This is a genomic window from Pseudomonas sp. TH07, assembly GCF_016651285.1.
Lineage (GTDB): Bacteria > Pseudomonadota > Gammaproteobacteria > Pseudomonadales > Pseudomonadaceae > Aquipseudomonas.
Window position 1 is genome coordinate 6,191,923 of sequence record NZ_JAEKED010000001.1, and the last position, 112,757, is coordinate 6,304,679.

The following is a 112,757-nucleotide window of genomic DNA, read 5'->3' on the forward strand; positions in this document are numbered from 1 at the left end:
GGCTCGGCGCCCTCGGCCCGGGCCAGACGGATTTTCTCTTGCAGGCCCTGCAACTGACGGGGGTTGATCACCGGGCCGATTACCGTGTCCTGCAGATTCGGATCACCGACCTTGAGCCCCTTGACCCGCTCCACGAAGCGCTCGGCAAACGCCGGATACAGGCTGTCGTCGATGATGATGCGGTTGACCGCCATGCAGATCTGCCCCTGGTGCAGGAACTTGCCAAACACCGCTGCATTCACCGCGTGCTCCAGGTCAGCGTCGGCCAGGACCACGAACGGGCTGTTGCCGCCCAGTTCCAGGGCCACGTGCTTGAGGTGCTCGCCGCCGCTGGCGATGCGGCCGATACCGCGCCCCACCGGAGTCGACCCGGTAAAGGTGATCAACGACGGCACCGGGTGCTCGACAAAGGCATCGCCAATCTCGCTGCCGGCCCCCACCACCACGCTCAGCACCCCGGCCGGCAATCCGGCCTCTTCGAATATCCGCGCCAGCAACAGGCCGCCGCACACCGGAGTGTCGCTGGCCGGCTTGACCACCACCGCGTTGCCCAGGGCCAGGGCCGGGGCGATGGAGCGCTGGGTCAGGTGCAGCGGGAAGTTCCACGGGCTGATGACCCCCACCACCCCCAGGGCGCTGCGGTAGACCCGGCTTTCCTTGCCCGGCACATCGGACTCGACGATGCGCCCGTGGACCCGCGCCGGAAACGACGCCGACTCCAGGGCAATCGCCCGCGCCGCGCCCCATTCCAACTGGGCCTTGAGCCGGGTGCTGCCGGACTCGCGAATGATCCAGTCTATGATTTCCTCTCGGCGCCGGTCGAACACCGCCACCACCTGATGCAGCACCGCCGCCCGTGCCGACGGCCCGAGCGCTGCCCACTGCGGCTGGACTTCGGCAGCCTTGCGGTAGGCGGCGTCGAGGTCGGCGCGGTTGGCCTGGGGAATCTCCAGCAACAGCGAAGCGTCGTACGGGTTGCTCACCGCCAGGGTTTTACCCCCGGCGCCGGCGCGCCATTGGGCGGCGATGGGTTGCAGGTGCAGATCAGCGTAAACGGCTGGGGAATTGCTCATGTCACGTCTCCTGGAAACAGAATGGGTAAATTCGCTGCGGCGGTCATTCGTGCACGGCGCCCGAGGCTCGCGCCTCGATCAGCCGCACCAGCCCCAGCAGGGTGGCGGTATGGGGCACGGCGACGCCGGCCTGACGCGCCCGGGCCAGCACCTCGCCGTTGATCGCGCCGATCTCGGTCGAGCGCCCGGCCAGCACGTCTTGCAACATCGACGGCTGGTGCGTGCGGTGATGGGCGATGGCGTAGGCCACGCTGTCCAGGCAACGCTGGGTATCAGTCGCCACCCCCGCCGACTGCGCAACCGCCAGCACCTCCAGCACGATCGCGCGCGCCAGTTCGACACCTTCAGAGGCACCATCCAACTGGCCCACGGTGCAGCCGGTCACTGCGCAGAGGCTGTTCAAGGCCGCATTGAAGGCAACCTTCTCCCAGATCGAGGTCCACACCTCGGGGTCCGGCGCGCAGTTCAAGCCCGCACCCTCGAGCACCGCCGCCACCTCGGCATTGGCCGGGCGCTCGACGCCGTCCGCCGACCACACCCGGACCATGCCCTGGCCATGGGAGCGCACGTGGCCCGGGCCGACCATGTCCGCCGGCCAATTGGTCATGCCGATCAGCACCTGCTCCGGGGCGACGTGGCGGCACAGAGCTTCGGCGTTGCCCAGGCCGTTCTGCACGGTCAGCACCCGGGTCTGGGCGCCGATATGCCCGGCAATGCCGCGCAGCGCGCTGTCGGTGTGCTGGCTCTTGGTGAACACCAGCAACAGATCGGGCTGGCCCGACGCCTGCTCCGGGCGGCAGGCGACCAGGCCGCTGACGCGCCGGTCGCCGTTGTCGGTCTCCAGGCGCAAACCCTCGCGGCGGATGGCGTGCAGGTGCGCGTCGTTGATGTCCAGCAGGGTGACCTGCTGCCCGCTCTGCGCCAGCAGGCCGCCGAACAGGGAGCCCATGGCCCCTGCCCCGAGAATGGAAATATTCATCGAACCTCCGTTTCAGAATGAGTGCTCATGGCCGGCCCGGCACCCGCCGGGGAATATGCCGGCGCACCAGCAACAGGGCGATCAGCGCCATCACCATCACCGAGCCCAGCAGCGTCAGGTAACCCCCGGCGCCGCCCTGGGTGATGATGGTCGCGCCGGCAAACGCACTGAGGATCGCCCCCATGCGCCCAAAGGCCAGGGCCGATGCGGTGCCGGTGGCACGCACGTTGGTGGGATAGATAAAGGCGCAGAGCGCATACAGGGTCGACTGCACGGCGTTCACGAACAGGCCATGCACACCGAAGCCGAAGATCAGCAGGCTGGTGTTCTGATTGATGTCCACCCATTGCATGGCGAAGGCACTGACCGCGCCGCCCGCGCAGCAAATCACCAGCGGCCAGAACGAGCCCCAGCGGGTCATCGCCACGGCACACACCAGGGCCCCGATCACCCCACCCAGGTTGTAGGCGGTCAGGCCCGAACCGGCGACCGAGGTCGGCAAGCCTTCGGCCATCAGCATGGTCGGCAACCAACTGAAGGCGCTGTAGACCGCGGTCAGGCACATGAAGAACGCCACCCAGACCAACACCGTGTCTCGCCCGTAACCGAGGGCAAACAAGGCGCGGAAGCCGTCGCGTTTTTCGCTGGCCTGCTCCAGGGCATCGGTGTAGCGCACGCCCTCGGCCATCGGCCGCCCCATGCGTCCCAGCAGGGTGTTCAACTCGCCCCAGCGCTGTGGCCGCCGCGCCAGGAAGCGTGGCGACTCCGGCAGCGCCGCCAGCAGCACAAACCCAAGCACGATGGGCAAGCTGCCACCGACGAAAAACAGCGTGCGCCAGCCATAGACCGGCAACACATGGGAGGCGAAAAACCCTGCCAGCATCCCGCCCAGGGGCACGCAGACAATGGTCGCGGTCACCGCCAGCGTGCGCCGGCGTGCCGGGGTGAATTCAGCGGTCACGGTGGTGGCGCTGGGCAGCGCGCCACCGATCCCCAGGCCGGCGACAAAGCGCAGGATCGCCACCGTCAGCGCATCCGGCGCCAGGCCGATGGCGCAGGTCGCGGCGCCGAACACGAACACACTCATGATCACCGCCATGCGCCGCCCGAAACGGTCGGCGAACAGACCGGCGCAGGCGCTGCCGATGCCCATGCCGATCAGCCCGGCCGCCACCACCGGGGCAAAGGCCTCGCGGGTAACGCCCCACTCCTTGATCATCATCGGGATCGCGAACCCGATCAGTTGTCCGTCGAAACCGTCCAGCACGATGGACAGCGCCGCCAGCAGCACCACCAGCTTTTGCATCCGGGTAAAGGGGCCCTCATCGAGCAGGGACCCGATATCGGCATTGCCCGAACCGGCACGCGGCGACCGCGGCACGCTCGTCGTCACGTCAATGACCTCAGTCTTGTTCATAACCACCTCTTTTTTATTGTTGTTGTAGTGCCGCGCCGAGCGCGGCTGGCAACGCCGGGAACGAGCCCGGCGCGGGGTCTTGCCTCAGGGTTCGATGGTCAGCGTCGGCACCTCGATCAACACCGGGCGCTGGCCCGCCAGGGCTTCGCTGAAGGCTGCGGCAAACTCCACGGCGGTGTTGGCCTGCAGCGAATGCACGCCGTAGCCCTGGCCGATGGCGCAGAAATCCAGGCCCGGTACATCCAGCCCCGGGGCGTCGCTGACCCCCAGCACGTCGGCGAACCAGCGCAAGGCGCCGTAGGTGCCGTTCTTGAGGATGATGAACACCACCGGAATCCCGTACTGCGCGGCGGTCCACAACGCGGTGATGCCGTAGTTGGCCGAGCCGTCGCCGATGATCGCCACTACCCGCCGCTCGGGCGTCGCCAGTTGCACGCCGACCGCGGCCGGCAGGCCGAAGCCCAGGCCACCGGCGGCCGGGAAGAAGTAACTGCCGGGCTCGCGCATCTCGACCCGCTGCCAGAAGGCACCGACGGTGGAGGTGGACTCCTTGACGTAGATCGTGTCCTTGGGCGCCAGTTGATCGATCAGGTCGAACACGGTTTCCGGGCGCAGCAGGCCGCCCTCCTCGATGATCGTCGCCGGCCGCGGCAAGGCCTCGGGCAGCGGCCGCTCGCTCTGGCGAACCACGCCCACCAGGGCTTCGAGGGTCAGGGCGATGTCCGCCACCAGGGCGTCGCCCATGGGCGCCCGCGCTGCTTCGCCGGGGTCGCAGGTGATGTGCACCAGCTCGGCGCCGGCCGGCAGGTAGGCGCCGGGAGCGAACTGGTGATAACGGAACACCGGGGCCCCCACCACCAGGATCAGGTCATGCTCGGCCAGGCTGCGGCTGATGCCGGCGATCGCTGCCGGCAACACCCCACGGAAACAGGGGTGGCGGGTCGGGAACGGGCAACGGGAAGCCGAGGGCGCAACCCAGGCCGGCATCCGCAGCTTTTCCGCGAGCTGCACCGCCAGACCGTTGCTGCGGCTGCCATCGACATCCGGCCCCAGCACCAGCACCGGGTTGCGCGCCGCCGACAGGCGCTCGCCCAGTTGCTGCAACTGCGCCGGCGACGGCAAGCCGGCGCTGAGCACCTGGCGCCGCGCCAGGTGCTCGACCCCGGCCGGGGCTTCACAGGCCCAATCGTCATAGGGAATCGACACATACACCGGCCCCCGTGGCGCCAGGCTGGCCATGTGGATCGCCTGGCTCAGGGTGCGCGGCACGTCCTGGGCCGAGGCCGGTTCGTGGCTCCACTTGACCAGGGGTTTGGGCAACTGCGCGGCATCGACATTGGCCAGCATCGCCTCGACACCAATCATCGAGCGCACCTGCTGGCCGGCAGTGATCACCAGCGGGCTGTGGGAGTACCAGGCGTTGGTCAGCGCGCCCATGCCGTTGCCGGTGCCGGCGGCGGCATGCAGGTTGACGAAGGTGGGCTGGCCGGTGGCCAGGGCAAAGCCGTCGGCCATGCCCACCACCGCGCCTTCGTGCAGACCGAGGATGTAGCGAAAGTCCTCGGGGAAGCCCTTGAGGAACGGCAGTTCATTGGAACCGGGATTGCCGAAAATGGTGGTCAGGCCTTGCTCGCGAAGAATGTCGTAGGACGCAGAGTGAACGGTTTTCATAGGGACCCTTGCCGCTGGTTTTTAGATTTTGAGTTACTCTTGCAGCCGCCACGCAATTGATCAAATCGATACTATCTCTATCTAAAATAAGAACGGTCTATATCAAGATCGACAGTCCGAGGCACCATGAGCCACATCGACCTGAACCTGATCCGCACCTTCGTCACCCTCTACGAAGCCCGCAGCGTGACCCTGGCCGCCGAGCGCCTGTTCGTCACCCAACCCTCGGTCAGCTACGGCCTGGCCCGCCTGCGCGAACTGCTCGACGACAAACTGTTCAGCCGCACCCGCGACGGCATCCAGCCGACCTTTGTCGCCGAACAGCTGTACCCCAATCTGCGGGACTGCCTGACCCGCATCGAAAGCGCGGTGCAAAGCACCCGCCAGTTCGACCCGGCCAGCACCGAACGGCGCTTTCGCATTGCCCTCTCCGACCTCGGCGAAATGGGCTTTCTGCCCTTGATCCTGGCGCGCCTGAACCGGGACGCGCCCCTGGCCGAAGTCGAGGTGCTGCCATTGCAGGTGGACCAGGTCGGCGAGTGGCTGGCCAGCGGCAAGATCGACGCCGCCATCTGCCGCCACCCGGTGCCCGGCACCCGCAGCCAGGTGCTGATGCACGAACGCTACGCCTGCCTGCTCAGCGCCAGCCACCCGCGCATCGGCCGGCACTTGAGCCTGGAACAGTTCCTTGGCGAACGGCACGTCACCGTGACTCGCACCACCGGTCACGGCAGTGTTGAAGACGTGCTGAAAAACATGAACGTGGAGCGCCGGATCAGCCTGCATGTGCCGCACTTTTCAGTGCTGCCCAAGATCATCCCCGGCACCGACCTGCTGGCCGTGCTTCCGGCGCAGATCGCCCGCCTGTTCATTCACGAGGGCGGCCTGCAGATGCTTGAATTGCCGTTCCAGGTGGCCGAGTTCGATGTCTCGCTGCACTGGCACACCAACAGCGACAGCTCGGCCGCCCTGCGCTGGTTCTGCGCGACCATCGCCGAGGCGATCATCAGCGGCCAGGCCTAGGCAGCGACTGGCGCGGGGCTCGGTTGCGCCCCGGGCTTGAGCAGCAACAGGCACCCGGCAGCCAGAACAAACACGCTGGCGAACACCCCGTACAGGTGCAGCGGCTGCCAGCCGCCATCGAGCAGGAAGCCGGCCACGGTCGGCGACAGGATCGCGCCGATGCGCCCAATGCCGATGCCCCAACCCACCCCCGTGGCGCGCACCGAGGCGTCATACACCACCGGCGACAGCGCGTAGAGCCCGGCTACGCAGCCATTGGAAAACAGCCCGATCAACAACCCCAGGCCCAGGGCCGCGGCGATCGACGAGCCGCTGCCGACAAACAGCACCAGCAACCCGGCGGTGATCAGCATAAACAGCGACAGCACCCGGGTCAGTGGCCAGCGCGAGGCCAGGCCGCCGATCAGCGCCGCACCGAAGATTCCGCCGACGCTGAGCAGCACCCCGCCAGTGATCCCCTGTTGCGCCGAGAGCCCGGCAGCCACCAGCAGTTTCGGGGTCCAACTCATGACGAAGTAGAAACCGAACATCACCAGGAAAAACAGCAGCCAGATCAGCAAGGTGGTGCGGCGCATGGCCGGGGCCAGCAACTGGCCGAAACCGCTGCGGGCCCCGGCCTCCTTGAGCACCGGCGCCGGCAGTTGGGTCAGCGGCGCCTGGTCCAGGCGCTGGGCCAGACGGTTGATGCGTGCCAGGGCATTGGCCGGGCGCCGCGCCAGCAGAAAGTCCAGGGATTCGGGCAGCCACAGCAGCACCAGCGGGATCACCAGCCAGGTCACCGCGCCGCCAAACAGGAACACCGAACGCCAGCCGAAATGGGTCAGCAACCACACCGCCAGCAGCCCGCCCAGGGTCGCGCCCAGGGCGTAACCGGTGGACTGCAGGCTCACCGACAACCCGCGCCAGCGCTTGCTCGAGTACTCACTGGCAATCACGTTGCTGCTGGCCAGGATGCCACCGATGCCGAGCCCCGTGAGGCCGCGCAGCAGTGCCAGTTGCAACGGGGTCTGGCTCAAGGCCGAAAGCAGCATGCCCAGCCCCGACAGCGCCAGGCAGAACAGAATCAGCGGGCGCCGCCCAAAGCGGTCGGCCCAGGGCGCGATAAACAACGAACCGGCGGCCATGCCAAACAGCCCGGCACTCAGCAGAAAGCCGATTTGCGCGCCATTGAGCCCCCACTCGGCCGAGACCGAGGCCGCGGTAAAGGCCATCACCAGCACATCGAAGCCGTCGATCATGTTCAGCACAATGCAGATGCCGATGGCCAGGCACTGGAAGCGGCTCATGGGGCCGTTATCGACCCGCTGTTTCAGATCGAGGCTCATGGACGCACCTCCAGACCGGCCGCGACCCGAGGCGAAATAACAGGCAGACGTTTGCACACAGACAACAGGCGCACGCAACCCAGGCCGTTGCGCGCCATTGATAAGCCATTCATGACGAAACCCTTTTTGTAGTTTTTATCGCGGACGGTCAGGAGGGCTCCTGCCATCGCCAGGCCGCTAATAAAACCGTTAATGGATCCATTAACAAGAGTTGGGTTGAATGGAAAGGCCGGTCACAGGCACTTGAATCAGCCACAAAAAAACTTAATTTATATATAAATCAATCAGTTATGAATTTACGAGCGCACCTGCATTAACGGGCGATTATCGGCCATGGCTGCTGAGCACCCCAGTGGCGAGGGAGCTTGCTCCCGCTGGTTGGTGAAGCCGACCCAATGGCCAAAACCTCATTCCTACAGATAGATCGCGGACACAGGTTTTGCGGCCGCTGCGCGGCCGAGCGGGAGCAAGCTCCCTCACCACAGGGGGTCTATGCCTGGCGATGAATCCCGATATGCCGCGGGCGTTTGTGGCTAGGGAGCTTGCTCCCGCTGGGTGGCGTAGCCGCCCCAATGGCTGCAACTTCATTTCTACCGATCGATCGCGGGCTCTGGGTTTGCGGCCGCTGCGCGGCCGAGCGGGAGCAAGCTCCCTCACCACAGGGTTACGCACCACGGCAGCGGCTCCAGGAAACCAGGCCGGCCGGAGGGCCGCCTCGCTCTTGCTTTTGATCTGGGCGCCCCGTTAAACCACGCTGGCCGAACGCAGGCAGTGAGCCGTGGGTAACCCGGCAGGACGCCGGGTTAGCCGCGCTGGGCCAGGGATGGCCCATCGCGGCGGCCCACGGATCAATGCCTTCGTTCGGGCATGCCGAGCCGAAGCGAGGCACCGAGTGGTGGGGCAAGAGCGCTTTGGTTACTTTCGCGCTTTTCGAAAGTGACCCGCCGTAAGGGCGGAACCTATATCCACTACTCCCGCAACAACGGATATGTCCCCCCAAGAATCCGAGGCGGCAGGTTTTAGGGCCGCTACGCGACCCAGCGGGAGCAAGCTCCCTCACCACAGTAAAAGTGGCGCCCAATGGATCCAATAGCCTCAGATAAACGCCAACGCCGCCCGCGCCCCACGCACAGCCGTTATCCGCTGCTCCGCCTGGGGCAAGAGGTAGCTGAAAAAGAACCCAGCCGTCTCCAGCTTAGCCACGCGCAACGGATCGCTTTCAGGCAAACCCCGCGAGACCCGCGCTGCCCGAGCCCAGGCCAATGCCAACAAACTCAAGCCGCACAGCTGAAGAAAATCCCCGGCCGCGCGGTACGGGTACTCGGCATCTTCCAGGGCCCATTGCTGCACCTCGCCCACCAGTACCTGCAGCGCCTCGGACAGCTCCGCCAACTGCCGGGCAAACCCCGCGCACTCGGGCACTTTGGCACCGCGCCCGGCTTCGTCACGCAGCTGCTGGACCAACAGCGCAAAGCCCTGCCCCCGATCCCCCAGCACCTTGCGCAGCAGCAGGTCGTTGGCCTGAATCTCGTTGCTGCCTTCGTAGATCATGGCGATGCGGCTGTCGCGCAGGGTCTGCTCGATGGCGAACTCGGTGACATAGCCGTAGCCGCCGAAGACCTGCAAGGCGTTGCTGGCCTGGCGAAAGCCCTGCTCGGTGAAGTAGGCCTTGATGATCGGCGTCAGCAGTTGCGCCAGCTGTTCGGCCTGCTGCCGGGCCAGGGGATCGGGGTGCTGCTCGGCCTGGTCCAGCAGGTGCGCGGCCCAGTAGCCGATGGCGCGCAGGCCTTCGCTGGTGGCGCGCAATTCCAGCAGGACGCGGCGCATGGCCGGGTGATAGCGGATCGGGTCGGCGGCCTGGGCGGCAAAGCCGGCGGGCCGCAGCGGCGCCCGCATCTGCTGGCGTTCGCCGGCGTAGTCGCGAGCGTTCTGCCAGGCCGCTTCGACATGCCCCAGGCCTTGCAGGCCCACGTGCAGCCGCGCCGAATTCATCATCACGAACATCGCCGCCAGGCCGCGATTGGCCTCCCCCACCAGCCACCCTTGAGCCGCCTCGAACACCAGGGAACAGGTGACGCTGCCCTTGATCCCCATCTTGTGTTCGATACCGTCGCAGCGCACGCCGTTGCACACGCCGTTGCCCTCGCCTCTGCCCTCGCTGCTGCGCTCGCCCTGTTCCAGGTATTTGGGCACCAGGAACAGCGATATGCCCCGGCTGCCCTCGGGTGCGCCCGGCAGTCGGGCCAGCACCAGGTGCAGGATGTTGTCGGTGAGGTCGTGCTCGCCGCCGGAGATAAACAACTTGCTGCCGTTCAGGCGATAACTGCCGTCGGCCTGGGGTTCGGCACGACAGCGCAACAGGCCGACATCACTTCCGGCCTGGGGCTCGGTCAGACACATGGTGGGCAGGCTCTCGCCGCTGATGATCCCCGGCAGGTAACGCTCCTGCAGCCAGGGCTCGCCGTGGGTCTTGAGACACAGGTAGGCGCCGTGAGCGATGCCGGTGTACATGGCCCAGGCATGGTTGCTGGCGTAGAGCATCTCTTGCAGCGCGGCGTCCAGCAGCTGCGGCAGACCCTGGCCACCCAGGGCTTCGGCGCAGGCCAGGGCCGGCCAGCCCCCCTCGACATAGGCCCGATAGGCCTCGGCAAAACCGTCCGGGGTGCTGACCTGCCCGTCCGCCCACTGGCAGCCCTGGCGATCGCCGCTGGCGTTCAGCGGGGCCAGCACGCCCTGACTGAAACGCGCGGCCTGTTCCAGCACCTGCACTGCCAGGGGCAGGTCCAGCGCTTCGAACGCCGGGCTGTGGCGCCACGCCTCGGGCGCCTCCAGCCAGTGTTCAAGGACAAATTGCATATCGCGCAGGGGCGCCTGGTAGCTCCACATGGGGACACCTCATCGGGTAGAAAAAGAGTGGCCCGCCAGGGTCGGCGGGCCGGTCGGCCTCAGGCGCGCCAGGCCGGGTTTTCGATCAGCAGCGCCATGCCCTGGCCGCCCCCGACGCAGGCGGCGGCGATCCCGTAGCGCAGGTTGTGCTCGCGCAGTTGCCGGGCCAGGGTCAGCACCAGGCGCAGGCCGCTGGCGGCCAGGGGATGGCCCAGGGCCAGGGAGCCGCCCTGGACATTGAGGCGCTCGCCGTCCAGCTCCAGCTCCCGGGCCACGGCCAGCACCTGGGCCGCCTGGGCCTCGTTGATTTCAATGCGGCCGATCTGCTCGAGGCTCAGGCCACTGCGCTGTAGTAGCAGGTGAATCGCCGGGGCCGGGCCGATGCCCATGAACTCCGGCGCCACCCCGACCACCGCACTGGCCAGCAACAGCGCCAGGGGCGTAGTGCTGCACGCCGACGCCCGCCCGACCAGGGCCGCTGCCGCGCCATCGACCACTGCGCAACTGTTGCCGGCGGTCTGCACCCCACCCTCGTGGATGGCCCGCAGCCGGGCCAGGGCCGCCTGTTCGCTAGGGCGCGGATGGCTGTCCTGACTGACCAAGTCGACACCCCGCGGCAGCCGAATGCTGCGCGGCTGATAGCCGTCGAGCTCGAAGGTCTGGTTGCGCACGGCGACGATTTCCGGCTCGAACCAGCCCGCCTGCTGGGCCGCCAGGGCCCGCTGGTGGCTGGTGCAGGCGTAGGCATCCACGGTTTCACGGGTCAGGCCATAGCGCCGCGCCAGGTTGTCGGCGGTGGCAATCATGTCCAGTCCCGGCGCCGGGTCGTACAGCGCTTCCCATAAAAAGTCCTTGAACTGCACCGCCGCCCCCAGGCGGAAACCGCCGCGATGGGTGTAGGCGGCAATCGGGTTGCGCGACATCGATTCACTGGCCACGCACAACGCCAGTTGCACCTCGTCCCGCAGCTGCTCGGCCGTCTGGCGCAGCAGCTCGAAACCGGTGGCACAGATGCGCTGCACGCCGAGGGCCGGCACCGCCTGCCCGACGCCGCTGTAAAGGCCGATATGCCGGGGCAGCAGGTAGGCGTCGAAACTGGCCTGGGCCATGGACCCGGCCAGCACGCTGTCCACCGCCCGCGGATCGATGCCGGCGCGAGCCAGAACCTCGCGCCCGACCTTGATCCCCAGGTCGATCGGCGAGATCTCTGCCAGGTCGCCACCGAGGTCGACCCACGGCGTGCGCAGCGCGTCGTAGATCGCCACATCGGCAAACCCGGCGTACTGCCCGTTGCCACTCATGGCTTGGGCCCGGCGCGCAGAATCGACGGCTCCAGGCCGCGATACAGGGCCTCGACCTGCTCGGCGCGCCACTGCAACACCGCGCGCTGATTGATCGAACCCTTGTCGGTGATTTCCCCACGGTCGATGGACGCCGGCTCCACCTGCAGGGCGATCCACTCCAGGCGGCTGGCATTGCCGCTGGCCTCACGGTTCAGGCGCTGCAACCAGTCGCTGAACCACTGGCGCACCGGCGCGCTGGCCAGCACCTGGGCGTCGCTGGCATCGGCGGCCAGCCCGGCCAGCCGGCGGCATTCATACAGGCGTGGGAACACCAAAGCCCCCAGGCATTCGCGGTCCGGCGCTGCCACCACCAGATCCTGGACATAGGGCGAGCCTTCGAGCACCGCGCGGTTGCGCAGCGGGCCAACGCTGACAAACACCCCGGACGACAACTTGAAATCCTCGGCGATGCGCCCGTCGAACATCAGCCCCAGTTGCGGGTCATGGGCGTCGGCGAGCTTGAGCGCATCCCCCGAGCAGTAGAAGCCCTGGGCGTCGAACACCTCGGCGGTCTGCTGCGCTGCGCGCCAGTAGCCGGGCATGATGTGCGGCCCGCGAAAACGCCCTTCGAGCTTGCCGTCCACCGGCACCAGGCGCACTTCGCACCCCGGCGCCGGCAGGCCGATGTAGCCGGCCATGGACAAGGGCCCGGTGGTAAAGGTGCAGGACGGCGAAGCCTCGGTCATGCCCAGCCCGGCCATCATCCGGATGCGTTCGCCGCAGTGCTGCTCGGCGACCCGGTCGAGGCGGTCCCAGACACTTTGCGAGAGCCCGGCGGCGGCGAAGAAGAACAGGCTCATGCGCTTGAAAAAACACTCACGCAACTCCCCATCCTGTTCCAGGGCGTTGACCAGTTCTTCCCAGCCCTTGGGCACGGTCAGGTAGGCGGTGGGCGAGACTTCCTTGAGGTTGCGCAAGGTTTCGGCGAAGCCCTGGGCCGTGGGCTTGCCGTCGTCCAGGTAAAAACTGCCGCCATTGTAGAGCACGATGCCGACGTTATGGCTGCCACCGAAGGTGTGGTTCCACGGCAGCCAGTCCACCAGCACCGGCGGCTCTTCACCGAACACCGGGAAGGTCTGCAACAGCATCTGCTGGTTGGCGCAGAGCATGCGTTGCGTGGTGATCACCGCCTTGGGCAATTTGGTCGAGCCCGAGGTGAAGAGAAACTTGGCGATGCTGTCCGGGCCGGTAGCGGCAAAGGCCGCATCGGCCTCGGCGCCACCGGGCTCTGCAAGCAGGCTGGCGAAGCTTGCCTGACGCCGCCCCGGCACCTGGCCATGCACGCTGATCAGCGGCGTCTCGGGCGGCAGCACGGCGTCGATGGCGCGCTGGTAAGCGCCGGCATCGCTGACAAACACCAGCCCCGGCTGCAACAGGTCGCAGACGTGACGCAGCTTGGCAAAGTCCTGGGACAGCAGCGAATAGGCCGGCGACACCGGGCAATAGGGAATCCCGGCGTACATCGCGCCCAGGGCCAGTTGCAGGTGTTCGATGTCATTGCCCGAGAGCAGCGCCAGCGGCTTGTCGGCCGACAGCCCGTAACTCAGCAGGCCCTGGGCGATGGCCCGCACACTGTCGAGCATCTGCGCATAGCTGACCCGGCGCCAGTCGCCGCCCGCCTCGCGCGCGGCAATAAAGGTCTGCTCGGGGCGTACCCGGGCCCAGTGCACCAGGCGATCGAGCAACCGATCCGGCAACGGGGCCAGGGGTTCCAGGGAGCGCATATGCAGCACGCCCTGCTCTTCACTGACCGCAACCGCCGGCCGGCCAATGGACACCTGGCGGTAACGCGGCGGGTTGGCCGCGGGTGGGGATGGCGCTCTGAATTCGGAACTCACGTACATGTCCTCCATCAAGGCACGCCTGCGCCGCGCACGCAGGGCGACAGCTGGCAAGCATGGCAGCCGGTGGCTGCGGCCTTGTTATTGTTATGCCTGGCCTGCACACGGGCGGCGGGCGCAATCGCGCCGCGGCCCGTGGCGACGGATCAGATCGGGTAGTGCCGTGGGCCGTTCTGCAAGGTGACCCAGCGCAATTGGGTGAAGTGCTCGATCGAGGCCTTGCCGCCAAAGCTGCCGTAGCCGCTGGACTTGACGCCGCCAAACGGCATTTGCGCTTCGTCGTGCACGGTGGGGCCGTTGATATGGCAGATGCCCGACTCGACCCGCTGCGCCAGGGCCAGGGCGCGCCCGGGGTCGCGGCTGAAAATCGCCGCCGACAGGCCGAACTCGGAATCGTTGGCCAGGCGCAACAACTCTTCATCACCGCTGCCGCGCAGCAACACTGCCACTGGGCCGAAGGACTCCTCGCGGTACAGGCGCATCTGCTCGGTGACGCCGTCGAGCAGGGTCGGCTGCAGGATGCTGCCGTCCAGTTGCCCGCCGACCACCAGCCGCGCGCCCTTGCCCAGGGCATCGTCGATCAGGGCCTTGATCCGTGTGCCGGCACTGGCATCCACCAGGGAGCCGAGCACCGAATCTTCGGCCGCCGGGTCGCCGGCACGCAGGGTCTCGACCTTGGCCGCCAGCTTGGCGACAAAGGCATCGGCGACCTTGGCATCGACGATCAGGCGCTCGGTGGACATGCAGATCTGCCCCTGATTGAAGTAGGCGCCAAAGGCGGCGGCCTCAACGGCCGCGTCCAGGTCGGCGTCATCCAGCACCAGCAGCGGCGCCTTGCCTCCCAGTTCCAGCAGAGCCGGCTTGAGGTGGCGCGCCGATAGCTCGCCGACAATCCGCCCGACATGGGTCGAGCCAGTGAAGTTGACCCGCCGCACCGCCGGGTTGGCGATCAGGCGCTCGACAATGGCTGCGGCATCCGCCGGGGCATTGCTGATGACGTTGACCACGCCATCGCCCAGGCCGGCATCCTGCAGCACCTGGCCGATCAGGCGGTGCACCGCCGGGCTCAGTTCGGAAGCCTTGAGCACCACGGTGTTGCCGCAGGCCAGAGGCATGGCGATGGCCCGGGTGGCGAGAATCACCGGGGCGTTCCATGGCGCGATGCCCAGCACCACGCCGCAGGGTTGGCGCAGGGCCATGGCGAAACTGCCGGGGACATCCGAGGGGATGACTTCGCCATTGATCTGGGTGGTCATCGACGCCGCTTCACGCAGCATGTTGGCCGCCAGGCGCACGTTGAAGCCGTACCAGTTGGCCATGGCCCCGGTCTCGCCGGCGGCGGCAATGAATTCGCCACTGCGCGCCTGCAATTGCTCGGCGGCCTTGAGCAGGCGGCTGCGTCGCTCATTGGGGGCCAGGGCCGCCCAGGTGGGGAATGCAGCCTGGGCCGCCGCCACGGCGGCATCGGCATCTTCCAGGGTCGCGGCGGCCACGCGCGAAACCACAGCGCCGGTCACCGGGTTGCGGCGTTCGAAGGTTCGACCGTCGCCGGCGGGGCGCGACTGGCCACCAATCAGCAGGGGCACGTCCAGCATGGTGATTCCTCTTTTTGTCTTTGTCGGGAATGCAGCGCAGCGGTGTAACAGTAGCGCCAGGGCGGCGCAGCGAACAGCGGGATGCGCCCGCTATTCGCCTGCCGGGCTCAGCGTTTGTACGCCTGCAGGCCGGGCTTGATGCTCTTGTCGTCGAGGAACTGCTTCATGCCCTGCTCGCGCCCACCTTCGGTGTCCAGCAGCCGCGACTGGTCGAGCTTGGCGTACAGGTAATCTTCGTTCTGCTCCCAGGTCAGCTCGCGGCAACGCTTGAAGCCATGCTTGGCTGCGCGCAGCACCACCGGGTTTTTCTCCAGCAGGTTGCGCGCCAGTTCGATCGTGACTTCGCGCAATTGGGCCAGGGGCACGCTTTCGTTGACCAGGCCCATCTCGGCGGCTTTCTGCCCGCCAAAGGTCTTGCCGGTCATGATGTAGTACAGCGACTGGCGATGGCCCACGGTGTCGGCCATGGCCTTGCTCACCAGGTTGCCCGGCGGGATGCCCCAGTTGATTTCCGAGAGGCCGAAGGTCGCTTCGTCGGCGCAGATCGCCAGATCGCAGGCCACCAGCGGGCTGAAGCCGCCACCGAAGCACCAGCCGTTGACCATGGCGATGGTCGGCTTGGCGTACATGCGCAGCAGTTTCCACTGCCATTGGGAGGCTTCACGGCGGATTTTTTCCTGGAGGATTTCCGGGCCGGCATCCACTTCGCGAAAGTATTCCTTGAGGTCCATGCCCGCGGTCCAGGCTTCGCCGGCACCGGTCAGTACCAGCACGCCGGCGGCCGGATCCTGCTCCAGGGTTTCCAGCACGTCGATCATTTCCCGGTTCAGGGTCGGGCTCATGGCGTTGCGTTTTTCCGGGCGATTGAGAATGACCCAGGCGATGCCTTCTTCGATTTCGACCTTGACCGTTGTCCAGCGACCTTCGTAATTGCTCATGGCGATGCTCTCTTGTTCTGGGCTTGAAGATGATTCGAAATTAAACCGCAAATATAGTTATGTCAATTAACTATTAATTGAATTAACCAATTTTCTCTCCCCTGGATAAAAACCTTCTGCAGAGACTGCTCATCCAGGCAACCGTAGCTATCAGCCGCCAACCCCGGCAAACTAGATAGCCTTGTTAACCGCCCAGGATGTTTTTGCCATGGCCAAGCCCTCTCCCCTCGCCGACCTGCGCGAGGCCCCACCCGCCAACGCCGAGGTTCAGGCGCCGCTGGATTCGGCACTGGACGAACTGATTGGCTACGCCATGCGCCGCGCCCAGCTCAAGTTGTTCCAGAACCTGATCGGCCGGCTTTCGGCCCATGATCTGCGCCCGGCGCAATTCTCGGCCCTGGCGATCATCGACCAGAACCCGGGGCTGATGCAGGCCGACCTGGCGCGAGCCCTGGCCATCGAACCGCCGCAAGTGGTGCCGTTGCTCAATAAGCTGGAAAGCCGCGCGCTGGCGGTGCGGGTGCGCTGCAAACCGGACAAGCGCTCCTACGGGATCTTCCTGAGCAAGACCGGCGAAACCCTGCTCAAGGAGCTCAAGCAGATCGCCGCACAAAGCGACCTCGACTCCACCTCGGCCCTGAGCGGCGAGGAACGCGAAGAGCTGCTGCGCCTGCTGAAGAAGGTGTATCAGGACTGAACGCAAGGTGCCGGCACACGGCCGGCACATTGCTGCAGCTCGCTTGAGGGCTTACCAGATCGGCAAGGTGTAGAGCACCAGGAAGCGGGTCTGGTTTTCATCGCGGAACGCCGCGCCCGCCGGGAAATCATTGCGGTAGATCGACTTGCGCGCCATCAGCCCGACGTTTTTCAGCGGGCCGCTCTGTACCACGTACCCCAGCTCCATCTGGAACTCGCGCTCCTTGCGCTCCTCGGCATTGAAGGCCGCGAGCTCGATGTTGTCGCCGCGCACGTAACGCAGCCGACTCCTGAGCCCGGGCAAGCCGGACGCCGCAAAGTCGTAGTCGTAGATGGCTTGCCAGGTACGCTCCTTGGCGTTGAGAAAGTCCGAACTCATGGTCAGCTCGCTCATGCCCATCAACTCGGTGCCGGAGATGTAGGGCGTGGCCGTGTCGCCGGTGGAATGCATGTAGCCCAGGCTCACGCGGTGCCCACCGAACTTGTAGCCGAACAACGCCGAGAGGTTGCGGTTGTCGACCTTGCCGGCCTTGGCACTGCCGTCTTCACGGCTGAAAAAACTGCGCAGGTCGCTGGTCAGCACGCCATTGCCCAGGGGCAGATTGTGCAGCAGGGCCAGGGTGTCCTGCTGGTAGAGGTCGGCCACTTCAGCGTGATAGGCACGCAGGCTCAAGTCCGGGTTGACCTGGTAATCGCCCCCCAGGTACGCCAGGTGCGAGGTGCTGGCAGTGGCATTGAAACGCCGGTTGGGCGAGGCAATGGTCATGGCCTGGTAGTCGGTGGAGTCGCGCTTGTTGATGCGGTCGATGTAGCCGGTGTTGAGGGTCAGGCCGTCGATGTCCTTGGAGCTCAGGGTGGTGCCGCGAAAGGTCTGCGGCAGCAGGCGCGACGGGCTGGCAAAGGCGAACGGCAGGAAGATCGAGACATCGCCGGTCTTCACCGTGGTCTGGGCAAACCGCAGTTTGGCGGTGGGCGCCAGCCGCGAGTAGTCATCCGCGGCGCGCTTGTCGCTGGCCGACACCGGCAGCAGTTCGGTGCCGCTGCGGTCCGGCGAGGAATCGAGCTTGACCCCCAGCAGCCCGCGCACATCCAGACCAAAGCCGACGGTCCCTTCGGTGAATCCCGACTCCATGTTCATGATGAAACCCTGGGCCCATTCCCGCGCGGCGGTCTTCGCGCCGTCGTCCTTGTAGTCGCGATCCAGGTAGTAATTGCGCAGGGTCAAGGTGCCGTGGCTGTCTTCGACAAAACCCGCGGCCCAGAGGTGGCCGGGCAACAGGCTCGCACCCAGCAAGGCCAGGGCCAGGCCCGGATGGAGACTGGACACACGGGAAGCTGACGCAGCCGCAACGGCGTCGGTGGGGAGTTTTGGCATGTTCAATGTCCATTTTTTGTTGTTGTTTTAGGTGTTGAGCGAGGGCCTTGCAGCCAACGTCGCGGACAGAGAATGGAAACAGCCAGGGGTTCTCGTCAATCGTCAATGACCGATAATCGAACATTAATAATATTATCTATTTTTTAGTTGCATCTGGATTGATAGGTTAATCATTTGATTTATATGAATTTATTTGTATTTTTCGCCTGACATCATGACGCTATTCATTTTTTAGTTATCTTTGTTATCTTAATCGCCAGCCAGCAACGCCGATGCATTCAGTGCCGACGCCTGGCTTGCCACCACAACAAAAACAACAATGAGGTTTGCCCATGGACAGTCCATCGCGTCGTTCGACGCTGACCATCGCTTTGTGCTTTATCGTTGCGCTGATCGAGGGGTTCGATCTGCAAGCGGCCGGCACCGCCGCCGCCGGATTGCGCCAGAGCTTTGCCCTGGACCCGAAGATGATGGGCTGGGTGTTCAGTGCCGGGATCATCGGCCTGCTGCCCGGGGCATTCTTCGGCGGCTGGGTCGCCGACCGTATCGGACGCAAGAAAATCCTGGTCGGCGCCGTGCTGCTGTTCGGCCTGTTCTCGCTGTGCACGGCGTACGTCGAGAGCTATTCAAGCCTGCTGCTGGTGCGCTTCATGACCGGCCTCGGCCTGGGCGCGGCGCTGCCCAACCTGATCGCCCTGTGCGCCGAAGCGGTGAGCGAACGCCGCCGGGGCACGGCCATCAGCGTCATGTACTGCGGCGTGCCCCTGGGCGGTGCGCTGGCAGCGGTGGTGGCGATGTTCTCCAGTGAACATTGGCAGACCACCTTCATCATCGGCGGCCTGGTGCCGCTGCTGGTGGTGCCGCTGATGGCCTGGTTGCTGCCGGAATCCAATGCCTTCCGCCAACAGACCGCCAGCGCCGGCAACAGCCGAGCCTCCACGGCCCAGGCGCTGTTCGGCGAAGGTCGCGCGCGCACCACCCTGGCCTTGTGGCTGAGTTATTTCTTCACCCTGACCGTGATGTACATGCTGCTCAACTGGTTGCCGTCGCTGCTGCTCGAACAAGGCTTCAGCAAACCCCAGGCCGGCCTGGTGCAGATGCTGTTCAACGTCGGCGGCGCCCTCGGCTCGCTGCTTGGCGGCCTGCTGCTGGACCGCTGCAACGGGCTCAAGGTGGTGCTGTTTGTATACGCCGGGTTGCTGGCGGCGCTGGCCGGAGTGGGGCTGTCGGTGGGCATTGTGCCGATGGCGATTGCCGGGTTTGCCGCCGGGCTGTTTGTGATGGCCGCGCAACTGGTGCTCTACGCCCTGGCCCCGCCCTCCTACCCCACCTCCGTGCGCGCCACCGGCGTCGGCGCGGCCGTGGCCATCGGCCGCCTGGGATCAGTCGCCGGCCCCCTGGCCGCCGGCCAGATCCTCGCCGCCGGCGCCGGCACCACCGGCGTCCTCCTGGCCACCTCCCCCGGCCTGGTCATCGCCGCCCTGTCGATCCTCACCGTCATCACCCGCGCCAACGCCACTGCCCAGCTCAAACCGGCACATTGAACCCTCCCCCGATGGCGGCTACAGGATGCCCATTCTGTAGCCGCTGCCGCAGGCTCGGCAGCGGACGCTGACCATCAGCATCGATATAAATACACCTGACACTCCACGGCGCCAGTGCTGCCTCCCAGACTCGGCAGCGGCTACAGAGCCCGGCACCAGGCCGGCCGGAAGGCCGCCATCTTGCTCTTGATGTTGATCTGCAGCGCCCCGTTAACCACGATGGCCGAGCGCAGGCAGTGAGCCGTGGGCAACCCGGCAGGACGCCGGGTTAGCCGCGCTGGGCCAGGGATGGCCCATCGCGGCGGCCCACGGCTCACTGCCGGAGCGAGGGCATGCCGAGCCTAGGCGAGGCACCGAGTGGTGGGGCAAGAGCCCTTTGGTTACTTTGGGGCTGTTCCAAAGTGACCCGCCGTAAGGGCGGAACCCATACCCGCCACACCCGCAGCAATGGATATGCACACCCATAAACCCGAGGCGTCAGGTCTTGGGGCCGCTACACGGTCCAGCGGGAGCAAGCTCCCTCGCCACAGGTGGTGTTTCCTCAGGTATAACTGCCACCCCCCGCGGACCAATGAAGGATAACAATGCTCACCGAATTCACCGTCCATGGCACCCCAATCGGAACCACCACCAGCCTCCAGCTGGACGAAATCTCCCTACTCGCCACCCCACAAACCCTGAGAGAACTGGGCCAGTTCCTGATCCACGCATCGGAACAAATGACCACCCACGGCCTGGAGCACCTGCACCTACAGGACGTCCTGAAGGATTTCTCCCCCCTGCAGCACGTCGATTTCATCGCCCTCCACAAAGACCGAATAACCCCCACAAAAACCTGACCAGCCAACGAACCAGGCACACAGCCCCGAGGCTGCACGCCCTGCTCAACCTGCCCGCCCTAGAACCCCACCGTGGCCGACACCAACCAGGTGCGCGGCGTCGACAACGTCAGCCCCGCCGCACTGTCGGACGAAGTGGCAGCCGAGGCCCAGTAGGTTTTATCCAGCACGTTCTCAACAGTGGCGCGCAGGGTAATCGGGCTTTCACCCAGTTCGAAGGCATAGCGCGCACCCAGGTCATAGCGCTCCCAGCCATCGATTTTCTGCTGGTTGGCCGGGTCCAGATACTGCGAGCTGGTGTGGATCGCGCGGGCAGTCAGGGTCAGGCCGCGCAGGCTGTCGATATCCCATTCGGCGCCGAGGTTGGCGTTGACCACCGGCGAGCCGGTGCCGCGATTGCCGTCATACAGGCCCTTGCCGGTTTCGGTCTGCACGCTGTCGAGCAGCATCAGCCCGCCCAACAGGCGCACACCTTCATGGGGTTCGCCGAATACATTCAGCTCCAGGCCCTGGTTGCGCAACTGGCCATCGGGCTTGAAGTTGTTGTTCTCGTCGTAGACATAAGACGGCTGCTGGATGCGAAACAGGCTGGCACTCATGCCGAAGCTGCCCAGGTCGTACTTGGCGCCGACTTCCACCTGTTTGCTGCGATACGGCGCGAACACTTCGTTGGCATTGGTGGCGGTGGTCGGAGCGGTTTCGCCCTGGCTCAGGCCTTCCATGTAGTTGCTGTACAGCGACAGGTGATCGGTGACCTTGACCACCAGACCCAGGGCCGGGGACAGGGCTTTTTCGTCATTCACCGGCTCGTCGCGCACGCCGTTGCTCCAGGAGGTGACCTGAACCCGCTGCAAACGCGCGCCCAGGGTCAGCAGCACCTGGTCCTCGGCGAAACTCAGGGTGTCGGCCAGGGCCAGGCTGGTGAAACGGTTTTCGGTGTGGGTGCTGGTGTCGATGCGGTTCGGGCGCCCCGGCAGCGGCAGTTCCACTGGGCGGTAGAGGTTGCTGACACCGCGCAGGTAACGCTCGCCGGCGTTGTCGAAATCCATATTGAAGCGGTTCAGGCTCAGGTTCACCGTGTGCCCGACCGCTCCGGTGTTGAACCCGCTGCGCAGGCCGATGGTGGCGGTCTTGACGTCTTCATCACGGCGAAAGGTGCGCGGGGTGACGGTGAAATCACCATTGCTGTTGGTCACCTGCACCGCGTGCCGCAGGAAGTCGTAGTTGCCTTTGCGTGCGCCAAAGGCGGCGTACACCATCAACGAGTCGCTGAGGTCATACTCGCCGCGCACTGCGCCGAAGCTGTCCTTGGAATGGGCGTAGGTCCAGGACTGGGCGATGTTGCGCTTGATGTCTTCGGCCTTGGGCATTTTCGCCGTGGCTGCCACTTCAACCCGCTCGATCGGCGCATCGGCGTGGCGTTCCTGGTGCCCCAGGTCCAGGGACAGGCGCAGCCGCTCATCACGCAGGTCGAGGCCGATGACCCCGGTCTCGCGCTTGATCTGCTGGTGGTCCCACTCGGTGTCGCCGGACTGGCGCACGCCATTGAAGCGCAGGCCAAAGCGGTCGCCCTCGCCAAAGCGGCGACCGATGTCCACGGCGCCGCCGGTCTGCCCGGCAGAGGCGTAGTTGGCGGTGAATTCGGTCAGGGGGTGTCCTGGGCGCGTTTGGGCTCGATGTTGATGCCGCCGCCCACGCTGCCCCGGGGCGGAATACCGCTGAGCAGCATGCCCGGCCCCTTGAGCACATCCAGGCGGCCGACCATTTCCATGTCGATGGCGTAGGTGGGCAGGATCCCGTACAGGCCGCCGTAGGACACATCACTGTTGAACAGGCTGAAGCCGCGCACCGAAAACTGCTCGAAACGCCCACTGGCCGGGTTAGTGGTGCGCACCGACGGGTCGCTGGCCACGGCGTCGCCCAGGGTCCGCGCCTGCTGGTTTTTCAGGGCCTCGGCGGTGTAGGACGTGAGGTTGAACGGGGTGTCCATAAAGTCGCGGTCGCCGAGCAGGCCCTGGCCGCCCTTGCGATCCACCTGGCCACCGGCATAGGGCTCACCGCTGCTAGGGATGCTGGCGCCGAGAATCGAGGTACTGGGCAGCTCCAGGCTACCCGCCTCGGGAGCCGGCGCCAGGGTGTAGGCCTGCTCGCCCACGGCTTGCAGTTGCAAACCCGACCCCTGCAGCAACCGGGCAAAGCCCTCCTCCACCGCGAACTCACCGGAAAGCCCGGCGCTGTTGCGCCCACTGACCAGGCCCGGATCCACCGACAGGTCGACCCCGGCCAGCCCGGCAAAGCGGGTCAGGGCCGCGCCCAGGCTGCCGGCCGGCACCTGGTAGCTGCGGCGGCCGGCATCCTCGGCCCAGCTCACGGGGACCAGCAACGGGCTGGCACTCAGGCTCAGCAACAGACTCAGGCGCAGCAAAGGACGCACAGAACTAGGCATTACGAGGGGCATTGAAGAGGCTCTCTTTTTCGTTCACTTACCTGCAATGACAGGCACCTCGAAAAAAGGGGACAGCCCTCAAGCAACTTTTTTACGCGGCAGCAGCGTGACCCAGAATCGGGTCCGCGACTGCACCTCCAGCGGCAGGCTGGCGGCCAGCAGAGCCAATACCCGGTCGGTGTCCTCGACCCGGAAACTGCCGGTGACCCGCAGCGCTTCCAACTCCGGCTCCCAGCGCAACACGCCGCTGCGGTAGCGACTCAACTCCCGCAGGAAATCGCCCAGGGGCTGGTCCTGGGCCATCAACACCCCTTCGCGCCAGCCCGGCATCGCGCTGTCGAAGGCCTGCGGCAGCCCGGCCCCGGACGCCTGCAGACGGACCTGCTGCCCGGCGCGCAAGGTCAGGGCCGGACCCTGCAGGGGCTGCACCTGCACCGTGCCACTGACCACCGAAACCCGACAGCCGAGGCTGTCCTGGCGCACGCAGACTTCGCTCTGGCTGACCCGCACCCGGCCGAAGTGGGTGTGCAGGGTCAGGGCCGCGCTGCCCGGCACCTTTAGCGCCATCTCGCCCTGGACCAGGGTCAGGCGGCGCGCGGCCAGGTCCACATCCACCGCCGTGGCGGTATTGAGTTGCAGGGAACTGCCGTCGGCCAAGGGCACCTGTCTGCGCTCGCCGGTGGCGGTGTGCAGATCGGCGCGCCAGACCTCCAGGGGCAATTGCCGGCTCAGCAACCAGGCCGTTGGCACCAGCACCGCCACACCCAGGCCGCGCTTGAGCAGCGCACGGCGTCCCGCTTGCGGGCGGTCGAGGCTGGCCAGGGCCAGGGCCGAGGGCAATTCGGCGAAGCGTTGGCGCAGCATCTGGGCTTTCTGCCAGGCCTGCTCGTGACTGGCGCAGCGCTCGCGCCATTGTTGCAGGCCCTGCTGGTCGCCCTCGCTGGCAGTGCCCGACTCCAGCAACGCCAGCCACTGGGCGGCGGCACGGGCGACCTGGCGCGGGTCGCTGGCGGGTGCCGGGTTCACAGGTCCACCAACAGGCAGTGTTCGTAGGCGTGGGCCATGTAGCGCTTGACCGTGCGTTCGCTCACCCGCAGGCGCTCGGCGATCTCGCGGTAACCCAGGCCTTCCAGCTGGCTCCAGAGAAACGCGCGGCGCACCCCGCTCGGCAGACCGTCGAGCAGTTCATCCAGGGCTTGCAGGGTTTCCAGGAGAATCCAGCGCTGTTCAGGCGAAGGCACGCAGGCATCGGGCAGGGTTGCCAGGGCGTTGAGGTAGGCCTGCTCGAGGCTGCGCCGCTGGTGGAAGTTGATCAGCAGGCGTTTGCCCACGGTCAGCAGATAGGCCCGTGGCTCCTGCAACTGGGTCAGGGGCTGGGCGCTGCCAAGCACGCGCAAGAACGTGTCCTGGCTCAGGTCGGCGGCATCCCAGGCGTTGCCCAGGCGCCGCCGCAGCCAGCTTTCGAGCCAGCTGCGGTGGTCACGGTACAGGTTGTCGAGGGTGTGCTCCGTTGGCAGTACGGCATCATTCATGGCAAGGGCACCCGGCGTGGCACGTTAAATCAAATGAGACTCATTCTATTTAATATCGCTCGCGGGCACACCTTCTTTCGTCGCCTTTACCGGACCGCCCTCCTCCCTGTTCGCTATCGCTGTCGATTGCCCAGGCTCCCTCAGCGCCGCCAAGACCCCAGCGGCAACTCGACCTCACGCTCGGCCGCCGCCAGGGCAGCGCTCAGCCCTGGCTGGTCCAGCGGCACGCAGTACGCCGGCTTGGCCCGCTCGAAGCGCCAACTCTGATCCAGGCCACCGCCATCGACGGCGTCGAAACCGACCTGGTCCAGAAACTCGATCACCTGGGCCCTGGCCTGGGCGTCGTCCGTCGCGATCGGCAGCGCGCGGCGGTCGGGCGCGGCCTGGGGTCGACCGTCCTGCAAAAGGTCCTGGGCGAGAATGGCGTTGAACACCTTGACCACCCTCGATTGTGCAAAGTGCTCGGCGAGCAGGCGGCTGGTGGTGGTTTCAAAGCGATCCAGGACGGCGATATGGCCGTCGCGATCCGGGTAGTAGTTGTTGGCGTCCCACAGGGTTTTCCCCGCCAGCCACTCGGGGTCAATGCTGGCGTAATGCTCGAAGGGAATCGCCACCAGCACCACCTCGCCAAACCGCGCCGCCTCCTCGGCCGTGCCCACCTCGCAGCCGCTGATCCCACTGAGCACGCTGCTCATGGTGTGCGGCCCCCGGGAATTGCTGAGCATCACTGAATGCCCGGCCTTGAGCGCCAGTTGCGCCACGGCGCGCCCGATAAAACCTGCTCCGATAATGCCAATACGCATGTCGTTCTCCGCTGTTGGGGTAAGAAGGCCCTATGATGATTGGCTACCATAAGCAGATAAATCGTCACCCCTTACTTAGACTCATTACCAGGAGTATTGAATGGATCGCCTGACCAGCATGGGCGCCTTTGTGATGGCGGCCGACACCGGGTCCTATGCCCGCGCAGCCGAGCGCCTGGGCATGTCGGCGCAAATGGTGGCCAAGCATGTGGCCGCGCTCGAGCAGCGGCTGGGCGCGCGGCTACTCAACCGCACCACTCGACGCCAGAGCCTGACTGAGCTGGGCAGTGCCTATTACGAGCGCTGCAAACACATTGTCAGCGAAGCCCAGGCCGCCGATTCCCTGGCGCAGATCATGAACGACACCCCTCGCGGCAAGCTGAAAATCAGCGCACCGGTGACCTTTGGCTCCTACAGCCTGATGCCCCTGGTCACCGACTTCTTGCGCCTGCACCCGGAGGTGGAGATCGATCTGCACCTGACCGATCGCTTCGTCGATCTGGTGGAAGAAGGCTTCGAGGTGGCGTTTCGCATCGGCCCACTGGCCAACTCCAGCCTCACGGCGCGGCCGTTGGCGCCTTATCGACTGGTGGCCTGCGCCGCGCCGCGCTACCTGGCCGAGCGCGGCACGCCCCAGGTGCCGAGCGACCTTGAGCAGCATGAATGCCTGGGCTACGCCTACTGGTCGCGCCCGGCCGACAGCGAATGGACCTTCAACCAAGGCACCAACGTGCACCGGGTCCAAGTCAGCAGCCGCTTGCACGTCAACGAGAGCAGGGCACTGATGAGCGCCGCGCTGGACGGCTTTGGCGTGGTGCTGGGGCCGGAGGATTTTTTGGCGCCGGCGCTGCAACGGGGCGATCTGGTGCGCCTGCTGGGCGACTTCAGCGCGCCGAGCCGGCAGATGCATCTGCTGTACACGGCCCATCGGCAGAAGACCGCCAAGGTGCGGCACTTTATCGAGGCGGCGCTGGCGCGCTTTGGCGGGCGCTGATTCTGACCGGCATGCGCCTGGCCGGTTTTTTGTTGCGCTTGGCATGGCGCCTGCCCTTGCGCAGGTTTAGGCTGGCAAGCGGCGAGTTTCAACGCGCCTCTTGCCACCAGGATGCCGAACCGACATGGATTTTCGCCAACGCCTCACCCTCGCCGCCACCCTGATCCTCGCTGCCCTGCCGGCCTGGGCCATGGAAGGCCGAGGTTCCCCCTCCGACAGCTCCACCCTGTACAGCATCGGCGGCACCTTGCTCGCCAGCGCCTTCACCACCGAGCCGCGAACATTCCTCAGCTTCGCCAAAGATGACGCCACCAGCTTCGTCGCCTCGAACGGCGCGATTCGCGGCGCACAATTTGAACGCGCCGTGCGCGACTACCACAACCACTACCCCGCGCCGCACATGAGCGACGACCAACTGGCCCAGGCGATTGCCGCGCGGTAGATGCCACCGAGTCATGACGAATTCTGTAGCCGCTGCCGCAGGTTTGGGCCGCGTTCGGACGCGGTCCCTTTCACTCGCCGGAGGTCCACCTGGAAAAACGAATCCCAGGGCCCATTACCACACCGCAATATGGGAATCCGCACGCGGTTCGGTGCCGCCACAGAGCACGCCGCTGTCCGGGTCGCGCAGGATGATCTGGCCGCGGCCGTAGTCGGTCAGGTCGCTGGCGATTTCCACCTGGTGCCCGCGGCGGGCCAGGGCGTTGGCCAGGTCGCGGGAGGCGCCCTGCTCGATGCCGACTTTCATCTCCCCCAGCCATTGCCAGCGCGGGGCATCCAGCGCGGCTTGCGGGTTGAGGCCGAAATCCACCAGGTTCATGACCATTTGCACATGGCCCTGGGGCTGCATGTAGCCGCCCATGACCCCAAACGGCCCGAGGGCCTCGCCGCCCTGGCTGAGAAAGCCGGGAATGATGGTGTGGAAGGTCTTTTTGCCCGGGGCCAGGCAATTGGCGTGGCTCGGGTCGAGGCTGAATTCCTGGCCGCGATTCTGCAAGGCGATGCCACTGTCGGGCAGCACCACGCCGGAGCCGAAGCCGTGATAGTTGCTCTGGATAAACGACACCATATTGCCCTCGGCGTCAGCCGTGGCCAGGTACACCGTGCCGCTGGCATGGGGGTCGCCAGGCTTGGGAGGCTGCGCCTGTTCGCCGATCTGCTCGCGGCGCCGGGCGCTGTAGGCATCGCTCAGCAGGTCGGCCACGGCCACGCGCATATGCTGCGGATCGGTGATGTAGTGCAGGCCGTCACTGTAGGCGAGCTTCATCGCCTCCAGTTGGCGATGCCAGGTCTGTTGGCTGTCGCGGTGATCGAAGTCGAAGCCTTCAAGGATCTTCAGCGCCATCAGCGCCACCAGGCCCTGGCCGCTGGGGGGGATTTCCCAGACGTCGACCCCACGGTAATTGATGTGGATCGGCTCGACCCACTGCGCCCGGTAGTCCGCCAGGTCAGTGGCCCGCAGGTAGCCGCCGGTGGCGCGGGAATGGGCATCCAGGCGCTGGGCCAGCGGCCCGCGATACAGGCTTTCGCAAGCGCTGGCCGCCAGTTCCTCCAGGGTCCGGGCCTGGGCCGGGTTGCGGAACAGTTCGCCGGCCCTGGGCGCGCGGCCGTCGATCAGGAAGGTGTCGAACCAGGGTTCCAGCAGGGCGTTGCGGTGGGGGCTGAATTCATCCAGAGCGATCTGCCATTGATGGGCGACCACCGGCGACAGCGGGAAGCCGTCCCGCGCCAGGCTGATGGCCGGTTGCAGCAGGTCGGCAAACGGCAATTTGCCAAAGCGCCGCGACAGCTCGGCCCAGGCCGAGGGGCAACCGGGGACGGTGACCGGTTCCCAACCGTAGAGCGGCATCTGCTGATGGCCGGCGGCTTGCACCGCCTCGATGCTCAGGGCCGCCGGGGCGTGGCCGTTGGCGTTCAAGCCATGCAACTGGCCCTGAGTCCAGACCAGGGCAAAGGCATCGCCCCCCAGGCCGCAACCGGTGGGTTCGACCACGGTCAGGGCCGCGGCCGTGGCAATCGCGGCGTCGATGGCATTGCCGCCCTGGCGCATGATCTCGATCCCGGCCTCGGCCGCCAGGGGTTGCGAGGCGGCAACCATGCCCCGGCGAGCGAACACGCTCTGGCGCTGGGACGGATAGGGGTACTCGTGGGCAGAAATTTTCAACATGGCAAACACTCGTCAATTCATTGGCCGGACTTGATCCGGTTCCACTCGCGGGTGATCAGGCGCTGGATCGGGTCCGGCAGATCGGCGGAAACAAAGGTGTGGCTGATCACCTCATCGCCGGGGTACACCCCGGGGTTGCCACTGACCTTGGGGTCCATCAGCGCGGTGGCGTCTTTATTCGGGTTGGCGTAGCCCACGTAATCGCTGATCGGGGCGATCACCTCGGGGCGCAGCAGGTAGTCGATCAGCTTGTGCGCATTGGCGACGTTGCCGGCGTCCTTGGGAATGGCCAGCATGTCGAACCACAGGTTCACCCCCTCCTTGGGAATCAGGTAGCGAATGTCGGTGTGCTTACCGGCCTCCCTGGCCCGGGTCTGGGCCTGCATCACGTCGCCGGAATAACCGATGGCCACGCAGATATCTCCGTTGGCCAGGTCGGCGGTGTATTTCGACGAGTTGAAGTAGGTCACCGACGGCTTGAGTTTGATCAGCAGCGCCGAGGCTTTTTTATAGTCTTCGGGGCGGCTGCTGTTGGGGTCCAGGCCGAGGTAGAGCAAGGCCTGGGGAATGATCTTCACCGGCGCGTCGAGAAACGCCACTCCGCAGTTCTTGAGTTTGGCCAGGTTGGCCGGGTCGAACACCATCGACCACGAGTCGAGCACCACGTCCTTGCCCAGGGCGGCGCGGACTTTCTCCTCGTTGTAGCCGATGCCCACGGTGCCCCACATATAGGGCACGGCGTATTGATTACGCGGGTCGGCGGCCTCCAGGCGCTGCATCAGGCGCGGGTCCAGGTGCGGCCAGTTGCCCAGCAGATTGCGCTGCAACGGCTGGTAGGCTCCGGCGCGGATCTGCTTCGACAGGAACTGGCTGGAAGGCACCACCAGGTCGTACCCCGAGTGCCCGGACAGCAACTTGGCCTCAAGCATTTCATTGGTGTCGAAAATGTCGTACTGGACCTTGATCGCGCTGGCCTGCTCGAAGTTTTTCAAGGTGTCCGGCGCGATGTAGTCGGACCAGTTGTACACCTTCACCACCTGCTCGGCGGCCTGCACCTGGGGCAACACGGCGGCCATGCACAAGGCCGCGGCAAGACTGGATAAACGCATGGTCAACTCCCTGGAAAAGATCACAGCACACGGCTGAGAAAGGCTTGGGTACGGGGATGGCTGGGACGGCTGAAGATCTGCTCCGGCGGCCCCTGTTCAATCAACTCGCCCTGGTCGAGCACCACCACGCGGTCCGCCACTTCCCGGGCAAAACCCATTTCATGGGTGACCACGACCATGGTCATGCCCTCCTCGGCCAGCTCCTTCATCACTTGCAGCACCTCGCCCACGGTTTCCGGGTCCAGGGCGCTGGTGGGTTCGTCGAACAGCATGGCCTGGGGTTTCATCGCCAGCGCCCGGGCAATCGCCACCCGCTGCTGCTGGCCACCGGAAAGCATCGACGGGTAGTGCCCGGCCTTGTCCGCCAGGCCGACCCGCGCCAGCAGGCCGCGTGCCTGCTCCAGGGCCTGGGCACGCGACACGCCGAGCACCTGGATCGGCGCCTCGATGATGTTTTCCAGGGCGGTCATGTGGGGGAACAGGTTGAAGCGCTGGAACACCATGCCGATGTCCCGGCGCTGGCGGGCAATGTTGCGTTCCGAGTCACGCACCAGGCTGCCGTCGGCGCGCTCGCGGTAGCCCATGGCCCGGCCGTTGACTCGGATACGCCCGCCCTGGATGTCTTCCAGCAGGTTGATGCAGCGGATAAAAGTGGTCTTGCCCGAGCCCGAGGCACCGATCAGCACCACCACTTCGCCGCGCCGCACCTGCAGGGAAATCCCCTTGAGAATCTGCAGCTCGCCAAAGGACTTGTGAATGTCCTGGGCATCGATGATCAGCTCTTCGCTCTTGTGCGCCATGCTTAGCGTCCCCGCAGCAGTTTCAGGGTGTGGCGGCCGAACATGCGGCTGCTGGCAGGCGGCGGCGTGGGCCGGTCCGACTGGCCGAAGCGTTGTTCCAGCCAGCGCTGGAAGAAGCCCCACAAGGTGGTGAGCATCAGGAAGTAGATCGCCACCACCAGGTACAACTCGAAGACGCGGAAGGTGGCCGAGGTCACCATCTGCGTACTCAGCAGCAGCTCCTGCACGCCGATCACGCTGACCAGGGTGGTGTTCTTGAGCATCACGTTGAATTCGTTGCCCAGGGGCGGAACGATCACGCGGAAGGCCTGGGGCAGGACGATGCGCCGCATCAGCTTGCCGAAGGTCATGCCCAGGGAACGCCCGGCCTCGTACTGGCCCTTGTCCACCGCGCCGATCCCGGCCCGGATGATCTCGGACATGTAGGCGCCTTCATTCAGGCCCAGGGCGATGATCGCCGCCTGGATATTGCCCGGCACCACCAGCCCGAACAGCTCCAGGTCTTCGAAGCGGAAAATCCCCCCCGCCGCCAGGGCGGTGTAGAGAAAGACGATCTGCACCAGCAGCGGCGTACCGCGCATCAACCACACGTAAAAACGCACCGGCAGATGCAGCAGGGGGTTGCGCGACAGGCGCATCAGCGCCGCCACCAGCCCCAGCGCACAGCCCATCAACATCGCCAACACACTGATCAGGCAGGTCAGCCAGAGCCCGGTGAGGTACACCCCGCTGGGCTGCAACAGGTACTGCCAGAACACATCCCAATTGAAGTTCATCAGGGGCACGCCTCAGTCGAGTTGGTCGCTGGCCACATGCCATTTGGCCAGCAGTTGGCTGTAGCTGCCGTCGCTGCGCATGTCACTGATGACGTGCTGCACCGCCGCCGTCAGTTGCGGGTCATCCTTGCGAATACCCAGCCCGGTGAGAATCCGGCTGAAGGCCGGCACCCCCTCCTCGAACAGATCCGGGGCCATGGCCGCGTAGTAGCCGGCGGTTTCCACGGTGGTGCCGTAGGCGTCGACCTGGCTGATGCGCAACGCCTGGAAGGCGTCGGTGTCGGTGTTGTAGACCACCAGCTTCATGGGCGGCTTGCCGGCCTTGGTCAGGGTCTCGTTGTGTGCGTCGAGCAGGGTCTTGATGGTCGAGCCGTTGAGCACCGCCACCTTGTGCGTGGACAGCGCGTCCAGGGTCCTGATGCCTTTGGGATTGCCCTTGGGCACCACCACCGACTGGCTGGAATACATGTAGTTGACGATGTCGATCACCTCGCGGCGCTCGGGCTTGTCGAACAACTGGTCGACGATCATGTCGCACTGCTGGGCCAGCAACGCCGGCAGCAGCCCGGAGAACGGAATCACCCGCCACTGCACCTGCTTGTTGCCCAGGCGCTTGGCGATCTCCAGGCCCAGGTCCACGGTCAGGCCCTTGGGCTTCTGCGCCTCGTCGAACGACACCAGGGGTGGCGAATCCATGCCCGAGCAATAGGTCAACTTGTCGACCTTTTGCAATCGCTCCGGCACCACGGGCGCGGCGAGCGCCCACTGTGCACAAAGTCCAAGGGATACCGCGGCAAGCAAGGCGCTTGTTTTGTGCATGACCAGACACTCCAGTTCGGTTAGTAACGGGGGCAGTACTCAAAGTCACAACAGGGTCGGGCTCGGGGCCCGCTTCTTGGCTTATTTTTCGGCTTGCAGAAACTTGATCAGCTCGGGGACCGTGCCTTCGATGTGCTCGCGCACCACGGCCTCGGCCTGATCGGCATCGCCGGCACGAATCGCGTCGAGGATCACCGCGTGCTCCTGGCGCGCGCTCAGGGGTTTATCGACATGTTGCAGCCACAGGCGCATGGGCGCCTCGATCAGCGAATACAGGGCCGAGATCTGCTTGAGCAGCCGAGGCCGACCGCTGAGGCTGCACAGGTATTCATGGAATTTGCGGTGGCGGCTGACCCATTGCGCGCTCTCGTCGCGGTAGTCATCCATCTCGTCGAGCAGCCGCTCCAGGGCCGCCAGCTGGCGCTCGCCGATATGGGCCACCGCCACCCGCACGGCCAGCCCCTCCAGGGCGCTGCGCATCTCGAACACTTCGTGCAGCTCGGCGATATCCAGGCCACTGACGATCGCTCCCCGGTTGGGCCGCAACGTCACCAGGCCCTGGGCATCGAGGCGGCGAAAGGCTTCACGCACCGGCATCCGGCTCATGCCGATTTCACCGGCAATATCCTCGGCAATCAGCCGATCGCCCTTGCAGTAACGGCCGCAGCAGATCGCTTCGAGCAGAAAGTTGTAAGCCTCCTCCTCGGCGGTCAGGGGCTGACGTTCAACGTAAGCGGGAGCGAATTGCATGGCGGGCACCTTTTGTATTTTTGTATCCAATTATCCATAAATTCAAAAATGCAGAAGCCGTGCCAGGTTGCCCTGAAAACATTCAAGTGACTGATTTTCAATGGTTTAGACCCGTGGGCCGGGCGCGACGGCCCTGACGGGATACCCAGAAGACGGGAGATTTGCTACCAAATGGCCCACCGAGCGGCCCATAAGTGGGCAGGAAAGTGCCTGAGTAACAGCCAGCGACAGGAGCGCGCAAAAACACAAATCCCGTAGCCGCTGCCGAGCTTGGCGAGGCAGCAGCTACAGACACTGACGTTCAATACACCCGATCTTCGGCCTTCATCGAGGCAATCCGATTGATCGTCCATGCCGAGATCCCCAGAAACAGCAGCACCAACAGCAATGCAGTGGCCATGATGTAAAAGCTCATGCGGTAGGTATGCAGTGCAGAGGACAGGCTGCTTACCGACGGAAACCAGGCCGAATACTGGATATCAATGGGGCCACCGACGTCGTATGCAGGGTGCTCATCGTAATAAGCATCGAAGTAGCTGTTTTCGTGAACCTGGCCGTCATGGTCGGTGTAGGTGTAATGAATGGTGGCGAAGCGGCTGTTTTTCTCGAATCGCTCAATCTGGGCGACTGTGCCCACCACCTCGGTAGGGCTTAGATGAATGGCACCGTAGATAACACCTGACCCTCGGGCCATGAAGGCGAATGCCAGCAGCACGCAGCAGGCAATCGTGAGGAGGATGACCCGGTTGTAGAGATGATCTTTTTCGGCTTCGCGGGGGTAGTACATGAACCGTCCTTATTCGTGAAAGCTGACTGTTTATCAAGCGACCGGCAATGACGATCAACGTCCCTTCTTGGCCCTTGTATCAGGCCCGACCGTTCAGGTTGCAGACCCTAAAGTAGCGGCACTTTGATTTCAACGATTCCCCCATCAAAAACCTGCCCTACTGCGCCCTTTCCCCACCCGCTATCAAGCTGACAGCGGTGGCAGCTCCTGGCCCCACATGGCGCCGGGCAGGCCCTCGCCCGGCACCACCCAACCGCCCTCCCCGCTAGAACTTGTGCAACAGGTTAAACACCAGTTTGTTGCCCTCGGTGCGGTTCTCGGCCTGTTGCTCGAAGTAGGCGTTGACCGACAGCACGTTCTCTTTATTGAAGGCATAGAGCACGCCCGGGCCGATGGCCCAGACCTTTTCCCGGCGGCCGCTGACGGCGTGGCCGTCGACTTGGGTGTCGGTGAATTGCTTGAGCCAGTAGCCGTTGAGCCCGGCGCTGAACTGTTCGCTGAAGGCGTATTGCAGGGTCAGGTTGGCGTGCAGGGCCTGACCGGCCTGGGTGTCGGAAACGTCGCCGAAACCGGCTTGCGGGTCGTGATTCTTGCCGTTCCACAGGTACATGAAGCGACCGCTGGCCGACCAGCGCGGGGTGAACCAGTAGGTGGCGGCGTAATACGGGTTGAACGACCAGAAGTTGCTGCCGGGGTTGATCGAACGGTTGCGGTCGTAGGCGCCCACCGGCACCGAGACATCGGCCTCGATCCGCTGGGTCAGCCACGGGCTGCCGTCGGCGCGGGTCAGGGTGGGCAGTTGCACAAAGGCGCCGAGGATCAGGTCGCCAAAACCGGCGCGGGCACTCAAGGCGGCGTTGTTCAAGCCATCGTCGACGTCGACATGAGCCAGGGAGGTATTGATCAGGGTAAAGCCCGGCATCGCGCCATTGGCCAGGGGCTGGCCGACGTAGATGATCTGGGTGGTCGGGGCCACCACCTCCAGTTGCTGCCTGGGCAGGGGCAGCTTGTTGCCGTTGGCGTCGTTGAAGCGAGTGGCCCGGGAATAGCTCAGGTACTCCTCCAGGTACCAGCCGGGCCCCGCCGGCACCGGCGAGCCGTCGTAGAAGCTGGTACTGCCCAGGTTCAACCCGGGCAGGTCGTAGGCGTAGGCGCTGCTGCACAGCGCGACACATATCGCGGCCGCAAGGGTCCGCAAGAAGGGCTTGGGCATCTTGTTAGTCCTGTATTTTTGTTGTTGTTCAAGACCCCCGGCAGGGCCGGGGTTTATGGCATCGGCTGGGGTTACACGTAGGTCGCCGCGAGCCCGCCATCCACCGGCAGGTTGACCCCGTTGACCCAGCGCGCCGCGTCCGAGCAGAGGAAGGCAATCACCGCCGCCACCTCATCGGCCAAGGCCGGGCGCTTCATGCGCACGCTGTCGCGGGCCACCCGTTCCTCGCCGAGCATGCTCACGAAGTCACCAAGGATCGGCGTGAGCACCGGCCCCGGCGCCACGCAGTTGACCCGTACCGAACGCTCGCGAAACCAGCTCTGGGATTGCAGGAAGCTCCAGACAATCAGCGCCTCCTTGAAGTACTGGTAGCAACTGCCCTGGGGCACCGGGTTGGCCGCCAGCCATTGCTGTCCGGCGCTGTAGGACTCGGTGGCGGCCAGGGCCTTGTGCAGCGCCAGGCGCTCGGGCCATTGCGCCCCGAGGATCGAGGCCACGTTGACGATGCTGCCCCCCGGGCTCATGCGTGGCAGCAGCCCCTGGCTGAGGTGGCGCAGGCCCAGGTAGTTGACCTGGGCCACCGCCTGCACCGGCGACGTGCCGGGCACCCCGGCGACATTGCACAGGGCATCGATGCGTTGCGGCAACTGCGCCACCAGGGCGTCGATGCTCGCCGGGTCGCCGAGGTCGGCCTGGAAGAAACCGTCCAGGGTCAGTTGCGGTTCATGGCGATCGATGCCGATCACCGTCGCCCCCTGGAACTGCGCCAGGCGCGCCAGCTCGGCACCGATGCCGGAAGCGGCGCCGGTGACCACCAGGATTTTGTTGTGCAGGTTCATGTTCAAGCCCTCTTATTGTTGTGTAGGCACAGGTTTTTCGGAAATCAGAAGGGATAGGCCGGCGCAGTGTTTTTCACCGTGACCCATTGCCATTGGCTGTATTCGTCCCAGTCCGCCGGGCCGCCGACGCTGCCGCCATTGCCCGAGGCGCCGCGCCCGCCGAAGGGGTTGATGCATTCGTCGGCCACGGTCTGGTCGTTGATGTGCAGCAGGCCGCACTGCAGGCGATCGCCAATGGCCATGGCACGCCCCACCGACGGCGAAATCACGGCCGCAGACAAGCCGTACTCGGTGCGGTTGGCCAGTTCGATGGCCTCCTCGTCGCTGGCAAAACTCACCACCGTGGCCACCGGGCCGAAGACTTCATCTTCAAAGGCCCGCATGCCCGGACGCACGCCGCTGAGCACCGTCGGCAGGTAGAACAGGCCGCGGGCTTCGCCACCAGCTTCCAGGCGCGCGCCGGCGGCCAGGGTGTCGCTGACAATCTGCTGCACCCGCTGCAATTGCCGCGCGTTGATCAACGGGCCAAGGGCGGCCTCTCCACGAGCGGCATTGCCCACGGTCAGGGCCCGGGCCTTGTCCGCCAGCTTGCGGGTGAATGCAGCGGCAATGGACTCATGAACCAGGATCAGGCCGCTGGCCATGCAGATCTGCCCCTGATGCAACCAGGCGCCCCAGGCGGCGTTGCTCGCGGCCAGGTCGAGGTCGGCGTCTTCGAGAATGATCAGCGGGTTCTTGCCCCCCAGCTCCAGGGCCACTTTTTTCAGGTGACGCCCGGCCACTTCAGCGACCTTGCGCCCGGCGCCGGTGGAACCGGTAAAGGCGATCATCTGCACATTGGGGTCACGGCACAGCGCTTCGCCGGCATCCGCAGCCCCCGGCAATACCTGCAACAACCCCTTGGGCAAGCCGGCGGCCTCAAACAGGCAGGCAATCAGCAAACCACCGCTGACCGGGGTCTGCGGGTCCGGCTTGAGCACCACCGCATTGCCCGCCGCAAGGGCCGGCGCCACCGAACGCAGGGACAGCACCAGGGGAAAGTTGAACGGCGAAATCACCCCGACCACGCCGTGGGGCTGGCGCCGCGCATAGGACAAACGCCCGGCTTCGCTGGGCAGTACCAGGCCGTGGGGCTGGGACAGCAACCCCGCGGCCTGGTGCAGCAGGACAATGGCCTCGCGCACTTCGTGTTCGCCCTTGAACAACGCGCCACCGGTTTCCCGGGCCACAAACAGCGCCAACTCGTCGAAGGCAGCCTGGGCCCAGCCCGCCGCCTTGCGAAACACCTCGGCGCGCTGGCGTGGCCCAAGGGCGGTCCAGGCCGGTTGGGCCAACGCCGCGGCGCGGCAGGCGGCGGCCATATCGGCCGGGTCGGCCATGGCGCTGTGCAGCAGCACCTCGCCGGTGGCGGGTTCAAGCACCGCCTGCACCGGGGCCGACCCGGGCACCCAGTCGCCATTGAACAAGCAGTGGGCCTCAAGGGCCCGCCGCAGTAATTGCGTGGTTTCAGACACAGTCATTGCACACTCCCGGTTCTTGTCATTGTGTTCGTCGTCGCCGCCCGAGGGCTTGGTGCAACGCCGTACCAGGCCTTGAGCAAGGGCTGTGCCGGTTTCGCCAAGGGACTCGCCGAGGCTGCCGTGATGGCTCTAACTCAAGGCTTGCACCAGCGCCCTCGGGAATGAGTCGCCGCTGCCGGGCGGCGCTCGCTCCGGACGCGCTTGTTCAATTGATAAAGTTATGTTTAATAACTATCTCGCCAATTGCTCATATCGAGCACTCAAACGCCCGGGGCCAAAACAATGACCATTCCCCACTGCCCGCTGCCCGACCCCCAACTGACCCGCGAGCCCTACCGCCCCCGTGGCGACAGCAGCGAACTCAGCGCCAGCAGCTCGCCGACCCCTGCCGAACTCAATGACTGCCTGTTCTTCTCCCCCGACGACGGCCGTATCTGGCTCAACGACCAGCGCATGCTGTTGCTGCACAGCTCGTCGTTCGGCGCCCTGCGGCGGGAGATCATCGAGCGCCAGGGCCTGGAGCAGGCGCGCGGCCTGTTCACCCGCACCGGCTATGCCTGTGGCGCGCGGGATGCGCGGCTGATCCGCGAGCGCTGGCCCCAGGCCGATGCGGCGGCGGTGTTTCGCGCCGGCACCCACCTGCACAGCCTGGAAGGCATGACCAAGGTCGAACCGCTGCATTTCAAGTTCGACGCCGACTCCGGTTTCTATGACGGCGAGTTTCTCTGGCACCACTCCTGCGAGGCCGATGAACACGTGGCCGCCTATGGCATCGGCCAGGACCCGGTGTGCTGGACCGAACTGGGCTACGCCATCGGTTTTGTCAGTTGCCTGTTTGGCCAGATGGTGATTTTCCGCGAGGTGGAATGCCGCGGCATGGGCCACGCCAATTGCCGGGTGCTGGGCAAGACCGCCGCCCAGTGGGGCGATGTCGAGCAAGACCTGAGCTACCTGAACGTTTCGCCGTCGCCAGCGCCCACCGCCACCGTCGCCCCGAACAGACCCTCGAGCGTCCCTGCGCCCGCCTCCAGCCAGCAACCACTGATTGGCACCAGCGCCGCGTTCAATGCCGCGACCCAGGCCTTGCAGCGCGTGGCCGCAACCCCGGCCACGGTGCTGATCAGCGGCGAATCCGGGGTCGGCAAGGAGCTGTTCGCGCGCCAGCTGCACCAGCTCAGCCCACGCCGGTCCGGGCCTTTTATCGCCCTCAACTGCGCGGCGATCCCCGACAACCTGATAGAGGCCGAGCTGTTCGGGGTCGAACGCGGCGCCTTCACCGGTGCCACCCATTCGCGCCCCGGACGCTTCGAACGGGCCCAGGGCGGCACCTTGTTCCTCGATGAAATCACCTGCCTCAGCCTGGCCGGGCAAGGCAAGCTGCTGCGTGCCTTGCAGGAACGGGAGATCGAGCGGGTCGGCGGTGGCCACGGCATCCCCGTGGATGTGCGGGTGGTGGCGGCGACCAATATCGATCTGCGCCAGGCGGTGGCCGCCGGCGAATTTCGCGCCGACCTGTTCTACCGGCTCAACGTCTACCCCATCGCCCTGCCGCCCCTGCGCGAACGCCGCGACGATATTCCGCTGCTGATCAACGCCTTTCTCCAGCGCTACTGCCACGAATACGTGCGGACCCCGGCCGGGCTGACCATGCGCGCCCTGAAGGTGCTGTTGCGCTATGACTTCGCCGGCAATGTGCGCGAACTGCAAAACCTCATCGAACGCGGGCTGATCGCCAGCGAGGACGGACAGGCGATTGACCTGGTGCACCTGTTTCGCAACGAACCCTTGCCCGAAGAGGCCTATTCCCTGGACGACCACGGCGGCCTGTCCCTGGCCCCGGGCCCGCGCCCCGAGGCCGAGGCGACCCTGCTCGACAGCCTCAACCAACGGGACCCGGACTTTTCCATCGAAGGCCTGGAGTCACGCCTGATCAACGAAGCCCTGGAAAAAAGCGCCGGCAACCTGTCCGCCGCCGCCCGCCTGCTGGGGCTGAGCCGGGCGCAGTTTGTCTACAGGTTGAACAAGCACCGCCGCGCTGAAGGCTCAAGCACAGGCTTTACAAGGCTGGACAGCTGAGCCAGAGTTCGCCACCGCGGCGTGCTCCAGCGCCGCCCACCGCTTGCCAAGGACCCCCGCCATGGACTGGAACGCCCTGCAGAACGCCCTGTTCGACAGCGCCCGCGACGCACTGGAAACCCTGTTGAACGAGGGTATTCCCGCGCCCTATGCCGTGGCCTTCCATGCCAGTTACCGCGAAGAGGATCGGGTTATCGACCTGCCTTCCCTCGCCATCAGCAGCGAGGCGACCCTGGAGGAAGATCATGGCCCGGGCCAGCCCCGGGACATCAGCGGCGTGCGCTGGAACCCTGCCGATTGGCGCTGGGATTGGGAGCTCGATGACTACGCCAACCCGGCGCTGCAAGCCTGGGATCAGCCGTTGCAAATCGAAGCCAACCGCGAGGGCCCGCAACATTGGCAGGCGGTCGAAGCACAGTTCGTCGCCTGCGTGGCGCAGGCGGCCCGGGCCTTGCGCGAACACTTCAAGGACGATCTCCGGGTCGATCGGCATTTCGTCGCGCTGTTCCATGACTTCAACGACGAAGTCGGCATGGCCCGCGCCAGCATGCCCCCCGAGCTGTTTGCCTGGCACTTTCCCGAAGAGGTCGCCACCGACCGCCTGCGCGAAGAAATCGCCGCCTTGCCCTATGCCGAACAGCTGAGCTTTTACCTCGACCGCTTGCAACGCACTCAACGCATCGGTTCCGAAGAAGCCCAAGCCTGGTTGATCGCCCAGGGGCCCCGTGCCAGCAGCGCCTTGATCGAACGCCTGCACCAGGTCAAAGACCCCTATGCCATCGCGCGCATCCTGGGCCTGGCCGGGCATGCCGACGCGGCGGTGATCGAGGCCTTGCGCCTGCGCCTGGGCCAGGCCCAACAGGAAACCACGCGCCATTGGTGCGCAAGGGCCCTGGCCTGCCTGGGCGATGTCGAGTGGTTGTTGGGACAGGCCGACGACGTGGCAGTGGAGGGTCTTTGCACGCCGTTGAGCCACCTCAACGATAAGCGCACGCAACCGGCGGCCCTGGATTACAGCGTGCTGATCAGCCTGCTCGAACAACGTCCGGGCCTGACCGCGGCCGTGGAAGAGGCCCTCAAGCCGGGCAGCTCCTTCACCACCATCAGCGATCAGGACCTGCCCCAAGCCCTGGCCGGCCTGGCCTCGCCCCACCGGGTGATCCGCCGCCACGCCGCCTGTGTGCTGAACAACCGCTGGCTCGGCGCCGCCGCCCAGGCCCAGGCCATCCAGGGCTTGCTGCAAGCGCTGCAGGACGACGACGAAAAGGTTCGCTACCTGGCGCAACTGGGCCTGGAAGGCTTGCGCCACAGCTGAAAGGCCCGTCAGTTGCCCAGCATTTTGTAAAACATCTGCCGCACCGTCCGCCGAATTCCACACGCGCGGCGGCGGCAGTTCTGTTAAAACCCGTCATCTGTGTTCTCTGTGTGGTGACCCCCTCCATGACTGCATCCCTGCTCAAGCGTGCCGGCCGTCGCTGGCTGTCCCTGCTGTGCATGGCCCTTTTGCTGGTCGGGGTGCCGGTGGGCTGCCAGGTGCTGGAACACCAGGAACGCAAACTGGTGTTTCGCATCGAGCCCGGTACAGCCGGCTGGTACCACGGCCTGCCCAAAACCGTGCGCGAGCTGGAGCTCACGCCCAAGACCCTCAAGGCCGGGCAGAACATTCATGCCTGGTGGTGGCCGGCGGCCCGGGCCGATGCGCCGGCGATTCTGTATTTGCACGGGGTACGCTGGAACCTCACCGGCCAGCTGTTTCGAATCGAGCAACTGCACGCCCTGGGCTATTCGGTGCTGGCCATCGACTACCGTGGTTTCGGCCAAAGCCAGGGCGACCTGCCCTCGGAACGCAGCGTGTACCAGGACGCACGCATCGCCTGGGAAAAACTCCTGGTATTGCAACCCGACGCGCGCAAACGCCTGATCTACGGCCACTCCCTGGGTGGCGCGGTGGCCGTGGACCTGGCTGCCGAACTCGGGCAGCAAGCCGCCCGCAACCACACGCCGGTGGCCGCGCGCGGGTTGATTATCGAGTCCTCCTTTACCAGCCTGGCCGATGCGGCCGCCGCTATCGGCAACACCTCGCTGCCGGTGCGCTGGCTGCTGTCGCAGAAGTTCGACTCCATCGACAAGATCGACCGCATCGGCATGCCGCTGCTGGTGGTCCACGGCCTGGAAGACCGCTATGTGCCCTCGCGCTTCAGCCAGCAACTGTTCAACGCCGCGCAAGAACCCAAGCAACTGCTGCTGATCCCGGGCGGCACCCACAACAACAGCATGAGCCTGGCCGGCAACCGCTATCGCCAGGCCATCAACACCCTGATGCAGGCCAAGCCACCGGCCAAAATGGCCGGCGCCCTGCCCGCCGCGAAACCTACCGGGTGAGTTAATTGCCCGGCGCTGGCACTCAGCCCTTGAGCGCAGCCGCCACCGAGTCGGCGATCGGCGTGGTGCCGCGCCCGATCAGCCGGCTCAGTTGCTGGCCGTCATCGAACAGCGCGCCCTTGGCCGCCGCCGCGTCGGAGTCGGCCAGCAGTACGGCGAACCCTTCGGGCAGGCCAATGCCCAGCAGCGCAGCCTGGTACTCCTCCTGGGATAGATTCTGATACACCAGGGGCTTGCCGGACTGGCGAGCGGTTTGCGCCGCCAGTTGCTCAAGGGTGTAGGAGCTGTCGCCGGCCAGTTCGTAGACGCGCCCGGCCTGGCCTTCGCTGGTCAGCACCACGGCGGCGGCCTCGGCGTAATCAGCACGAGCCGCCGAAGCGATGCGGCCCTGGCCGGCGGCGCCCAGCAACACACCGTGCTCCAGGGCCGTGGGCAAACCGGCGCTGTAGTTTTCGCTGTACCAGCCATTGCGTAGCAACACATGGTCCAGGCCCGAGGCGCTCAACGCCTGCTCGGTGGCGAGATGTTCCGCCGCCAGCCCCAGGGCCGAGGTGTCGGCACGCAGCACGCTGGTGTAGGCCAGCAGCTTCACCCCGGCGGCCTTGGCCGCATCAATCACCGCAAGATGCTGCGCAGTGCGCTGGCCAATTTCGTTCGAGGAAATTAACAACAGACGCTCGACGCCGGCCAAGGCCGTGGCCAGGGTTTGCGGCTGGCTGTAATCGGCCTGGCGCACGGTGACACCCAGCGCAGTCAGGTCCCGGGCCTTGAGGGGGTCGCGCACCAAGGCCAGCACTTCGCTGGCGGGCACCCGTTGCAATAACGCATCGATCACCAGACGACCCAACTGTCCGGTTGCACCTGTGATAGCAATCATGGGGAAAATCCTTGTGTGAAGACGAGAGAGCGCCCACCCTATCGCCCTGACTAACTTTTAGTAAGTACGTACAAAAAGGTAAGTACCATGAGCGTTTCCGAAGACCTGCCCCTGCCCTTGAGCGCCAAGCTGCGACGCGGCGAACTGCTGGCAGTCAACTGCCCATCGCGCGATGTACTCAAGCACATGACCAACCGCTGGGGCGTACTGGTGCTGGTGGTGCTGCTCGGCGGCACCCAGCGCTTCAGCGACCTGCGACGCAAGATCGGCGGGGTCAGTGAAAAAATGCTCGCCCAGACCCTGCAAGGCCTTGAAGGCGATGGCCTGGTACACCGCCACTCGTTGCCGGTGGTGCCACCCCATGTTGAGTACAACCTCACACCCCTGGGCCAGGAAGCTGCGCAACGGGTCGAGGCGCTGGTGGACTGGATCGAGGAAAAACTGCCGCACATCATGAGCTTTCGTCGCGAGCGCGAGGCCGACGCACTCGAGAACGACGCCGAGGCTTAGCCGAGGCTTAATGGCGGAAAACTCCCACTCGCCGACCGTTCCCGACCTTCTGTAGCACGCGGGCGGCGACTAGATTGAAGCCCCCGCCACCGGCCACGGAGCTACCGTGACCGGGCCTGCGGACCAAGGTTTATTCAAGGGAGAACGGCATGACTGACCAACACAAAATTCACCAGGGCAGCTGCCTGTGCGGCGCGGTGCGCTACCAGATCAACGGGCCGCTGAACGATGTACTGAACTGCCATTGTTCGATGTGCCGCAAGCTGCACGCAGCCGCGTTTCGCACCCGGGCCAAAATCGCCAGCGCGGATTGGACCACCACTGCCGGGGCGCAGTTGATCACCTTTTACGAATCATCCCCAGGCGAGCACAAAGGCTTTTGCTCACGCTGCGGTTCCAGCCTGCTAACCCGTTTCGACACACAGCCCGAGATTCTCGGCGTGCCTCTTGGCACCCTGGACACCGACCCCGGCGTGCGCGCCAGCCGCCATGTGTTTGTCGCCAGCAAGGCGTCCTGGTTCAGCATTACCGACGACTTGCCGCAGCATCCCGAGTATTGAAAAAGCTGTTGGGGGTAACGGTAAAAGATGCGATGTTTAGCGTCTTGTAGCCGCTGCCGCAGGCCATCTGAACCGCCGCAAATACACCTGAGACTCCACGGCGTCCTCAAGGGCCAGCGCAGCCTCGTTCCTCGGCAGCGGCTACAGAAACTCAGACGAGCCGAAAACCAGGCCGGCCGGAGGGCCGCCTCGCTTTGCAGGTGATTTTGATCTGAAGCGCCCGTTAAACCACGCTGGCCGAACGCAGGCAGTGAGCCGTGGCTAACCCGGCAGGACGCCGGGTTAGCCGAGCCTAGGCGAGGCACCGAGTGGTGGGGCAAGAGCGCTTTGGTTACTTTCGCGCTTTTCGAAAGTGACCCGCCGTAAGGGCGGAACCTATACCCGCCACACCCGCAGCAACGGATATGCACACCCAAAAAACCGAGGCGCCAGGTTTCAGGGCCGCTACGCGACCCAGCGGGAGCAAGCTCCCTCGCCACAGGGGCTGGACGGCCAGGGCAGGCTCACAGGCTCAGCAGCAGCCACACAAAAAAACACCGGGCAGGTGACCAAACCTGCCCGGTGCGCAACGACCGTTGACCTGGAACCGTGACCGCTAACCCAGGGTGTTGAGGCACACCACTTTGGGTTGGGTCATTTCTTCATAGGCGAAACGCACGCCCTCACGGCCCATGCTGCCGTACTTGGAGCCACCGAACGGCATGGCGTCGAAGCGGTAGTCGGATGAGTCGTTGATCATCACCCCGCCCGCCTCGATGCGTCGTGCGGCGCTCATGGCGGTGGCCAGGTTCGAGGTGAAGATCCCGGCATGCAGGCTGTATTCCGGTTCGTTGGCCAGTTCGATGGCTTCATCGAAGGTCTCGAACGGCTCCAGCACCACCACCGGGGCGAATACCTCGTTGCGCCACAGGCGGCTGGCGTGATCGACGTTTTCCAGCACCGTGGCGGCGTAGCACGAGGCGTCGCGCCGGTGCCCGCACAGCAGGCGTGCGCCCTGCTCCAGGGCTTCGTTGACCACCTGTTCGGCATTCTGCGCCGCTTGCACGCTGATCATCGGCCCGATGTCGCTGCTGGCCAGCAACGGGTCACCGGTCACCAACTGCTGCGCCAGGCTGACAAACCGCTCGCGGAACGCCTCGTAGATCGAGGCCTGGATCAACAGGCGCTGGGTGCCGATGCAGTTTTGCCCGGCGGCCCAGAAAGCGCCGGACAGGCAACTGTCGACCGTCGCCTCCAGGTCGCAATCGCCCATGACAATCACCGGCGCATTGCCGCCCAGGTCCATGGCCAGCTTTTTCAGGCCGGCGCCGCGGGCGATCTGTTCACCGGTGACAAAACCGCCGGTGAAGGAAATCATCCGCACCTCACGGGCCGCCACCAGGGCCTTGCCCAGTTCGGCACCGCCGGTGGCCACCGTGACCACCGATGGCGGCAGGCCGGCCTCGACCAGGCACGCCACCAGCTTGAGGGCCGACAGCGGCGCCAGCTCCGACGGCTTGAGAATCACCGCGTTGCCACCGGCAATCGCCGGGCCGAGCTTGTGGGCCACCAGGTTCAACGGATCGTTGTAGGGGGTGATGGCCACGATCAACCCCAGGGGCTCGCGGGAGAACCAGCCCTGGCGCGACTCGGAACCTTCGTAAGCATCGAACGGCACCACTTCCCCGGCATTACGCCGGGCTTCCTCCGCCGACAGCTTGAGGGTGTTGACGCAGCGCTTGACCTCCTTTTGTGCCTGCTTGAGGGTCTTGCCGGCCTCGTCGACGATCAACCGGGCAAAGGCTGGGGCATCGCGTTCTACACTCAGGGCCGCCTGTTCGAGGATCTGCGCGCGGCGATAACGCGGCAACCCGGCGCACACCCGCGCGCCGCTGCGCCCCTGTTCCAGCAACTGCGGAACCTGGGCGGCACTCATGTCCTCGACGCTGCCCACCAGGCTGCCATCAAAGGGGTTCAGTACATCAATCGGCGATTCGACAACCGCCAGGGCCAGACGCGATAGGTTCACAGGCCTTCTCCTAGTGCTGCGCAACGCGACGGTGGATGGCGATGATGTCCGAGAGCAGAGCGAACGCGGTTTCCATGCGCCCGGCGCCCGGTCCGGAGACCGTGACCGCGCCCAGCAGCTCGCTGTTGAACGACACCGCATTGGTGGCGCCGCTGATCCCGGCCAGCGGGTGATCGCTGCCCAACAGGCGCGGCTCGACGCTGGCACTCACCGAACCATCGGCGTGGCGCGTGGCGGCGCCGATCAGTTTCCAGCGTGCGCCGTCGGCGCGGGCCTGTTCGATGTCGGCCAGGTCGAGGGCGGAAATACCGTTGCAGCTGACATCGCTGACGGTGAGTTTGGCGCCGAGCAACTCGTTGGCCAGGATCACCACTTTGAGGCGTACGTCATGCCCTTCGACATCAGCCGTCGGGTCGGCTTCGGCGTAACCCAGAGCCTGGGCTTCCTTGACCGCCTCGGCAAAGCCCAGGCCGCCTTCCATGCGGGTCAGGACGTAGTTGGAGGTGCCGTTGAGGATGCCCTCGAAACCGCTCAGTTCGCTGCCGGCCAGGGTCTGCTTGGCCAGGCGGATCACCGGGGTGCCGCTCATCACCGCACCTTCGTATTCGAAGCCGACGTCATGGCGCTGGGCCAGGGCCTTGAGCTCTGGACCGTGCAGGGCGATCGGGCCCTTGTTGGTGGTGACCACGTGCTGGCCGTTTTCCAGGGCCCAGCGGCAGAACGACGTGGCCGGCTCACCGTCCACCGGGTTGGTGAAGGTGGCCTCGGCAATGATGTCGGCGCCGGAGTCTTTGATCACTGCCGCGTTCTGCGCTTCGGCGCTGCCGCCCGGCAGTTGGGCAAAGGCCCCCTTGACCGCTGGCAGGCGTGCCAGCACCCCGGCATCCAGGCCTTCGCGGCCGATCAGCGAGCCGAGAAACAGGTCGGTCACGCCGACGATTTTCAGGGTGAAGCCGAGCTCGGTTTTCCAGCGCGCATTGCGCTCGGCAATCAGTTGGGCCAAGGCCCGGTTGACACCACCGAAGCCCACCAGCGCAAGTTTGTATTCAGTCATTTTGTTATGGCCCTTGATCCGGGTGAGGGGTTGTTGGGCACTAGATTAGGCACGCGGCCAGGGCAGTGAAATAGGCCAATTTGCTCTATTTATTGAGCGTTTTGACCAGGGCGCAGCCCGTGTTCCAGGCCAGGACAACCTGTAGCCGCTGCCGATAGGCTGCGCTGGCCATTGAGGGCGCCGAGGAGCGTCAGGTACAGGGCGGGTGGTTGGGTTCGCAGGCTCGATAGCGGCGTGTACCGTGGCGAGGGAGCTTGCTCCCGCTGGGCCGGGCTGGCGTTCCAGCGCGAAGCGGCCCCAGAACAGGCAACGCGTGCATTCAGGCAGAAACGGGTAGCAGGGTTTGCGGCTGCTGCGCAGCCGAGCGGGAGCAAGCTCCCTCGCCACAGGTCGGTTGCCGTTGGGCTGCGTGCGGACGCTGGCTCTGCAAAACGATGCGGTCGCCTGATGCACAACCGGTGTATGAGAGGGACAGCGCAGGCTCGGCAGCGGCGTGTACCGTGGCGAGGGAGCGTGCTCCCGCTGGGCCGGGCTGGCGCTCCAGCGCGAAGCGGGCCCAAAACAGATACCGCGTGCATTCAGGCAGAAACGGGTAGCAGGGTTTGCGGCTGCTGCGCAGCCGAGCGGGAGCAAGCTCCCTCGCCACAGGTCGGTTGCCGTTGGGCTGCGTGCGGACGCTGGCTCTGCAAAGCGATGCGGTCGCCTGATGCACAACCGGTGTATGAGAGGGACAGCGCAGGCTGGCCTTTTAGGCAATCGGGGTTAGACCACCGAGGACAACACGAAGGAGGTCACGGTGTTTTCGACGCCGGGCAGCGCGGCGATGTCGTTCCATACTTTGTGCACGCCCTGGGCCGAGGCGGCGCCGACGCGCAGCATCAGGTCGAATTCGCCGCTCATCACGTCGCACTGGGTGACTTGCGGCATGGCGCGCAGGGCTTGCAAGACTTCGGCGCCGCGCATGCGGTCGTAGCGGTAGACGAAGATCACCGCATTGATCGTGGCCGACGCCTGCCGCCCTTCCCCTTCGCGCACGGTGTAACCCTGGATCGCACCGTCGCGTTCCAGGCGCTCGATGCGCTGGCGCACGGCGTTGCGCGACAGGTTGACCTTGGCCGCCAGCTCCGCATGGGCAGCCCGGGCATTGAGCCGCAGCTCGGCGATGATGCGCTCATCCAGCGGGTCGAGAATTCGCTTCACAGAACCTCCCGGTGCGGCGCGTTCACAGCGCGCCCAGCCGTTGATGAATGATGTCCAGCTGGTCCGGACGCAGCCGATACACCTGGTCCGGCGCCGATACCGAGGCCGATGCCACCGGCCGGGCCGGCAGTCCCGGGATCTCCAGCTCGGCCAGCAACAGCGCCGACTTGCCCGGGCAGATCTCGCCCAGGGTCACCATCGGCGCCACCAGGCTGCGCCGGTACAGGCGCGCCGCCAGCACTCCGGTGGCGGTGTGCGGGTCGATGACGTAGCCGGTGTCGCGGTACAGCGAGCTGATCTCCTCCAGGGTCTGGTCATCGCTGACCGCATAGGAGTCGATGATCATCCGCGCCTGCAGCCAGAACTCGTTGCCAAGGGTCATTTCGCCGCTGGCTTCGAACGCCGCCATCAAGCCGCTGACCGCCTGGCCGTCGTGGCCGTAGAGTTCCCAGAGGAAGCGCTCGAGGTTGGAAAAGATCGACAGGTCCATGGCCGGCGACAGGGTTTTATTGGCCCGCGAACGGGAGTAGTGATTCTTCAGGAACAACTGGTGCAGCGCGTCATTCTGATTGGTGGCCACGATCATCTGAGTGATCGGCAGGCCCATCTTCTGCGCGATGTAGCCGGCATAGACTTCAGCGAAACTCGCCGCCGGCACGCTGAACCCGATGGGCCGCTGGCCGCCCCCCAGTTGCAGCACCGCATGAAAATAAAACACCAGCTGCGCCAGCACCCCGACCCAGTTGCTGGAGTTGAAACTGATGGCTTCGTACCCCGCGCAGGGCCAGTGCCGGAACAACTGGCTGACGATGGTCTGGCACTCGTCAAAACTGCCCTCCAGCTCGAACCGGTGCACCCGGGGGTGGGCCACCGCCTGCAACTCCCGCAACTGCTGCGCCGGCACCGCCGCAGGCGGATAGAACACCACGACCTGGACCTGCTCGCAGTGCTTGAAGGCGTCGATGGCCGCCAGCCCGGTATCGCCATTACTGGCCCCCAGTACCACGCCGCGACGCTGGCGTTTACCCAGGAAGTACTGCACCAGCTGCGCCTGCAGACGCGCGGCAAAATCCTTGGAGGACCGGGTCGGCCCATGGAACAGCTCCAGCACCCACTCATTACGGTCGACCTGATGCAAGGGCGCCACGGAACGATGGCTGAAACCGCTGTAGGCCTGTTCCAGCAGTTGCCTGAGATCGGCGTCGGGGATGGACTCGCCCACAAACGGGCGGATCACCCGATAGGCCAGCTCGGGGTAGGCCAGGGTCGACCAGTTGCCGATGTCCTGGGGGCTGAACAGCGGCAGTTCCAGGGGCACGAACAGCCCGCCGTCGTCGGCTATTCCGGACAACACCACCTTCTCGAAATCGGCCTGCAACGCCGAACTCCGTGTACTGACATAACGCATGGGTGGCTCCAGCCATCTATTTGAAACGGTGTGCCTGCTCAACCAGCCAGGTGGAAAACATCACGGCATCGGGGTGTTGATCGGCCCCGGAGCCGCGTACCAGATAGAACGATTCGCTGGCTTCGATGCGCTGGGTAAACGGCTCGATCAAGCGCCCGTCAGCCAGCATTTCATCGACCATCGACGAGCGCGCCAGGGCTATGCCCTGCCCCAGCTCGGCCATGCGCAGGGTGGAAATCAGGGTGTCGAACTGCATGCCGGTGGACGAGTCCACGCCCTCGGCGCCGACCATGTTCAACCAGTAGCCCCAGCCCTCTTCGTAACCCAGCACGTGCAGCAGCGGATGCTCGCCCACGTCTGCCGGCACCCGCAGCGGCGAGCGCGCCATCAGCGCCGGCGAACACACCGGGAACAGCGTGTCCCAGGTCAGGCGCTGGGACACCAGCCCCGGCCATTGACCGTGGCCCCAGCGGATTTCCATGTCGTCCTCGCCGTCCAGTTCCTTGACCCAGATATTGCTGATGTAGCGGATATCGACGTGGGGATGGGCCTGGCGAAAATCCACCAGCTTGGGCGCCAGCCAGTGCACGAAAAACGACAGGCTGCCGCGCACCTTGAGCGGCCGGCGCTTGTGCTGGCCGAAAATTTCGTTGGTGCCCACCGCCAGCCGGGTGATGGCGTCCTGCACCACCGGCAGGTAGGCCTGGCCCTCTTCGGTCAGGCCCAGGCCCCGGGGCAGGCGCTTGAACAGCGCCACCCCGAGGTGACTTTCGAGCTGACGGATCTGCTGGCTGACCGCGCCCTGAGTCAGGAACAGTTCCTCGGCGGCGTGGGTGAAGTTCAGGCAGCGGGCCGACACCTCGAAGGCCCGCAGCCAGTTCAGTGGCGGTAATGTCTTTTGCTTCATGACCCGAACCTCATTGACGCCCCCGGCACCGAACGCGCGTGTTCAACCCGTGGAGCGCGCCTGGAGCGCATCTGCCGGGTGTGCCGAGGAAGCAAGCGACAAGCGTCGCTCGCGGCTGGTGCGGGTAATGTAATACACGAAATAGCACCAGGCGATGAACGGCAAACCGAAGTACAGGGCCACGCGCTGCTCCGGGTCGAAGGCGATGCCGACACAGGCCAGGGCGCAGCACGCCAGCGCTCCCAGCGGCACCCAGGGGTAGCCGCGAACCCGGAACTTGAGGTCGCGGATATCCCCGCCATTGGCCACATAGTGCCGACGAAAGCCGATCTGGCTGGCGGCGATGCTCATCCACACCACCACCACCGCCAGCCCGGAGATCGACACCAGCGCCAGGTAGATGGTGTCGGCGGCGAACACGCTGCTGAGCAACGACGCGGCGCCGCCGGCCATGCTCACGATAATCGCGTTGAGCGGCGTGCCCATGCGGGTCAGGGCTGAGAACTGCTTGGGCAGGTGGCCCTGGTCGCTCAGGGTCCAGAGCATGCGCGAGGCGGCATACAGCCCGGAGTTGGCGGCCGACAGCAGCGCGCTGATGATCACGAAGTTCATGATGTCAGCCGAGTACGGAATGCCGATGTAGGTGAACACCGTGACAAACGGGCTCTCCACCAGGCCGGCCTGCTCCCGGGGCAACAGGGTGGCGAGGACGAAGATGGTGCCGACAAAGAAGATCGCCAGGCGCAGCACGGTGGTGCGGATCGCCCGCGGCACATTGCGCTGCGGGTCCTTGGTTTCACCGGCGGCGATGCCGATCAGCTCGGTGCCGGAAAACGTGAACGACACCGCCAGCAAGGTCATGGCAATCGGCATGAAACCGGTGGGGAACAGGCCCTCGCGGGTGAAGTTGCCAAGGCCGATGCTGTGCACCTGATCGATCTGCAACAGGCCGAGAATCGCCCCGCCACCGATCAGCAGAAACACCACCACGGTGATCACCTTCACCAACGACAGCCAGAACTCGGTCTCGGCAAACAGGCGCACCGACACCACGTTGGTCAGGAACACCACCCCGGCGAACAGCGCGCTCCAGATCCACACCGGGGTGTCGGGAAACCAGCGCGACATGAGAATGCCGGCGGCGGTGAATTCCGAGCCGATGGCCACGGTCCAGGTCAGCCAGTACAGCCAGGCCACGGTGTAGCCGGTGCCCGGGCCGAGAAAGCGCGTGGCGTAGGTGCTGAAGGAGCCGGTTTCCGGCATCTGCACCGCCAGCTCGCCCAGGCACATCATGACCATGTAGACCATCAGCGCGCCGATGATGTAGGCGATCACCGCGCCCAAAGGACCGGCCTGGTTGACGGTGTAACCGGAGGTCAGGAACAGCCCGGTCCCGATCACGCCGCCCAAGGCCAGCATGACGATGTGACGGGTCTGCATTTCCTGCTTGAAGCCGCTGCGCGCGGCGATTTGTTGTGGGGTACTGGACATGATTTTTCTCATGAAAGGGGTCAGGGCAAGGGTCGACGTCTGCGTCACAGACACGGGCAGAAATCAAAGGCGATGCCGACAGGTTTTTATTTTTTTTGGCTCTTCATGGAGAACTCACGGCGACCTTGCCGTGAGGGGGTGTGGCTGAACTCAGTTGGCGGCCTCAACGCAGGGTTCGGCCAGGGATGTCTGGACCGCAGCGTCCGGCTGCAGTGAACGTCTGACCCAGGCGAAAGCCTGCTTCAGGTCGGCGAGCAGATCGTCGGTGTCTTCAATGCCCACCGAGACCCGCACCAGGCCTTCGGAGATGCCCAGGGCCAGGCGTTCTTCGAGGGTGTTTTCAACGTGGCTGGTGGTGCGCGCCGGGCCATAGATGGTTTCCACCGCCCCCAGGTTGCCGGCGCAATGGGCATAGCGCAGGCGCGGCAGCAGCAGCTTGACCGTGTCCATGCCACCCACCAGCACAAAGCTGACGATGGCGCCGAAGCCACGCATCTGCGCACAGGCCACGGCGTGATTCGGGTGGTTGGGCAGCCCCGGGTAATTCACCGACTCCACCAGCGGCTCGCTGCCCAGGAACTCGGCCAGGGCCCGCGCGCTGTGCTGCTGCTGACGCACGCGCAGGGCCAGGGTCTTGATGCCGCGGATGATCAGGTACGCCGAAAACGGGTCGAGGGCGGCGCCGTTGATTTCCCGGTAGTGCCGCACCTGGGCCATCAGCGTTTCGCTGCCACACACCAGGCCGCCCAACACGTCGCCGTGGCCGCTGAGGAACTTGGTGGCGCTGTGGATCACCACGTCCACCCCCAGGGCCAGGGGGTTCTGGTTCAGCGGTGTGGCAAAGGTATTGTCGGCCACCACCAGCGCACCGACCTGTTTCGCCGCGGCCACCAGGCGCTGGATGTCGACGATTTTCAGGGTCGGGTTGGTCGGGGTTTCGAGGTACAGCACGTCGCAGCCCTTGGCGATTTCCCGTTCGATCTGCTGATGGTCGAAGGTTTCACAGAGGGTCACCGCCACGCCCATGCGCGGCAGGAACTCTTCGAAAATCTTGTTGGTGCCGCCGTAGCTGTCCTTGGTCGAGACCACCCGTTGGCCATGCTGCAAAAAGCTGTAGAGCACACTGCTGATGGCGGCCATGCCACTGCTGAAGGCCACGGCGGACTCGGCGTTTTCCAGGGCGCAGAGCTTGGCTTCCAGCACCTCCACCGTGGGGTTGCTCATGCGGCTGTAGATAAAGCCCGGGGCTTTGCCCAGCGCCACGTCGTACCACTGGTCGATGTCGTCGTAGCCGTAGGCGGCACTGGCGACAATCGGCGTCTGGGTGGCGTTGTAGGGGTGCTTGACCTGCTCGCCGCCCCAGACCACGCGGGTCCCGGTGCCGGCAGAGTGCAGCCCTGTGCTTTCAGGTTTCTTATTCATGGTGAAGGCTCACGCTAAAGGGCGCGCAGTCAGGGACTGCGCTGGATCTGCGGGCCAATATAGAGAAAAGCCCACGCCCCGAGAAACGATGTTATCGGGGCCAAAGGGGCGGTTTTTTTAATGGCTGGAAGGAGCCATGCACGCGTCTGGAGTCAGGCCCCATTTCCCCCTCGGGCAAGGGTTGTTCAAACGCCGAACTGCACGGCTATCCACTGCGCCACTTGCTGCCGGATGTCGGCCAGCGCCGAGACGTGGCCCACAATCACCCGCTCGGACTGCCCCTCTTTATCGAGGTAAGAACACAGTGGCTGAATGTCCTCGTCGAGCACCACCCTGAGGGTGTCGCCCGTGCGTTCATGTTTGGCGGAGAAGATCGGATTGCCGTCAAAAAACGGCTGGCCATTGGCGAAGGTGGTCCTGTAGTACGGCGTTTTCATCAGGTTGGCGTCTGCCTGCCGGCGCTTGATTTCAGCCTGGAAAAACTCGCTGAAGTGGCGCTCCAGCGCCTGGTAGACGGCGGTATCCGTCCGGTATTCATCGAACATGTTGTGCCCCTTGCTCCTGCTGCCTCACGACGCGGACCTCAAGATCCGCTGCACTTCCCTGACCACTCCCGGGTCGCGTTTTGCATGGCGGGCAATGACATCCAGCCCCAGGGCCACGCCCTCTTGACCTTCGGCGCTGGCGCTGCGAAAGACCTTTTTGAAAAAGGCCATGGCCTGGGACTTTTCATAGTGCCGGGCAATCAGATCACCCAGGACCCAACATCCGTCCAGGTAGGTGTAGCGAGGGTAGTTTTCCCCGGCCACCTGCAACAACGCCTGTCGTTGCGCCAGCGACAACTGGTGCATGTCGGCGGCCAGGTTCACCAGGAAATACTCGATACCGCGCTTATTGAACAACGCATCGACCGTGAGTATCTCCAGCAGCAGGGCAAAACCCGCGTCGGGGTAATGCTCGTGACTCAAGGCCAGGCTGGCATGCTCGATGGCCAGTGCCTGCACGCGCTTGCCGACCTTCTTGCCGGTGGTGGCGTACAACGCGGCCCTGATGGTTTCTACTGCGACTGCGTCTTGCACAACGCGCTCCTTGGTTCGTCATGGACATCCGGGTCAAGCACTTTGATTTCAGGCAGGCATACCGCTGATGGATAACGGCCGCTCAGCGATACTCCAAGACCCGTGCCCAGTCGCCCAGGCCTTGGGCGAAGGTCCGGTCCGCGTGCAATAAGGCAACCGCATCACGGTACAGCGGCATCCCGGCGATTGCCTGCTCATCCTCGACACTCAACACCACCGCCTTACCCTGCTTGCGCTCAAGCACATACTGTTGCCCTGCCCCATAGTCATAGGCATCGACGATGGCGCTTTCGGCTGCGCTCAAACTGGCGGGCGTGGCCTCGGAGAAAAACATCGCGAAATCGGCAAGCGCATACAGGTAAAGGTTTTTCAGAATCTCGGCGGTGTCTGCGCCCTGCTCATCGACCACTGCTGCGTCTATGGCAGCGTCCAGGGCCTGCGTGTTCAAGGTCGCAGCTCCCGCCGCCAGGCAGCCCCAGGCCTGGTCGATAAAGCGATGCGCCTGCTGCGGCAGTGCGATGCCCTGCCCTTCAAGCCACAGACCCAACCTGTCGAAGGCCTTGAGGAGGACAAACAGCGCCACCTGTTCCGAGTCGTTCACCGTGTTCCCTCATCAACGTTTGGCGCGCAGGATAATTGACGGCGCCTGATCGCGTCCCGCGAATGATTGCCCGCCTGGCCGGCCTCGAAAAAAAGGCGCTTATTTCTTGCGCCGCGATCCTGGGCGAGGCCAAGCTGTCGCCCTTGCCCAGCGACCACGACCTGCAGGACTGCCCCATGACCCGCACCGAACACCTGTGCCTGATGGCCCGCTACAACCAGTGGATGAACCACAACCTGTACACCGCGGCGATGACCCTGCCGGACAGCGCCATCGGCCTCGATCGCCAAGCCTTTTTCGGCTCGATCTTCGGGACCTTGAATCACCTGCTGGCGGGGGACATCGTCTGGCTCCAGCGTTTTGCCGGACACCCGGCGCGGCACGAGGCACTGGAGCCGTTGCGGCAGATGGCGACACCGATGAATCTCAAGGCGTTGTTGGCGCCCGATATTCGGGCCCTGTGGCAACAGCGTCAGGCACTGGACCAGGCGTTGCTCGACTGGACCCAGGCCCTGAGCGAAACCGACCTCGATCACGACCTGCAGTACCGCAACCTGCAAGGCGAAACCGGCGCGCGCAACCTCTACGCCCTGCTGCTGCATTTTTTCAATCACCAGACCCACCACCGGGGCCAGGCCACGACTCTGCTGACCCAGGCCGGGGTGGAGGTGGGTGATACCGACCTGGTGGGGTTGATCCCCGCGCGCTGATCAGCCTGCAGCCAGGCGCCCGAGCAGTAGCGGCAGAGCGCTTTCGCGCCAGAACTGCGGGGAAATACCGCCGCTGCTCATGCCGCCATGGGCGAAGGTTTCGACGAAAAAATGGGTTGGCGTCGCCAGGGGTTTGCCAGTCAGCCGCTCGAACGCCTGGGTGATCGAATCCTCAAGTTCTGCCGCCGTTGCCGGCAGCGGCGTATTGGCAAAATGCGCGGCCATGGCCCGCCATAAATACGGGTCGCCGCGCAGGCCCCAGGGCATGGGTTCTTCGATAAATAACTCACCTGTGGTGCGGTAAATCGTCATCGCCAGCCAGCTCCCCGGTGTTAGTCGTTGATTGAGGGCGAACAATCTAGCGTCAAGCCCAGGCTTCTGCGACCATGCGCGCGGAAAAAACCGCTCGCTAAGGAATGGCCTCATCAAAACGCTCAATATCCTGCTCGTGCTCTGTCTGGTGTCCCTCACCGGCTGCGGCACCTTTATTGCCCGCCTCAGCTCCAACGCCAGCGGTTCGGGGACCTACCAGGGCACCTCGGCCAACGTCGCGCTGCTCACCACCTACGGCGCACGCGGCTACGACGGCTACGCCACGATCTTCTGCTGGTTCACCATCGTCTGCCCGGTCGTGGCCATCGTCACCTTGCCGGCCGATGTGGTGGTCGACACCGTGATGCTGCCCGTCGACGCCTGACCTGCGTTCAACCCGTTGCTCGCCCGGTGCTGCGCCGGGTGTCTTGCTGTCCGGCCTTGCTCCCTGGAAACCTCATCATCAAGATTCTCGCCCGCTTGCTACTGCTCAATACGCTGCTGCTTTCCGGCTGCGGCACTTATATGGCCCGGGTTCCGGGGACCTACGACTGGCGCGACGACCGCTATTACCGTGGGACCAAGACCAGCGCCCAGTTGCTCACCGGGTATGAGATGGGCTACGGCAAAATCCTGCGGGGCATATGCTGGGTCACGGTGGTGTGCCCGGTCTATATCGTCGTCACCCTGCCGGCGGATGCGCTGATCGACACCGTGCTGCTGCCTTACGATGCGGTCCAGCCAGAGCGGCCAAAAATGCAGCCCTATGACTACGACCCCGCCCCCGTGGCCCCGCTGACGCCCGAGGAGATATACGAGCTGCAGCACCCATCGGAACACTGACCCCTGAGCCCGGGCCTCAGGCAGTCAGCGGGCGATCACGCAAGCGACAACTGGCGCCCAGGGCGTCGGCCCGGGGCCGGCCGAACAGGTAACCCTGGCCCCACTCGCTGCCGCAGGCGGTGGCCAGGGCCAGGTCGGCCTCGGTCTCGATGCCTTCGATAATCACGCAGGGCGCCAGGGTCTTGCACAGTTGTACCAGGTGGCCGAGGGTCTGGGCGCTGTTGGTTTCCAGGCGGGCGCGCTGCAGGTAGCCCTGATCGATCTTGACGATGTCGGGGCGGGTCTTGCGGATGAATTCCAGGGTGCCCAGGCCCGAGCCGAAATCATCGATGGCCACCCGGCAACCCAGCTCGCGCAAGCACAGGACAAACTCGATGGCCGCCCCGGTGCTGGGCGGGCGGGCGCTTTCAGTGATCTCGATCACCAGCCGCGAGGCCACCGAGGGCGTGCCCCGCAGCTGGGTCAGAATCTCCTGCCAGAAAGTGTCGATGATCGCGCTCTGCGCAGAGATATTGCAGCCCAGGCGCAGGTGCTCATCGGCCAGCAACCGGTCGATCACGCACTGCACCACGCTGCGGTCGAGGTCGCGCATCATCTGGTGCTGCTCCATCAGGGCGAAGGGATAACTCTCGGGCCCCTGGGCATCGGCACGGCGCAGCAATCCCTCCTGATACAACACGCGGCTGCTGCCCGGCAGCCACACCACAGGCTGGAAGGCCAACAGCAACTGGCCCCGTGACAGCTCCCGGTAAAAGTCCCTGACTCTTTGCATGACACGTCCATAGGCAGGGCCACGGCGAGTTGCGCGCCACGGCCATGGTTGATTGCCGGCCATGATCGACCCTCGGAGAGCTGCCCGGAAGTGTTCCCGGGTACCTTTCGCTTGTCCTGGGAAACGCGCATACCCGGTTAATCGACTGCGGCCATTTGTTTATTGCGATCATGCAACGGCCCGCGCGATATCACTTAGCCACTAGTCCAGGAAGAACTATGCACAGAATGACCAGCGCCAGTTTTCGGGTGCTTGCCCATGCCCTGAGTGATGCAGGAGCTAACGTTGACGCTCTGCTCAAGCATTTCGACAGTGGCGAGGACGTCTATGCAAACCCCAAGGGCGTCAAACTGGAACTGGTCTACAAGGTCATGGAAGAAGCGGTACAACGCACCGGCAATGCCGACCTCGGGCTGTTGGCCTATACCCGTGCACACCCGGCCAATCTGGAGGTGCTGGGTTACGCGGTGATGTCATGCGCGACCCTGGGCGCGGCCTTGCAGCGGCTGGTGGATTACCACTCGCTGGTCAGCAATGGCTTTTGCATGTGCCTGGAACGCAAACCCCATGCGTTGAAGCTGATCGGCTTCGACATCACCAACGAACCCTCGCTGACCCCGCGGCCGTTTATCGACGCAGGCACCGCGCAGACCCTGGGCCTGGTGCACTGGCTGCTGCCCAACCACAAGCCCCAGCCCCTGGCGGCGGCCTTTACCTACCCCGAACCCGAGGACACCCGCCTGTTGCGGCGCCTGCTGGGCAACAACCTGCAGTTCGACGCCCCGCACAACAGCCTGACCTTCAGCGCCAGCGATTGCGCGATCGCCCTGCCCAGCGCCGACCCGGCCCTGGACGTGCTGCATGTGGAATACGCCCGCACCCGCCTCAACCAACTGCTCAGTGGCTCGATGACCGCCCAGGTGCGGCGCGTGCTGTCCGAGCGGCTGGCCCAGGGCGGGTCGAGCAACCTGGACCATATCGCCCAGGTGGTGGGGGTCAGCGCCCGCAGCCTGCAACGGCGACTGGGGGATGAAGACATGCATTTCTCGGCGCTGCAGGATGAGGCGCGGCTGATGCTCGCCCATAACTTCCTGCGCAACTCGACCCGCAGCGTCAAATACATCGGCGCCCTACTGGGCTTTCGCGACCAGAGCAGCTTCCACAAAGCCTGCCTGCGCTGGTTCGGCATGACCCCGGGGCGCTATCGCGCACGATGCTGAAAGCCGGTTGTCCTGACCCAATGCCGGCGTTCTCCAGGGTCAGCGCAGCCTCGCGGGCTCGGCAGCGGCTACAGCGTGCACATTCACCTGGCTGAGCCCATAGGGCGCCGCCGATCGCCTCGCATGGCAAAAACTGCCGATCTCTTGCTCTGCGTCACCCTGGCAGCAGGACTGCGGCTGGTGCAGGCCCGCCAGCAACTGGTAGCCTGCTTCGCGGCTTCAGGTCTCGGCTCCGGCATTGAGGCCATCCGCCGCCCGATGACCGCCTCGCCCCTTACTCTTTCACGCTCAAGGTGACGCCTTTGATCAGCAGCACCCCTTCACTTGCCCGCGATATCGACGGCAAGGCCATTTCTGCCCTGGTCCTCGACGAGGTCCGGGAAGAGGTCCTGGCCCTGGCCGGGCAACAGATTTTCCCTGCCCTGGCGGTGGTCCTGGTCGGTGAAGACCCGGCCAGCCAGGTGTATGTGCGCAACAAACTGCTACGGGCCAAGGAAGTCGGGATCCGCTCCCTGGAATACCTGCTGGCCGCCAACGCCAGCCAAGCCGAAGTCCTGGCGCTGATCGCCCGGCTCAACGCCGACGTCACGGTCAACGGCATCCTGGTGCAACTGCCGTTGCCGGCCCATATCGATGAACAGGCGGTGATTCATGCCATCGACCCGATCAAGGACGTGGACGGTTTCCACCGGGAAAACGTCGGCGGCCTGGTGCAGGGCATCGACGTCCTGACCCCGTGCACGCCCAGCGGCTGCATGCGCCTGCTGCACGAAACCTGCGGTGACTTGAGCGGCCTGCACGCGGTGGTCATCGGCCGTTCGAACATTGTCGGCAAACCCATGGCCACCCTGCTGTTGCAGGCCCATTGCTCGGTCAGCGTGGTGCACTCGCGCAGCGTCGACGCCCCGGCGCTGTGCCGCCTGGCAGACATCGTGGTGGCGGCCGTGGGCCGGCCGCAGATGATCGACGCCAGTTGGCTCAAGCCCGGAGCGGTGGTGATCGATGTCGGGATCAACCGGATTGCCGGCGAGTCCGGCAGCCGCCTGGTGGGCGATGTGGACTACGCCAGCGCGCGCACCGTGGCCAGCGCCATCACCCCGGTGCCGGGCGGCGTGGGGCCGATGACCATTGCCTACCTGTTGAAAAACACCCTGGTCGCCAGCCAGTTGCAGCGCGCCGCCCAGGCCGCATCCCAGCCGGCACGTGGCACTCCTGAACCGGCTCTGTAACCGCTGACCCGCCGCGCAGGCTCGGGCACGCGGCGGCACGCCCTGTTGCTGGTCGCAGCCTCGCGTGGCGGGTCAGCGGCTACAGGGCGTGGATGGACGGATGGGCGAAGGTGTGAGTGCGGTTGCGGCCCTGGGCCTTGGCCGAGTACAGCGCCTGGTCCGCCAGTTCGATCAACTGGCTTGGGTCGCAAGGCTCATCCTGCGCCACCCAGGTGGCCACCCCCAGGCTCACGGTAATGATCCCGAACGGGCTGCCCAGGTGCGGCAGGCCCGCGCTCTCAATGGTCTGGCGGATGGTTTCGGCCACGGCTCGCGCCCCGGTTTCATCGGTATTGGGCAGGACCACGGCAATCTCCTCGCCGCCGTAGCGCGCCACCCGGTCCCCGGGGCGCCGCACGCACTCCTCGATCAGGCGGCTGATGCTTTTCAGGCATTCATCCCCTGCCAGGTGCCCGTAGTGATCGTTGTAGCGCTTGAACACATCGACATCGATCAGCACCAGCGACAACGGGTTGCCCGTGCGCCTAGCACGCTTGAATTCGATGTCCAGGAAGCCGTCGAAACTGCGACGGTTGGCCAGCCCCGTGAGCTTGTCCTGGGAAGCCAGTACCTCCAGGGCCTGGTTCAGTTCCAGCAGGGTGCCCTGGCTGGCGAGCAGCGCCTGCTCCGCGCCAATCCGCCGGTTGATATGGGTGATCAAACGCCGCCCCAGCACCAGCACCAGCCCCAACAGCAGCAGGACCACCGCCATCGATTGCCGGGTCTGGCTCCACCAGCCTTGCAAGGCCTCGTCACGGCCCACGGCAACGGTGGTCACCAGCGGGTATTGGTCGCTTTTGCGAAAGGCATACAGACGGCGCATGCCATCGACCCTGGAGGCGAAATCCGCAGTGCCCCAATCCTGCTCCTCCAGCGCCTGGGCGAAGATCGGCGCCGAAGACAGGTCGCGGCCGATGTCCGCTTCGTGGAACGGATAACGCAACAGCAGGCGCCCCTGGGACGAGGTCAGGCTGATAACCCCGGTGTCGCCGACGTGGATGCGCTTGTAGAAACCCAACAGGTAATCCAGGCCGATGCTGACCGACACCACCCCGGCAAAGGAACCATCGGGATAGTCGATGCGCCGACTCACCGGGATCACCCAGTCGCCGGTGGCACGGCTGCGAATCGCCGGGCCGATAAACGCGGTCCATGAGCGGTGGTCGCGGTGGTAGGTGAAAAACTCGCGATCGGTGACATTCATCGGGCCCAACGCCGTCACCGTGGAAAACTTCAGATCGCCCTGGGCGTCGTACCAGAACATCGCATTGAGCTGCGGCAACGCCGCCATCTGCTGCGCCACCACCCCCCGCAAACGCGACATCTGGCGCGGATCATCCTCCAGGTGCTCGACCCGCTCGGCCAGGCCGATCAGCACCAGCTCACTCTGCTTGAAGATGCCGTCGGTGTAAGTATTGAGGGCGTTGGTCAGGTTGACCGTATCGGTCTGGATATCACTCAGGGTGTTGTCGCGAGCGGTCCAGACCTGCCACAGCGTCAACAGAATGACCGATGAACACACCAGGTAGGTCAACAGTGAGGCAAGCCGAAGATCGCGTTTCAATAGGGCAGCACCGGTGCAATAGGCAATCGTCAAAAAGGCGCGAAGCTCAGGATCGTCACCCCCAGGGGCAGTGACAAACCCCAGGGCCGAGCAACAGCGCCGTCATGCTGAACACGCCGCCAGCGGCGGTCCAGCAGAACCATACACCCTGTATCGGCGCCTTGGGCATTTGCTGCAATGCCACAGGCCTGGTCGCCAGGATAAGGCCCACAGCTGACGGTATTAAAAAGGCATGCCATGATCCGCGCGCTGTTGACTGCCCAGCGAGTCCTGGGCAAATGACGCCACGGACCTTTCAACCCTGATACGGAAATCCCATGTCCTTTGTTCCCCCATTTGCCAACTTGCTGCTGGCGCACCTGCAACAGGAAGAACGCCAGCGCGTGCTCAAATCCATCGTCGTCACCGTCGCCCCCGAGCTGTGGCTGAGCCTGGAATCGGCCGCCTTGCTCGACATTCACCGCGACAAACTCAACCTCGGCGGCCAACTCGACGAACGCATCGACTACCGCCTCTCAGGCGACCTGGCCGCGCGCACCAACGTCCCGCGCTGGCTGATCGCCGCCGAGCGGCGCAAGGTGGATATCTGGGTCGAGGACAGCTACGCCGAACAGCCCTCCACCGCCCTCGAATTCAAGGTGGTGCACAACAACAAAAATACCTACGACAAGATCTGGCAAATCCGCAACGACCTGGCCAAGGCGATTCCCCGCACCTCACCTAAGGAGCGCATCGAACGCTGGGGCATCGTGCTCCTGACCTACTCGCGCTTCTACAGCGACCAGCAAGGCGGCTACAGCTACGGAAAATTCGACAGTTGCCAGGCATTCCTCGACGCCTTCAGGCACGGGCTGAATGACCCCGACCCCTGGTACGAAGGTGCACCGCAACTGGAACTGGTGATGGCGCCGACCAAGGTCACGGACCTTGAAGATGCGCACTACATCGAACCTGGAAAAGAAGCCGGGGTGTATCTGGCGCTGGTCAGGTGCAAGGGTCAGGGGTGACACGGAACGGGGCGTAGGGGTGTTCGCCTGCAACGCCAACCGCGCCCGCCACCATCTGCCTGCGCGATACCGCCATCTCAATTCTGCACGACCCACACCCCCTGTATGCAGTTAGGATATGGGCAACTCCCCCGCCCCGGGCCCACGGCCAAGCCGCCGAACCCGAGGAACAATAAAACCGGAGACTGCTCGATGCTGCCCACCGCCACCGCTACGCCTGCTTCCCTGCCGCTGCCCAACGCCCTGCTGGATGAACTGACGCTGTTGCTGGGCCCACGTTTCAGCACCTCGGCCAGTGTTCGCGAACACCATGGCAGCGATATCTCCGCCCTCGACCCCATGCCGCCGCAAGCCGTGGCCTTCGTCAACGGCCTGGATGAAATCGTCGCCGTGCAGCAGGCCTGCCACCGCCACCGGGTGCCGATCATTCCCTATGGCAGCGGCAGTTCCCTGGAGGGTTGGGTGCATGCGCTGCATGGCGGGGTGTGCATCGACCTGTCGGCGATGAACCAGATTCTGGAAGTACGCATCGACGATATGGACGTCACCGTGCAACCCGGGGTGACCCGCAAGCAGCTGAACGCAGCGCTGCACGGCACCGGCCTGTTCTTCCCCATCGACCCCGGCGCCGATGCCTCCCTGGGCGGTATGGCGGCGACCCGAGCCTCGGGCACCAACGCCGTGCGCTACGGCACCATGCGTGAAAACGTCCTGGCCATGACCGCGGTATTGGCCGATGGCCGGGTGATTCACACCGGGGGTCGGGCGCGTAAATCCTCGGCCGGCTATGACCTGGGCCATCTGCTGATCGGCTCCGGCGGCACCCTGGCCACGGTGGCGGAACTGACGGTCAAGCTGCACCCGATCCCGGAAGCGATTTCCGCCGCGGTGTGCAATTTCCCTAGCGTCGACCAAGCGGTACGCACGGTGATCCAGGCCATCCAGCTGGGGGTGCCGATTGCCCGTATCGAGCTGATCGACGCCCTCACCGTCCGCGCTCTGAATGCCTACAGCAAGACCCAATTGCACGAGGCGCCATCGCTGTTTTTCGAGCTGCATGGCTCCGAAGCCAGCGTCAAGGAACAGGTGGAGACCATCCGCATGCTGGCCGATGAACACGGCGGCCAGGACTTCGACTGGGCCGTGCACCCCGAAGACCGCAGCCGCCTGTGGCAGGCGCGGCACGACGGTTATTTTGCCGCCATCGCCCTGCGCCCCGGCTGCCGGGCCTTGACCACCGACGCCGTGGTGCCGATCTCGCGCCTGGCCGAATGCATCGAAGCCACGACTGCCGACCTGGAGCAAAACGGCCTGCTGGCGCCGATCTTCGGCCATGTGGGCGATGGCAATTTCCACGCGGTGATCCTGGTCAACCCCGAGGACCCGACCGAAGTGCAGCGCGCCGAAGAGGTGGCCCATCGCTTGGCAGAACGGGCCATCGCCATGAATGGCTCCTGCACCGGCGAGCATGGCATCGGCCTGACCAAGCAAGGTTTCATGAGCCTGGAACATGGACAGAACGCGGTGGATATCATGGCCGCGATCAAGGCCGCCCTCGACCCACAGCAGCTGATGAACCCGGGCAAGATCTTCGTCCGCGGCACGCCAGTCGAATAGGCGTCGGCCCTCAGCGCGCAAGGAAGGCTTATGGAAATCAGGCAACTCAAATACTTCGTCGCCGTGGTCGATGCCGGCAGCCTGTCCCGGGCCTCGCGGGAGGTGCACGTGGCGCAATCGGCCCTGAGCAAGCAGATGTCGGCCCTGGAAGCCGAACTCGGCGCGGTACTGTTCCATCGCAGCAACAGCGGCATCGTCGCCAACGAGGCGGGCAAGGTGTTCTATGAATACGCCCAGGGCATCCTCAAGCACCTGAGCGCGGCCAAGGCCGCGGTCAACCCGCAAGCGGCGACCCTGAGCGGTTCGATCGTGCTCGCCTTGCCGCAAAGCGTGGCCACTATCGTCGCCCTGCCGCTGATGCAGGCCGTGGCCCGCACCTACCCCCAAGTGCAACTGCACTTGAATGAAGAACTCACCGGCAACCTGGTGGACCAACTGGTGCGCGGCCGGGTCGACATCGCCCTGTTCACCGATATCGGCCTGCCCTCGGAAGTCAGCTTCAGCCCGCTGATCGAAGAAGACTTCTACCTGATCCACCGCGCCGGCGCCCCGCACATGCCGCCTCCCGGTGACGTGACCCTGGCCCAGGCGGTGGCGCAGCCCCTGGTGTTCCCCAGCCGCGCCCACAGCCACAGCACCCGCGCCTTTGTCGACCAGGCCGTGGCCCAGCAGCAGTTGCCGCCGGCGACCGTGGCCATGGAAGTCAACTCGGTGCACATCCTCAAAAGCGCGGTGGAGGCCGGCATCGGCCCGAGCATCATGCCGCTCAACCTGGCCCTGCGCGAAGTCGCCGAAGGCCGGCTGGTGGCCCACGCCATCACCCCGCGCGTGGTGTTCCGCACCCTGGGTATCTGCGTGTGCGAGGCCCTGCCCGGCAGCAACCTGCGAACCCTGATCGCCGCCCTGATCGGGCAGGTGGTGCGCGACATGTGCCGCTCCGGCGAATGGCCCGCGACCCGCCTGCTGCCCGAAGGCTGAACCGCTGTTTCACCCATTGCTTCGACAACAAGAATAAAGAGGCTAGCCATGAATCAACCTTCCCCGCCGCCCGCGGCCCTCGACGACGCGGCCCTGCACTCGGCCTACCGCAAGACCGCCTGGCGCATCATCCCGCTGCTGGTGCTGTGCTACCTGGTGGCCTACCTGGACCGGGTCAACGTCGGCTTCGCCAAGTTGCAGATGCTCGACGACCTGAAATTCAGCGAAGCGGTGTACGGCCTCGGCGCCGGGATCTTCTTCGTCGGTTACCTGCTGTTCGAAATCCCCAGCAACATCGCCCTGCACCGCTTCGGCGCGCGACGCTGGATCGCCCGAATCATGGTCACCTGGGGCCTGCTGTCGGCGGCCATGATGTTTATCGAAACGCCCCTGACCTTCTACGTGCTGCGGCTGCTGATCGGCATTGCCGAAGCCGGCTTCTTCCCCGGCATCATCTTCTACCTCACCACCTGGTTCCCCAGCCAACGCCGGGGCGTGATGACCGCCCTGTTCATCATGGCCCTGCCGATTTCCAGCCTGTTCGGCTCACTGATCTCCGGCCTGATCCTGCAACACCTCAACGGCGTCTCCGGCTACGCCGGCTGGCAATGGCTGTTCGTCATCGAAGGCCTGCCCGCCGTGGCCCTCGGCGCCGCGGTGTTCTTCCTACTGCGCGACCGCATCGCCGACGCCCACTGGCTCACCGCAGACGAACGCCACGGCATGCAAGCCGCCATCGACCGCGAAGCCGCCAACAAACAAAGCCACCGCCTGCGCGACGGCCTGCTCAACCCCCAAATCTGGCTGCTGGGCGCGGTGTACTTCTGCCTGGTACTGGGCCAATACGTCATCAGCTTCTGGCTGCCCACCATCATCCGCAACAGCGGCGTGCAGCAGCCCTGGGCCATCGGCGTCCTCACCGCCCTGCCCTACGCCGCCGCAGCGGTGGCCATGGTCATCGTGGGCCGCAGCTCGGACCGCCACGGCGAGTACCGCTGGCACCTGGCAGTCTGCGCGGGGATTGGCGCGCTAGGCGTGGCCTTCGGCACCTTCTTCGGCGACAACCTGATGCTGGCCATGTTCGGCCTGATCATCGGCACCGCCGCCATGATCAGCAGCCTGCCGGTGTTCTGGGGCTTGCCCACCGCTGTGGTGGGCGGCGCCGCAGCCGCTGCGGGCGTGGCGTTGATCAATACCCTGGGCAATGTGGCGGGGTTCTTCAGCACTATTGTGGTGGGGTGGCTGACCCAGGTGACGGGGAATACCCAGGCGGCGATGTACTTTATGGCGGCGATATTGCTGGTGGGTGGGGGCTTGGGGCTGTTGGTAAAACGCGTTCATAAAGCACCCCGGCTGCAGATTGCCTGAAACGGCATGGCTCATCGGCGGGGATAGAATTGTCCAACAGCTTGTTGGACAATTGCCTGGGCGCATCGCCCCTCAATGACCCAAAGCTGCCGGGCTACTTGGTCGCTTACTTGATCGGTTACTTGGTCGCTTTGGCCACAGTCCGGTCACTCCAACCACCAATTCAACAGCGTCTCATCCTCATCATCATCGAGGTTTTTATAGACGTTCGCGTAGTACCACTGGATCCCGGTTTTTTCGCGGAAGCCATCGAAAAACCTGTTGATGTTCTCCATCCCGTTTTTTGCAGGAACAGCCAACGCCAGATTGCCTTCGCACACCCCATCCAAGGTGCCCTTCAATTCACGAATGACATCGTTTTCAAGTGCGCTGATCACCTCCGGATCAATGTAATCGGCGTAGATCTGAATGCAGAAATTACCGCCCCGCTTCAGCACTTCGGCCGGTGCATCGGGATTGCGGAGTGAAACGATATCGCCCCGCGCCAGGTTTTGCGCCAGGCCCGGGGAGGACAGCAACTCGTAAGTGTCCTCATCGATCTGCCGCGCCAGCAGCTCCTCGCGAACGGCGCCATCGTCATCGGCCATGTACACCTGAATCAGCACCGGTGATGGTTTATCCAACATAGGGAACTCCACAGATTAACTTGCAGGTTCTGATCAGCCTCACGGCAACACCTCAAACCGTCCGCTGCTTTTATTCCACGCAAACCCCGGCAACGAGCAGCCACTCAAACTGATCCCCACGCGATCCCCCTCGGCCTGCACCTGCAACGTATCCACGCCCTGGTTCGGGCACCCCGGCTCGGCGAGCGCCAGGGTCTGCAAGGGCTTGCCGGTGGCCTTGCTCAGCACCTCAATGGCCGTCACCCGCCGATCATTGCCCTGCATCGGCAACTGGAAATACCAACGCGGGGTGGATGCACTCTGCAACAGCGCCGTGCTCGGCTGCGGCCACGACCGGTCCGAATCCACCAGGCCCACCAGCTTCAGGCTGATGGGCAAAGTCTTGCCGGTGCGATAGCTGGTCCAACTACCGCGCACCTGCTCGCGCTGACGGCTGACCATCAAGTCGTTGAACTGCAAACGCGCCACCGGCAAGCCCTGCTCGTCCAGCTCATCCATGGCCAGCACCTGATTGCTGAAACTGAAGGTCGGCTTGAGCCGGATCGGCGTGCGATAGCGCTGGTAGGCATAAGTGCCCTGGTACACGGCATTCTGGTTACCCAGGGTCAGCACAATCGCCTGCTTGCCCAAGGTGCCCTCATACACCCCATGAGCCGCCTGCGCCGGCAGCATCCACAGCACCAACAGCCCCGCCGCCAAACCGCGGTAAAGATCACCCCACCCCATCAGAAACGCTCCTCGCCAGACGACAGAAACTCCAGCCGATCCGGGCTGATTACCCGGTAATAATCCCAACGCCGCGTGCGTTGATCGAAATTGATAAAGTCCTGCTTGCTGAACTCCATCTGGCCACTGGGCGAAAAGCGCAACGTACCGTCCACGGCGAACTGCTCCAGCAGCGGATGGCGCAGGTACTGCTGGCTTTCACGGTTGTACAGGTAGTACTGAATGGGCCCGCACAACATCCGGCCATCCGACTCCGCCACGCGATAACTCTGGGCCTGAAAATCCATCGGCGACTCGGCCTGGAAATGCCCGAAAGTCAGCGTCCCGGTGCCAACCGCAGACAGGCACCACGGCCCACTGATCTCCTGCACCTGCGCCCCCGTAACACGACTCATCACCCGAATACGGTCCACCCGCGCCACCTCCTCCCCGGCCTTGCGCGCGGCATGCACACTGAAATAGAAATCCTTGTCCTGCGCCGGCTGCAGCAAATCCCCGTCAAATGCATCCCGCTGACTGTCACCAAAACGCGTTACCCGCTGCAACCGCAACGGCTGCTGCGCGCCCGTGCGCAAATCGACAAACGAGCCCTGCAGGGAATCGGCCCCCTCGGTGAACGGCTGCAAAGACACCGCTGCCGCCGGCAGAGTCGGGTTGTCCATGATATTGATCAACAGCCCCGCGCCTTGGCGAAACGGCGTCAACTCCAACGGAATGGGCAAGCGCTCGGCTTCGGTAAACCAATAACCGGAGAAGCCACCGCCGTATTGCGGGTCGTAGGTTAGAGCCAGTTCTACCGGGGTAGAACCGAGGGTGCCGCGGTAGGTAGTGGTGGGGTTGGCGTGGGCGCTGGGGGTGGTTAGGGCGAGGCCTAGCAGGAGGGCTGGGGCCAGGAGGTGTGGCAGGTAACGCCGTTTACCAGCCCTTGTTTGCGTACAGCCATCAATGGACGGGGTCATGCGGGCGCTCCTTGCTGAGGGGGGAAAGGGGCGCAGGATAGCAAATCGTTCTGGTTTTTTCGGGTAAAGAAGAGGGTTCTTACAGCGATGCTGTTGGCTGCGATTATCCCAATGCCTATCGTTGGAAACGTCAGCTGATGAGTCAGTGATGGGGGTTTCCAGCTCCGGAACTGGCTCTGATTAGTAACGACGACTTGTAAACAGATGATCATAGATGGCTGCTATCGGCCAAAAAGCGGCCATCGAGCACCTTGAAAATTCAGGACGCTTCAGGCTAGCCAAGCTTGTGATGACAAAAGCGAAGTCGGTTTCGGAGGCAGGGATCACAGCATGACATCAGCGGAATCAGATGCAATTCCGCTGGTGCAATTGAATTAGGGGCTAACAATGACCTTGATGTCCGATCCCGAGATGCTCTTGATGTATGAGTAGCTCGTTCCCAAGACGGCCAACTGTTCCTTCGACACCTTCTTCACTGATATCGCGGGTTGGACGATCACAAACTTGAAAATCAGCTCATGGTCGTGGCATTTGTTGCGCAGTATCTCCAGCTGCTGAGGCGTGCCTTTCAGGATTCTGTCGAAGTCCTTCAGCAGTGATTGCTGGTAGCGATCCATCAGTCGGTTGAAGAACTTATCGCCCGTGTACAGCCATTTCACCGATCTCGACGCCTGACCGCATACCTCATAGACGTCGGCGACGCGCGCCCCGGGCGCGGCCACACCATCCGCCATAGGGCAAAATTTACAGTGGTAAAGGTCGACGTAGATGGCGTCCTTGTTTTCCCGAATAGCCACCAGGTCAGCGATTTCGCCTTTGCCGTCATCATTAAAGACGATGGAGTAGTCATCAGCGATCTTGTCAAAGGTGAAGCCTTGTACTGAGTCCTTACGTCGTTCTGCACGCATGGACTCCTGATGGATTTTCGTCGTTCCCCAATCCCAGGGTTCGAGCAAAGCGGCAGGAAGTTTTACATCCATGCTGTTGAGCGAGTACTGACGGTAGTTGCCCTGCACCATCGAACCGTCGACCTTGAGCAACACAAGCGGCTCTGCATCCAGGTATGAGTCCAGTGGCATTTCGTGGGGGTAAAGGATCTTCACACCTGGGCAGGAGGTCTTGTATCCGTCCTCCAACAACTTGATGGCGATGGTAGTAAGGCGACGCTCCTTGCCATCGTTGTCCGCGACCAAGACGGGTATCTCCAGCGTCCGCGTGTCACTGTACTCAGGCTTACCAAGCTCAACGTCGAGAAGGTTGAAAGTCTCTCCCTGAAAATACAGCGAGATCCTTTGCTCGTTTTCGATCGCGATCGATACAGGCCAATCGGCGTAGAACAGGCCTTCTGGCCATCTGTCCTTTATTTGGTCAGCACGCATGACATTTTTGAGTACGTCACCAGGGTCGATGGTGTTGTCGTTGAGTTTGACGGACATGCGCTTGCACCACTCGACCCAGTAGTTGATCGGAGAGGAGTTCATCTCCCAGATCTTGCCCTTGTGCGAGCAGCCCACCGTGGTTAGTTCTCCATCCTCAAAACCGGTGGCGAAGATGTTGGACTTTGTCGCATTGCCCTTCTCGATGTCGCTGATCACCTGGTTGATATCACGCCCCACGTGCATCGTGAATCGCAGGTCTTTCCGGGCGCGGGACAGGCCAACGTTCTGAAGCTTCATCAGCTTGATGTCGTGGAGCGTCCGAAAGGTCGGCTCACCATTGATGCGACGAGAGTCTTTGGCCACCAGGTTGAGAAAGTGAGTTGCCTGGGTGTCGTCACCTGAGGTGTGAATGAACAGGGTTTCCTGCGCCTTGTTATAGAAAGCGATGTACAGATTCCAGTTGGTATCGACGATTTCTTCTGTCTGAGCCCACCCAACCAGCGTCTCTCGCCGAGTCACGGCAATAACAGTATCCGCCTGATCATTGATCGAGATGTACTGCAGTGTTTCTCTGCGTCCGTCCAGGCTCTGCGCCCGCTGTGGTGTCCAGTCCGTAGGAGAGACGTGATACGCCACAGCGCTGATTTTGGGGTTGGGGTTCAGCCCAAAAATCACCTGGGCATCGTCCCCTTCGGCAAACTGCTCGTTGAAGTCTGCCTTCGCAATCTCCCGGCCAACCTTTTGCTCGCTCACGTTGCGAATGACTGCACCCCAGTCAGCACTCTCCTTGTAGAGGTCTGCCATCTGGTGGTCGGCCTTCTGGTTAGCGATGTTCGCCACGAATTTCGCATCACCAAGGACCGCATCAACCCTTGTTAGCCGACCAATGAATTGGAGCGTCACCGCAGGACTTTGGTGTTGATCATGAATGGCGGCGATTTTGAGCTCGGGCAGATCAAAGCCTTCGCCAAGCATGTCGACGCAGACGATGATTCGGTGCTTCTTCTTGACGATCTCCGCCATCACCTTGGCTTGGTTCGGCACCTTGCTGTGAATCAGCACCGGCGTCAGGTCGGGGTGCTGCTTGTAAATCTCGAACAGGTCTGTTGCCCGCTTGTGCGACTTGGCACGCACCATCATCAAGTGGTTGTACCCAGCCTTGAGGTCAGCCCGGAGTAGCTCAACAGCCTTGTCTGCGATGGCCTGGTCGGACAGCTTGAGGTTGTACTCTCGTACTGGATGGAACTCGATGCCTTTGAAATAGCCATCAAGCTGCGCATCCCGAAGCGGGTAGTTGTAGATGATCTTGCCGGACAGAGCCAGACCATCCTCCCGGAATGGCGTTGCTGTGAATTGAATGCAAGGTCTGCCCCTGAAGGCGGTTTTGATTCGGTTCCAACTAGCGGCCACGACATGGTGAGCTTCATCGATCATCAGGTGACTGCACATGTTCACCAGCGCTGCCAACGCAGAGTCTTCGAATAGCAGCAGGGCCTGCGGAGTGGCCACAATGATGTTAGCGATGGCCAACTCAGCAACTTGCGCCTCAGACAACTTCGAATCGATGGCTGCAACAATGGGATTACGCGCCGTGTCCGACACTGCCCCTACGGTACGAAGCGTCTTCATTTCCGTGCACTTGCCCACCAACTGCGTCCGGAGGGCGTCCGAGGGAACCAGGATCAAGGTTCTGACCATCCTCGCAGCGATGATCAGCGCGAGCATGGTGTCGGTCTTTCCTGTACCGGTCGGCATGACCACGGTGGCGGTCGAAGAGGAATCAACCACAAGGTGCCCCAAGGTGGCATAAAGCGCAGCCAGTTGCGGCTTACGCAGCCCGGGGGCGTTCGTCTTGGGATCGTCGAGACTGAAATTGAAGAGATGGTTTTTCCAGCTCTGGTACACATCCAAATGCGTTATGACTACATCGTCCATGGCGATTACCTGGAAGCAGAAAGTACTTCTGGAGAAGAGAGTGGCAATATGGTAGCACTTCCCCTATTGCTTGCATGACCTTAACCACTTAGACATAAGGACAAAATCAGTCGAGCCCTGCTCAGGATTACCGAACTGTAGTGCCCGCTTTTAGCCGCTCCCTGCCCCTCAACAACAAAAATCCAACAACAAAAATCAACCACTCAATCAAGCCTACAAAAACAGAGCCCACTCAAACCGATGAGTAGTTGGGACAGCTCGCCTTACCAGATCCCCCCATAATCTGCCGCCACAAACACCTCCTCCCTCAATTTTCTGCCCCAAAAAACGAAATCTCCTACAATCCCCTCTCCGTTTTCCTACACAGCTCTCCTTCACGCCAGCTGTAGTCAACCAAGAGGCGAGATTGTGAGCACCGCTGTTGACTCCCCTGCCCCACTGCTCGACATCAGCCGCCTGGCGGACGCACTGCAACGCTTTGCCGACGATCGCGATTGGCAGCAGTTTCACTCGCCCAAGAACCTGCTACTGGCCCTCACTGGGGAGACCGGGGAGCTGTGCGAGATCTTTCAGTGGATGAGCGAAGCCGATGCCAAGGATGCGGCCAAGCGCCCCGAGACGGCCCAGGCGGTCAGGGACGAACTGGCGGATGTGCTGATGTACCTGGTGCGTTTGAGCAGTGTGCTGGGGGTTGATCTCAATGACGCCGTGACCAGCAAGCTCGCGCTCAACGGCCAGAAGTACCCGGTCGATAAAGCCAAAAGCACCAGCAAGAAGTACGACCAACTCTGACGCCCTGGGCTCTAAGGATTTTTCGTGATCGTTTACGCTGCGACTAAACAGCAATTTCTCAAAGACAACGATAACGACGACATCGAAGATGTGATCCTCAGGCACTTCAAGGAAGCCACCGGCAAGACGGTGGGGGCATCGGAGATCAGGTCCTGGCAAGGTTCGCTGACGTATATGGCCAAGGTCCTCAGGGATGAGGGCTTGCCTGACAATGCCGGGCTGGCGATTGAGTTGCACATCCCTCAGTCGTCGAAGCGCATAGACTTTTTGCTGACGGGCCACGATGAATATCAGGCCAAAAGTGCGGTGCTGATCGAGCTCAAGCAGTGGAGCAAAGCCACCGCCACCCGCAAAGATGCGATTGTCAGAACCGCAATGGGGGGCGGTATGGTCGAGACCATTCACCCGTCATATCAGGTCTGGTCATATGCCGCGTTGCTGGAGGGTTTCAATGAAGCGGTCTACGACAAGAGCATTGAGGTTCGTCCCTGCGCTTACCTGCATAACTACGTCAGTGATGGCGTGATCGATTCGGCGCACTACAAGGAATACATCAACAAAGCGCCGCTGTTCCTCAAAGGCCCCAATGAGCTGGCGAAGCTCAGAAACTTCCTGAAGAAACACATCTCTTACGGCGACAATCTGGAGGTGCTCTACGAGCTCTCCAACGGCAAGATTCGTCCGTCCAAAGCCCTGGCCGAAGCGCTGGGCGGGCTGATGGCTGGCAAGCCTGAGTTCGTTTTGATTGACGATCAAAAAGCGGTGTTTGAATCGGTACTCGCTGCGGTCACCGAAGCCTCAGTCGAGGCACCCAAGGTCCTGATTATTGAAGGCGGGCCGGGGACGGGCAAAACCGTGGTTGCGATTAACTTGCTGGTGAGGCTCACCGCCTTGCGCCTGTTGAGCAAGTACGTTTCAAAAAATGCGGCGCCACGCAAGGTGTACGAGAGCAAGTTGGTGGGCACCATTAAACGCAGCCACTTCTCGAACTTCTTTTCCGGTTCGGGCGCCTTTATTGATACTGAGCCCAATACCTATGAGGCGCTGATCGTTGACGAGGCTCACCGACTGAATGAGAAAAGCGGCCTTTACGGAAACCTCGGGGAGAACCAGATCAAGGAACTGATCGACTCCGCCAAATGCTCGATCTTCTTTATCGATGAAGATCAGCGCGTGACCTTGAGCGACATCGGCAGCAAAAAAGCCATTCGCGCCTTTGCCAAAGCCAAAGGTGCGACCGTGGAGGAATACACCTTGTCGTCCCAGTTCCGCTGCAGCGGTTCGGATGGTTACCTAGCGTGGCTGGACGACGTACTGGATATTCGCGACACCGCCAACCCGCTGCTCGATACCGGCGAGTACGAGTTCAAGGTGTTTGACTCTGCACAGGCCATGCACGAGGCCATCGAAGAGAAAAATCACGGTAACAAGGCGCGAGTCGTTGCTGGTTACTGCTGGCCGTGGCTCAGCAAGAAAGTCTCCCAGGCCTCCGACATCGTGATCGGCAATGACTACGCACGCCAATGGAACCTGGATCAGGACGGCAGCTTGTGGATCATCGCCCCGAACTCCGTGGAGCAGATCGGCTGTATCCATACCTGCCAGGGCCTGGAGGTGGATTACATCGGGGTGATCATTGGCCCGGATCTCATCGTGCGCGATAGGCAAGTGGTGACCTCGCCCCATGCTCGGGACAAGCACGACAAGTCGATTCGTGGCTGGAAGAAGTTGATGAAGGAAAAGCCAGACCTGGCGCAACAGGAGACCGACCTGATCATCAAGAACACCTATCGAACGTTGATGACCCGTGGCATGAAGGGCTGCTACCTGTACTGCACCGATCCAGAGACGGCGCAGTATTTTTCCAGTCGGCTTGCGATTGAAACGGCGAGTGTGTAGCTGCCCTACAAGCACATTTCCGGTTGCGGCAACGGTGATTTCAATGCCGCAATCACGGGTGTGCTGACAAGGAAAAGGAGAGCCTTACGTTACATCCCGAAACCCAAAACCCACCCTCATTCCCCACCCAACGTAAGGCGCTTCGCTTTCCATTGAGCGACTTTTCCTAGAGAATCCAAACCGCTTGCGCCTATGAGAAGCGCTGTCTAGGCTCGGTTCGTCACTGCATATCAGTGACCGGGTTTAGCAGCTCGTGTACTAGGCGCAAAGTGCCTCCTCTTACGAGGCGCTTCTTTTCGGCCCCAGTTTTATGGTGGCCGTGCGCAGGGCACTTTCGGGTGCGCCGGGTTCCTAGTACACCGGTCTGCTAACCTGCAAACGGCCGCCACCCTATCGTTTAGCAGCGACGGTGATGGCTCCTAAAGCTGTACTAGGAGATGCACCATGAAAAAGCTTGTCCCCGACCCACCCCTGACCTTACCCGGGCAATTCAGAACCCCCGAACACGATCGCGACACCCAGCGTATTCGCCTGGCCCTGGCCGCGAACAACGCCGAGGCATCAATCCTCAGTTCCCTGAAAAACACAGCGTCCACCCCAGTCGGGCGCGACGCCCTGTTTAATGTCCGCGCCGGCATCAGCGCTGAAGAAGCGTTGATTCATATATCGCTGCTGCTCGATAGCGCGGTACAGGTCAGCGATGAAATCACCGAACGCGCCAGCGGCGTGGAACGTGGGTTGATTTGGTCGATGATCCATTCGGTGGAAATGGCCAGGGCGGTGGTGGATTCGTTGCTGGATGCCGGCAAGCCGTCAGCAACTGCACGCTAACGTCGCCCTCTGGTTTTAATAAAGCGGAACAGGCTGACAGCCCGTTCCGTTTTTTCAATCGTGCTTCAAACCGCCGTGCTCTCAGCCTTACTGCTTTGCGGCAAGGGGCGCTGGGGAGCCAACGATTGGGCCCTTCTGATGGGTCCGCTTGGCATCCGGCTGACACACCGTGCTTGCTGGTTTTGGGGCCGCTCTGCGGCCCAGCGGGAGCAAGCTCCCTCGCCACGACGGCTGGGTCTTGCCGGGGGGATGTTGCGCTGGCCCTGAGATCACGGCGCATATGAAGGCCAGCGCAGCCTCGTGCCTCGGCAGCGGCTACAGCTAGCGCACGTTGCGGTAGAGCATCAGACGTGCCGTTTCATGCAGCCCCCGAGTCAACTCCAACAACCGCTGAAACTCTTCGGGGTGTTGCTGGGCCACGTCGTCGCGTGGGGTCGGTGAGGCCAAATCATGCAAGGTCGGCTCGCTGCCGTCGTGCTGCATTTGCAGCAGGAAGTCCTGGGTCACGCCGCCGATCACCGGGAAGGTCCCTTCCCTTAATACCAGCGGCACTACCCGCTCCCCTTCCGGCGCTGGCTGTTGAATATCCCGCCCCATGGCGCCGTTGGTGAAGGGCATGCCCGCCATGCCGGCCACGGTGGGCAGTAGATCAGCCAGCCCCACCGCTTCTTCGATCACCCGTGGCTGCAACAGCCCCGGGGCATGGATCAACAGCGGCACGTTGTTGCTTTCCAGCCCTAGCTGTTCAAAGGCCGGGGCCATGTGCGGGATCTGGCTGATGCGGGTGTTGTGGTCGCCGAAGAACACGAAAATCGTGTTGTCGTAGTAGCCCCCGGCCTTGGCGATGTCCATCAGGCGGCCGATGTTGAAGTCGAGCAGGCGCACCGCGTTGTATTGCTCCAGGCTGCGGGAGCCGGCGGCTTGCACCTGCTCCAGGGTCAACTGTTTGACCGCAAAACCGTCGTTGCTTTTGGGGATGGTGAACGGCCGGTGGTTGCCTGAGGTTTGCAGGTAGGCAAAGAACGGTTGGTCTTTGGGGACGGCGCGCAGCAGGGCATCGCTTTCCTTGAACAGGTCGAGGTCGGAGATGCCCCAGACGTCCACCAGCGGTGATTTCCAGTAGCCCTCGTCATACAGCTGCACGCCGTCGATGCTCTGGCGGATCAGCGCGTTGATGTTGGCCCAGCCGGCGTTGCCGCCAATCATGTACAGGCGCTGATAGCCCTCGAACGCATTGATCAGGCTGTGCTGGCGGGTGATCAGCGGGTGGCGGGTCGCGGTCTCCTGGCGGGTGACGTCGGGCACCCCGGTGATGCTGGCCCACACGGTTTTCGCGGTGCCGGTGACCGGCACGTAGAAGTGTTTGAAGAACCAGCTCTGGCTCGCCAGCTTGTCCAGGTTGGGCGTCGGGTTCAGCGGGTTGCCGTAGGCGCCGACCGCGCTGGTGCCGAGGGATTCGAGCATGACGAAGATCACATTGGGCGGCCGCTGCCCCGCTGCTCGGTAAGGCTGCACGCCCTGCTCACGGCTGAAGTTCAAGCGCTGCGCATCCGGCTGCTGCACCCCCAAGTAACGGGCCACTGCGGGGTAATGCTGGCGCACCTGGGCTTCGTCGAATTGCGCCTGGCCCGCCTTGAGGGTGTCGTACAGAAACAGCACCGGGTTCAGGCCCAGGGCCGCGACCTGGCTGTTGCCCGAGAAAAACGCATCGCTCCAGCGCAGGGGTACGGGGTTTTCCAGGTTGAGCTTTTCCACCCGCCCCAGCAGCGCCAGCAGCACGGCGACAACCCCCACCACGGCGGCCGAGGCCACGGCCAGGGTGCCGATGGGCCGGGCCGGGCGATCCAGGGTCAGCCGCTCCAGCTTGACCAGGGCCCATAACCACAGCCCCAGCGCGACCAGCCAAGCCAGGCTGATCCAGAGCACCGGGTAGGTTTCCCAGACCATCTGCCGCGAGATCTGCGCGTCGTCGAGGTAACGCAGCACCGTGGCGTTGATGCGCACGCCGAGGTAGGCGTAGTGACCGAAATCGACGATGTACACCAGCCCCACCGCCCCCAGCACCAGCAGCAGATACCCCCGGGCCAGCCAACGCAGGGCCGGCACCCGCAGCAGGTTCCAGCGCGGCAGCCAGGCCAGCAGCGCCAGGGGCAGCATCAGCAACAGGGCCAGACGCAGGTCGAAGCGCAGGCCGATGCCCAGGGTTTGCAGCAGCGGCGATTTGTCTTCGGCGGCCGCCAGGTCAATCCCGGAGAACCCCAGCACAAACACCAGCCGCAACAGCGCCAGCACCGCAAATACCAAGCCGATCGCGCCCACGCCGTAGCGCAGGCGGCGTGATTGCAACCACCCCATGTTTACCTCTGTGTTGTCAAAGCGAAGGTTTCAACTGACCTGCCCCGGCCCGCGGGCGCCGCCGCAGCCAGCGCCAGCCGGCGGCAGCCAGCAAGCCGCACCCGACCACCAGGCAGTAGCCCGCCAGCAAGGGGTCGATCAGGTAGTCCCAGTAGTTTTCCGAAGCCTTGAGCCGCAGCGCGAAAGCCAGGGTGCCCGCCCCCAGCATCCACACGCCCAGGGGGTTGCGCAGCCACAGCAGCACCAGCGCCGCCGCGCCCATGAGCACAATCATCGGTCGCGGGTTGAAGCCCCAGCGGTACGGATCGACATAGGTCAGGCCGAGGGTGGCCGGGTACAGGCTCAGGGCCAGCAGCCCGAACAGCAGCACCACCTGCAGCCGCTGCCCGTACGGCAACGGCTGCACCACCCCCAGGCGCAGCAGGCTGACCCAGCCCAGCAACACCAGGGTGCTGATGGCCAGATCATCGGTAAAGCTGCGCACATAGGCCGCCAGCGACAAACCATTAATCGGTACAAAGCTCACCAGCGCCAGCACCGGCAACAGCCAGGGCCGCCAGGGCGCAGTCAGGCGCAGGCTGCCGAGCAGGACAAAACTCAGGAGGATAAAACTCAGATGGGCTTGCCACAGAGAAAACATCACAGGCGCTCCGCAAGCCAGGCCTCGTTGAAGCTGACATGTTTGATAAAAGTGTTATTCCACGAGTAGACCAGGTGGTACATGCCGTCGGCGCTGCGGCTGAAGTACGGGTACTCGTACTCGAAATCACAGCCCCGGGGCTTGCACACCCGGTAGTCGAGGTTGCTCAGGAAGCGTTGTTCCAAAGGCAGGCGCCGGGCGCCGCTGGAGGCGCGAAAGCCCTCGCCGATGATTTCCTTGTAGGCCTCGGGCGAGAACGGCTGGCCCAGGGGATCGGGGGACTGGTCCAGCTCGACCAGGCTGCGCCATTGATTGAGGTCGGCATCGGTGCCGTACAGGCTGAGCTTGAAGCGCCCGTCCTGCAGGTCGTTGAGGGCCACCAGCAAGCCGTTGTCGGCAGTGCCCACGGCGGCCAGGGACGAATTGGGGTTGGACGGCTCCAGCGGATAGGGCTCGCTCCAGGTCTGCCCGGCGTCTTCGGTGCGGCTGGCCAGGACCCGATGGTGGTTGTCGCCGGCGTAACGCAGCATGGCGATGGCGCGGCGCCCGTCCTGGGGCACGATGGTCGGCTGCAGGGAATTCTTGCCCCGGCTGATGCGGAATTTGTCCACCACCTGGCCATCGCTGCTCAGGTACAGGTACTCGGCGAACTTGCCCATGAACTCGTGGTACACCGGCAGGCCGATGGAGCCGTCGGCATGGAACACCGGCGCGGCGCGGACCAGGGTGCTGATATTGAAGAACGGCGAGGTGATCAGTTGCCGTGGCGCGCTCCAGTGCTGCCCGAGGTCGTCGGAGACCATCACGTTGATCGCACTGGTGGCCCAGCCGCCCACCGACACCGAGACATAGAACATCCACAGGCGGTTATCCGGGGCCAGGGCAATCACCGGGTTGCCCAGTTTGCGAATGTAGCGCTGGGTGCCGGTGCGGGTGCTTTCCCGGGTCGCCAGCACCTGTTCCGCGCCCCACTCGCCGCTCTTGGCGTCAAAGCGCGCGCTGCGCACCTGGACGTCGGCGGCGCCCTCCCGGGAGCCGGCAAACCACACGGCCATCAGGTCGCCACCGGGCAAGGCAGTGACCGAGGACGAGTGCACGAAATCATTCAGTTCCGAAGACACGAAGCGGCTGGTGTATTGCGGGCGGGCCTCGGTCGCCGTGGCGGCGGTCGCGGGGCCGGCCTCGGCAAACGGCGCCAGCTCATGGGGCGGATGGCTGCGCCAGGCGGCAAGGAACACCCCCAGCAGAAGCAGGCCACAGCCGATGGACATCAGGCGATCAGGAAGCACACGCATAAGGAGCCCGTTGCAGATGCAGGGTGGGAACAAGGGAAACAACAGTCAGGGCGCGGCGTCATCCGGCAGGCGTCGACGGCGACCGGTGAGCATCGACAACGGCAGGTTGTCGCGCACCTGGAAGCTCTCGTACAGCGCGGCGCAGACATGCACGCCCACCAGGCCCAGCAGCACATTGGCCGTGGTTTCATGCACCAGCAGCGGCCAGTCGGCGCCCCACAGTGCATCCACCTCTTCCATGGCCCAGCCGCTGAGGCCGATGATCAACAACGCCAGCAGCATCAGCAGCATCACCAGCGCGCCCAGGGGCGAGTGGCCCAGGCGGTGGGCCGCACGTCGCTCCAGCAGCGAGCGCAAGTGCGCCTTGAGCCGGCCCGGCGTCGGCCAGAAGTCGGCCCAGCGCGCACTGCGCGGGCCGATGAATCCCCACACCGTGCGCACCAGCAACCAGGCCATGGCGTAGTAGCCGAGCCAGATGTGCCAGTCGTCACCGGCTTCATTGAAGAAGTAGTTGGCGACGAAGACCCCGGCGATGGACAGGTGAAACAGCCTGACCACGGGGTCCCAGAGGCGCAGGGACTCGGCTGGCATCAGCCCTTGATCTCGGTCTTGACCGCTTTGCCGGTCACCGGATCGTGGTAGATCTCGACCTTGCGCTTGTCTTTGTCAAAGCCGTAGATCTCGTAGCAGTTGCCGTCGGTGACCTTGAACTTGCTGATCTCGTAGCCCTGGGCCTTGAGCTGCTCCTGGAAGGCCTTCTGGTCCTGCCATTGCGAGCGCTCGGCGGTGGTGCATTGCGGGCCGGCAACGGCCAGGGGGCTGGCGATGATCAGGGACAACAGGAGAATTTTACGCATGGGAACGCTCTCGTCTGATGAGGGAGATCGCACTGTGCAAAACCAAGCTTAGGGCAACCTTAGTTGGCAACGAGCCGTTACATCTTTCCTGACACAAGGCACTGCCGGAGCGCCACGCCTGGCGTCATCATGCCGCCGTTCCAGCGCCTGCTTCCCTACCGAGACCCCACCATGCGCCTGCTCCTTGTCGAAGATGATCGTGCCCTGGGCCAGGGTATTCGCGTGGCCTTGAGCGCCGAGGGCTACACCCTGGACTGGCTGCAGGATGGCCTCGGCGCCCTGCATGCCCTGCGCACCGAGAGCTTCGACCTGTTGCTGCTGGACCTGGGCCTGCCGCGCCTCGACGGCCTGGAATTGTTGCAACAACTGCGCGCCGAGCAGCACGACCTGCCGGTGCTGATCCTCACGGCCCGTGACGGCACCGCCGAGCGCATCGCCGGGCTGGATGCCGGGGCCGACGACTACCTGGTCAAGCCGTTCGATGTCGAGGAGTTCAAGGCCCGGGTCCGCGCCCTGCTGCGCCGTAGCCAGGGCCGGGCGCAGCCGCTGCTGGAGCACGCTGGGGTCAGCCTCGACCCGGCCACGCAGCAGGTCAGCTACCAGGGCCAGGACATCGTGGTCACGCCCATGGAGTACCAGTTGCTGCACCAATTGATGGTGCGCCCGGGCAAGGTGGTGACCCGCGAGCGCCTGTCGCGGGCGCTGTACGGCTGGCAGGACCGGGTCGAGAGCAACACCCTGGAAGTGCTGATCCACAACCTGCGCAAAAAACTTTGCGCCGAGCTGATCCGCACCGTGCGCGGCGTGGGTTACGTGCTGGAGCTCAAGCCATGAACTCGGTACGCGCGCGGATTCTGCTGCCGGTGCTGCTCCTGGTGCTGCTGGGGGATGTGCTGATCAGTTGGCTGGTGCTGCGCGACAGCCACCATGAAATCGAAGAGGTGTACGACGCCCAACTGGCGCAGAGCGCGCGCCTGCTGCAAGGCGTATTGCGCCAGCGCGACCCCGGCGAGGCGGACTGGGACCGGCTGTACCAGGCCTTCGACCAGGCCATGAGCCGGGTCGGCGAAGACGGGGTGGCCCACCCCTACGAAACCCGCCTGACGTTCCAGGTCTGGCGCAGCGACGGCCAGTTGCTGGTGCGCTCCGCCGAAGCCCCGGAGCTCAAGGCACCGCCCGCCACCCTCGGCTCCCACGACATCGACGACAACGGCAACGAGTGGTGCGCCTTCCTCCTGGCCGACGACCAGCAGGGGCTGCTGATCTGGGTCGGCGAACGCGACGACATTCGCCAGGACCTGATCCAGCGCATCATGCGCCACACCCTGTGGCCGACCCTGATCGGCGTGCCGCTGCTGGCGCTGCTGATCTGGCTCAGCATCGGCTGGGGCCTGAAACCCCTGCGGGCCATGGCCCAGGCGATTCGCGGGCGTAACACCGCAACCCTGCAACCCTTGCAGCTCAAGCCCCTGCCCCGGGACCTGGAGCCGATGCACACCGCCCTCAACCAGTTGCTGGCGCAGATCGACACCCTGCTCGAACGCGAGCGACGCTTTATCGCCGATGCCGCCCACGAACTGCGCACGCCCCTGGCGATTCTGCGGATCCACGCGCAAAACGCGCAGAGCGCCGGCACCCCGCAACAGCGGCGCGAGGCCCTGGACTTTCTGGTCAGCGGGGTTGACCGCGCGACCCGCATCGGCAGCCAGTTGCTGACCATGGCGCGGATCGAGCCGCAGTTGAACAACCCCACCCGCAGCACCGTGCAGCTCACCGCCCTGGTCCGCGAGGAGCTGGCGGAGCTGACGCCCCTGGCCCTGGAAAAGGACGTCGAACTGGTGCTGGACGGCGACGAGACGTGCCAAGTCGACACCGACCCGGTGGCCCTGGCCATCGCCCTGCAGAACCTGGTGACCAACGCCCTGAACTTCTCGCCGCCGGGCAGCGAGGTCTGGGTCCGGGTGCAGCCCCAGGCGTCGGGGGCGATCCACCTCAGCGTCGAGGACTCGGGCCCCGGCATCGACGAACAGGACCGGGCGCGACTGCTGGAGCGGTTCTACAGCCAGGGCAATGCCAACGGTGCGGGCCTGGGGCTGGCGATCGTCAACATGATCGCCGGCAAGATCGGCAGCCAGCTGGAGCTGCATAACCGCGCCGAAGGTGGCCTGTGCGCGCGGCTGCTGCTGACGGCCAGCCCCCAAGCCGTGGGGCGTGCGGCGCCGCAGCCGGCCTGAAACGATTCAGGCCTCGGGATCATTGATTGCGGCGGCCGGCGAACCTTTCCCCGGCAACCGGCGTCCGAGCTAGGGCATTGATGCTTACCGCCCGTTGCGAGGTTCCCGTTTGAAAGCTGCCATCGTCAAAAAATACCGCCTGATCATCAAGACCCTGGGCTACGTGGGCTGGGCCCTGTTCTGGCTGCTGATCTGGGATGTGGCGGTCACCGTGGACTTCATGCTGTTTCTCAATAGCAAGATCAACCTGCCGCTGATGCCCCTGACCCTGCTCGGCTCGGCCCTGGTAGTGCTGATCAGCTTTCGCAACAGCAGCGCCTATAACCGCTGGTGGGAAGCGCGGACGCTGTGGGGGGCGATGGTCAACAACTCCCGCAGCTTCGCCCGGCAAGTGCTGACCCTGCTGGATGACCCGGGAAGCGAAGTGAACCCGGTGAAATCCACCCTGTTGCGCCGCCACGTGGCCTATGTGAACTGCCTGGCGGCGCACCTCAAGGGCCAGCCGTGCCCGGATGAAGTGCGGGCATTCATTCCCACCGAGGAGTTTGCCCGCAGCGGCGCCACCAACAACTTTGCCAACGACATTCTCAATGGCTCGGCGGCGCTGCTGGCCAAGGAGTACAAGGCCGGACGCCTGGACAGCATTCGCCTGGCGCGGCTGGAAACCACCCTGGTCGAGCTGTCCAACAGCCAAGGCGGCATGGAGCGGATCGCCAACACGCCGCTGCCCTACCCCTATGTGTATTTTCCACGGCTGTTTATTTCGCTGTTCTGCCTGATCGTGCCGGTGGGCCTGGTGGAGTCCCTGGGCTGGTACACCCCGCTGGCCTCGACCGTGGTCGGCTTTATGCTGCTGGCCATCGAACGCATCGGCACCGACCTGCAAAGCCCGTTTCGTGCCAGCGAACACCAGATCCAGATGGAAACCATCTGCGAAACCATCGAGCGCAACCTGCAATCGATGCAGCGCGACGCCCTGGGTGGCGATCGGATCGGCTGATGCCTGCCCCTGGCCGCAGCGCTCAGGTAGCATGGCGCCCGCTGCCGCTTGTGGTACTGCGACAAATCACCTGTGGCGAGGGAGCTTGCTCCCGCTGGGTCGGCCGGCGCTCCGGGGCGTAGCCGCCCCAATGGCCACAACCTCGTTCCTGCAGGTTAATCGCGGGTTCAAGGTTTGCGGCCGCTGCGCGGCCGGGCGGGAGCAAGCTCCCTCGCCACAGGACAGTGTTCGTACTGGCATTACTATTTATTTCGCTGCACAGGAGCCTTGCATGGCCATTCCGGATCGGCTGCAACCGTTACGCCTGAACCCGCAACAACGGGCCACCATGAACACCCTGCTCGAAGCCCTGGAACACCTTATCGATCAGAGCCGCTATGAAGACGATCCCGAAATCGTCGCGCTGATCGAGCAGTGGAACAGCCTCGCCAGCCGGCCGTTCGAATTCTATGAGTTTCGTGATTTCCACAGCTACACCGATGCCGATGACTTCATCCGCTCGGCGTTTCATCAGGAAAAGTACGTTGCCGACTTGAGCTTCGACGAGGCCTGCGCCCTGGCTGATTTTGTCTGCACCAGCGGCGGCGATGATTCGGATGTGAACTACGCCCTGCAACTGCTGGAAACCAACTTTGCCAATGCCAATGCCTCGGACCTGATCTTCTGGCCGGACGACTGGTTCAAGGATCCGGAATTGTCACAGCTCGAAATGACCTCCCAGGAGATTGTCGGGTACCTGATGGAGAAATCCGGACGGCGCCTGGCCGATGCGCCCGTGGTGGCCTTGCCCCTTGCCGTGCCCAAGGACCTTTGACCCAGGCACATGAAAATGGCGGCCTCACGGCCGCCATCCCAGGTTTCAGCACTCAGCGGCGATCACCACCACCGGGGCCGCCACGACCACCGCCGTCGTAACCCCCGGGCCACCGCCGTGGCCGCCACCATGACCACCGCCACCCCCACCGCCACCCGGCGGGAAGAACATCCAGCAGCCGGACAAGGACGACAACAGCGCAATCAGCGCCGCCGCCTGGGTCATTCGCTTAACCATCATGTGCTCACTCTCATTATCGAAAAGAAAGAAACTTTCCTGGCACTTCAGACAGCATGGTTAGCGGTTTGAGCACGGTTTATAAGTAAAGATTGGGTAAGTGTTGTATCGGAAATGATTCATTTTCTGCGAGCCGTGGTCGCCGCCGCCAGGCTGCGCTGGCCGGCATGGACGCCGTGCACCTGCGCTCTGGCTCCAGCGTTTTCAAGGCAACCCAGTGCAGCGGAGGCTGTCTCAGGGCTTTCGCAAATTGCGACAGGTGGCGGTCTGAGGTTTTGCATCAATCCGGACACAGGCCTTGAAAAACCAGGCCTTGGCCATCTGCCATCAACTGGCACAGGGCTTGCTGCGGGGCTCACCCTCTCCCCGTCTGCGAGTGCCTCTGTATGTTCCAGCGCCTGACCATCCGCCTGAAAATCGTCCTGCTGTCGGGGGTCTGCCTGTTGAGTGTGATTGCGCTGGTGGTGGGCATGAACCTCTATCAGGGCGCGGCGACCAATCAGCTGGTCAAGGATGCCAGTAGCCAGATGCTGACCCGCGGGGTGCAGAACCTGTTGCAGGCCAAGGCCGCGGAAAAGGCCCAGTTGCTGCAACGCAATTTTTCCGAGAGCCTGCGGGTGGTCAACGGCCTCAACGATCAGTTCCTGCAACTGCGGGGTCTGCTCGGCAGCCACGCCTTGAGCCCCGAGGACCTGCGTACCGAGGTCAACCAGGGCCTGCGCACAGCCTTCGAGCACAATGAAAAACTGCTCGGGGTGTGGCTGGTCATGGAGCCCAACGGCCTGGACGGGCGCGACGCCGAGTTTGCCGGCGACACGGCCCACGGCGCCAACGAACAGGGACGCTTCGCCAGTTACTGGAACCGCTCGGGCGGCAGCGGGCAGAACATCGTGGTCGCCGAGCAGGACATCAACAACGCCGCACCGGGCCTCAGCGGCGCGCCTTACAACGCCTTCTACAGCTGCCCGAAAAACACCGGCAAGACCTGCCTGCTGGAGCCCTACGCCGACTCGGTCAGCGGCAAGACCCTGGTCATGACGTCCATTTCCCAGCCGCTGATGGTGAACGGCCAAGTGCTCGGCGTGGTCGGCGTCGACATCGCCCTCGACACCCTGCAAGCCGCCGCCGTCGATGCGCGCCGCGAGCTGTTCGACGGCGCCGGCGAGATGCTGATCCTCTCCAGCAGTGGCGTGTTGGCCGGGGCCAGCGCTGCGCCGGACAAGCTCGGCAGCAAGGTGCAGCAAGCCCTCGGCGCCCCTGGCGAGGCCCTGCTGCAACAACTGCGCAGCAATCAGGCGCAGACCCTGGACCAGGGCCCGTCGATCCGCGCGCTGTTTCCGGTGCAGCCGATCGCCGACGCCAGCCCCTGGGCCGTGGTGATCGACCTGCCGAAACAGGTGCAACTGGCCGACGCCCTGAGCCTGCAACGGCTGCTGGAAAGCGCCCAGCGCGACAATACTCTCAAGACCCTGCTGGTCACCGTCGTGGCCGCCGCCCTCGGCCTGCTGCTGATGGCCCTGTGCGCCAGCAGCGCCACGCGGCCGATCAAGCAGGTGGCGGCCATGCTGCAAGGCATCGCCAGTGGCGACGGCGACCTGACCCAGCGCCTGAGCTACAGCCGCCAGGATGAGCTGGGGCAGCTGGTGCAAGGCTTCAACCGCTTTCTCGACACGCTGCAACCGCTGATCCGCGACATCAAGCTGAGCATCACCGAAGCCCGGGGCACCGCCGATCAGTCGTCGAACATTGCCCGCCTCACCAGCCAGGGCATGCAGACCCAGTTCCGCGAGATTGACCAGGTGGCCACCGCCTCCAATGAAATGAGCGCCACCGCCCAGGAGGTGGCACACAGCGCGGCCAGCGCCGCCCAGGCCGCCAGGGGGGCTGACCAGTCGACCCAGGATGGCTTGCAGATCATCGCCCACAGCACCCGGGCCATCGAGCATCTGGCCGCCGATGTCGGCCAGGCCATGGGCCAGGTACAGACTCTGGCCGCCAACAGCGAGCAGATTGGCCAGGTGCTGGAAGTGATCCGCAGCATCGCCGAGCAGACCAACCTGCTGGCGCTGAACGCCGCCATCGAAGCCGCCCGGGCCGGGGAAAGCGGGCGCGGCTTTGCCGTGGTGGCCGATGAGGTGCGCAACCTGGCACGGCGCACCCAGGATTCCATCGAGCAGATTCGCGGGGTCATCGAACAGATCCAGGGCAGCACCCAGGTCCTGGTGGCGTCGATGCACAGCAGCCACAGCCAGGCCCAGGACAGTGCCAGCCAGGTGCAGGATGCGGTGGCGGCGTTGCAGCGCATCAGCCAGGCGGTGTTGGTGATCAGCGACATGAACCTGCAGATCGCCAGCGCCGCCGAGGAGCAGAGCGTGGTCGCCGAAGAGGTCAACCGCAATGTGGCCGCGATCCGCCAGGTCACCGAGACCCTCAGCGCCCAGGCCGACGAATCGGCCCAGGTCAGCACCCGGCTCAACGGGTTGGCGACGCAGCAGATGGGCCTGGTGAATCAGTTCCGGGTCTGAACCGGCGCCGTGCCGGGCGGGACCGCACGCGGCCGGCGCAGGGTCAGCACGGCGTGGGCAGCCAGGCCGAAGATCAGGCCCCAGAACGCCGCCGACAAGCCGAACAAGGACATGCCCGACGCGGTGACCAGAAAGGTGATCAGCGCCGCCTCACGGTCCCTGGGCACCGCCATCGCCCCGCTCAGCGCCCCACCAATCGCGGCGAACAGCGCAAGGCCGGCCAAGGCCGCGATCAACGCCCGGGGGAAGGCGCTGAACAGCGACACCAGGGTCGCGCCGAACACCCCCAACAGCAGATAGAAGACCCCGCCCATGACCCCGGCCATATAGCGCTTGCCCGGGTCTTCATGGGATTCACGGCCGGTGCAGATGGCGGCGGTGATTGCCGCCAGGGTCAGGCCGTGGCAACCGAACGGTGCCAGCAACAGGCTGGCCAGACCACTGCTGGCGATGATCGGGCTGGCCGGGGTGGTGTAACCGTCGTTGCGCAGCACGGCGATGCCCGGCACGAACTGCCCGGTCAGCGCCACCACCACCAGCGGCAAAGCCACGTTGAATACCGCGCTCCAGCTGAAGGCCGGGCTGATCCAATGGGGCGTGGCCAGACCAATGACCAGCGCCGACTGATTGATCTCGCCCGAGCCCAGGGAGATCGCGCAGCCCACCAGCAACACCGCCAGCACCGCATAACGCGGCCATACCCGCTTGAACAGCAGGTAGGTGCCAAACATCGCCCCCACCAGCAGCGGCTTGTCGGCCATCGAGCGGAATAACTGGGTGCCGAAGCTGAACAGGATCCCGGCCAGCATCGCCGCCGAAATCGCCGCCGGCAGCCGGCCGATGATCTTGTCGAAAATGCCGCACAGCCCCACCAGCAGGATCAGCGCGCTGGCCACCAGGTAGGCGCCCACCGCTTCATTCAGGCTGATGCCGGGCAACAGGCCCACCAGCAGCGCCGAGCCGGGGGCCGACCAGGCGATGATCACCGGCACCTTGAAGCGCAGGCTGAGGACAATGCCGAGCACACCGCTGCCGATGGAGATCGCCCAGATCCACGACGACAGCACCTCCTGGGGCAGCCCGGCGGCCTTGGCCGCCTGGAACACGATCACCAACGGCCCGGCATAGGAAATCAGGGTGGCGATAAACCCGGCCACCGCCGCCGACAACGAGAAATCCTTGAGCAGCTTATTCATGCAGGCTCCAACACCTGGGGAAAACAACGCGGGCGCTCCTTCGCCCGCAGGTTCTAGAGCGACGGCGCACCGGCGGCAGCCACCGGCGCGGGCCTGGCCTGGCGCGGGTAGACAAAGCACATGGCCAGGGCCGCGACCGCTCCCGGAATCGCAAAGGCCATGAAGTTGTAGTGCAGCGGCAGCTCGATGGCGACCAGAGCGCCGCCCAGGATCGGCCCGACAATCGCCCCGCTGCGCCCCACTCCCGAGGCCCAGCCCAGGCCGGTGGAGCGAATGGCCATGGGGTAGAACTGGGCGACACAGGCATAGGCCAGGATCTGGGTGCCGATAGTGGTGGCTCCGGCGATGGCGATCAAGCCGTACAGCAACCCGGTCGGGCTCTTGAAGCCCAGCAGGCTGATGGACAGCGCGGCCACCACGAAAAACGCCACCAGCACCTTCTGCAGGTTCAGCCGGTCGCCGATCCAGCCACCGCCCACTGCCCCGAAGATCGCGCCGAAGTTCAGCACCAGCAGGAACATCAGGCTCGACCCCAGGCCATAGCCGGCGCTGGCCATCAACTTGGGCAACCAGGAATTGAGCGCGTAGACCATCAGCAGGCAGCAGAAAAACGCCACCCATAGCATCAGCGTGCTCAGGGCCCGGCCATCACGAAACAGCTGCACCACCGGCGCCCCGTCGGCCTTGAGCGCCGCCTTGCTGAACACGTCGCCGGTTTGCGGCACAAAGCTTGGCTCGATGCGTTGCAGCACCTGGCGCGCTTCGTCCTCACGGCCCTGGCGCAGCATGAAACCCACCGACTCCGGCAAGAACTTGAGGATCAACGGCAGTAACAGCAACGGAATCACCGCCACGTAAAACACCGACTGCCAGCCGAAATTCGGCAACAGTACGATGCCCAGCCCAGCCGACAGCATGCCGCCCACCGAGTAGCCGCTGAACATGATCGCCACCAGGGTGCTGCGCATTTTCTTCGGCGCGTATTCACTCATCAGCGCCACCACATTGGGCATCACCCCGCCGATGCCCAGGCCGGCGATAAAGCGGCAGATGCCGAACTGGGTCGGGGTGCTGGCAAACCCATTGAGCACGGTGAAGCCGCTGAACAGGATCACGCAGATCGCTATCACCTTCTTGCGCCCGATGCGGTCGGATAACGAGCCGAAAAACAGCGCGCCGAACATCATGCCGAACAGCGCGTAGCTGCCCAGGGCCCCAGCCTGCAAGGGGCTCAATCCCCACTCTTGCATCAGCACCGGCAGCACCACGCCGTAGATCACCAGATCGTAGCCGTCGAAGATGATGATCAGCGCGCACCAGAACAGCACCCGCCAGTGGAAGGCGTTGAAACGCGCTTCGTCGATCAATTGATTGCTGTCTATTTTTCGCATGGCATCTGACTCTTGTTGTTGTTTTTTTAGAAAGCGAAAGTCTGTGCGGCAGTCGTGGGTCAGCCCTGGTCGCCACCGCCTACCGGCATGACCATGCCAGTGATGTAGGACGCCTCGTCGGAGGCCAGGAACAGGATCGCCGCCGCCTGCTCGTCGATGGTGCCGTAGCGTTTCATCAGGGTGCTGCCGACGGTCTGGTCGACGATCTGCTGGTACCAGATTTTCTCCTCAGCGCTCTGCTCGGCGCTGTTGCGCGGGATGCGCCGCGGCGGCGCTTCGGTGCCGCCCGGGGCCGTGGCATTGACCCGTACCCCGCGGCCGGCGGTTTCAAACGCCAGGCAGGCGGTGAGCGCATTTACCCCACCCTTGGCCGCGCCATAGGGCACGCGGTTGATGCTGCGGGTGGCGATGGACGAGACGTTGACGATGGCGCCGCTGCCCTGCTCCAGCATGTAAGGCAGCGCGGCATGGCAGCACCACAGGGTCGGGAACAGCGAGCGCCGGACCTCGGCTTCGATCTGCGCCGGCTCGTAGTGTTCGAAGGGCTTGGCCCAAATGGTGCCGCCCACATTGTTGACCAGCACATCGAGGCGCCCGAAGCGCTCGACCGCCGAGGCCATCACCCGCTCGCATTCGCTGTACTGCTCAAGGTCGGCGGTCAGGGCCAGCACCTGATGCTCGGGCGCCAGCTCGGCCTGCAGTTCAAACACCAGCTCGGAGCGGTCCACCAGGATCAGCCGTGCGCCCTCTGCGGCCAGGCGTTCGGCCACACGGCGACCGATGCCCTGGGCGGCGCCGGTGACCAGGGCGATTTTTTCGTGAAATCGGTGCATAGCAACCTCCTGTCAATGACGGGCGGCGGCGCGGGCCAACTGCCCGCGCCGGCAACGCCCGCGAAGCTCAGGCCGCGCTGGCGGCGAACTTTTCGTAGTAGAAATTCGCCGGGGCGATGCCCTGCTCGCGAATGAACTGGCTCACCGCCTCGACCATCGGCGGCGGGCCGCAGAGGTAGACGTCGACATCGCCGTTGTTCAGGTGCTGGGGCTCGATGTGCTGGGTCACGTAGCCCTTGAGCGGGTGCCGGCTTTCGGGGTTGGCCACGCAGGCGCTGAAACTGAAGTTGGGGATGCGCGCGGCCAGGGCCTGCAGGCGGTCCAGCTCCACCAGGTCGAAGTCGTTGGTCACGCCGTAGATCAGGTGCAGCGGGTACTCGCTGCCCTGTTCGGCGATTTTCTCCAGCATCGCGGTAAACGGCGCAAGGCCGGTGCCACCCGCCAGCAGCAGCAACGGCCGGCGGATGTCGCGCAGGTAGAAACTGCCCAGAGGGCCGGCCAGGCTCATGCTGTCGCCGGCCAAGGCCCGCCCGGTAAGGAAGCTGCTCATCAGCCCGCCAGGCACATTGCGAATCAGAAAGCTGACCTCGCCATCACGCTGCAGGGAGCTGAAGGAATAGGCACGGCTCTGCTCGCTGCCCGGCACCGCAAGGTTCACGTACTGCCCCGGGAGGAACGCCAGCTTGCTCAAGGCCTCGCCCTTGATCGACAGGGCAATGGTGCTGTCGGATAGCTGGCGCACCGCGCTGATGCTGGCGGTAAAGGTCGCCTGGGCAGCGCGGCACACCTGGGACGACGCCGGCACCCGCACCACGCAATCGCTCAAGGCGCGCATCTGGCAGGTGAGGACAAAACCCTGCTCGGCTTCGTCCGCGGTCAAGGCGTCATCGATGTAGTCCTCGCCCAGGTCGTAGCGCCCGGCCTCGGCGAAGCATTTGCAGGTGCCGCAGGCGCCGTCGCGGCAATCCAGGGGGATGTTGATGCCTTGCCGATAAGCTGCGTCGGCCACGGTTTCCCCGGCGTTGGCGGCGACGAAGCGGGTCACCCCGTCTTCGAAGTTGAGTGCGATTTGATGAGTCATGGCAGTCGCCTCAGAGGTGGTAGAAATCGACGACCTGACGAACGTAATCGTTCTTCAGGATGACCTTCTTGGCCAGGATCAGCGGGTGGTCGCCGCGCACATCCAGGGTGTAGAAACTGCTGCCGAAGTAGCTGTCCACGGTCTTGTAGCGAAAGCTCAGGGTGTGCCAGTTGAAGCGCACGCGGCACAGGCCGTCGCCCTGCTCCAGCAGCTCGATATTGCTCAGGTTGTGCGAGGTGCGGGTGTCGGGAATGCTCGCGCTGGAGCGCTCGGTCTTGATCCGGAACACGCGGTCTTCGAGGCCGCAGCGGTTGCCGTACCAGATCAGCGAGATTTCCCGCTGCGGGTCTTCGGTGAGTTGGTCGTTATCGTCCCAGGACGGCATCCAGAAGGTAGCGTCGGCGGCATAGAGTTCCAGCCAGCTGTCCCAGTCCTTGTCGTCCAGGTAACGGGCTTCGCGGTACAGGAAGTCGCGCACGGCCTCATAGGAAATGCTCATTGCACGGCCTCCACGGCGATCTTGCGCGACTCGTCGGCCGCCAGGGCGCGGAGCATGGTTTCCTGCCAGTACTTGTGCTGCATCACGAACAGGCCTTCGTCTTCGGTGCGCACGCCGCTGAGGATGGGCTTGAGGTCGATCTCTTGCGCCGCCGCGTCCGGGCCTTCGACCCAGTGTTCGGCACCCCGGGACATATCGTTCCAGGCCGTGGTGCTGCCCTGGTAGCCCATCTGGCAGGAGCGGAATTCTTCGAGGTCATCGGGGGTGGCCATGCCGCTGACGTTGAAGAAGTCTTCGTACTGGCGAATCCGACTGGAGCGGGCGTGGTCGCTTTCGCCCTTGGGCGCGATGCAGTAGATGGTGATTTCGGTGCGGTCCACGGAGATCGGCCGGGCGATGCGGATCTGCGAGCTGAACTGGTCCATCAGGTAGACGTTGGGGTACAGGCACAGGTTGCGCGAGTTCTCGATCATCCAGTCGGCACGGGCCTGGCCGAAGTCCTGGGCCAGCTCGTCACGGCGCTCGTACAGCGGGCGATCCTCGGGGTTGGACCAGCGGGTCCAGAGCAGCATGTGGCCCTTGTCGAAGGAGTAGAAACCGCCGCCCTGCTTGGCCCAGCTGCCAGCGCTCATGGTGCGGATGTCTTCGCCGGCCTCGCGCTGCTTGCGCTGGTTCTGGGTGGCGGCGTAATTCCAGTGCACCGAGCTGACGTGGTAGCCGTCGGCGCCGTTTTCAGCGGTGAGTTTCCAGTTGCCTTCGTAGATGTAGCTCGAGGAGCCGCGCAGCACTTCCAGGCCGTCGGCGGACTGGTCGACGATCATGTCGATGATCTTTGCCGACTCCCCCAGGTGCTCCACCAGGGGCAGCACGTCGGCCTTGAGGCTGCCGAACAGGAAGCCGCGGTAGGACTCGAAACGCGCGACCTTGGTCAAATCATGGGAGCCTTCGCAGTTGAAACTCGAGGGGTAGCCCGCGGCAGCCGGGTCCTTGACCTTGAGCAGCTTGCCGGAGTTGTTGAAGGTCCAGCCGTGGAACGGGCAGGTGTAGGAGGATTTGTTGCCGGTCTTGTGCCGGCACAGCATGGCGCCGCGATGACTGCAGGCGTTGATAAAGGCGTTGAGCTCCCCCTCCTTGTTGCGCGCGATGAAGATCGATTGGCGGCCCATGGTGGTGGTGTAGTAATCGTTGTTGTTGGGGATCTGGCTCTCGTGGGCGAGGTACAGCCAGTTGCCTTCGAAGATGTGCTGCATCTCCAGATCGAACAGACGAGGGTCGGTGAACATCTCCCGCTTGCAGCGGTAGACGCCCTGCTCTTTATCTTCTTCAAGCAGGGAGTGAAGGTATTCGGGTCGCAGGGACATGGCCGCCGCCTCCATTGTTTTTATTCAGGCAGGCTCATCCTAGGACGCGGGGGGTGGACGCAATATCCACTGGCTGCAGACCACTATCCGTTTTGTGCAAATCCCTGTAGCCGCTGCCGAGGCGCGAGGCTGCGCTGGCCGGCAAAGGCGCCGCGTTATTCAGCTGGATCACCGGCGCTGTTGAGGGCCAGCGTCCGAACGCGGCCCGAGCCTGCGGCGGCTACACCGGTCTGTAGCCGCCGCCGAGGCACGAAGCTACGCGGGCCGGCAAGGGCGCCGCGTTATTCAGGGGAAGGCATCGCCAGGCGGATCAATGCCGGCGCTTGAGGGTATCGGAAGGCAGTTCGCCGAATTGCTTGCGGTAGTTTTCGGAGAAGCGTCCCAGGTGCAGAAAACCGAAATCCATCGCCAGTTCGGTGACGTTGCGCACGTTGCAGCTGGGGTCGCTGAGGCAGGCGTTGACCCGTTCCAGTTTCTTCTGGCGGATGTAGTGTTTGGGCGTGGTGCGGGCGTTACGTTCGAACAGGCCGTACAGCGAACGCAGGCTCATCTGCGCCTGCTGCGCCAGTTCTTCGCAGCCGATGTCTTGCTTGAGGTTGTTCTCGATGTAATCGGCAATCAGCTCAAAGGTCGCCGAAGACGAACCCAGCCCTGCGCGCCGGACATTGGTTTTCATCAGGCTGAGCATCTTGCTTACCACGATCTGCGCATAGTGCTCCTGCACCCTGGGCATGCGCTCGGCAGCCTCGGCTTCACGGCAGACCATGCTCAACAGATGGATGAAGCCCTCCAGCTCATGCAACTGGTAGCGGTTTTCCAGGAAGCGCACGCCCTGCCCCGGATACAGCCAGCGCTGTTCCTGGCATACCGATTCGAGCAGGCGGGTGGGCATCTTGATGATGAATTTTTCGCAATCGTCGGAATACGTCAGGTCCACCGGATCATCGGGGTTGATCAGCAGCAACTCCCCAGGGGCGAAGTAATGTTCCTGGCGATGGCCACGCCACAGGCAATGGCCGCGCAGCAGCACTTGCAGGTGGTAGATGGTTTCCAGCGCCGGCGAGGTCACGCGTACGCTGCCGCCGTAGCTGATGCTGCACAGGTCGAGGCTGGCGAACTGGCGGTGATTGAGGCTGGCCTGGGGGCTGCCGGACTTGGGCAGGCGGATGCAATGGTTGCCCACGTGCTGGTTCACATAGCCGGATACCGCATAGGGATCGGCGTGCACAAACACCCTACTGCGCTCACTCAACAGATGCGTTTCCATAACCCGGTCACTCTGATTGTTATTATCGGACGGTGATCGATCGCCACCGCTGGCCCATCACGCAACGCTTGCCACAATGCCAAAAACCACGGGACAGCCGCTAGGTCATCCCGTGGTTTGGAAACATCAGCACACCCTTTATCAGTCTTCCAGGGCGCGTACTCGCTCCATGCGCTGCTGCTCGTCCGGCTGGGCCGAGGACTGCAGGGTGAAGTCGAACTCGATTTCGGCAAAGCGCCCGCTGACGCCCAGGGCCTGGGCCCGCGCCTGGTCTTCACTGAAGGTGATCTGGGCGATCAGCTCGTCGCGAGTGGCATAGGCGAAGTCGTCGTGCAGGTATTCATCGCCATCCAGGTTGATCTGGGTGGTCAAATGGCGATGGTCATCGGCCGAGATAAAGAAGTGGATATGCGCCGGACGCTGGCCATGGCGGCCCAGTTGGTCGAGCAGCTGCTGGGTTGGACCGTCCGGCGGGCAACCGTAACCCGACGGCACGATGCTGCGGAAGCGATAGCGGCCTTCGGCGTCGGTGACGATGCGCCGGCGCAGGTTGAATTCCGACTGGCTGTCATCGAAGTAGGAATAGGTGCCGCCGGTGTTGGCATGCCAGACGTCGACAATGGCGCCGGCCAGCGGTTCGCCAGCGGTGTTCTTGACCTGGCCGCGCATGAACAGCACCACGCCCGGGTCGACGCCGTCGTCAAGCCGCGCCTCACCCTGGGTCAGGGGCGCGCCGGCCACATACAGCGGGCCTTCGATGGTGCGCGGGGTGCCACCGCTTTTGCCGGCCTGTTCGTCGGCGGCGTCCATCAGCAGGTCCAGGTAGTGTTCCAGGCCCAGGCCTGCGGCCAGCAGCCCGGCTTCCTGGCGTGCGCCCAGGACGTTGAGGTAGTTGACGGCCTTCCAGAACTCTTCCGGGGTCACGTCCAGGTCTTCGATGATGTTCACCGAGTCGCGCAGGATCCGGTAGATCAGCGCCTTGGCCCGTGGGTTGCCGCCTTCGGTGAACTGGCCGCTGGCTTCTTCAAGAAACTTCTGGGCATCGGCAGTGTGGGAAATTCTGACGTTCATGATTGTTCCTCATCTTGTATTTATTAGAGTGGTTCTCAGACTGACCAGCGACTCAGCGATCGTCCTCACGGATGGACGAAGGATGCCTGCACATGGCGTTGACTTCGATAGCCATGTACGGATACAGCGGCAGTTGCATCAGTAGATCGTGCAGTTCCTGCACGCTGTCGACATCGAACACGCTGTAGTTGGCATACAGGCCGGCAATGCGCCACAGGTGGCGCCACTTGCCCTGATCCTGCAGGCGCTGGGCCAGGGCCTTTTCGTCGGCCTTGAGCTGCGCGGCGCGTTCGGGGTTCATGTCGAGCGGAAGGTTCACGGTCATTTTGACGTGGAATAGCATGGCGCTCTCCTCAGGCAGTATGAAGGGTGGAGGTTTTATCGCGGCGGAAGAACGCCAGGCGCTCTTCGTCCAGGCTCAGGCCCAGGCCCGGCGCGTTCGATACATGCAGCTGGAAATCGCGGTACACCGGTGGCTCGCTGAGAATGTCTTCGGTCAGCAGCAGCGGGCCGAACAGCTCGGTGTCCCAGCTCAGTTTGCTCAGGGTCAGGAAGGCATGGGCCGAGGCCAGGGTGCCGATCCCGCCTTCAAGCATGGTGCCGCCATACAGGCCGATGCCCGCCGCCTCGGCAATGGCCGCCGTGCGCAGGACCGCACGAGGGCCGCCGTTTTTGGCGATCTTCAGGGCAAACACCGACGCCGCGCCTTCGCGGGCCAGGTTGAAGGCGTCTTCCACGCATTCGATGGATTCATCGGCCATGATCGGTGCCGGGCTGATGGCGTTGAGGCGGACCATGCCGGAGCGGTTGTTGCGCGAGATGGGTTGTTCGATCAGGTCGATGCCGTTGTTGCCGAGGATCCGGCAGGCGCGCACCGCGACCGCTTCATCCCAGGCCTGGTTGACGTCGACCCGCACGCTGGCACGGTCGCCCAGGGCTTTCTTGATGGCGATCACGTGGGCCAGGTCGCGGTCGACTTCACCGGCGCCGATCTTCAGCTTGAAGATGCGGTGGCGGCGCAGGTCGAGCATTTTTTCCGCTTCGGCGATGTCCTTGGCGGTGTCGCCGCTGGCCAGGGTCCAGGCCACCGGCAAGGCGTCGCGCACCCGGCCACCGAGCAACTCGCTGACCGGCAGCCCGAGGCGCTTGCCCTGGGCGTCGAGCAAGGCGGTTTCAATACCGGATTTGGCGAAGGTGTTGCCACGGATGCTGCGCTCCAGGCGCAGCATGGCGGCGTTGACGTTGCTGCTGTCCTGGCCGACCAGCAACGGGGTGAAGAAACGATCGATATTGGTCTTGATGCTGTCCGGGCTTTCATTGCCGTAGGCCAGGCCGCCGATGGTGGTGGATTCGCCAATGCCTTCGATGCCGTCGGCGCAACGCAGGCGGATCAGCACCAGGGTCTGGTTCTGCATGGTGTGCATCGCCAGCTTGTGCGGACGAATAGTCGGCAGATCGACGATGATCGTCTCGATCGATTCAATGGCAGAAGAAAGCATTTCCATACCCGTCAGGTTCTTGAAGTTATGCAGCCGATTCTGGTACGGCTTTTTCTGGGGTTCCAATATAGAATTGGTCTGGTTCGATACCTTAAAGGTATTCAAGATTTTCCTCGGAGGCGGTATGGAGCTGCGTCATCTGCGTTACTTCCAGGTGCTGGGTCAGACCCTGAACTTCACCAAGGCCGCCGAGCGCCTGCACATCGCCCAGCCGCCGCTGAGCCGGCAGATCCAGCAACTGGAAGAGGAACTGGGGGTGCTGCTGCTCGAACGCGGCCGGCCGCTGCGGCTGACCGAGGCCGGACGGTTTTTCTATGAGCACTCCAGCGTGCTGCTCGAACAGCTGGGCAAGGTCTGCGACAACACGCGGCGCATCGGCCTCGGGCAAAAAACCTGGCTCGGCATCGGCTTTGCGCCTTCGACCCTGTATGGCGTCCTGCCGCAACTGATCCGTCGCCTGCGCAGCGACGAGACCCTGGAGCTGGAGCTGGGCTTGTCGGAAATGACGACCCTGCAACAGGTCGAAGCCCTCAAGGCCGGGCGCATCGATGTCGGCTTCGGCCGGATCCGTATCGACGATCCGGCCATCGTCCAGCGGGTGCTGACCGAAGACCGGCTGGTGGCCGCCCTGCCTGCCGGGCACCCGTTGCTCGGCCAGCCGGTGAGCCTCAGCCAGTTGGCCGACGAGCCTTTTGTGCTGTACCCCGGCAATCCGCGCCCGAGCTACGCCGACCATGTGATTGCACTGTTCAGCTCCCACGGCCTGACGGTGCGCATTGCCCAATGGACCAACGAATTGCAGACCGCCATCGGCCTGGTCGGCGCCGGGATCGGCATCACCCTGGTGCCGGCCTCGGTCCAGGTGCTGCACCGCGACGACATCGGCTTCAGCCCCCTGCTGGAAAGCAACGCCACCTCGCCGATCATCCTCAGCCGCCGGGTCGCCGACGTCTCGCCGGGGCTTAGCCACTGCTTGCGCATGATTGACGAACTGCGCGCCGGCAAGGCCTGAAGCCATCCCCGCCCCCGGGGCCGAACGGCCCTTGCACAAAGCGGATACAGGTCTGCAAAAAGCGGATATTGCCCACCCTCCCCGGCCCCTAGCCTGCGCCGCAGTGAACTGCTTTCAATAACAATAAGAGTAAAAGCAATGAAACCTGCGATGACCCCGACCGTGCTGGTCTCCAGCGCGCTGTGTCTTGGTGCACCCCTGTCCCTGCTGGCTGACGAAGGCGGCTTTATCAAAGATGCCAGCGCCACCCTGCAAGCCCGCAACTACTTTTTCAGCCGCGACTATTCGGACATTCGCGGCCCGGAAAAATCCATGGCCCAGGAATGGGCGCAAGGCTTCATCCTCAATTTCAAATCCGGCTATACGCCGGGGCTGGTCGGCGTCGGGGTCGATGCCATCGGCACCCTCGGGCTGAAGCTGGACAGCGGCAAGGGCCGGGTCAACACCGGGTTGCTGCCGGTGCAGGAGGACGGCGAAGCGGCCGACAGTTACAGCCGCCTGGGCGCAGCGCTGAAACTGCGGCTGGCAAAAACCGAACTGCGGGTCGGCGAATTGCAACCCAACCTGCCGGTGCTGAGCTTCAGTGATATCCGCCTGCTGCCGCCGTCCTACCAGGGCGCCAGCCTGACCTCCAACGACATTGATGGCCTGACCCTGCAAGGCGGGCGCCTGCGCTCCACCAGCCTGCGCAACGAATCCGGACACAGCGACCTGCAAGCCATGCTGGGCCATGTACCGCAACGCCAGGTCAGCAGCGACGGCTTCAACTACGCCGGTGCCGACTATGCCTTCAACAGCAAACGCACCACGGTCAGTGCCTGGTACGGCCAGCTGCAAGACATTTATCAGCAGCGCTTTCTCGGCCTCAAGCACAGTCAGCCCGTGGGCTCCTGGGTCCTGGGCGCCAACCTCGGTTACTACGATTCCAGCGAAGAAGGCCGGCAACTGCTGGGCCGGATCGACAACCGCGCGTTCTTTTCCCTGCTCTCGGCCAAGCGCGGCGGGCATACCGTTTACCTGGGGTATCAGGGGATGTACGGCGACAGCTCGTTCCCCCGGGTGTTTGCCAATATCTCGCCGCTGGGCAACGAGGTGCCGACCTACGAGTTCGCCTACGCCGACGAGCGCTCATGGCAAGCACGCTACGACTATGACTTCGCCGCCATGGGCTGGCCGGGCCTGACCAGCACCGTGCGCTACATTCGCGGTGACAACGTCGACACTGGCAAGGGCTACGAGGGCAAGGATTGGGAGCGGGACCTGGACATCGGCTATGTGATCCAGTCCGGCCTGCTGGGCGGGCTGGGGATCAAGCTGCGCAACGTGGCGGCACGCTCCAACTACCGAACCGATATCGATGAAAACCGCCTGCTGCTCAGTTACACCTGGAAACTGCTGTAGCCAGGCAGCCGACACTGGCGGCATTGCGCGCGCCAGTGCCGGTGGCACTGACTGGGGACGGCAGGCCTAGAAGGCGATACCGACCTTCACCCCGTACTCGTCACGCTTGAGCTTGGTGTTGTCGGCCACGTCCGAATCCTGGTCCAGCTTGTATTCGGTGCGGGTGTAATACACACCGGCCATCACCGGCAGCGAGCCTTTCTGGTTCATCAGCAGGCTGACTTCGGCGTAAGGGTTGGTGCGGTCCTTGAGGTCCACGGTGTCGCTGCCGACATCGTCGACCTTGAGCTTGACCTTGCCGTCGATGGTGCGCCGCGCACCCAGTTCGACGCGCATGGTCATGTCATCGAACTGATGGTTGTAACCGATGGCCGCCTTGGCGAACGGCGACTTGGTGGTGAGCTTGGTGTCGTAGTCGTCGATCTCTGGCTCGTAACGGGTCCAGCTGTAGCCGCCGCCCACCAGCACATCGACGAAGTTGCGCGCATCCAGCGCGGCACGCCAGCCAAGGTCGAGGTCGGCCTGCCCTTCCTTGAGCTTGTTGTCGTCCTTCTTGCCGAATTTGGCGTCGACCCCGGCCTGGTAGATAAAACCCGATTCGGCGGTCATTTTGTTGCCGAAGTTATAGAACAGGCCACCCTCCGGCAGGTGATCCTTCTGGCTGTCGCTGCCGCCTTCGAGCTTGAAATCGTTGTAGCTGCCGAGGATCCCGAACGTCGAGATCGGGCCCGTATCAGGCGCGGCGATCGCGGCGGCAGGCAGGGCCAGGAAGGCCAGGATAGAGCCCTTGAGTGCGGTTCCGAATACGTTTGACATCGCTTTTCAAATCTCCCTGTTAGAAGGCAAATGATTCAGGAAACGCTTCGAGTCCGGGGAGATGCAAAAGGTTCGCACTATTTTGAGGCACAGGTATTTTCACCGAAAGCCGTCCCCCGCCAAAACCACTGCGACACCCCGCCCTGCGGGGATTACACTGCGCCCGATGTGATGGAAAAAACTTTGGAATCGACCATGGAAGTCTCAAGAACCCAACTGATCCTGCGCCGCGCCGCCGCCTTCATGCTCGACCAGGTGCTGGCGCTGGCGGCGTATTTGCTCCTGTCGCTGAGCCTGCACGGGGTGCTGGCATTGCAGCCGGTCAGACGCTTGCTCGACCTCGAGCAACAGACGGGGCTGGAGCCCTACCTCCATTCGATGTTGTTCATGTTGGTCTGGCCCTTGTACTTCGTGGCCTGGGAGTATTTCTTCAAGGGCCGGACGCCCGGCAAAAGCGCCCTGGGCCTGGTGGTGATCAACGCCGCCGGGGCGCCACCGACGCTGATCCAGGTACTGATCAGAGGCGCCACCCGCTATCTGGAGGCCGCTTTCGCCTTTGTCCCGCTGATGGCCTGCGCGGAATCAAGCCGCTGCCAGCGAATAGGCGATATGCTCGCCCGCACCTACGTGATCCCGCACAAGGATCTGCAACAGATACGCAGTGAAATGCCCGAACATCCCCTGCCCCAGGCTTGATGCCTGAAGGCTGCCCGTTCCCCTCAAGGAGCCCCGATGCCCGCCAATGCCCCGCACCACGAAATAGCCCTGGAAAGATTTCTCGCCGCGCGCCCCGAACTGCGCGAAGCACTGGACAAGCTCAATCCGCTTGAAGCCCAGGTCAAGGGCGAGACGCCCGAGCAGTACCGCGACGAACGCCTGCATGAAGCCTTTGAAGCCGAAGCCGAGCGCCTGGGTTTGTTTGCCTGGGAACTGAGTTTGCAACTGACCGCCGCCAGCGCCGAAGATTTCCAGGCCCAGCGCCTGGAAGTGCACAAGGAGGTGGCCGAGATGGCCGGCATGGACTGGGCCGAATATTGCCAGTTGCATGGCCTGGATAGCCCGAACTGACAACCTGTTGATGATCTGGCGAGCGACGCTCAGCTCTTTTTAACGCCGCATGAGCCAAGCGCAGTCGATCGTGAACCGGTTCTGACACCTTCACCGCCCATGAGAGCCTACTGATGCTGCCATCGCCGCCCACACCGCGTACTCACCCAGGTTTGCTCAATACCCGCAAATGGCGCGGGCGGATCGGCCTCGGCCTGGTGGCCAGCCTGTCGGTGCTGGCGGGCATGACCGACGCCATCGGTTTTATGGCCACCGGCGACTTCGTGTCCTTCATGAGCGGCAACACCACACGCCTGGCCGTGGCCATCAGCGATGGCGACATGGGCCTGACCCTGCGCCTGACGTTGTGCATCGCCACCTTTATTGCCGGTAACGCCCTGGGCATCGTCGTCAGTCGCCTGGGCGGACGCCGCGCCCTGCCCCTGCTGCTGTGCATCGCCACCCTGCTCTGCGCGGCCGCGGCCTGGCCGTTCGCCAATCACCTGCCGGCCTTGCTGGCCGCCATCGTGGCCATGGGCATGCTCAACGCGGCAGTGGAAGAAGTGAACGGCCTGCCCGTGGGCCTGACCTATGTCACCGGAGCCCTGTCGCGCTTCGGCCGGGGCCTGGGACGCTGGATGCTCGGCGAGCGACGCAATGGCTGGCGGGTGCAACTGGTGCCCTGGACCGGGATGCTGGTCGGTGCGGTGATCGGCGCGCTGCTGGAGCACCAACTGGGCATCAAGGCGCTGCTGGTCAGTGGCGGCGTGTCGGCGATGCTGGGGATCGCTTCGCTGAAGATCCCTCATCGCTGGCAACTGGGCTATATGCCGCGCTGAAACACGCGGCCTATAGCCCAGGGGCTTAGCTGAACACGCCGCCGTTGTCGGTATCGATGACGATCGACGACAGGCTGATGTGCCGTGGCCGGGTCAGGGCGAAAACCACCGCCTCGACCACATCCCGATTAGTGCCCTGCTGGCCCTTGGTCCGCTCAGGCACCTGCGCCCATTGCGGGTCCAGCGGCGAAATATCCTCAAGATACGGCGGGTGCACGCACAGCGAGCGCAGTGGCGTGCCGACCAGCATCTGCCGCAGGCCATCGGCCAGCGCCAGTTGCCCGTGCTTGGCGGCATAGAACGGCAACGACACGCTGTGCAGCGGCGCGTTGGGCAGGCCGCTGATGGAGCCGATGGTGACCACATCCGGGCGGCTGGACGCCTTGAGTGCCGGCAGCAGGCCCTGGGTCAGAAGGAAGGTTCCGGTCAGGGCGGCATTGATCACCCCGCTGACTTCGGCGGCGCTGTGGGGTTGCTCGCTGGCCTCCAGCCACATGGCGCCGTTGTTGATCAGGATGTCGATCTGCGGCTGGCGCTGCTCGATGCTGGCCAGGGCCGCGCTGACGCTGGCGGTGTCGGCGAGGTCGAGCACCACTTGCTCGGTCGCCAGGCCGCCACGGGCCTCGATTATGGCCCCGACTTCAGCCAGGGCATGGGCGCTGCGTCCGCACAGCACCAGCTTGCACCCCAGGTCCGCCAGGCTGATCGCCAGGGCCGCCCCCAGGCCGCGACCGGCACCGGTGACCACGACCACTGCACCTTTGAGTTCCTGCATCTCGCACTCCTTGTCATCGATTGGTTTTTTCAGCGGGCGAGTTTATCGAGCGCGGACCGGTTTGGGCCGGCCGATGCGTTACCCGGTATGTCGAGGCCTGCCCCGGCCCAGCGCCGCGCGAGAAAACGGGTTTAGCCCATCTCTCGATAAAGCTTTATCATTGCGCCAGATTTGCCGACCGAGTCCGTCATGAAGTTCGCCATAGCCCTGTTCTGCGCCGCCCACGAGCCCTCTTCGCGTCGCGCCCTGCTGTTCACCCAAGCGGCGCTGGCCGGGGGGCACGAGATTGTCCGGCTGTTTTTTTATCAGGACGGCGTGTACAGCGCCTCGAACACAATTGTCACCCCCCAGGATGAGCAGGACCTGCCCCGCCAATGGCGCGAGCTGGTGACCACCCATCAGTTGGATGCCGTGGTGTGCATTGCCGCGGCCCTGCGGCGCGGGGTGCTGAACGCTGAGGAAGCCCAGCGTTATCAGCGCTCGGCGGTCAACCTCGAAGCGCCGTGGGAGTTGTCCGGCCTCGGCCAATTGCACGATGCGGCGCAAGCTGCCGATCGCCTGATCTGCTTTGGAGGGCCTTGAAATGCCCAAGTCCCTGCTGATTATCAGCCGCCAGGCGCCCTGGTCCGGCCCCGGCGCCCGCGAGGCGCTGGATATCGTCCTGGCCGGCGGCGCCTTTGATCTGCCCATCGGCCTGCTGTTCCTGGATGACGGCGTATGGCAACTGGCGCCCCGGCAACACGCCGCAACCCTGCATCAGAAGGACCTGAGCGCCAACCTGCAGGCCCTGTCGCTGTTTGGCGTGGACCAAGTGTTTGCCTGTGGTTTCAGCATCGCCGAGCGCGGCCTGGATCCGCAGGACCTGGGCCTGGATGAGGTCCAGTTGCTGGAAACCGCGCAACTGAGTGCGCTTATCGATCGTTACGACCAAGTGATTACCCTCTGATGTCGACCTTGCATGTGTTGTCCCACTCGCCCTTCACCGACACTCGCCTCGACAGCTGCCTGCGCCTGCTGGGTGCGCGGGACGCGCTGCTGCTGTGCGGCGACGCGGTGTACGCGCTACAACCTGGCAGCGCTCCCTTTGCCCACTTGCAGGGCCGTGCCGAGGCGTTGCAGGTGTTCGTCCTGGCTGAAGACCTGCAAGCCCGTGGCCTTGCCGCACCGGCCTGGGCCACGGCCATCGATTACCCGGCCTTTGTCGACCTGTCGATCCAGCACGCCAAGGTCAACAGCTGGCTATGAATGCGCTCACCGTAGGCACCCGCAGCATCGCCCTGGACAAGGACGGCTACCTGCTCGACCTGGCCGACTGGTCGCCGCAAGTGGCCAGCGCCCTGGCGGCGGTCGAAGGCATTGAACTGAGCCCCGAGCACTGGGAGATCCTTGAGCTGCTGCGCGATTTCCATGGCCAATTCCAGCTATCGCCGGCCACCCGCCCGCTGATCAAATACACCGCCATGAAGCTGGGCCCGGACAAGGGCAACAGCCTGCACCTGAACCGCCTGTTCAACGGCACTCCCGCCAAACTTGCCGCCAAGCTGGCGGGCCTGCCGAAGCCGACCAATTGCTTATGAACCAATCCCCTGCGCTGATCACCGAAACCCCGGCCGAGCATCCATTTGCCCCGTTCGTACGGATCCTGGGCAAAGGCAAGCGCGGCGCCCGCAGCCTGACCGGTGAAGAAGCCCGGGAAGCCATGGGCATGCTGCTCGACGGCAAGGTCGAAGACACCCAGCTCGGTGCTTTCCTGATGCTTCTGCGGCACAAAGAGGAAAGCCCGGAAGAACTGGCCGGCTTCACCCTGGCCCTGCGTGAGCGCCTGAATGCCCCGGCGATCCGCCTCGATCTGGATTGGCCGACCTACGCCGGTAAAAAACGCCATCTGCCCTGGTACCTGCTGGCGGCCAAATGCCTGGCGCAGAACGGCGTGCGCATCCTGTTGCATGGCGGCGGCGCGCACACCGCCGGGCGCTTGTATACCGAACAACTGCTGGAGCCCCTGGGCATTCCCCTGTGCCATGACTGGCAGGCGGTGAGCCAGGCCCTGGACCACGGCAACCTGGCCTTTATCCCGCTGGGTGCCTGGGCGCCGCAGCTACAGCGAATGATCGACCTGCGCAACATCCTCGGCCTGCGCTCGCCGATCCATTCCCTGGCACGCATCCTCAACCCGCTGGGCGCACGTTGCGGCCTGCAAAGCATCTTCCACCCCGGCTACCAGGGCGTGCACCGCGATGCCAGCGGCTTGCTGGGGGATAACGTGATCGTGATCAAGGGCGATGGCGGCGAAATCGAAGTCAACCCCGACAGCCCCTGCCACCTTTACGGCACCACCGGCGGCGTCAGCTGGGATGAAGAATGGCCGGCACTCTCGGCCCAGCGCCATGTAAAGCCCGCCAGCCTCGATCCGCAGCAGTTGCTCGCGGTGTGGCGTGGCGAGGTGGTCGACAGCTACCCGCAACTGGCCCTAATCGCCACCATGGCCCTGGCCCTGCGCGGCCTGGGTACACCGCGCGAGCAAGCCTTCGAGCAGGCGCAGCGGTTCTGGGATGCGCGAAACAAATCGATTTAATCGATCATATACACGCAAGCTTTGCGCTTTTTGTTCGAACTCATCGGAATAGACTGCACTCCAACGCAAAACAGCCGAGGAGAATTCGATGGGCCTGCTGATTGAAGGGCGCTGGCACGACCAGTGGTACGAAAGCAGCAAAGACGGCGCCTTCCAGCGCGAACAGGCGCAACGCCGCAACTGGGTCACGGCCGACGGCGCGCCTGGCCCCAGCGGTGAAGGCGGCTTTGCGGCCGAGGCCGGGCGCTATCACCTCTATGTATCCCTGGCCTGCCCCTGGGCCCACCGCACCCTGATCCTGCGCAAGCTCAAAGGCCTGGAAAGCCTGATCGACGTCTCCGTCGTCAGTTGGCTGATGCTGGAAAACGGTTGGACCTTCGACCAGAGCCACGGCTCCAGTGGCGACTCGCTGGATCACCTGACCTACATGCACCAGCGCTATACCGCTGAGGATCCCCACTACACCGGCCGGGTCACGGTGCCGGTGCTGTGGGACAAACAGCAGCAGCGCATTGTCAGCAACGAGTCGGCGGAGATCATCCGCATGTTCAACAGCGCCTTCGACGGCCTGACCGGCAACCGCCTCGACCTGTATCCAGAAGCCTTGCGCGCAGACATCGAACAACTGAACGCGCGGATTTACCCGGCGGTGAACAACGGCGTGTACCGCGCCGGCTTCGCCACCTCACAACAGGCCTATGAACAGGCTTTTGATGATGTGTTTGCCGAACTCGACTGGCTGGAGCAGCGCCTGGGAGAGCGGCGTTACCTCGCAGGCGAGTACCTGACCGAGGCCGATGTGCGCTTGTTCACCACGCTGATTCGCTTCGACGCGGTGTATTACAGCCACTTCAAATGCAACCTGCGGCGTATTGCCGACTACCCGAACCTGTCGAACTGGCTCAGGGAAATGTACCAATGGCCGGGGATTGGCGAGACCGTGGACTTCACCCATATCAAGGGTCATTACTACGCCAGCCACCGCACCATCAACCCGACCGGCATCGTGCCCAAAGGGCCGGCGCAGGACTTCACCCGCAGCCATGATCGGCAGCGCCTGAGTGGGCGGGGAATCTTTCAGGGGAATTGATGCGGCAGTGCGTGCTCATCGCCCCCCACTCCAGGTCATGCCCCGGAGTGGGGGGTAATGGGGTCAGACTTGAGACTGGGCGCCTTCGAACCAGGCCAGCTTCTCGCGAAGCTGGACCACTTCGCCGACGATGACCAGGGTCGGGGCATGCACTTCGTGCTCTGCCACTAGCCGTGGCAGGTCGGCCAGGGTGCCGGTAAACACCCGCTGGTTGGACGTGGTGCCCTGCTGGATCAAGGCCGCCGGGGTATCGGCTGAGCGACCGTGCTTGATCAACTGCTCGCAGATGATCGGCAAACCCACCAGGCCCATGTAAAACACCAGAGTCTGGGCCGGGCCAACCAGGTCGCTCCAGGGCAGGTCCGAAGAACCATCCTTGAGGTGCCCGGTGACAAACCGCACCGACTGCGCGTAATCGCGGTGGGTCAGCGGAATCCCGGCGTACGCCGCGCAACCACTGGCCGCCGTGATCCCCGGCACCACCTGGAACGGGATGCCATGGGCCGCCAGTTCCTCGATCTCTTCACCGCCACGCCCGAAAATAAACGGGTCGCCGCCCTTGAGCCGCAACACGCGCTTGCCTTGCTTGGCCAGGGTCACCAGTTGCTGGTTGATCTGCTCCTGGGGCACCGCGTGGTCGGCGCGACGCTTGCCGACATACACCCGCTCGGCGTCACGCCGGCACAATTCGAGAATCGCCGGCGCCACCAGGCGGTCGTACAGCACCACATCGGCCTGCTGCATCAGGCGCAAGGCGCGAAAGGTCAGCAGGTCCGGATCACCCGGGCCGGCACCGACCAGATACACCTCACCCGGCGCATGGGGTGCTTCACCTTCAATCTTGGCGATCAGCAGGCGTTCCGCTTCTGCCCCCTGCCCGGCCAGCTGGCGTTCGGCTATCGGCCCCTGGAAAACATCTTCCCAAAACGCCCGACGCTGCTGCACATCTGGAAACAGACCTTTGACCTGGCTGCGAAAGCGCGCCGCCAAACCGGCCAGCTGGCCGTAGGTCGAAGGAATCCAGGTTTCCAGCTTGGCCCGGATCAGCCGTGCCAGCACCGGCGCATCGCCACCGCTGGACACCGCAATCACCAGGGGCGAACGGTCGACGATCGCCGGGAAGATCACGCTGCACAGGGCCGGCGCGTCCACCACATTGACCGGCACGCAGCGCTTGTGCGCGTCGGCGGACACCTGGGCGTTGAGCGGTTCATCGTCGGTGGCGGCAATGATCAGCACACAGCCGTCCAGGTCCGCCTCGATGTAACCGCGCACTACGCATTCGCCGCCGCTGGCAGTCACCAGTTCACGCAACTGCACTTCTATTTCAGGTGCAACAACCCGCAACAGCGCACCGGCATCGGCCAGCAGACGGGATTTGCGCAAGGCAATCTCCCCCCCACCGACGACCAACACACGACTGCCGCGCAGGTTATGGAACAGCGGCAGAAACTCCATTTAGCCGATGACCTCAAGGCCGCCCATGTAGGGTTTCAGCACGTCCGGCACACGTATCGAACCGTCGGCCTGCTGGTAGTTTTCCAGCACTGCCACCAGGGTCCGGCCCACTGCCAGGCCCGAGCCGTTGAGGGTGTGCACCAGTTCCGGCTTGCCGGTTTCCGGGTTGCGGAAACGCGCCTGCATGCGACGCGCCTGGAAATCGCCGCAGTTGGAGCACGACGAGATTTCGCGGTACTTGTCCTGGCTGGGGATCCACACTTCCAGGTCATAGGTCTTGACCGCGCTGAAGCCCATGTCGCCGGTGCACAGGGCCAGGGTGCGGTAAGGCAGACCCAGCAATTGCAGGACTTTTTCGGCGTTGGCGGTCAGGCCTTCCAGCGCTTCCATCGAGGTCGAGGGCTCGACCACTTGCACCATCTCAACCTTGTCGAACTGGTGCTGACGGATCATGCCGCGGGTATCGCGACCCGAGGCCCCGGCTTCGCTGCGGAAGCATGGCGTGTGGGCCACGAACTTGATCGGCAACAGCTTCGGATCGAGGATCTCGCCAGCCACGATGTTGGTCAGCGACACTTCGGCGGTCGGGATCAGGTACAGGTCGGCTTCGCCTTCGCGGCTGATCTTGAACAGGTCTTCCTCGAACTTCGGCAACTGGCCAGTGCCCTGCAGGGCCGGCGCTTGTACCAGATAAGGCGTGTAGGCCTCTTCGTAGCCGTGTTCGTTGATGTGCAGGTTGATCATGAACTGCGCCAGGGCGCGATGCAGGCGGGCAATCGGCCCACGCAGCAGGGCAAAACGCGCGCCGGACAGCTTGGCGGCGGTTTCGAAATCCAGCCAGCCGAACTTCTCGCCCAGGGCGACATGGTCCTTGACCTCGAAATCGAAGACAGTCGGCGTGCCCCAACGGCGCACTTCGACGTTGCCCTCTTCATCGGCGCCTACCGGCACCGACTCGTGAGGCAGGTTGGGAATATTGAGCAGGATCGCGTCCAGCTCGGTCTGAATCCCGTCCAGCTCGACTTTGCCGCTGGCCAACTCGCCGGCCATGCGCTCGACGTCCGCCATCAACGGCGCGATGTCTTCACCGCGCTGCTTGGCCTGGCCGATGGATTTGGAGCGTGCATTGCGTTCAGCCTGCAATTGTTCGGTGCGGGTCTGGACGGTCTTGCGCTGTTCTTCCAGCGCTTCGATGCGCGCTACATCCAAGGTAAAGCCACGGGATGCCAGGCGGTCCGCTACGTCCTGAAGGTTGCTACGTAACAGTTTGGAATCGAGCATGTCGGTCTCTCGTTTATCAAAGTTTGGTCAAGGACAGGCCAGCCCAGGTCGCGAGCAGCCCGCCGAATACGCTGATGGCCAGATAACCGAAGGCTATCGGTGCTTGCCCGCTTTCCAGCAAGCGCAGCGTATCCAGGGAAAAGGATGAAAAGGTCGTCAGACCGCCTACAAAACCGACGATCAGGCCGGCACGGATTTCGATCGGCACTTCCGGGCGCACCAGAAACAGCCCGTACAGCACGCCGATGATCAGGCAACCCAGCAGATTGACCGCCAAGGTGGCCGTATAAAAATGCCGGGGCCAGTTGGCGCTGACCCAGGTGCTGGCCGCGAAACGCAGTAATGTACCAGCGATACCGGCGACGGACACCGCAAGAATCGTTCGAATCACTATTTTCTCCGCTGTTTCGGGCTGATGCGGTCAAGGGCTGCCAGGTGATTGAGCTTCTCGCCGATCTTCAGCTCCAGGCCACGGGGCACCGGCTGGTAGAACGGTTGCGGTTCGAGCTCGTCGGGAAAATAGTCTTCGCCGGCGGCGTAGGCATCCGGCTCATCGTGGGCGTAACGGTATTCGTCGCCGTATCCCAGTTGTTTCATCAACTTGGTCGGCGCATTGCGCAAATGCAGCGGTACTTCCAGCGAACCATGCTCGGCGGCGCTACGCATGGCGGCCTTGAAGCCCATGTACACCGCGTTGCTTTTCGGTGCGCAGGCCAGATAGGTAATGGCCTGGGCCACCGCCAACTCGCCTTCGGGGCTGCCCAGGCGCTCCTGCACGTCCCAGGCGGCCAGGCACAGGCTGAGGGCGCGCGGATCGGCGTTACCGATGTCTTCGCTGGCCATGCGCACCACGCGCCGAGCCAGGTACAGCGGGTCGCAACCGCCGTCGAGCATGCGCGCGAACCAGTACAGGGCACCGTCGGGGTTGGAGCCACGCACCGACTTGTGCAGGGCGGAAATCTGGTCGTAAAACGCCTCACCGCCCTTGTCGAAACGCCGACGGGTGTCGCCCAGCAAGCTTTGCAGTAGGTCGACGCCGATCTCGCTGTTGTCTTCCGCCAGGTCCGAGGCGTTCTCCAACAGGTTGAGCAGGCGCCGGCCATCGCCGTCGGCCGCCGACAGCAGCATCTGGAAACCTTCGTCGCTCAGGCTCAGCTGACGCTTGCCCAGACCACGCTCTTCACTCAGGGCGCGCTGCACCAGCTTGTTCAGGGCGGCCTCGTCCAGGCTTTTGAGCACATAGACCCGAGCCCGGGAAAGCAAGGCGTTGTTCAATTCAAAAGAAGGGTTTTCAGTGGTGGCACCGATGAAAATCAGCGTGCCATCTTCGACATAAGGCAGGAAGGCGTCTTGTTGCGACTTGTTGAAACGGTGCACTTCGTCAACAAAGAGGATGGTCCGGCGACCGTATTGACCAGCCTGTTGCTTGGCGATTTCCACCGCCTGGCGGATCTCCTTGACCCCGGCCAGCACTGCCGAGACCGTTTCGAAGTGCGCATCCGAGACTTCCGCCAGCAGCCGCGCCAGGGTGGTCTTACCCACCCCTGGCGGGCCCCAGAAAATCATCGAATGCAGGGCGCCCTGCTCCAGGGCTTCGCGCAGAGGCTTGCCCCGGGCCAACAGGTGTTCCTGACCGACGTACTCATCCAGGTTGGCCGCGCGCAAGCGGGCGGCCAGGGGCTGAGCGATCGGGGCACTACGAAACAGGTCCATGGCGTACCTTTGCAACCTCTTGTATGACTAGCCGCTTATTCCTGGATCACGTCGGCACCCTTGGGGATGTCGAACTTGAACTTGGAAGCCGGGATCGGCTCGTTGGCCTTGACGCCGGTGAACAGGATATTGGTGCGCTGGCCGACGCTGTCGATCAGTTGCATGTCGTTGACCATGCCGTTGCGGAATGACAGGCGCAGGCTGTCGAACAGGGTGTCCTTGGTTTTCGGCTTGAGGGTGAAGTCGATCACCCCGCCGGCTTCCTTGGCGCTGATATCGAAGCTTTCGCTGATCTTCGACACATCACCGGACAGCAGCAGGGCCGGGGTCTGGGTCAGGCGCTGATCGAGCTTCTTGATGGTCACCTGCTCCAGGTCCGGGTCCCACAGCGAAACCTTCTTGCCGTCGGACACCATCAGTTGTTCCTGTGGCGCGTCGGTGTGCCAGTAAAACAGCCCCGGGCGTTGCAGCGACATTTCGCCAGCCGTTTCCTGCAACTGGGTGCCACCGCCATCCAGGGTCAGCTGGGAGAAGCGTGCAGTCAGGGTCTGGGATTTTTCCAACAGCTGGGTCAGACGTGCTACATCCTTGTCGTCAGCGTGAGCCGAAAGCGTGGTCAAAGCCAAAACCGGCAGCAACATCATGCGGATAAGACGCATGGGAGTCCTCTTAAAATTGCGTGGGATTATCGGCGGCGTGCCATCACGCCGCGTCGATTCAATTCGATGCTCAGTCGCGCATCGGGCCCGGCGCCAATACTTCGCGCGAGCCATTGGTGTTCATCGCGGTGACCACACCGGCCATTTCCATGGACTCGATCATCCGCGCGGCGCGGTTGTAACCGATCTTGAGCTTGCGCTGCACCGCCGAAATCGAAGCCCGGCGGCTTTCCAGGACGAACTGCACCGCCTCGTCGTACAGCGCGTCGGTTTCAGCATCATCGCTGTCACCGCCACTGCCACCGTCAAAGCCGCTGCCCGCCTCTTCGACACCGTTGAGGATGTCGTCGTTGTATTCAGGCGCGCCACGCAGTTTCCAGGCTTCCACCACGCGGTGCACTTCATCGTCGGAGACGAATGCGCCGTGGACCCGGATCGGCAGGCTGGTCCCCGGC

Annotated in this window: 104 protein-coding genes and 3 pseudogenes (2 of these 107 only partly in view); 40 read left to right on the plus strand and 67 right to left on the minus strand. The window is 64.0% G+C overall.

Annotation, left to right across the window (positions count from 1 at the left end; genetic code table 11):
- The 4 genes from JFU57_RS28265 to mdlC all read right to left on the minus strand — a co-directional run.
- Positions 1 to 1,073: the 5' portion of an aldehyde dehydrogenase family protein gene (locus tag JFU57_RS28265; protein WP_201131568.1), read on the minus strand. It extends 403 nt beyond the left edge of the window; 1,073 of the gene's 1,476 nt are visible here — the first part of the coding sequence; the start codon lies at positions 1,071 to 1,073; its stop codon lies off the left edge, out of view.
- Between the two features lie 43 nt (positions 1,074 to 1,116).
- On the minus strand, positions 1,117 to 2,052 hold the full coding sequence (locus JFU57_RS28270) for a ketopantoate reductase family protein (RefSeq protein ID WP_201131569.1): 936 nt from the start codon (positions 2,050 to 2,052) through the stop codon (positions 1,117 to 1,119).
- Between the two features lie 25 nt (positions 2,053 to 2,077).
- Entirely contained in the window at positions 2,078 to 3,469 is a 1,392-nt protein-coding gene (locus tag JFU57_RS28275) for an MFS transporter (RefSeq protein ID WP_078468604.1), read from the minus strand.
- 84 nt (positions 3,470 to 3,553) lie between these two features.
- Positions 3,554 to 5,140, minus strand: a complete 1,587-nt coding sequence (gene mdlC / locus JFU57_RS28280) for a benzoylformate decarboxylase (RefSeq protein ID WP_201131570.1) — start codon at positions 5,138 to 5,140, stop codon at positions 3,554 to 3,556.
- A 126-nt stretch (positions 5,141 to 5,266) separates the two neighbouring features.
- Here mdlC and JFU57_RS28285 point away from each other — a divergent pair, with 126 nt between their 5' ends.
- Positions 5,267 to 6,163 (plus strand): LysR family transcriptional regulator, encoded by an 897-nt coding sequence (locus tag JFU57_RS28285; protein ID WP_078468602.1) that lies wholly within the window; start codon positions 5,267 to 5,269, stop codon positions 6,161 to 6,163.
- Here the strand turns inward: JFU57_RS28285 and JFU57_RS28290 are convergent.
- From JFU57_RS28290 to JFU57_RS28315, 6 genes are all read right to left on the minus strand, one after another.
- Positions 6,160 to 7,488, minus strand: coding sequence for an MFS transporter (locus JFU57_RS28290; RefSeq protein WP_201131571.1), 1,329 nt, complete (start codon positions 7,486 to 7,488; stop codon positions 6,160 to 6,162). The two genes, JFU57_RS28285 and JFU57_RS28290, sit on opposite strands and share 4 nt — an antisense overlap.
- Before the next feature lie 1,095 nt (positions 7,489 to 8,583).
- On the minus strand, positions 8,584 to 10,374 hold the full coding sequence (locus tag JFU57_RS28295; protein WP_201131572.1) for an acyl-CoA dehydrogenase: 1,791 nt from the start codon (positions 10,372 to 10,374) through the stop codon (positions 8,584 to 8,586).
- Between the two features lie 59 nt (positions 10,375 to 10,433).
- Positions 10,434 to 11,675, minus strand: a complete 1,242-nt coding sequence (locus JFU57_RS28300; protein WP_201131573.1) for a thiolase family protein — start codon at positions 11,673 to 11,675, stop codon at positions 10,434 to 10,436.
- Positions 11,672 to 13,555, minus strand: a complete 1,884-nt coding sequence (locus JFU57_RS28305) for an AMP-binding protein (protein ID WP_201131574.1) — start codon at positions 13,553 to 13,555, stop codon at positions 11,672 to 11,674. The genes JFU57_RS28300 and JFU57_RS28305 overlap by 4 nt, the downstream gene beginning before the upstream one ends.
- Positions 13,556 to 13,704: 149 nt before the next feature.
- Complete coding sequence (locus tag JFU57_RS28310) at positions 13,705 to 15,153, minus strand: aldehyde dehydrogenase (protein WP_201131575.1); 1,449 nt, start codon at positions 15,151 to 15,153, stop codon at positions 13,705 to 13,707.
- Between the two features lie 107 nt (positions 15,154 to 15,260).
- The gene (locus JFU57_RS28315; RefSeq protein ID WP_010567568.1) at positions 15,261 to 16,091 is read right to left on the minus strand and encodes a p-hydroxycinnamoyl CoA hydratase/lyase; all 831 of its coding nucleotides are present in this window, start codon (positions 16,089 to 16,091) and stop codon (positions 15,261 to 15,263) included.
- 208 nt (positions 16,092 to 16,299) lie between these two features.
- On the opposite strand from JFU57_RS28315, the gene JFU57_RS28320 reads away from it, so the two are divergent.
- Positions 16,300 to 16,788 carry a MarR family winged helix-turn-helix transcriptional regulator gene (locus tag JFU57_RS28320; RefSeq protein WP_078468597.1) on the plus strand — a complete coding sequence of 163 codons (489 nt, stop codon included), beginning with the start codon at positions 16,300 to 16,302 and terminating at the stop codon, positions 16,786 to 16,788.
- Between the two features lie 51 nt (positions 16,789 to 16,839).
- Here the strand turns inward: JFU57_RS28320 and JFU57_RS28325 are convergent, their stop codons facing one another.
- A complete protein-coding gene (locus tag JFU57_RS28325; RefSeq protein WP_201131576.1) occupies positions 16,840 to 18,162 on the minus strand; it encodes an OprD family porin in 1,323 nt (440 codons plus the stop codon).
- Positions 18,163 to 18,494: 332 nt separating this feature from the next.
- Here JFU57_RS28325 and mhpT point away from each other — a divergent pair, with 332 nt between their 5' ends.
- Both mhpT and JFU57_RS28335 read left to right on the plus strand, forming a co-directional pair.
- Entirely contained in the window at positions 18,495 to 19,706 is a 1,212-nt protein-coding gene (gene mhpT / locus JFU57_RS28330; RefSeq protein ID WP_201131577.1) for a 3-(3-hydroxy-phenyl)propionate transporter MhpT, read from the plus strand.
- 584 nt (positions 19,707 to 20,290) lie between these two features.
- Entirely contained in the window at positions 20,291 to 20,545 is a 255-nt protein-coding gene (locus tag JFU57_RS28335; protein ID WP_201131578.1) for an Imm32 family immunity protein, read from the plus strand.
- 59 nt (positions 20,546 to 20,604) lie between these two features.
- On the opposite strand, the pseudogene JFU57_RS28340 reads toward JFU57_RS28335, so the two are convergent.
- The 4 genes and pseudogenes from JFU57_RS28340 to JFU57_RS28355 form a co-directional block, all read right to left on the minus strand.
- Positions 20,605 to 23,003, minus strand: a pseudogene (locus tag JFU57_RS28340) (TonB-dependent siderophore receptor).
- Between the two features lie 66 nt (positions 23,004 to 23,069).
- Positions 23,070 to 24,017 carry a FecR domain-containing protein gene (locus JFU57_RS28345; protein ID WP_078468592.1) on the minus strand — a complete coding sequence of 316 codons (948 nt, stop codon included), beginning with the start codon at positions 24,015 to 24,017 and terminating at the stop codon, positions 23,070 to 23,072.
- Positions 24,014 to 24,523, minus strand: coding sequence for a sigma-70 family RNA polymerase sigma factor (locus JFU57_RS28350; protein ID WP_078468591.1), 510 nt, complete (start codon positions 24,521 to 24,523; stop codon positions 24,014 to 24,016). Before JFU57_RS28350 ends, JFU57_RS28345 begins: the two co-directional genes overlap by 4 nt.
- 140 nt (positions 24,524 to 24,663) lie before the next feature.
- Positions 24,664 to 25,326, minus strand: coding sequence for an NADPH-dependent F420 reductase (locus JFU57_RS28355; protein ID WP_078468590.1), 663 nt, complete (start codon positions 25,324 to 25,326; stop codon positions 24,664 to 24,666).
- Between the two features lie 100 nt (positions 25,327 to 25,426).
- Between JFU57_RS28355 and JFU57_RS28360 the strand changes: the two genes are divergently transcribed.
- Together JFU57_RS28360 and JFU57_RS28365 are read left to right on the plus strand one after the other, a co-directional pair.
- A complete protein-coding gene (locus JFU57_RS28360) occupies positions 25,427 to 26,320 on the plus strand; it encodes a LysR family transcriptional regulator (protein ID WP_201131579.1) in 894 nt (297 codons plus the stop codon).
- A 124-nt stretch (positions 26,321 to 26,444) separates the two neighbouring features.
- The gene (locus JFU57_RS28365) at positions 26,445 to 26,762 is read left to right on the plus strand and encodes a DUF2388 domain-containing protein (RefSeq protein WP_201131580.1); all 318 of its coding nucleotides are present in this window, start codon (positions 26,445 to 26,447) and stop codon (positions 26,760 to 26,762) included.
- 114 nt (positions 26,763 to 26,876) lie between these two features.
- Here the strand turns inward: JFU57_RS28365 and JFU57_RS28370 are convergent, their stop codons facing one another.
- The 10 genes from JFU57_RS28370 to JFU57_RS28415 form a co-directional block, all read right to left on the minus strand.
- Complete coding sequence (locus JFU57_RS28370; protein WP_201131581.1) at positions 26,877 to 28,487, minus strand: gamma-glutamyltransferase family protein; 1,611 nt, start codon at positions 28,485 to 28,487, stop codon at positions 26,877 to 26,879.
- Positions 28,488 to 28,504: 17 nt separating this feature from the next.
- Positions 28,505 to 29,596 (minus strand): polyamine ABC transporter substrate-binding protein, encoded by a 1,092-nt coding sequence (locus JFU57_RS28375; protein ID WP_201131582.1) that lies wholly within the window; start codon positions 29,594 to 29,596, stop codon positions 28,505 to 28,507.
- Positions 29,597 to 29,616: 20 nt separating this feature from the next.
- Positions 29,617 to 30,396: an amino acid ABC transporter ATP-binding protein gene (locus JFU57_RS28380; RefSeq protein WP_201131583.1), complete on the minus strand. Its 780-nt coding sequence runs from the start codon at positions 30,394 to 30,396 to the stop codon at positions 29,617 to 29,619.
- A 2-nt stretch (positions 30,397 to 30,398) separates the two neighbouring features.
- Entirely contained in the window at positions 30,399 to 31,172 is a 774-nt protein-coding gene (locus tag JFU57_RS28385) for an amino acid ABC transporter permease (RefSeq protein ID WP_078468576.1), read from the minus strand.
- Between the two features lie 12 nt (positions 31,173 to 31,184).
- On the minus strand, positions 31,185 to 31,991 hold the full coding sequence (locus JFU57_RS28390) for an ABC transporter substrate-binding protein (RefSeq protein ID WP_078468575.1): 807 nt from the start codon (positions 31,989 to 31,991) through the stop codon (positions 31,185 to 31,187).
- Positions 31,992 to 32,072: 81 nt separating this feature from the next.
- Positions 32,073 to 32,741, minus strand: a complete 669-nt coding sequence (locus JFU57_RS28395) for a GntR family transcriptional regulator (RefSeq protein ID WP_201131584.1) — start codon at positions 32,739 to 32,741, stop codon at positions 32,073 to 32,075.
- Between the two features lie 301 nt (positions 32,742 to 33,042).
- Positions 33,043 to 33,528 (minus strand): DUF3592 domain-containing protein, encoded by a 486-nt coding sequence (locus tag JFU57_RS28400; RefSeq protein ID WP_201131585.1) that lies wholly within the window; start codon positions 33,526 to 33,528, stop codon positions 33,043 to 33,045.
- Positions 33,529 to 33,793: 265 nt separating this feature from the next.
- Positions 33,794 to 34,741: a SphA family protein gene (locus tag JFU57_RS28405; RefSeq protein WP_078468573.1), complete on the minus strand. Its 948-nt coding sequence runs from the start codon at positions 34,739 to 34,741 to the stop codon at positions 33,794 to 33,796.
- A gap of 71 nt (positions 34,742 to 34,812) precedes the next feature.
- Positions 34,813 to 35,580 (minus strand): coniferyl-alcohol dehydrogenase, encoded by a 768-nt coding sequence (locus JFU57_RS28410; RefSeq protein ID WP_201131586.1) that lies wholly within the window; start codon positions 35,578 to 35,580, stop codon positions 34,813 to 34,815.
- A 44-nt stretch (positions 35,581 to 35,624) separates the two neighbouring features.
- On the minus strand, positions 35,625 to 37,100 hold the full coding sequence (locus tag JFU57_RS28415; RefSeq protein WP_201131587.1) for a benzaldehyde dehydrogenase: 1,476 nt from the start codon (positions 37,098 to 37,100) through the stop codon (positions 35,625 to 35,627).
- Positions 37,101 to 37,382: 282 nt separating this feature from the next.
- Here JFU57_RS28415 and JFU57_RS28420 point away from each other — a divergent pair, with 282 nt between their 5' ends.
- The 3 genes from JFU57_RS28420 to JFU57_RS28430 all read left to right on the plus strand — a co-directional run bounded on the left by JFU57_RS28420 (position 37,383) and on the right by JFU57_RS28430 (position 41,558).
- Positions 37,383 to 39,176: a sigma-54-dependent Fis family transcriptional regulator gene (locus JFU57_RS28420; RefSeq protein WP_201131588.1), complete on the plus strand. Its 1,794-nt coding sequence runs from the start codon at positions 37,383 to 37,385 to the stop codon at positions 39,174 to 39,176.
- A 61-nt stretch (positions 39,177 to 39,237) separates the two neighbouring features.
- Positions 39,238 to 40,491, plus strand: coding sequence for a DUF4303 domain-containing protein (locus JFU57_RS28425; protein ID WP_201131589.1), 1,254 nt, complete (start codon positions 39,238 to 39,240; stop codon positions 40,489 to 40,491).
- Between the two features lie 125 nt (positions 40,492 to 40,616).
- Positions 40,617 to 41,558: an alpha/beta hydrolase gene (locus tag JFU57_RS28430; protein WP_201131590.1), complete on the plus strand. Its 942-nt coding sequence runs from the start codon at positions 40,617 to 40,619 to the stop codon at positions 41,556 to 41,558.
- 22 nt (positions 41,559 to 41,580) lie between these two features.
- Here JFU57_RS28430 and JFU57_RS28435 read toward each other — a convergent pair whose 3' ends face one another.
- Positions 41,581 to 42,435 (minus strand): SDR family oxidoreductase, encoded by an 855-nt coding sequence (locus tag JFU57_RS28435; protein ID WP_201131591.1) that lies wholly within the window; start codon positions 42,433 to 42,435, stop codon positions 41,581 to 41,583.
- 87 nt (positions 42,436 to 42,522) lie between these two features.
- Between JFU57_RS28435 and JFU57_RS28440 the strand changes: the two genes are divergently transcribed.
- Positions 42,523 to 42,945 (plus strand): winged helix-turn-helix transcriptional regulator, encoded by a 423-nt coding sequence (locus tag JFU57_RS28440; RefSeq protein WP_201131592.1) that lies wholly within the window; start codon positions 42,523 to 42,525, stop codon positions 42,943 to 42,945.
- 149 nt (positions 42,946 to 43,094) lie between these two features.
- Positions 43,095 to 43,505 carry a GFA family protein gene (locus JFU57_RS28445; RefSeq protein ID WP_201131593.1) on the plus strand — a complete coding sequence of 137 codons (411 nt, stop codon included), beginning with the start codon at positions 43,095 to 43,097 and terminating at the stop codon, positions 43,503 to 43,505.
- A gap of 595 nt (positions 43,506 to 44,100) precedes the next feature.
- On the opposite strand, the gene JFU57_RS28450 is transcribed toward JFU57_RS28445, so the two are convergent.
- From JFU57_RS28450 to JFU57_RS28495, 10 genes are all read right to left on the minus strand, one after another.
- The gene (locus JFU57_RS28450) at positions 44,101 to 45,513 is read right to left on the minus strand and encodes an aldehyde dehydrogenase family protein (RefSeq protein ID WP_201131594.1); all 1,413 of its coding nucleotides are present in this window, start codon (positions 45,511 to 45,513) and stop codon (positions 44,101 to 44,103) included.
- A gap of 10 nt (positions 45,514 to 45,523) precedes the next feature.
- Positions 45,524 to 46,567: a homoserine dehydrogenase gene (locus JFU57_RS28455; RefSeq protein WP_201131595.1), complete on the minus strand. Its 1,044-nt coding sequence runs from the start codon at positions 46,565 to 46,567 to the stop codon at positions 45,524 to 45,526.
- A 762-nt stretch (positions 46,568 to 47,329) separates the two neighbouring features.
- Positions 47,330 to 47,767 carry an Lrp/AsnC ligand binding domain-containing protein gene (locus JFU57_RS28460; protein ID WP_201131596.1) on the minus strand — a complete coding sequence of 146 codons (438 nt, stop codon included), beginning with the start codon at positions 47,765 to 47,767 and terminating at the stop codon, positions 47,330 to 47,332.
- A gap of 22 nt (positions 47,768 to 47,789) precedes the next feature.
- Positions 47,790 to 49,175, minus strand: coding sequence for a threonine synthase (thrC, locus tag JFU57_RS28465; protein WP_201131597.1), 1,386 nt, complete (start codon positions 49,173 to 49,175; stop codon positions 47,790 to 47,792).
- Positions 49,176 to 49,191: 16 nt separating this feature from the next.
- Positions 49,192 to 50,082: a LysR substrate-binding domain-containing protein gene (locus JFU57_RS28470; protein ID WP_078468560.1), complete on the minus strand. Its 891-nt coding sequence runs from the start codon at positions 50,080 to 50,082 to the stop codon at positions 49,192 to 49,194.
- 42 nt (positions 50,083 to 50,124) lie between these two features.
- Complete coding sequence (locus tag JFU57_RS28475) at positions 50,125 to 51,573, minus strand: amino acid permease (RefSeq protein WP_201131598.1); 1,449 nt, start codon at positions 51,571 to 51,573, stop codon at positions 50,125 to 50,127.
- A gap of 150 nt (positions 51,574 to 51,723) precedes the next feature.
- On the minus strand, positions 51,724 to 52,995 hold the full coding sequence (locus tag JFU57_RS28480; RefSeq protein ID WP_078468558.1) for a cystathionine gamma-synthase family protein: 1,272 nt from the start codon (positions 52,993 to 52,995) through the stop codon (positions 51,724 to 51,726).
- 185 nt (positions 52,996 to 53,180) lie between these two features.
- Positions 53,181 to 53,540: a hypothetical protein gene (locus JFU57_RS28485; protein ID WP_201131599.1), complete on the minus strand. Its 360-nt coding sequence runs from the start codon at positions 53,538 to 53,540 to the stop codon at positions 53,181 to 53,183.
- A 24-nt stretch (positions 53,541 to 53,564) separates the two neighbouring features.
- A complete protein-coding gene (locus JFU57_RS28490) occupies positions 53,565 to 54,074 on the minus strand; it encodes a hypothetical protein (RefSeq protein ID WP_078468556.1) in 510 nt (169 codons plus the stop codon).
- An 82-nt stretch (positions 54,075 to 54,156) separates the two neighbouring features.
- Positions 54,157 to 54,657 (minus strand): hypothetical protein, encoded by a 501-nt coding sequence (locus JFU57_RS28495; protein ID WP_201131600.1) that lies wholly within the window; start codon positions 54,655 to 54,657, stop codon positions 54,157 to 54,159.
- 194 nt (positions 54,658 to 54,851) lie between these two features.
- On the opposite strand from JFU57_RS28495, the gene JFU57_RS28500 reads away from it, so the two are divergent.
- Positions 54,852 to 55,385 carry a DinB family protein gene (locus JFU57_RS28500; protein ID WP_201132223.1) on the plus strand — a complete coding sequence of 178 codons (534 nt, stop codon included), beginning with the start codon at positions 54,852 to 54,854 and terminating at the stop codon, positions 55,383 to 55,385.
- On the opposite strand, the gene JFU57_RS28505 is transcribed toward JFU57_RS28500, so the two are convergent.
- Positions 55,386 to 55,697, minus strand: coding sequence for a hypothetical protein (locus JFU57_RS28505; RefSeq protein WP_078468554.1), 312 nt, complete (start codon positions 55,695 to 55,697; stop codon positions 55,386 to 55,388).
- Between the two features lie 148 nt (positions 55,698 to 55,845).
- Here JFU57_RS28505 and JFU57_RS28510 point away from each other — a divergent pair, with 148 nt between their 5' ends.
- Both JFU57_RS28510 and JFU57_RS28515 read left to right on the plus strand, forming a co-directional pair.
- Positions 55,846 to 56,082, plus strand: coding sequence for a YceK/YidQ family lipoprotein (locus JFU57_RS28510; protein WP_238596103.1), 237 nt, complete (start codon positions 55,846 to 55,848; stop codon positions 56,080 to 56,082).
- Between the two features lie 95 nt (positions 56,083 to 56,177).
- On the plus strand, positions 56,178 to 56,540 hold the full coding sequence (locus JFU57_RS28515; RefSeq protein ID WP_238596102.1) for a YceK/YidQ family lipoprotein: 363 nt from the start codon (positions 56,178 to 56,180) through the stop codon (positions 56,538 to 56,540).
- A 16-nt stretch (positions 56,541 to 56,556) separates the two neighbouring features.
- On the opposite strand, the gene JFU57_RS28520 is transcribed toward JFU57_RS28515, so the two are convergent.
- Entirely contained in the window at positions 56,557 to 57,312 is a 756-nt protein-coding gene (locus JFU57_RS28520) for an EAL domain-containing protein (protein WP_201131601.1), read from the minus strand.
- 218 nt (positions 57,313 to 57,530) lie between these two features.
- On the opposite strand from JFU57_RS28520, the gene JFU57_RS28525 reads away from it, so the two are divergent.
- A complete protein-coding gene (locus JFU57_RS28525; RefSeq protein WP_078468552.1) occupies positions 57,531 to 58,532 on the plus strand; it encodes an AraC family transcriptional regulator in 1,002 nt (333 codons plus the stop codon).
- A gap of 293 nt (positions 58,533 to 58,825) precedes the next feature.
- On the plus strand, positions 58,826 to 59,761 hold the full coding sequence (locus JFU57_RS28530; RefSeq protein WP_201131602.1) for a bifunctional methylenetetrahydrofolate dehydrogenase/methenyltetrahydrofolate cyclohydrolase FolD: 936 nt from the start codon (positions 58,826 to 58,828) through the stop codon (positions 59,759 to 59,761).
- Positions 59,762 to 59,840: 79 nt separating this feature from the next.
- Here the strand turns inward: JFU57_RS28530 and JFU57_RS28535 are convergent, their stop codons facing one another.
- Positions 59,841 to 61,364 (minus strand): sensor domain-containing diguanylate cyclase, encoded by a 1,524-nt coding sequence (locus JFU57_RS28535; protein WP_201131603.1) that lies wholly within the window; start codon positions 61,362 to 61,364, stop codon positions 59,841 to 59,843.
- Between the two features lie 317 nt (positions 61,365 to 61,681).
- Between JFU57_RS28535 and JFU57_RS28540 the strand changes: the two genes are divergently transcribed.
- From JFU57_RS28540 to JFU57_RS28555, 4 genes are all read left to right on the plus strand, one after another.
- Positions 61,682 to 62,371: a hypothetical protein gene (locus JFU57_RS28540; protein ID WP_201131604.1), complete on the plus strand. Its 690-nt coding sequence runs from the start codon at positions 61,682 to 61,684 to the stop codon at positions 62,369 to 62,371.
- A 192-nt stretch (positions 62,372 to 62,563) separates the two neighbouring features.
- Positions 62,564 to 63,988 carry an FAD-binding oxidoreductase gene (locus JFU57_RS28545; RefSeq protein ID WP_201131605.1) on the plus strand — a complete coding sequence of 475 codons (1,425 nt, stop codon included), beginning with the start codon at positions 62,564 to 62,566 and terminating at the stop codon, positions 63,986 to 63,988.
- 30 nt (positions 63,989 to 64,018) lie between these two features.
- Complete coding sequence (locus JFU57_RS28550; protein WP_078468548.1) at positions 64,019 to 64,966, plus strand: LysR family transcriptional regulator; 948 nt, start codon at positions 64,019 to 64,021, stop codon at positions 64,964 to 64,966.
- A 48-nt stretch (positions 64,967 to 65,014) separates the two neighbouring features.
- The gene (locus tag JFU57_RS28555; RefSeq protein ID WP_201131606.1) at positions 65,015 to 66,334 is read left to right on the plus strand and encodes an MFS transporter; all 1,320 of its coding nucleotides are present in this window, start codon (positions 65,015 to 65,017) and stop codon (positions 66,332 to 66,334) included.
- Between the two features lie 146 nt (positions 66,335 to 66,480).
- Here JFU57_RS28555 and JFU57_RS28560 read toward each other — a convergent pair whose 3' ends face one another.
- The 4 genes from JFU57_RS28560 to JFU57_RS28575 form a co-directional block, all read right to left on the minus strand.
- A complete protein-coding gene (locus tag JFU57_RS28560; protein ID WP_201131607.1) occupies positions 66,481 to 66,960 on the minus strand; it encodes a DUF4265 domain-containing protein in 480 nt (159 codons plus the stop codon).
- A gap of 39 nt (positions 66,961 to 66,999) precedes the next feature.
- Positions 67,000 to 67,686, minus strand: a complete 687-nt coding sequence (locus tag JFU57_RS28565) for a hypothetical protein (RefSeq protein WP_201131608.1) — start codon at positions 67,684 to 67,686, stop codon at positions 67,000 to 67,002.
- Positions 67,686 to 68,645, minus strand: coding sequence for a hypothetical protein (locus JFU57_RS28570; protein ID WP_201131609.1), 960 nt, complete (start codon positions 68,643 to 68,645; stop codon positions 67,686 to 67,688). The genes JFU57_RS28565 and JFU57_RS28570 overlap by 1 nt, the downstream gene beginning before the upstream one ends.
- 374 nt (positions 68,646 to 69,019) lie before the next feature.
- The gene (locus tag JFU57_RS28575) at positions 69,020 to 71,959 is read right to left on the minus strand and encodes a DEAD/DEAH box helicase (RefSeq protein WP_201131610.1); all 2,940 of its coding nucleotides are present in this window, start codon (positions 71,957 to 71,959) and stop codon (positions 69,020 to 69,022) included.
- A 408-nt stretch (positions 71,960 to 72,367) separates the two neighbouring features.
- Here JFU57_RS28575 and JFU57_RS28580 point away from each other — a divergent pair, with 408 nt between their 5' ends.
- The 3 genes from JFU57_RS28580 (at position 72,368) to JFU57_RS28590 (ending at position 75,481) form a co-directional block, all read left to right on the plus strand.
- Positions 72,368 to 72,751 carry a MazG-like family protein gene (locus JFU57_RS28580; protein WP_201131611.1) on the plus strand — a complete coding sequence of 128 codons (384 nt, stop codon included), beginning with the start codon at positions 72,368 to 72,370 and terminating at the stop codon, positions 72,749 to 72,751.
- A gap of 24 nt (positions 72,752 to 72,775) precedes the next feature.
- A complete protein-coding gene (locus JFU57_RS28585; RefSeq protein ID WP_201131612.1) occupies positions 72,776 to 74,650 on the plus strand; it encodes a DNA/RNA helicase domain-containing protein in 1,875 nt (624 codons plus the stop codon).
- A 444-nt stretch (positions 74,651 to 75,094) separates the two neighbouring features.
- Positions 75,095 to 75,481, plus strand: a complete 387-nt coding sequence (locus tag JFU57_RS28590; protein ID WP_201131613.1) for a DUF6124 family protein — start codon at positions 75,095 to 75,097, stop codon at positions 75,479 to 75,481.
- Positions 75,482 to 75,802: 321 nt separating this feature from the next.
- Here the strand turns inward: JFU57_RS28590 and JFU57_RS28595 are convergent, their stop codons facing one another.
- From JFU57_RS28595 to JFU57_RS28615, 5 genes are read right to left on the minus strand one after another with little or no spacing between them, the layout of a single operon-like run.
- Positions 75,803 to 77,836 (minus strand): LTA synthase family protein, encoded by a 2,034-nt coding sequence (locus JFU57_RS28595; protein WP_201131614.1) that lies wholly within the window; start codon positions 77,834 to 77,836, stop codon positions 75,803 to 75,805.
- Between the two features lie 16 nt (positions 77,837 to 77,852).
- Positions 77,853 to 78,476 (minus strand): hypothetical protein, encoded by a 624-nt coding sequence (locus JFU57_RS28600; protein ID WP_078468524.1) that lies wholly within the window; start codon positions 78,474 to 78,476, stop codon positions 77,853 to 77,855.
- Positions 78,476 to 79,771, minus strand: coding sequence for a sialidase family protein (locus tag JFU57_RS28605; RefSeq protein WP_201131615.1), 1,296 nt, complete (start codon positions 79,769 to 79,771; stop codon positions 78,476 to 78,478). Before JFU57_RS28605 ends, JFU57_RS28600 begins: the two co-directional genes overlap by 1 nt.
- 45 nt (positions 79,772 to 79,816) lie before the next feature.
- Positions 79,817 to 80,362, minus strand: a complete 546-nt coding sequence (locus JFU57_RS28610; protein ID WP_201131616.1) for a cytochrome b/b6 domain-containing protein — start codon at positions 80,360 to 80,362, stop codon at positions 79,817 to 79,819.
- Complete coding sequence (locus JFU57_RS28615; protein ID WP_020296694.1) at positions 80,362 to 80,628, minus strand: PepSY domain-containing protein; 267 nt, start codon at positions 80,626 to 80,628, stop codon at positions 80,362 to 80,364. The genes JFU57_RS28610 and JFU57_RS28615 overlap by 1 nt, the downstream gene beginning before the upstream one ends.
- A gap of 171 nt (positions 80,629 to 80,799) precedes the next feature.
- Here JFU57_RS28615 and JFU57_RS28620 point away from each other — a divergent pair, with 171 nt between their 5' ends.
- From JFU57_RS28620 to JFU57_RS28635, 4 genes are all read left to right on the plus strand, one after another.
- On the plus strand, positions 80,800 to 81,462 hold the full coding sequence (locus JFU57_RS28620) for a response regulator (protein ID WP_078469115.1): 663 nt from the start codon (positions 80,800 to 80,802) through the stop codon (positions 81,460 to 81,462).
- Positions 81,459 to 82,862, plus strand: coding sequence for a sensor histidine kinase (locus tag JFU57_RS28625; RefSeq protein WP_201131617.1), 1,404 nt, complete (start codon positions 81,459 to 81,461; stop codon positions 82,860 to 82,862). Before JFU57_RS28620 ends, JFU57_RS28625 begins: the two co-directional genes overlap by 4 nt.
- 109 nt (positions 82,863 to 82,971) lie before the next feature.
- Positions 82,972 to 83,862 carry a bestrophin family protein gene (locus tag JFU57_RS28630; protein ID WP_201131618.1) on the plus strand — a complete coding sequence of 297 codons (891 nt, stop codon included), beginning with the start codon at positions 82,972 to 82,974 and terminating at the stop codon, positions 83,860 to 83,862.
- Between the two features lie 271 nt (positions 83,863 to 84,133).
- On the plus strand, positions 84,134 to 84,676 hold the full coding sequence (locus tag JFU57_RS28635) for a hypothetical protein (RefSeq protein WP_201131619.1): 543 nt from the start codon (positions 84,134 to 84,136) through the stop codon (positions 84,674 to 84,676).
- 45 nt (positions 84,677 to 84,721) lie between these two features.
- Here JFU57_RS28635 and JFU57_RS28640 read toward each other — a convergent pair whose 3' ends face one another.
- Complete coding sequence (locus JFU57_RS28640; RefSeq protein ID WP_201131620.1) at positions 84,722 to 84,916, minus strand: hypothetical protein; 195 nt, start codon at positions 84,914 to 84,916, stop codon at positions 84,722 to 84,724.
- Between the two features lie 524 nt (positions 84,917 to 85,440).
- Here JFU57_RS28640 and JFU57_RS33735 point away from each other — a divergent pair.
- Positions 85,441 to 86,580: pseudogene (locus JFU57_RS33735) on the plus strand (PDC sensor domain-containing protein); the annotation flags it as partial.
- Positions 86,581 to 86,922: 342 nt separating this feature from the next.
- A pseudogene (locus JFU57_RS33740) lies at positions 86,923 to 87,438 on the plus strand (methyl-accepting chemotaxis protein); the annotation flags it as partial.
- On the opposite strand, the gene JFU57_RS28650 reads toward JFU57_RS33740, so the two are convergent.
- The 10 genes from JFU57_RS28650 to JFU57_RS28695 form a co-directional block, all read right to left on the minus strand.
- A complete protein-coding gene (locus JFU57_RS28650) occupies positions 87,423 to 88,634 on the minus strand; it encodes a benzoate/H(+) symporter BenE family transporter (protein ID WP_201131622.1) in 1,212 nt (403 codons plus the stop codon). The pseudogene JFU57_RS33740 and the gene JFU57_RS28650 sit on opposite strands and share 16 nt — an antisense overlap.
- A 53-nt stretch (positions 88,635 to 88,687) precedes the next feature.
- Positions 88,688 to 90,025: an MFS transporter gene (locus JFU57_RS28655; protein ID WP_201131623.1), complete on the minus strand. Its 1,338-nt coding sequence runs from the start codon at positions 90,023 to 90,025 to the stop codon at positions 88,688 to 88,690.
- 59 nt (positions 90,026 to 90,084) lie between these two features.
- A complete protein-coding gene (locus JFU57_RS28660; protein ID WP_201131624.1) occupies positions 90,085 to 90,858 on the minus strand; it encodes a 1,6-dihydroxycyclohexa-2,4-diene-1-carboxylate dehydrogenase in 774 nt (257 codons plus the stop codon).
- A 67-nt stretch (positions 90,859 to 90,925) separates the two neighbouring features.
- Entirely contained in the window at positions 90,926 to 91,939 is a 1,014-nt protein-coding gene (gene benC, locus JFU57_RS28665) for a benzoate 1,2-dioxygenase electron transfer component BenC (RefSeq protein WP_201131625.1), read from the minus strand.
- Positions 91,940 to 91,949: 10 nt separating this feature from the next.
- The gene (gene benB / locus JFU57_RS28670; protein WP_078474150.1) at positions 91,950 to 92,438 is read right to left on the minus strand and encodes a benzoate 1,2-dioxygenase small subunit; all 489 of its coding nucleotides are present in this window, start codon (positions 92,436 to 92,438) and stop codon (positions 91,950 to 91,952) included.
- Positions 92,435 to 93,799, minus strand: coding sequence for a benzoate 1,2-dioxygenase large subunit (gene benA, locus JFU57_RS28675; protein ID WP_201131626.1), 1,365 nt, complete (start codon positions 93,797 to 93,799; stop codon positions 92,435 to 92,437). Before benA ends, benB begins: the two co-directional genes overlap by 4 nt.
- Positions 93,800 to 94,109: 310 nt before the next feature.
- Positions 94,110 to 95,066, minus strand: coding sequence for an AraC family transcriptional regulator (locus JFU57_RS28680; protein ID WP_020296705.1), 957 nt, complete (start codon positions 95,064 to 95,066; stop codon positions 94,110 to 94,112).
- A 141-nt stretch (positions 95,067 to 95,207) separates the two neighbouring features.
- Positions 95,208 to 96,137, minus strand: coding sequence for a catechol 1,2-dioxygenase (gene catA, locus JFU57_RS28685; protein ID WP_201131627.1), 930 nt, complete (start codon positions 96,135 to 96,137; stop codon positions 95,208 to 95,210).
- Between the two features lie 52 nt (positions 96,138 to 96,189).
- A complete protein-coding gene (gene catC / locus JFU57_RS28690; RefSeq protein WP_078474146.1) occupies positions 96,190 to 96,480 on the minus strand; it encodes a muconolactone Delta-isomerase in 291 nt (96 codons plus the stop codon).
- A 10-nt stretch (positions 96,481 to 96,490) separates the two neighbouring features.
- Positions 96,491 to 97,636, minus strand: a complete 1,146-nt coding sequence (locus JFU57_RS28695) for a muconate cycloisomerase family protein (protein WP_201132224.1) — start codon at positions 97,634 to 97,636, stop codon at positions 96,491 to 96,493.
- Positions 97,637 to 97,760: 124 nt separating this feature from the next.
- On the opposite strand from JFU57_RS28695, the gene JFU57_RS28700 reads away from it, so the two are divergent.
- Together JFU57_RS28700 and JFU57_RS28705 are read left to right on the plus strand one after the other, a co-directional pair.
- Positions 97,761 to 98,648, plus strand: coding sequence for a LysR family transcriptional regulator (locus tag JFU57_RS28700; protein ID WP_078474144.1), 888 nt, complete (start codon positions 97,761 to 97,763; stop codon positions 98,646 to 98,648).
- A gap of 138 nt (positions 98,649 to 98,786) precedes the next feature.
- Positions 98,787 to 100,049, plus strand: a complete 1,263-nt coding sequence (locus JFU57_RS28705) for an OprD family porin (RefSeq protein ID WP_201131628.1) — start codon at positions 98,787 to 98,789, stop codon at positions 100,047 to 100,049.
- 66 nt (positions 100,050 to 100,115) lie between these two features.
- On the opposite strand, the gene JFU57_RS28710 is transcribed toward JFU57_RS28705, so the two are convergent.
- On the minus strand, positions 100,116 to 100,865 hold the full coding sequence (locus JFU57_RS28710) for an outer membrane beta-barrel protein (protein WP_078473567.1): 750 nt from the start codon (positions 100,863 to 100,865) through the stop codon (positions 100,116 to 100,118).
- A 195-nt stretch (positions 100,866 to 101,060) separates the two neighbouring features.
- Between JFU57_RS28710 and JFU57_RS28715 the strand changes: the two genes are divergently transcribed.
- The 3 genes from JFU57_RS28715 (at position 101,061) to JFU57_RS28725 (ending at position 102,751) form a co-directional block, all read left to right on the plus strand.
- Positions 101,061 to 101,561: an RDD family protein gene (locus JFU57_RS28715; protein ID WP_078473630.1), complete on the plus strand. Its 501-nt coding sequence runs from the start codon at positions 101,061 to 101,063 to the stop codon at positions 101,559 to 101,561.
- A gap of 36 nt (positions 101,562 to 101,597) precedes the next feature.
- The gene (locus JFU57_RS28720; RefSeq protein WP_201131629.1) at positions 101,598 to 101,933 is read left to right on the plus strand and encodes a DUF6388 family protein; all 336 of its coding nucleotides are present in this window, start codon (positions 101,598 to 101,600) and stop codon (positions 101,931 to 101,933) included.
- Positions 101,934 to 102,046: 113 nt separating this feature from the next.
- Positions 102,047 to 102,751, plus strand: coding sequence for a YoaK family protein (locus JFU57_RS28725; RefSeq protein ID WP_201131630.1), 705 nt, complete (start codon positions 102,047 to 102,049; stop codon positions 102,749 to 102,751).
- 25 nt (positions 102,752 to 102,776) lie between these two features.
- Here the strand turns inward: JFU57_RS28725 and JFU57_RS28730 are convergent, their stop codons facing one another.
- Complete coding sequence (locus JFU57_RS28730; protein WP_078473570.1) at positions 102,777 to 103,526, minus strand: SDR family oxidoreductase; 750 nt, start codon at positions 103,524 to 103,526, stop codon at positions 102,777 to 102,779.
- 189 nt (positions 103,527 to 103,715) lie between these two features.
- Here JFU57_RS28730 and tusD point away from each other — a divergent pair, with 189 nt between their 5' ends.
- The 6 genes from tusD (at position 103,716) to JFU57_RS28760 (ending at position 107,191) form a co-directional block, all read left to right on the plus strand.
- The gene (gene tusD / locus JFU57_RS28735) at positions 103,716 to 104,108 is read left to right on the plus strand and encodes a sulfurtransferase complex subunit TusD (RefSeq protein WP_201131631.1); all 393 of its coding nucleotides are present in this window, start codon (positions 103,716 to 103,718) and stop codon (positions 104,106 to 104,108) included.
- A gap of 1 nt (position 104,109) precedes the next feature.
- Positions 104,110 to 104,472 carry a sulfurtransferase complex subunit TusC gene (gene tusC / locus JFU57_RS28740; RefSeq protein ID WP_201131632.1) on the plus strand — a complete coding sequence of 121 codons (363 nt, stop codon included), beginning with the start codon at positions 104,110 to 104,112 and terminating at the stop codon, positions 104,470 to 104,472.
- The gene (tusB, locus tag JFU57_RS28745; RefSeq protein ID WP_078473572.1) at positions 104,472 to 104,771 is read left to right on the plus strand and encodes a sulfurtransferase complex subunit TusB; all 300 of its coding nucleotides are present in this window, start codon (positions 104,472 to 104,474) and stop codon (positions 104,769 to 104,771) included. Before tusC ends, tusB begins: the two co-directional genes overlap by 1 nt.
- Complete coding sequence (locus JFU57_RS28750; RefSeq protein WP_201131633.1) at positions 104,768 to 105,103, plus strand: TusE/DsrC/DsvC family sulfur relay protein; 336 nt, start codon at positions 104,768 to 104,770, stop codon at positions 105,101 to 105,103. The genes tusB and JFU57_RS28750 overlap by 4 nt, the downstream gene beginning before the upstream one ends.
- Positions 105,100 to 106,101, plus strand: coding sequence for a glycosyl transferase family protein (locus JFU57_RS28755; RefSeq protein ID WP_201131634.1), 1,002 nt, complete (start codon positions 105,100 to 105,102; stop codon positions 106,099 to 106,101). Before JFU57_RS28750 ends, JFU57_RS28755 begins: the two co-directional genes overlap by 4 nt.
- 88 nt (positions 106,102 to 106,189) lie before the next feature.
- Entirely contained in the window at positions 106,190 to 107,191 is a 1,002-nt protein-coding gene (locus JFU57_RS28760; RefSeq protein ID WP_201131635.1) for a glutathione S-transferase family protein, read from the plus strand.
- A gap of 63 nt (positions 107,192 to 107,254) precedes the next feature.
- Here JFU57_RS28760 and cysG read toward each other — a convergent pair whose 3' ends face one another.
- The 6 genes from cysG to ftsK all read right to left on the minus strand — a co-directional run.
- Complete coding sequence (cysG, locus tag JFU57_RS28765) at positions 107,255 to 108,649, minus strand: siroheme synthase CysG (protein WP_201131636.1); 1,395 nt, start codon at positions 108,647 to 108,649, stop codon at positions 107,255 to 107,257.
- Positions 108,650 to 109,930, minus strand: a complete 1,281-nt coding sequence (serS, locus tag JFU57_RS28770) for a serine--tRNA ligase (RefSeq protein WP_078473577.1) — start codon at positions 109,928 to 109,930, stop codon at positions 108,650 to 108,652. It abuts the gene before it with no gap.
- A gap of 16 nt (positions 109,931 to 109,946) precedes the next feature.
- Positions 109,947 to 110,321 carry a fluoride efflux transporter CrcB gene (gene crcB, locus JFU57_RS28775; protein ID WP_078473578.1) on the minus strand — a complete coding sequence of 125 codons (375 nt, stop codon included), beginning with the start codon at positions 110,319 to 110,321 and terminating at the stop codon, positions 109,947 to 109,949.
- Positions 110,321 to 111,643 carry a replication-associated recombination protein A gene (locus JFU57_RS28780; protein WP_201131637.1) on the minus strand — a complete coding sequence of 441 codons (1,323 nt, stop codon included), beginning with the start codon at positions 111,641 to 111,643 and terminating at the stop codon, positions 110,321 to 110,323. Before JFU57_RS28780 ends, crcB begins: the two co-directional genes overlap by 1 nt.
- A gap of 35 nt (positions 111,644 to 111,678) precedes the next feature.
- Positions 111,679 to 112,302 (minus strand): outer membrane lipoprotein chaperone LolA, encoded by a 624-nt coding sequence (gene lolA, locus JFU57_RS28785; protein WP_020296726.1) that lies wholly within the window; start codon positions 112,300 to 112,302, stop codon positions 111,679 to 111,681.
- 70 nt (positions 112,303 to 112,372) lie between these two features.
- Positions 112,373 to 112,757 carry the final stretch of a DNA translocase FtsK gene (ftsK, locus tag JFU57_RS28790; RefSeq protein ID WP_078473580.1) on the minus strand. Its footprint extends 2,021 nt past the window's final position, so 385 of the gene's 2,406 nt are visible here — the last part of the coding sequence; its start codon lies beyond the right edge, outside the window; it ends in the stop codon at positions 112,373 to 112,375.

What these genes read in the sequence shown, in the direction of transcription:
- JFU57_RS28370 (WP_201131581.1), bottom strand. Translation starts at nt 28,487, where the DNA reads ATGTTGAAAATTTCTGCCCACGAGTACCCCTATCCGTCCCAGCGCCAG.
- JFU57_RS28575 (WP_201131610.1), bottom strand. Translation starts at nt 71,959, where the DNA reads ATGGACGATGTAGTCATAACGCATTTGGATGTGTACCAGAGCTGGAAA.
- JFU57_RS28455 (WP_201131595.1), bottom strand. Translation starts at nt 46,567, where the DNA reads ATGACTGAATACAAACTTGCGCTGGTGGGCTTCGGTGGTGTCAACCGG.
- tusB (WP_078473572.1), top strand. Translation starts at nt 104,472, where the DNA reads ATGTCGACCTTGCATGTGTTGTCCCACTCGCCCTTCACCGACACTCGC.
- JFU57_RS28640 (WP_201131620.1), bottom strand. Translation starts at nt 84,916, where the DNA reads ATGATGGTTAAGCGAATGACCCAGGCGGCGGCGCTGATTGCGCTGTTG.
- JFU57_RS28325 (WP_201131576.1), bottom strand. Translation starts at nt 18,162, where the DNA reads ATGCCAAAACTCCCCACCGACGCCGTTGCGGCTGCGTCAGCTTCCCGT.
- JFU57_RS28565 (WP_201131608.1), bottom strand. Translation starts at nt 67,686, where the DNA reads ATGGGGTGGGGTGATCTTTACCGCGGTTTGGCGGCGGGGCTGTTGGTG.
- catC (WP_078474146.1), bottom strand. Translation starts at nt 96,480, where the DNA reads ATGCTATTCCACGTCAAAATGACCGTGAACCTTCCGCTCGACATGAAC.
- JFU57_RS28705 (WP_201131628.1), top strand. Translation starts at nt 98,787, where the DNA reads ATGAAACCTGCGATGACCCCGACCGTGCTGGTCTCCAGCGCGCTGTGT.
- thrC (WP_201131597.1), bottom strand. Translation starts at nt 49,175, where the DNA reads ATGCGTTATGTCAGTACACGGAGTTCGGCGTTGCAGGCCGATTTCGAG.
- JFU57_RS28710 (WP_078473567.1), bottom strand. Translation starts at nt 100,865, where the DNA reads ATGTCAAACGTATTCGGAACCGCACTCAAGGGCTCTATCCTGGCCTTC.
- JFU57_RS28525 (WP_078468552.1), top strand. Translation starts at nt 57,531, where the DNA reads ATGCACAGAATGACCAGCGCCAGTTTTCGGGTGCTTGCCCATGCCCTG.
- JFU57_RS28755 (WP_201131634.1), top strand. Translation starts at nt 105,100, where the DNA reads ATGAACCAATCCCCTGCGCTGATCACCGAAACCCCGGCCGAGCATCCA.
- JFU57_RS28555 (WP_201131606.1), top strand. Translation starts at nt 65,015, where the DNA reads ATGAATCAACCTTCCCCGCCGCCCGCGGCCCTCGACGACGCGGCCCTG.
- JFU57_RS28725 (WP_201131630.1), top strand. Translation starts at nt 102,047, where the DNA reads ATGCTGCCATCGCCGCCCACACCGCGTACTCACCCAGGTTTGCTCAAT.
- JFU57_RS28625 (WP_201131617.1), top strand. Translation starts at nt 81,459, where the DNA reads ATGAACTCGGTACGCGCGCGGATTCTGCTGCCGGTGCTGCTCCTGGTG.
- JFU57_RS28390 (WP_078468575.1), bottom strand. Translation starts at nt 31,991, where the DNA reads ATGCACAAAACAAGCGCCTTGCTTGCCGCGGTATCCCTTGGACTTTGT.
- benA (WP_201131626.1), bottom strand. Translation starts at nt 93,799, where the DNA reads ATGTCCCTGCGACCCGAATACCTTCACTCCCTGCTTGAAGAAGATAAA.
- JFU57_RS28435 (WP_201131591.1), bottom strand. Translation starts at nt 42,435, where the DNA reads ATGATTGCTATCACAGGTGCAACCGGACAGTTGGGTCGTCTGGTGATC.
- JFU57_RS28720 (WP_201131629.1), top strand. Translation starts at nt 101,598, where the DNA reads ATGCCCGCCAATGCCCCGCACCACGAAATAGCCCTGGAAAGATTTCTC.
- JFU57_RS28275 (WP_078468604.1), bottom strand. Translation starts at nt 3,469, where the DNA reads ATGAACAAGACTGAGGTCATTGACGTGACGACGAGCGTGCCGCGGTCG.
- JFU57_RS28375 (WP_201131582.1), bottom strand. Translation starts at nt 29,596, where the DNA reads ATGCGTTTATCCAGTCTTGCCGCGGCCTTGTGCATGGCCGCCGTGTTG.
- JFU57_RS28700 (WP_078474144.1), top strand. Translation starts at nt 97,761, where the DNA reads ATGGAGCTGCGTCATCTGCGTTACTTCCAGGTGCTGGGTCAGACCCTG.
- JFU57_RS28595 (WP_201131614.1), bottom strand. Translation starts at nt 77,836, where the DNA reads ATGGGGTGGTTGCAATCACGCCGCCTGCGCTACGGCGTGGGCGCGATC.
- JFU57_RS28420 (WP_201131588.1), top strand. Translation starts at nt 37,383, where the DNA reads ATGACCATTCCCCACTGCCCGCTGCCCGACCCCCAACTGACCCGCGAG.
- JFU57_RS28605 (WP_201131615.1), bottom strand. Translation starts at nt 79,771, where the DNA reads ATGCGTGTGCTTCCTGATCGCCTGATGTCCATCGGCTGTGGCCTGCTT.
- JFU57_RS28310 (WP_201131575.1), bottom strand. Translation starts at nt 15,153, where the DNA reads ATGCTGGACGTGCCCCTGCTGATTGGTGGCCAGTCGCGCCCCGCCGGC.
- JFU57_RS28350 (WP_078468591.1), bottom strand. Translation starts at nt 24,523, where the DNA reads ATGAATGATGCCGTACTGCCAACGGAGCACACCCTCGACAACCTGTAC.
- cysG (WP_201131636.1), bottom strand. Translation starts at nt 108,649, where the DNA reads ATGGAGTTTCTGCCGCTGTTCCATAACCTGCGCGGCAGTCGTGTGTTG.
- JFU57_RS28430 (WP_201131590.1), top strand. Translation starts at nt 40,617, where the DNA reads ATGACTGCATCCCTGCTCAAGCGTGCCGGCCGTCGCTGGCTGTCCCTG.
- JFU57_RS28360 (WP_201131579.1), top strand. Translation starts at nt 25,427, where the DNA reads ATGGATCGCCTGACCAGCATGGGCGCCTTTGTGATGGCGGCCGACACC.
- JFU57_RS28635 (WP_201131619.1), top strand. Translation starts at nt 84,134, where the DNA reads ATGGCCATTCCGGATCGGCTGCAACCGTTACGCCTGAACCCGCAACAA.
- JFU57_RS28405 (WP_078468573.1), bottom strand. Translation starts at nt 34,741, where the DNA reads ATGCCCAAGCCCTTCTTGCGGACCCTTGCGGCCGCGATATGTGTCGCG.
- JFU57_RS28730 (WP_078473570.1), bottom strand. Translation starts at nt 103,526, where the DNA reads ATGCAGGAACTCAAAGGTGCAGTGGTCGTGGTCACCGGTGCCGGTCGC.
- mhpT (WP_201131577.1), top strand. Translation starts at nt 18,495, where the DNA reads ATGGACAGTCCATCGCGTCGTTCGACGCTGACCATCGCTTTGTGCTTT.
- JFU57_RS28395 (WP_201131584.1), bottom strand. Translation starts at nt 32,741, where the DNA reads ATGCAATTCGCTCCCGCTTACGTTGAACGTCAGCCCCTGACCGCCGAG.
- JFU57_RS28715 (WP_078473630.1), top strand. Translation starts at nt 101,061, where the DNA reads ATGGAAGTCTCAAGAACCCAACTGATCCTGCGCCGCGCCGCCGCCTTC.
- JFU57_RS28365 (WP_201131580.1), top strand. Translation starts at nt 26,445, where the DNA reads ATGGATTTTCGCCAACGCCTCACCCTCGCCGCCACCCTGATCCTCGCT.
- lolA (WP_020296726.1), bottom strand. Translation starts at nt 112,302, where the DNA reads ATGCGTCTTATCCGCATGATGTTGCTGCCGGTTTTGGCTTTGACCACG.
- JFU57_RS28600 (WP_078468524.1), bottom strand. Translation starts at nt 78,476, where the DNA reads ATGTTTTCTCTGTGGCAAGCCCATCTGAGTTTTATCCTCCTGAGTTTT.
- JFU57_RS28320 (WP_078468597.1), top strand. Translation starts at nt 16,300, where the DNA reads ATGGCCAAGCCCTCTCCCCTCGCCGACCTGCGCGAGGCCCCACCCGCC.
- JFU57_RS28440 (WP_201131592.1), top strand. Translation starts at nt 42,523, where the DNA reads ATGAGCGTTTCCGAAGACCTGCCCCTGCCCTTGAGCGCCAAGCTGCGA.
- JFU57_RS28480 (WP_078468558.1), bottom strand. Translation starts at nt 52,995, where the DNA reads ATGAATAAGAAACCTGAAAGCACAGGGCTGCACTCTGCCGGCACCGGG.
- JFU57_RS28295 (WP_201131572.1), bottom strand. Translation starts at nt 10,374, where the DNA reads ATGTGGAGCTACCAGGCGCCCCTGCGCGATATGCAATTTGTCCTTGAA.
- tusD (WP_201131631.1), top strand. Translation starts at nt 103,716, where the DNA reads ATGAAGTTCGCCATAGCCCTGTTCTGCGCCGCCCACGAGCCCTCTTCG.
- catA (WP_201131627.1), bottom strand. Translation starts at nt 96,137, where the DNA reads ATGAACGTCAGAATTTCCCACACTGCCGATGCCCAGAAGTTTCTTGAA.
- JFU57_RS28285 (WP_078468602.1), top strand. Translation starts at nt 5,267, where the DNA reads ATGAGCCACATCGACCTGAACCTGATCCGCACCTTCGTCACCCTCTAC.
- JFU57_RS28415 (WP_201131587.1), bottom strand. Translation starts at nt 37,100, where the DNA reads ATGACTGTGTCTGAAACCACGCAATTACTGCGGCGGGCCCTTGAGGCC.
- JFU57_RS28660 (WP_201131624.1), bottom strand. Translation starts at nt 90,858, where the DNA reads ATGCACCGATTTCACGAAAAAATCGCCCTGGTCACCGGCGCCGCCCAG.
- JFU57_RS28590 (WP_201131613.1), top strand. Translation starts at nt 75,095, where the DNA reads ATGAAAAAGCTTGTCCCCGACCCACCCCTGACCTTACCCGGGCAATTC.
- JFU57_RS28335 (WP_201131578.1), top strand. Translation starts at nt 20,291, where the DNA reads ATGCTCACCGAATTCACCGTCCATGGCACCCCAATCGGAACCACCACC.
- JFU57_RS28540 (WP_201131604.1), top strand. Translation starts at nt 61,682, where the DNA reads ATGTCCTTTGTTCCCCCATTTGCCAACTTGCTGCTGGCGCACCTGCAA.
- mdlC (WP_201131570.1), bottom strand. Translation starts at nt 5,140, where the DNA reads ATGAAAACCGTTCACTCTGCGTCCTACGACATTCTTCGCGAGCAAGGC.
- JFU57_RS28290 (WP_201131571.1), bottom strand. Translation starts at nt 7,488, where the DNA reads ATGAGCCTCGATCTGAAACAGCGGGTCGATAACGGCCCCATGAGCCGC.
- JFU57_RS28620 (WP_078469115.1), top strand. Translation starts at nt 80,800, where the DNA reads ATGCGCCTGCTCCTTGTCGAAGATGATCGTGCCCTGGGCCAGGGTATT.
- JFU57_RS28560 (WP_201131607.1), bottom strand. Translation starts at nt 66,960, where the DNA reads ATGTTGGATAAACCATCACCGGTGCTGATTCAGGTGTACATGGCCGAT.
- JFU57_RS28520 (WP_201131601.1), bottom strand. Translation starts at nt 57,312, where the DNA reads ATGCAAAGAGTCAGGGACTTTTACCGGGAGCTGTCACGGGGCCAGTTG.
- JFU57_RS28550 (WP_078468548.1), top strand. Translation starts at nt 64,019, where the DNA reads ATGGAAATCAGGCAACTCAAATACTTCGTCGCCGTGGTCGATGCCGGC.
- JFU57_RS28470 (WP_078468560.1), bottom strand. Translation starts at nt 50,082, where the DNA reads ATGAAGCAAAAGACATTACCGCCACTGAACTGGCTGCGGGCCTTCGAG.
- JFU57_RS28760 (WP_201131635.1), top strand. Translation starts at nt 106,190, where the DNA reads ATGGGCCTGCTGATTGAAGGGCGCTGGCACGACCAGTGGTACGAAAGC.
- JFU57_RS28610 (WP_201131616.1), bottom strand. Translation starts at nt 80,362, where the DNA reads ATGCCAGCCGAGTCCCTGCGCCTCTGGGACCCCGTGGTCAGGCTGTTT.
- JFU57_RS28500 (WP_201132223.1), top strand. Translation starts at nt 54,852, where the DNA reads ATGACCCGCACCGAACACCTGTGCCTGATGGCCCGCTACAACCAGTGG.
- JFU57_RS28270 (WP_201131569.1), bottom strand. Translation starts at nt 2,052, where the DNA reads ATGAATATTTCCATTCTCGGGGCAGGGGCCATGGGCTCCCTGTTCGGC.
- JFU57_RS28485 (WP_201131599.1), bottom strand. Translation starts at nt 53,540, where the DNA reads ATGTTCGATGAATACCGGACGGATACCGCCGTCTACCAGGCGCTGGAG.
- JFU57_RS28400 (WP_201131585.1), bottom strand. Translation starts at nt 33,528, where the DNA reads ATGTACTACCCCCGCGAAGCCGAAAAAGATCATCTCTACAACCGGGTC.
- JFU57_RS28425 (WP_201131589.1), top strand. Translation starts at nt 39,238, where the DNA reads ATGGACTGGAACGCCCTGCAGAACGCCCTGTTCGACAGCGCCCGCGAC.
- JFU57_RS28380 (WP_201131583.1), bottom strand. Translation starts at nt 30,396, where the DNA reads ATGGCGCACAAGAGCGAAGAGCTGATCATCGATGCCCAGGACATTCAC.
- JFU57_RS28505 (WP_078468554.1), bottom strand. Translation starts at nt 55,697, where the DNA reads ATGACGATTTACCGCACCACAGGTGAGTTATTTATCGAAGAACCCATG.
- JFU57_RS28475 (WP_201131598.1), bottom strand. Translation starts at nt 51,573, where the DNA reads ATGTCCAGTACCCCACAACAAATCGCCGCGCGCAGCGGCTTCAAGCAG.
- JFU57_RS28680 (WP_020296705.1), bottom strand. Translation starts at nt 95,066, where the DNA reads ATGGAAACGCATCTGTTGAGTGAGCGCAGTAGGGTGTTTGTGCACGCC.
- JFU57_RS28650 (WP_201131622.1), bottom strand. Translation starts at nt 88,634, where the DNA reads ATGAATAAGCTGCTCAAGGATTTCTCGTTGTCGGCGGCGGTGGCCGGG.
- tusC (WP_201131632.1), top strand. Translation starts at nt 104,110, where the DNA reads ATGCCCAAGTCCCTGCTGATTATCAGCCGCCAGGCGCCCTGGTCCGGC.
- JFU57_RS28385 (WP_078468576.1), bottom strand. Translation starts at nt 31,172, where the DNA reads ATGAACTTCAATTGGGATGTGTTCTGGCAGTACCTGTTGCAGCCCAGC.
- JFU57_RS28545 (WP_201131605.1), top strand. Translation starts at nt 62,564, where the DNA reads ATGCTGCCCACCGCCACCGCTACGCCTGCTTCCCTGCCGCTGCCCAAC.
- serS (WP_078473577.1), bottom strand. Translation starts at nt 109,930, where the DNA reads ATGCTCGATTCCAAACTGTTACGTAGCAACCTTCAGGACGTAGCGGAC.
- JFU57_RS28315 (WP_010567568.1), bottom strand. Translation starts at nt 16,091, where the DNA reads ATGAGCAATTACGAAGGTCGCTGGACAACGGTCAAGGTCGAAATCGAA.
- benB (WP_078474150.1), bottom strand. Translation starts at nt 92,438, where the DNA reads ATGAGCATTTCCTATGAGGCCGTGCGCGACTTCCTGTACCGCGAAGCC.
- JFU57_RS28300 (WP_201131573.1), bottom strand. Translation starts at nt 11,675, where the DNA reads ATGAGTGGCAACGGGCAGTACGCCGGGTTTGCCGATGTGGCGATCTAC.
- JFU57_RS28355 (WP_078468590.1), bottom strand. Translation starts at nt 25,326, where the DNA reads ATGCGTATTGGCATTATCGGAGCAGGTTTTATCGGGCGCGCCGTGGCG.
- JFU57_RS28410 (WP_201131586.1), bottom strand. Translation starts at nt 35,580, where the DNA reads ATGAACCTGCACAACAAAATCCTGGTGGTCACCGGCGCCGCTTCCGGC.
- JFU57_RS28445 (WP_201131593.1), top strand. Translation starts at nt 43,095, where the DNA reads ATGACTGACCAACACAAAATTCACCAGGGCAGCTGCCTGTGCGGCGCG.
- JFU57_RS28695 (WP_201132224.1), bottom strand. Translation starts at nt 97,636, where the DNA reads ATGCTTTCTTCTGCCATTGAATCGATCGAGACGATCATCGTCGATCTG.
- JFU57_RS28780 (WP_201131637.1), bottom strand. Translation starts at nt 111,643, where the DNA reads ATGGACCTGTTTCGTAGTGCCCCGATCGCTCAGCCCCTGGCCGCCCGC.
- JFU57_RS28655 (WP_201131623.1), bottom strand. Translation starts at nt 90,025, where the DNA reads ATGCGAAAAATAGACAGCAATCAATTGATCGACGAAGCGCGTTTCAAC.
- benC (WP_201131625.1), bottom strand. Translation starts at nt 91,939, where the DNA reads ATGACTCATCAAATCGCACTCAACTTCGAAGACGGGGTGACCCGCTTC.
- JFU57_RS28615 (WP_020296694.1), bottom strand. Translation starts at nt 80,628, where the DNA reads ATGCGTAAAATTCTCCTGTTGTCCCTGATCATCGCCAGCCCCCTGGCC.
- JFU57_RS28570 (WP_201131609.1), bottom strand. Translation starts at nt 68,645, where the DNA reads ATGACCCCGTCCATTGATGGCTGTACGCAAACAAGGGCTGGTAAACGG.
- JFU57_RS28750 (WP_201131633.1), top strand. Translation starts at nt 104,768, where the DNA reads ATGAATGCGCTCACCGTAGGCACCCGCAGCATCGCCCTGGACAAGGAC.